A 115,343-nucleotide genomic window follows, 5' to 3' on the forward strand; every position below is an offset into this window, starting at 1 on the left:
GGACATGATCGTGTTCTCCCCCGAGATGGTCAATGATCTTTGCAGACTTCCGTCTACGTTTGGTGATCATTTCCACACCTGGAGTGATACCCCCCACCGCAGGTTCGAGGGTTTCCGATGTCGTGCGACATCACAGAGTGCCCCCGGCAGGATTCGAACCTGCGGCACCCGCTTTAGGAGAGCTCGAGTCGAACGGCGTCCGGTTTCCCTATAAAGGGCCATATGTTCTTTTTGCTGGGCCTGTATTGGCCCTTCAGCAAGGACCCCCCAATCTCCATGGCTGGGCGGGTGTTTGCACTGGTTAGAGCGGTACTCCGGACGGGAGTCTTGCAAGGCGGTCCCGCTCTTCAGATGCGGGCGCTCATCGCTGATTACGGTAGCTGGGAGCCTCGGGCTTCAGCCCGGCTGTTGCGGTGTAGAAGGGTACAGTCGGCGTTCACGGCTCCCTGGACGAGTTCGAGATCAACCCAGGTGGTTAGTTAGCAGTTCTCGCCGTTGGCCGGCGTGAGGAGTACGGCGAACCTGCGGACAAGGCAGGATGGTATCTGGCGAAGGCGGTGGACCCACTGCCTTATTCCTTGAGGTCGAGGGCGCCGTATCCAACCCTGCGGGCGTGCTCGTGCAGGGCGTCGACAGTGACCTCGGTGTCTGGTTCGAGCTGGCGACAGACGCGATCGAGGAACGACGTCAATTCTGAGGTCGTGCGGCGGGTTGCCGTGACGTAGGCCAGCGCCCGGGTGAGGACGGTTTTAGTCCGCGTAGGGGCGTCGTCGCACCATAGTTGGAGGACGTGGCTGCGTGGAGCGACGTACGAGCCGAGCATCATCAGGGAGAAGGTGCCCTTATCCCTTGCTCCGACTGTGCGCTCGGAGTAGCGAGAGGGCGGGAGGACGAGCCGGAAGCTGTAGTGGTCGACCCAGCTGAGTGCCTGCGGAGGGATCTTTCGTTCGCGCATCCACTCGGCGAAATGGTCACGGGGCTGCTCGGAATCGGTGCTCTCCATCGCATGAGTGGCTTTCGGCCATGAGTTGAGGATCTTCTCCAGATGGTGGTCCCGCAGTTCGGCGACACCGGAGTAGACAAGTGTCCTGAGCCGCTGGCCGTCGTGCGCCCTGACGGCGTAGTAAGGCAGGAATGCCCGGCCCACCTCCAGCACCTCGAGGTTGAGCAACTCATCCGGCAAGTCATACTCGCCTCGGTCGGGACGCCGGGCCAGCTCCGCGACGACGCCCGGACGGAAGCTGCATGCTTCAGGAAGGAGGTGGAAGGCCCGCTGGGCGTATGCGGCGTCCTGGTCCAAGATTCGGACGCCGTGGGCGTAGTGAGCGGTAGGCAGCGGTCCGCCTCGTACGCCGTCGAAGTACAGGCATAGCCGCTCCTGCTTCTCGGTGTAGCGGCGGTCGTCGCGGACTGAACGCAGTCCTCGTTCGGTGAGGGAGAGGGCGTCGGCGCTGCCTTGCAGGTGGCCGATTCCGCCAAGGAAGCGCAGCACTCGGTCGATCATATGCTCGGAGACGCCGAGGAACTCTGCGATGTCTTGGAGTCGGGTGAAACCGCCTTCGGCGATGGCAAGGCCGACGTACCGGTCGAGGAGGTCGAATGGGCCGCGTTCCTCAATGGCCGCGGAGAGCTCCGCGGCGTGCAGAGGGAGTGCGAGCGCGTGAATGCGTACAGGCCGGATGCCGCGTAGGTCGGCAGCGTGTTCCAGGGCTCGGGCCGGAGCGTAGAGGATCGTGTCGGTCGACGTGCTGCTCATGAGTGCTCCCCGAGGTGTCGCGTGATCTCGCGGTACCCGCGCAGGTCCCCGGCGGTTCGCACGTGGTCGTGCAGGGCTCGCGCCAGGTCGCGGAAGCCGGGGTCGCTGGCGTTGAGGAGCGTGGTCGAATCGCCGACGAGGATCAGCCGCTGCTTGGCACGGGAGAAGGCCACGTTGGAGCGGCGTACCTCGCGAAGGAAGCCGATGTTGCGGTACGGGTTACTGACCGTGAACCCGAAGAGGATGGTGTCGTGCTGGCCACCCTGGAACGAGTCGACGGTCGCCACCCGGCGGGCGACGACGCTCTCGTCACCGATGCGCCGGGCGAGCAGGGAGGTGACCAGGCCGATCTGAGCCGCGTAAGGCAGAATGACCGCCCAGTCGCCGGACTGTGCGTGGTAGTGGACCGCCAGGAGCGCCAGCAGCCTGGCTTCGCACATGTTGAGCCGGCTGTCCTTGGGCCAGGGTTCGTCCGCGCGAGGCTTCCGTTCGCGCCGCTCCCGCTCTGGCAACTCCGTGGTATCGATGAACGCAACGGGAGCGGCGAACAGGTCGTCGCGGTGGACCCGCCTCACGTCAGTTTCCAGGAGACCGCTGTAGAAGTGGCGGGAGATGAAGCGAGACAGGCTTTCGGGCATCCGGCGCTGAAAGCGCAGCAGTTCCTTGTTCTCCTGAGGCGCCGAGGGGAACAGCAACTCGAAGGCGCTGTCGGTGATGAGCCGGGCCAGCTCGGAATCGCCGGGGTGCTCCGCCGCGGCCCAGGCGACGAGCCGTTGATCCGGTAGCGGCGGAAGCTGGACGTGGTCGCCGACGAGGACCGCCCTGCGTGCCCGGACCAGTGGAACGAGCAGGTCGGCTGTGCTGATCTGGCCGGCCTCGTCGACGATGGCCACGTCGAAGTCGACGTCGTCGAGATGCTCGCTCGTCGCGGTGCCGATACAGGTCGCGCCGATCACATCGGCGTATCTGACGAGCTCGGCGTACAGCTGTTCCGTCCGCCGTTCGAGTTCTCCTCGCCATGAGGTCAGGAGGCCGAGCCGACTGCGCATCAGCGCGAGTACTGAACCCGCGGCGGAGAAGAACGCGGCCAGCCTCGCCGGGTCGGCACTGATTTCGGGCGTTTCGCCGTCGAGCAGTCCGCGCAGGGACCTGGCGACCTTCGCCGCCCGCTCGGCGCAGGCTCGTTGTCCGGCCAGGTCGCGTTCGTGAGCCCGGCGGGCGGCCACGAGGTCGGGATGCGTGCTGCGGACATGGTCCAGCTCGGCCGCCAGCCGTGCCCGATCCTGCGCCGTCACGGCCAGCGTCCGGCGGATGCCCTCGGACTCGGCAGCCGTCGTGGATCGCTCCTGTTGCAGCCGGGTGAGCCGCCGCCGGAAGAACCGGCCGACCAGCGGGAAATCGGCGGCCCGCCGAGCCCTGCTCAGCATGCGGTCGAGCCGGTCGAGAGCATGGCAGTGCCCGACGAGTAGCTCCTCGTGGCGGCGCCGCTCGTCGTCCAGGGCACTCGCTTGCCGTCGGAGATCGGCGGTCACGAACTCTTCGCGTTCGGCCAGGGCGGCGGTGCTGTGCCGGACCTGCGCACCGGCATCGTCCAGACGCCGCAGGTCCTCGGCGAGCTGCCGATGCAGGGCGTCCGCGGGGCCATCCGAAGCTGCGGCGCCATAGCGGGCGAGGACAGGTTCGGTCCGCTCGGCGATGCGCCGCTGGAGTTCGACCGCCCGCGCCTCCAGCATCAGGTGCTCGCACCCCGGCGTGACGCCGTCCTCTCGGCCGATGCGCAGGACCAGCAAGTCTTCCGGCAGGTCCTGGAGCACGTTGTCGACCGCTCGATTGGTGTAGGAGGAGATGAGAACCTTGCGCTGCTCCTCGGCACAGGCCAGAACCACCTGGCGGATGGTGTGCGTCTTGCCGGTGCCGGGCGGTCCCTGGATAAGGGCGAGGTCCGGAACGGCCAGCGCTTTATGGAAGGCGCTGAGCTGGCTGGTGTCCAGATGTTCGCGGGGACGACGCCCGAGCGCGGGGGTGAAGGTCTGGAAGCCGTGGTCGACCAAGGCGGTCAGTAACAGCGGATTGCGGGCGCGGCCTTCCCGCAGGATCTCGATGGCCGCTCGCTTCTTATCAAAGGCGATCAGGTTGGGCGACTCGGCGAAGGCGCCGCTCTCGGGAATCCGGCCGAAGTCCACGGGCCGCTCAAACCGCACCATCGCCACACCCTCGTCGATCCGCTCGATCCGGCCACGCAGATCGGGCTCGCCGTCGATGTGCACGCGAGTGCCTTCCGCCAGCCGGTTGGCGTCGATGAGCTGGAAGGCGTGCACCGACCGCGCGGAGCGGCGGGTCGCGGCCACCGAGGAGACGCGGTGATAGGGGACGAGCCGGCTGGCGTCTCCCGCCGAAGCCTCGATCCGCCGTCCCTGGTCCACCAGAGTGGCGAGCCGGTCGAGATAGGCGGTGTGAGAGGCCCGCGCCTTGGGCTCCTGATCGGGCGGCGCGATGACACCTGTGGCCCAGGCGGTCTGGATGGCTGGCCAGCCGGAGGAGTGACGCAGCTGGTAAGGGTGCTCGTAGACCCGCCATTGCCCGGCGCGCAACAGCAGGCCGCCCCGCACGATCCGGTCGTGGTCGCTGAAACGCATCGGATGGATCCAGACGACCCGGTAGCCGCGCAGGTCCTGGGTGGGGAACATCATGAGCGCGTACCGGCCGTCGACATAAATCTTGAGAGAGTCGTCGCGGCCCTCCCGGCCGCGTTCCAGACGAGCAGGGATCAGGTTCTGCGGCCCGGCTGCCCGCAGGTCGTGGCAGATGCCTTCTAGCCCTGGCAGGAGCGGATGACGCTCGCGCTGCGCGATGAGCTTGCTGGGAAAATTCTTGGACCAGATCAGACCGACCTCGGCACCGAGGTCGACGACCCTGTTCTCCACGGTCTGCTCCTTCGCCTCAGATGCGCAGTCCAGCGCCGAGCTCCACGATGTCGCCGCGTTCGGCCGGGTCGGGTGAGAGCGCGCGGTCGAGGGCGTGGGCAAAGCGCTCCGGGACGGCAGGGTTCAGGACCGCGGCCGAGACGAGCGGTACTGGCGGACGCCCGGTCACCGTCAGGTGGATCAGCTCGGCCAGCTGGCGGACGTCCTCGGCGGGCTCGATGGGATGCAGGAACGCCTGGCCGGCGTCGCGCAAGAAGAGCGCTCCATCCCGGTCGGTCATGATCGAGTCATCCGCGAGGGCACCATGGGCGAGGCCTCTGGCATGCAAGGAGGCCAGCCCCTTGCAGAGCCCGGCGGCTCCGGCAGCCAGGACACGTACGGCCTCGGCTTCGCGGCCTCGGCCGCCGTAGAAGTGGGCCATGGTGGTGAACGAGGGAAGCGCGGTGACCAGCGTCGCCCTCTCGGCAGTCATGGACGCCGCGACGGGCGTCGGCAGGCCGGGGAGTGCTTCGGTGAGCAGGCCAGCCTCGGCGGCCAAGGCGAGGCGGCGTTCCAGGGCCTCGGAACCGGGCCATTTGGTGGCGATCGTGCGGATCCAGACGTGACGGCCGTCCGGCGCGAACGCGAACGCCCGCGACACGATTGCTGTGCCGTCCGCGAACCTCTCCTCCTCGGGATCCCTCGCAACTCGGTAGGCGACGCCTCCGACCTTCACCATCTTTCCGAGGCCCGTGGGCTCCACGTTAAGCGGCTCGTCCGGCTCCGGTCGAGCCCGCTCGACCACCACCCACCCCTCATGCTCCGCCTTGATGGCGCGCAGATGCTCGTCCGGCCACAGGCCCGGCTCTTTGTCGATGGTTCGATGGCAGCTCGGGCACAGCAACATGAGGTTGCCGAGGCCATCAACTTCCGCCGGTCTGGCCGCCTCCCGGCGAGGCCCGTCCAGGGAGTGCGGCGCGATGTGGCCCATTTCGCCGATGTGGTGGGTGCCGCCCTCGATGTCCAGGGGTCTGCGGCAGATGGTGCATTGCCTGTCGGTCGCGTCGAAGAGCGCGCGCCGGATCTCATTGGGGATGTGCTTGCGCTGAGCTTGCGCCACCCCAGGATGGTAACGATTGCTGCTCCCAGACGGTGGCTCTCCCGCAGAAGTTCGTCGCCTTGCTGCATCAGTTGCTTGCGATCGGCGAGCAGTCGTGATCTAAGGCATGGCCTGGAACGGCGTAAGCAACCTGACGGACATGACGCCGGTGACCGTTGGAACCGCAGTACCTGTGCCGCGAAGTCAGTCGAGTGTCAGTTGTGTGTGTGCTGCGGGTCGGCGTTGCGCTTTTATGTAGGGCAGAAGCGCGGGTGGAAGTTCCGGGCGTGTTCCAGTGAGAAGCTCTTCCACTGTAATCAATTGAAGTTTAGGGTAGGATCGGCCGTGGCGTTCAGCACGGAAGAGCCCGGACCTGTTGACCTCGTGGAGCATTCCTCGTGTAGGCCGCTCCAAGGTAATAAGCACCCCGCCCGCGGCGCCTTGATGGCCGACGGCGCCAGCGAGATCACGGACCATATGAGGGCCGAGCTGCCGACCGCCCTTGACTGATATTAAAACGCGGTCGGTTCCCCCTTGGCCGTCGATGGGAAATCTAATTACACCGTCGAATCCTTTGTCGCCGACCTGTCTCTCGTTAGGCTGTCCGTCTATGAGCGAGACGGCCCAGCGTTCGAACTCGAACGGGGATCGGTGGAATAGTGATCGCGCTGCTTCTATATCGTGTGGTATGCCTAGGACTGTAAAGGAATCCATTACTGTATCGCCGTATACTCCACGCAAGCGCTTCTCGATCAGGTCTATTGCGAGGTACGTTATGTCGATTCCCATCCAGCGGCGGCCCAGTTTCTGGGCGGCGTCGATGGCAGTGCCGCAGCCACAGAATGGATCCAGCACTACTTCGCCAGGATTGCTGCTGGCGCAGACGATGCGTTCCAGGAGCTTAAGTGGCTTCTGCGTCGGGTAACCCAGACGTTCCTTGTCTGCAGAGGTGAGTCGAATGTCAGTCCAGACATCTTGCAGTGGAACTCCCGGTTGTTCGTCCAGATATCGCTTGAATACCGGCATTCCGGTTCGGCGGAACTCTATCCGGCCTTCGGCCAACATTTGGTCGAGCTTCTCACGGGAGTATGCCCAATGCCGCCCGCGGTATGGTCGGACGCCCAGCCATTCGAAGTCGACGTCGCCGCCAGGTTTTGCTGCGGTCAAATCACCTCGCCGGTATCGCCTTCCGGTTCCAGCTTCAATGTGCGTGTAGTTCTTTTCGATCGACTTCGGATCGAAGGGAGTGTATTGAGCGTTCCAGACGAACGTCCTGCCCGCAGTATAAAAAAGGATCACATCGTGTGATCTGCCATAGCGAAGGGAGTCGTTCTTCGCGCCAGCGCGCAGCCAGGAAATCTCGTTGCGGAAGTTCTCGCCACCGAAGATCGCATCGAGTAGAATTTTTAGATAGTGTGATGCAGTCGGATCGCAGTGGAGATAGAGCGAACCGGTTGGCTTCATCACGCGATACAGTTCGATCAGCCGAGCGGCCATCATTATCAGATAGGCCAGCACATCGTTAGTGCCCAGCACCCTGCGCATCGCTTCCAGCGCGTCGGCAAGCCGTGCAGGAGCGTCGCCGTTCAACAGTTGCTGATATTGAGCCTCGCTCTCTTGGCTCCATGTCCATGTGTCGTCAAATGCCTCTATCTGGGCTTGCGACTCTTGGCCTGTCCGATGACGGAAAAGAACGTTATAGGAGCGGTTGGAGTTGAATGGCGGATCGAGATAGACGAGGTCAACGGATCGGTCGTCGATGTGTCGGCGGAGTATGTCAATGTTGTCGCCATAGAAGAGGCGATTTCTCCATGCATCCGGCATTGGCACCCGCTTCATGCAACCGAGCCGCTTTGATAGATGGATCTCCTTTTTTATAGATCGGAACTTGGAACGAGGCAATATGAAACTGTGTTCGATATGAGATGGAGCCCCGACCGTGGGAAGCTCGCCGAGCTTCCAACGGCTGATCTCCGGCTGGACTGCAAGGGACGGGCAGTCAGCGAACCAATACCCGTCCCTGACGAAATGCACGTGCACGAATCCCATCAGACCTTGGACACCAAGCGTGGCGAGTCCGGTTCATGCTCCTTGAGGACGGCCTCAAGTTCGACGAGAAAGTTGGCTCGAAGCCGGAGACCCCTCACGAGAGGTGGTTGTTAGAGCTGCCGCAGTGCCAGCCGGCCGAATCTACTGGCAGGCCGTACGACTCAGCCTGACATTGGCTTCCAGATGGATGACGCGGTTGACGTGCCCTTCGACCGAGCCAGAAGTGAAGGGGGAGCCGGATCGGCCAGGGTGGTCTATGTGCGTAAGAAGATCTCGTCGATGTGCCACTCAAGGGTCTCGGGGTGGGGTCGGTCGCGTGGTCGGCTCGGGACGTGAATTTCCTGTCCGGCCCGGCGGTAGAACTCCTCGCCGTTGCCGAACTCCTCACGAAGTCTCGGGCTGACCAGCAGGCGATGCTTAGCTCGCGTTCCGCAGATGTGTAGCGAGAAAGGCACATAGATCTGTGGCCTGAGCTGGGGAAACGCTTGCGAGCGTGCTGATGCGGCGTGTCACTAGGCGCCGGTGTTGTGCCTGGTCAGGCGTCTGCGGCGGGTACGGCTTCGACGATTTTCTTCGGGGTTGGGATGTCGAGTTTGGCCAGGATGTCGCGCTGGGGCTTGGTCAGCTCTGCGCGCTGGCGGAAAGTGCCGGTCGGGCCGGTGAAGGTGGCGACCGTCAGGAGGTCGAACTCGGTGCGGATGCGCCTCCAGGTGGTGCCGGTGGTGGTCTCGATGATGCGGATCAGCAGCAGCGCCAGCCAGCACAAGATGACGTGCGCGCGGATGCGTTCCTCCAGCCGGTGATAGACCGGGCGCAGGTCGATGATCTGCTTCATGTCGCGCCAGCCTCGCTCGACCTCCAGCAGTTGCTTGTAGCCGACGGCGATGTCCTCGGCCGGCAGCTTGGGGTCCGAGCAGCGCAGCAGGTACTTGCCGTCCAGGTTCGCCTCGGCCTTGACCTTGGCGGCGTCGATGCGCAGCAACCCCTTGGGGGTAGTGCGCAGATACCGGTTCAGGCCGGGCTTGGTGGAGATGACGCCGCGCAGTTCGGCGCGTTTGGTGGCGCTGAGCGCGTCGGTGCCGGCGATCAGCTCCTGGAGTTGTGTGAGGAGGCGTTCCCGGATGGCCGCATCGCGTGCGGCGCCCTCAGGGTTGAAGCAGATCACGAACCGGTCGGCCTCACCGATGCGGACCTCTTTGACCTTCAGATTCTCAGCCACGTCCTGATAGCGGCCCTGCCGGGACAGCGCGGCCTTGGCCTCGGCCGAGCCCGAGCGCAGCCGTTCACCGATGATGTAGTGATGATCGCCCTGGCGCAGGTAGCGGCGGTTGTCGGCGGAGGCGAAGCCGCGATCCCCGACCCACACGATCTTGGATAGGGTCCAGTCCCGCATGTCGTCCTTGACCTGGCGGATCAGGGCGGTGTCGGTGGTGCTGCCGGGCCAGGACCAGACGCGGACCGGGATGCCGTCGCGGGTGACGGCCATGCCGATGACGATCTGCGGCAGGTCGTCGCGGTGATCCTTGGACTTGCCGTGGGTGCGGAAGCCCTTCATCACCGATCCGTCGCCATCACCCTCATCGGTGTTGTCGGCGTCGGGCAGCGGGACACCGCGCTGGTCACGGGCGATCGGTTCGTCGCCTTCGTCGATCTCGAAGTAGGTGGAGGTGGTGTCGAAGAACAGCAGGTCGACTTCCAGGTTGAGCAGGGTGGCGACCTGGTCGAACACCTTGCGCTCCACGGAGTCTTGGACCTGGTGCAGCCAGTCCATCGCCCGGTAGCAGGCGTCGTCGCTGCAGGCGGGCAGGCCGTCGATGTGGGCGGCGCGGCCGGCCCAGTGGGAGGCGGCCAGCTTGGAGGAGGCGTCCAGGGCGCGGTTGGCGACCAGCGCGAACAGCACCCGTTCGGTGAACGGGCTGCGCCGGGTGGAGGCCAGCATGCGCGTCATGATCGTGTCGATCTTCAGCTGCCGCCACAGCTGGTCGAGCAGGTAGACGCCGCCGTAGGCGGCCGAGCCGATGAAGGTCAGGTCCGCGCCCGAGGTGAGCGCGGCGGCGCGGCTCGGGTCCAGCAGCCGGCACAACGAGCCGACCAGGCGTTCGACGGCGGCGCGGTCGATCAGATCTTCGCGGCCGAAGTTGTGCAGGACCTTCATCTTGGCGGCTTTGGCGACCGGATCCCACTCGTTATGGGCGAGTTGGAGGTATCGCACCGTGGTGCCGTCTTTGTTCTTCCGGCTCGCTGTCCTGACGAACATGTCACCAGACCGTAGCAGCGCGTGTGCACGTCGTGACGGGGTTATCAGTGAAGTCGTGTCACTAGGGCTTTCCGCCGTTTCCACCAGGCCATACTCCGTTGACTTGCGGGTTCAGACCCGAACATGCCTTGGATCACGGATTAGCTGCGGAACGCGGGCTTAGGGTCGACCGCCAAGTAGCCTCGGTCGAACAGCGTGTGGACGTCCGAGCGTAGAAGTAGTCCGTTGTCCAGACGATGTTCGCCGCCCACCGCGACCGGGCGGATGTGGGCCGCCTGCAGGACCGGTCGGATTCTGTCACCGCTGATCGCGCACCGGCGTTCGTAGGCGTGCAGGACCACGGCCAAAGGCCTGCTGGCCGAGCCTGCGGGGGGCCAGCCGTGGATCCCCATAGACCGGTCTGTCACGGTGCCACGGCTCGGACAGGTCGATGTTGACGCCAATGCCGATTCTGTGCAGCAGATCATGGAAGTAGTCGGCGGCTGGGTGGCTTGCGAGGTCGTAGCTTTTGCCCTGCACGATGTTGGACGCGAAGTCCGGGGGCGGCCCGACGATTCGATCGTCTGGCAAGAAGAAGACGTCGCGGATGATGACGCAGCCGATGACCGGGTCCTCCCCGGGGTCAATCGGCTGGCTGAATCGCCCCGGGTTCGGTGGAGACTTGATCTCTTGAGAGGATCGAGTCCATGCCAGGTAAGTCTCCCTATCCCGCCGAGCTGCGCCGCCGAGCGGTGCGGATGGTCGCCGAGGTGCGGCCGGACTACCCGACCGAGTGGGCGACGATCAACGCGGTCGCGACCAAGCTCGGCATCGGCACCGCGGAGACACTGCGCACCTGGGGCCGCCAGGCCCAGATCGACGAAGGCAGCCGGCCCGGCCGCACCAGCGACGAGTCGGCCGAGCTGAAGCGACTGCGCCGGGAGAACGCCGAACTGCGGCGCGCCAACGAGATCCTGAAGGCCGCGTCGGCTTTCTTCGCGGCCGAGCTCGACCGGCCACACACGCACTCGTGACCTTCATCGACCAGCACGCCAGCGTGTTCGGTGTCGAGCCGATCTGCCGTGTCCTGACCGAACACGGCTGCCCCATCTCCACCAGCACCTACTACGCCGCCAAGAGGCGCCCACCCTCGCCGCGGGCAGTACGCGACGCCGAGCTGGACGCCCACATCCAGCGCATCCACGCCGCCAACTACGGCGTCTACGGAGCCCGCAAGGTATGGCGGCAACTGCTGCGCGAAGGACATCAGGTGGCCCGCTGCACCGTCGAACGACGCATGCGCGCACTCGGCCTGCAAGGCGCCCGGCGGGGCAAGAGGATCCGCACCACCACGCCCGATCCAGGACACGAGCGCGCCGCCGACCGGCTGCAGCGCGACTTCACCGCACAGAGGCCGAACTCCGCCTGGGTGGCCGACTTCACCTACGTTTCCGCCTGGTGCGGGGTGGTCTACGTCGCGTTCGTGGTCGACGTCTATTCCCGGGCGATCGTCGGCTGGGCCGCCTCGCTGACCAAGCACACCACCCTCGTGCTGGACGCCCTGGACATGGCGTTGTGGCGGCGCGAGCGCACCGGTCATCCGGCCGGGGCGGGGTTGATTCATCATTCGGACGCGGGCAGTCAATACACGTCTTTCCGGTTCACCACCCATCTGCTGGCGGCCGGCATCGACGCCTCCATCGGCACGGTCGGCGACGCGCTCGACAACGCCCTGATGGAATCGCAGATCGGCCTGTTCAAGACCGAGCTGATCAAGCCCCGAGGCCCATGGCGCAGCCTGGCCGAGGTGGAACTGGCCACCGCCGAGTGGGTGTCCTGGTTCAACGCCACCCGCCTGCACTCAGCTATCGGACACCGTCCGCCCGACGAGTTCGAGGCCATCTACTACGCTCACCACCACCCCAACGAAGCCCTAGCAATCAACCGCTGAGGTCTCCATCAAAGCCGGGGCGGTTCAGGCTGCGGTATCGCCCCACCTGGTGACGCAACTCACCGAGGCTTGATGAGCCGTTGCCTTGTCCGAAGAACTCCCAGGCCTCTGAGACGCGAAGGGGGGGCGAAGCCGCTGAAGAAGCCACCGCCGACTACGCGGTTGTGTGGGTGATGGGTTTTGAAGAAGAACGGTTCGCCGTGGTCAAGTGCGCGGAATTCGCGACCGCTGGAGGGGCGCCAGAAGTTGACCTCGGTGAGCATGGGACGTGCGGAAAGGAACCGGTACCAACTTCCGTCGGTGACCCCCACGTACGCCTTCACGAGGGTAATTGTGCATGTTTTTGATCAGGCCTGCCAGCGGACGGTTGATTGATCTTCGCGGGGAGGCTTCTTTCGGCAATGGTTCACAATCAAACCATTGTGCCACGTCACCCGCAAGTGGGAATGCTGGCAGATGTTCGTGCTCATGTGGCTCGCGTTGCTGTTGATCGGGACGGGCCGCGCTCTGTCCGGCGTCCGACTGCGGAGAGGACCTGTCACAGAACTCGCGATAGATGCCGCCTTTGTCTCCTTATATGCCGGGGTGCCGAGCCTGCGTGCCTTTCACGGTTGATGAGGGCGATGGCCAGATTGAGGGCGGCGACGGCCAGTGGGATGAGGTCAACCAGAAGCTCCATTGGGTTCCTCCGCGATGTGTGTTGGCTGCTCTCATGGTCAGCGCAGGACGAGGGTCCGGCATCGAATGCGGAGCATGCCGGAGGCGCTACCGTGCAGAGTGAACCGGTCGTGCAGGCTGGACGGCTGTTGGGGGCCGCACCGACGATGGGAGTGGAACCGGTCCGGTGCCGTCCGAATCAGTGGGCGAAGAACTCTGCGGATGGATGGGATTCAGGACGGGAGGAGCGTCGCTGGTGCACGTTGAGATGCCAGACCCCAGCCAGGTGCATACCGTCCCCGAGCTGATATCCGCGTTACGCGCCTTACGGGCAGGCCGCTCATACGCCGATCTCGACAAAGCAGCCAACCCTGGAAAGCGGCCGAAGGAAGGGTTACCGAGTTCGACGTTGTCGGATCTGCTCAACAAGGGCAGGGCCAGCCGGGAAACGCTGGAGGCGTTCCTGCGTGCCTGTGCGGTTCCTCGCGAGCAGTGGAATGCGTGGCAAGCAGCCCGGGAACGCGCGCTCACCGCCGATGCCCCTGGCACTGCCGGCCTGATCCGAGTGGCACAGGCCGACCCTCGTCGGCTGGGTGTGCATGCTGCGATCGACGCTCCGGGCGCGACCGGCGACCTCCCCGCCTACATTCTTCGCGACACCGATACCGCCCCGCGCGGAGTCCGGGACCTTCTGGCCAAGGCTGCCGGCCGAGGCGGCATGGTGCTGCTGGTTGGTGAGTCGTCGGTGGGTAAGTCCCGAAGCGCATTCGAAGCGATCCGCGCGGTGTTACCGCACTGGTGGCTGCTGCATCCCGCTGATGCCGGGCAGGTCCGTCAGGTCGCCGAGCAGACGATCGGTCGCTTGGTCATATGGGCGGACGAGCTCCAACGGTACGTGGGCGGCTCGGCCGGCTTGAGCGCCGCCACCGTCCGCGTCCTGCTGCAGTCAGGCGTAGTACTGGTCGCGACCATCTGGCCCGAGCGTTACACCGCCTACACGGCGATGCCGGGCCCAGGGCAGCCGGATCTGTACGCCGCTGAACGGCAGCTGCTGGAGCTGGCCGACGTGGTTCACCTGCCGGGCTCCTTCAGCGCCGCGGAGCGCGAGCGCGCCGAAGCCGTGGCGACCTCCGGGGACCAGCGGATCGCTTTGGCGCTGCGATCCGGGGACTACGGGCTCACTCAGATCATCGCCGCGGCTCCACAACTGGTGAATCGATGGCGCGGCGCGGATCCCTACGCCGCCGCGGTGCTGAACGCTGCCATCGACGCCACGCGCCTCGGCGTCGTGTCCCCGCTCAGCTCGGACCTGCTGCGTGCCGCGGCACCCGGATATTGCGACGTGCGCCAGCGCGCCGCAGCCTCACCCGATTGGTTCGAGACCGCCCTCGCGTATGCCACCGGAACGTTGAACGGCGCCGCGGCCGCCCTCGCCCCGGTCGCCGGCTCCACCACCATGGGACAGATCAGCGGTTACCAAGTCGCCGACTACCTCCAGCAGCACGCCGGACAGCAACGCCATCTGGCAGAGGTACCAAGCACCTGCTGGCAGGCGCTGGTCGACCATCTCACCGATCCCGGTGACCAGACCCGCGCCGGCCACGCCGCACAACATCGCCTCCTGCACAGGCAGGCTCGAGCTCTGTACCAGCACGCCATTCGCTCTGGTCATGAGCAGGCGACCGGGCTTCTGTCCACACTTCTGGTCGGACAAGGCCGAACGGATGACGCGTTGGCGCTGTGGCGGGCCCAGGCCGATGCAGGGGAGGACTCCGCAAGAACGACGCTGGCCGGCCTTCTCGACGAACAGAACCGAGCAAGGGAGCTCGCACGCAGGCTGGCCGATGCGGACCCCGGCGACAGAGCGTCCACTGTCCGGATGGCTGGTCTGCTGGTCGCGCAGGGGCGCCCGCAGGACGCGCCCGCACTGTGGCGGGCGCGGGCCGATGCCGACCGCTTCGCCACCGTCCGGGCACCGGAGCGGCTCGACGGCGAAGTGACCGCCGATGATCTGGCCGAAATGCTGATGACGGCGCTGGACATCAAAAGCCCCCAGACACGCCGACACAGCGAACGCATTTCCCGGCTGGCCGTCATGATCGGCGAAGGTATGGGAACGCGCCCTGACTCATTGGAGGCCGTACGTCTGGCTGGGCTGTTTCACGACATCGGCAAGCTCGCCATCCCCGGCACTGTCCTCAACAAAGACGGAGCTCTCACCCAGGAGGAGTACGCGCTGATCCAATCGCACACGAGCTGCGGCGTGAGCATCGTCGAGGGACTGATGGAACTCTTCGACGACCTCCTTGAACCATCCGCTCGAACCCTCCTCACCGACGCCGCCCTGGAGGGGATTCTTCACCACCACGAACGGTTCGACGGCCGCGGCTATCCCAGGGGTTTGGAGGGCGGGGAGATCCCGGAGAGCGCCCGCGTCATCACCGTGGCCGACGTGTTCGACGCCGTCGCCACTGGACGTGCTTACCGCCCGGCAAGGAGCATCGAAGAGGCTCTCGAAATCATGAGCCAGGAATCGGGAGCGTCCTTCGATCCTGAGATGGTGGAGGTGTTCCTGAGCATCGCTGACAGCCGATACGACCAGCTCGAATCGCTCTTCAGCGCCAGGCCTGCCCGCAACGACCGTAAGAAGCCGATGTGAGCGGTTGTCCCGTGCACGCCAGTGATCATTCCTTTAGCCGTACAAGGCGGCCTGGCGAGTGACCAATCGCGGGTCGGCGTCCGGCCTGGCGTGGGTAGGGCCACGAGGTAGGAACGGGATGCTCGGGTGCCGGCGACGAACACGTCTCGCCCGTCACCCGGCGCCGGCCGCTTGCGCTGCAGGTTGACCTCGCACCGCAAGTCGGAGTTACGCACGTATCTGCCATGACCAGCAGCCTTTTAGCCCGGTGCACGGGCGGTATAGCCGGACCGGTATGTCTTCAGGACACTCCTAAGCTTCAGCGCTCCAGGGTGCCATCCGCTATGTGCCTGTGGCCTGGGCGATGCCACTGGCGATCAAGAGCGATATCACTCGCCTTGCGTGTCATATCCATCCATGGTGAAGCAGGGGCTTCACAGAAATGACTAGGCGGAGTCGTAGGCGCCTTCGGGAACGAGAGAGGCGAATATCGAAAGAATATTCGAGTCGCGATTTTGTCGGTCGTCGTTTCTAATGTGGTGGGCAACGCAGAAGCAGGGAGGGGAAATGGCGTACGGAGTGGCGTCCCCAGAGGCAACGGGGGGCGCAGGGACGATCTTTGAGTACCGGGTTGCGGCCTTGGCATTCAGCAGGCTGCTGCGCGGAGCGCACGTTCCTGTGGGGATCGATCTGCCTGTCGAGAGCGTTGCCTTGCAGCAGCGAGTTGCAGGGAGCCTGCTCGATGACGTCGTCATGCGAGCAGGGCCAGCGCACCAAAGTACGACGATCGAATTTCAGGTCAAGAAGCAGCTGGCCGTCACGGGAAGCAGTGAGGCGCTGATCTCGTTGCTCGGCCAGGCTGCGGAGACTTGGAAAACTCGCGAGCACGCTCTTGAAACAGGGCGCCTCCTCCTCGGCGCTGCGGCGCCCGGGCCGAGGGACGACCTCGCTGACCTGCATGATCTGGCGGCTCGAGCACGCGCTCACAGCACCCACGTCTCGTTTCGGCGCCTCCTCGTGGAGAAGGTGACGAGCGAGCGACTACGTACACGGCATGCTCAGATCGTCAAGGCAATGTCCGCTGCGACGGGTATCACCGAACCCGACGGACTCGAGCACTTGACCCACCGGGTGCTGTCACGTCTACACGTGTGGCGCGTCGAACCGTTCGAGGACGGTCGGGACTGGCTCGACGGGCTCGACAATCTCGCCGAACTTGCTCGGAACACTGGCCAGTCGGCCACGGTCTTGCTGGTTATGCTTGCCGAGCTAGCCGAAGCGATCGGCCCTCATGCGGGTGACTTCGATGCCCAACAGGTTAGGGCGCGGTTCCAGCGCAAGCATGGCATTGCACTCCCTGCGCCGCCGGCACAGGCTTCGCCCTTCAAGGGTGGAATTCGGTTCGAGGGTGATGTCACGTTCCAAGGTCCGTCGTATCTCGCCTCCCAGCAGGTTTTCAACGGCATGACCATCAACACCCATTACCCCCCGGCTTCGCCGAAGGAGTGACCATGAGCATTCCCGAGACTACGTTCCAAGGTCCGGCCTGGTTCGGACAGAACATGACCTTCATCATGGGTGACGAGTCAGTCGAGCCCGTTCCTGTCAGCGGTGAGGAGCTACGACCCACCTTCGACGGCCTCTTCGTCCACCCTGAGAGCGACGACTGGAAGAGGAGCGAGGTGATCCTCTCCGACCCTGGTGTCCTCGTCATTGTTGGCGAGCCTGGCACAGGACGGGGAACCGCGGCCCTGCGTAGACTCCGCGAGCAGTGCGGTACCAATCGGGTCGTCCGGTTGCAGACCAACTGGGAGCAGCCGCGAAAGCAGCTTCTCCCCGCCGCAGCACAGGGACACGGCTATGTCCTCGACATGTCGGAGTACGACAAGTGTCCGTCCGCCGACTTCGGTGCAGAGCTGCTCTCTTGGGCTGAGGACGCAGGCGCGAGGCTCGTCGTACTCACCTGCGAGGCCAAAGTAAAGGAGCAGTGGCTGGACGGGCTCGGCGTGCGAATCGTGCGTCTGGCCACTCCATCAGGAAAAGAGCTGGCTGAGAGTATTTTGCGGCGCACCGGTGCAGGCCACCTCTCTCCTCGGCTGGCGGACAAAGCACTCGTGGAGATCTGGGAGTCGTCCCCACGCGCCAGAGAAGTGCTCCGCCTGACGGATATCCTTCACACCGCGGATCCGGACACCTCAGGCAAGGAGATCGCCGAGGAGTTCCGCGGTTGGCGGGATTGGTTCAAGACCGTCTGCCCCTCTGACCTAGGGGCCCGCACTCTTCTCTGGTCTGCGGCCATGTGTGATGGCGGCCGACGCGATTCTGTACTCGCCATGTCCGAGGCATTCCGCCAGGAGATCGGCCAGACTCGTTCGCTCGTCGACATCTTCTCCGACGTCTTCGCCTCCGAGCGTCTCGAATCAGCGAAGCTCGTCGAGGTGGACGGCGGTGTGAGGGTAGATCCCCAGTCTCACGGCCTCGCCGCTGCGGTCCGACTCCACCTGTGGAATCAGTTTCCGAATCAGCGGAAGACACTGCGAACCTGGGCGCTTGACACTATCCAGAAGCTCGATGCTGACGATGCCAAGCGGGTGGTCGGCTCGCTCATGGAGCTCGCGGCTCGCCTGAACGACCGCCTCCTCGTGCAGGAGCTCTTCGAACAGCTATCCGGCAAGCGACCGGAGCTCCTCGTCGACGAACTGATAAAGGCTTCGCTTGATCCTGTGATCGGTGCATACGTACGCGACCGCCTGTACACCTGGCTCGCTGCCAAGCCGTCGCAGGAGAAGGTCGACGTCGTTGCCGCAGTGTGTGGCGGCCAGTTCGGGATGACCGCCCCGAACTTGGCGCTCACCCGGCTAGGAAGGGCTGCGCTCAAGTCCCCAAACCCTGTCAGCCCCGCCCTCGTGAAGGCTTTCACCGCTCTTGGGACCTCCAAGCACCGGGCCCTGGTGCTAACGACGATCCGCAAGTGGCTCGGCAAGGTCGAGCTCGAGCGCGCGGGCATCGTAGCGTTCCTCTGCCTCGCTAACTCGGGCCAAGGACTCGTCGTGCTGTGTGGTGAGGGCGGCCGAGATCTCGAGTACCCGGAGCGCCTCGCGACTCTGGCAGACGCGTTCCGGAAGGCTCACAACCGCGCTGAGACGCGGACGGCCGCCATCGATGCTGCGCTGTTCTGGAGAAAGGCCGTAAAACAGGCCCTGATACCGAAGGAGCCTGTCGACGAGCTGTTCAGCACCGTTATCAAGCATGACATGAACCTCGATCTCCTCGAGGCGCTCACCAAGAACGACCCGGACGAGACCGACAGGTTCGGCGACACGATGCTGAAGCGCCTGATCTGGGGACCTAGGCACTCCGCTGAGGCGCCGCCTGCGAATGACCGGTCCAGCAAGGCGGAATCCCTGGTCAGCAGGGAAGAGGGCTTCGTTGCTGACCAGGGATGAGGCAAGGCTGAGGCGAGTACGGTCAGTGAAGGTGACGATGGCCCTGCCATCCACTGTGCCGGGCATCGCCTTTGAGGGACGGGGGCGGGTCTGGTACCGGCCTTTTCCGCGGAGAGATCACGACCCAGAGCGTCCGCCGCACCCGAATGCAGACGCAGCGCGCGCCGCTGCACTTGCTGGCACGAAGGCAGCGTCTCGGAACGTTACTGAGAAGTTGTTTCCCGAAGAAGCGTTCGAGGCTGAGCAGCAGCTGACCATGGAGCTTGCAGGATGGAAACTAACACCTGCCTATGGGGATGTGGAGTTCCGGGCTCGCATGTATGTTTCCATGTCTGAGTCGGATCTCGTCCGCTCTGAGCGGTTCTCGGAGGCGCGCAGGGCAGGCCGTCTCGAAGCGGTCCTCGCCGACGATGCCGTCATCTCCTTGAGTGACGACCACCTGTCGAATATCACGCGGGCCAGCCTTTGGTGGCTAAGGCAGCACCTCAGCCAGCCGAACCCCGATCTCTCCTGGGAGACCTTCGATCGGCGCGTCCGGCCCCTTGTCGCCGAAGTCCACAGTTCCAAGGACGACGTCGAGCGGCTAGCGCACATTCTCCTGGCGGCCACGGGAAGGATTAGCGAAGAACCCGTACTCCAACAACGGTTCCTCTGGCTCTTGAAGAAGTCCTTCGACCTGGTCGATTGGAGCGACCTTGCGGAGATGACAGAGGAACTCGAACGACGGACCGGCTGAGGCGGCCGTCGTTCCGAAACCGGGGTGCTCGTGTCTCATACCAACTCGACGCGAACAAGGCTCGATCGGCCCCGACGGGTGGCGCTGCTGGGCAGCTCGCGAGGTCGATGCGGATCCTGGTCCTGCATCGACAGCTCGCGGTGTCGCGCCGGCAGGTGGCAAGGCGTCGGCCATTGTGGACGATCAGGCGATGATCAGCGCGCTGGAACGGCTGTCTCCGGCTCATCGTCGGCGGTGTTTGTGACACTGGGCGTAAATGCGGTCTACTGACTGGACGTCGGCTGCCTTCGTGAGTATCTATCCGCTCGGCGTGGTTCGTCGGTCCAGTCGTCTTTGAAATACCGGCCGTCGAGAACGTCAAGGAACAAGCCTGCTTGTTCCTCCTCAAAGTGCAGCCTGCCCTCTCCATTGAGCAGGGAACTGATGTCAATCGAGTGGCGGTCCAGAACTGCGCCTAGGCGGTCGAGGTTCAGTCTTATCTCGGGAAGACGCTCCTGCAGGTGATAAATCCTTGCGGCGAATGACACTCGCCGCTTGGAAGCTGCGAGCAACGCTGCCCTGGCATCGCCAGTGATACCGATGCTCTCTTCATCAAGAACCTTGGCGATAGTTTCGACGTACTTCGGAACGTCCTGCAGAACGATGTGGACGTCCGTGAAGAGAGTCCTGAGGTGTAGCCCATTAAAAGCAGCTAGGTGATCCGAGGTGAGGATCATGTCCACACGATCATCTATAACCATGGCAGGATCTTCGATCTTCTTCAAGGTGTCCCCGTAGCCGAACCAGCTCAGGCCAGGTTTGAATACAACGCGTGGGTTAGTCTTTCGGATGAAGTGAACCCACGTATCGTTCGCCTGCTGCCAAGCCACAGAGTAGAAGATCGGCGTAGGGAACCGCGGGAGCTCGTAGGGGGCCAGCGTGTCTAGGACGCCAACATCTCGGAGCGTGCGGATCAGTGCAGCAGTCCGATCTTCGTTGTGGTCTTCAGCAGGCAGATTGCTCTTCCTGTGGTTCGACAGCTTCTCGGGCTGCTCAGGGATCTCGTCAAGGTCAAGAAGGAAGAACTCTTCTCGTTCCAGTTCTGCGTTTGGCTCGTAAGGACGCGAGTTGCTTGCTCGTACACGCTCCAAGGCGTTCAGGGACAACTCCCAAAGAGGGTCGTGGAGGGCCTCGTTGATTATGATCTTCCTGGCCTCCATGCCGCGCTGTCCTGTGCGTCGACCGAGTACCAGGTAGGGAGTTCCGTCGAGAGTGATTTCATCGAATGCTCTGGGACGCTCGGGGGTCATTCCTCAATGGTGCCATATGTTGCGACAGTTACGTGCACTCCTAGGGCCACTGCGACATGTACCCTTTCTCCGACTCTGACTGATTTGCGTGATACGAGCAGTGTTCCTCGTCCATTGAGGGCAACGCGCGAGACGCGCCAGCCAAGAATGTAGAGCGTCGGATTAACTACTCCAAGGTTCGACTTGAGAAAGATCACAAAGGCGGTGGCGAAGTATAGGAAGTAGGCGATCCCGTCGCCCCAGCCGTTCGGTAGCTCCCCGAGGAAGGGTAGAAGGTAGGTCGCAAGGTAGCCCGAGACTGCACTGCCTTGATCTTCTACACTTGTAATCGTCATGTACGCGCTGGAGCGCTTCTGGGCTGTGCGAACCAGACGCCACCCATCGACCACCCCCACAATGGCCAGGATGGACAACGAGATCGTCCACCACCAGTGCGGTGCGCTTCGGGCCGCGAAGATTCCGATGAGTGGGACGTAGGAGACGATGAATAGGCGCGCCTTCGTTCCCCAGAGCCCTTGCCCGTCCGGTCCTTCAATCACCATACACTCACATTAGAACATGCGTACGACAATTTTGACGGCCTTTGGGGCGATATTGAGAGCCATTCGCGCCATAAGTACCAATCTGGGTTCTTTGTGCCATGTGGTGTTTGTGAAGGCGCTAGCGCTGGCTCTCCGTGGCACCGGATGGGGCGGGCGTGCGCGGAGGCGTCGCCGTCGGCGCTCGCCAGCTGAGGTTTGGGGGCGCGTCCTCTCAACGAGGTAGTTGGCCCGAAGTGTCTGGTAGCAACAGGCATGTGTCGCCTCTCATGGTGACTTGCACGTTGCTTGCTAGGTGGCATGTCTGATCGAGCGCGAGTTCAGCGTGCCTGTGGTCGTACGCACGTGCTTGGCGCGACCATCGACTGTATTTGTCTGGTGTCCGGGCGGTCGTAGCGGGTTGCCGGCCGCCGGGAAGGCCGTTCGCCATGTTTGACCTGGGGAATCGCTTGCAAGATCATCCCGTGTATATCCCGTGATCATGGTCTTACGGCTGCGCGCGGACACCGATGGCTGCGTACCAAGGTCTAGAAAGCAAAGACCTGCGGCTGTGAAACCGCAGGTCAGTGGCCTGAAATGCCGATCTAGGTGAGTGCCCCCGGCAGGATTCGAACCTGCGGCACCCGCTTTAGGAGAGCTCCAGCAACTACGAGTCCAGTTTGTCCACAGATGTGGGGATATGTGAGGGAGTCTGACGTTCATCGGACCGTCTGGGGTGGGTCTCCTGCGGGTGGCGGCACGATGGGCGTTCCAGCAGGTCAAGGCCATATTGGTAGCGGGAAGTCATAAGGTGCTCCCGCTCTTCAGACGCGGGTGCCTTTCACGGGAGTACGTGCCGACCTGGAGAGCTTTGTTCGGGAACGCCTTTGACGGCGACAGTTTCTGCGGGTCGGCCAATGGTGGCGAGGCGCATCACGAGGCTTCAACCCGCGGCGGCCGTGGAATGCTCTGCGTGTGATCGTCTCCGGCCAGGAGGTTCGTCGTGTTCCGCAAGATCGTACGAGCCCTCCCCCAAACTGCCGCAGAAGAACGGCAGGCAGCTGAGGACGATGCGTGCGCTTACGGAACACAGCTGCTCAGAGAGGCCCGCGAGGAACTCAACCGGGCGGATACCAAAGCTCAGGTCCTTCTCGGCATCGTGGGCATCGGCCTCGGCGCCGTCACTGGCGGCCTCCTCTCGGGCAACTGGTCACCTTTCGCGTTATCGAACGCCATCGAGTGGTTGTGGTGGGTTGGGGCGGCGGCAGCCCTGGCGTCCGTGGTGGTGCTCGCCGGCGCGGTCTATCCGCGGTTGGATCGGCGAAAAATTCACGGTGCCGCCATGTACTACGCCGACATCCTTCACCTCGACTCCCCGGCGACCGTCACTCGCGCTCTCATACGGTCCTCGGAACTGGACCTGGAGCGGGTCGCTGATCAGCTGTACCGGGTCAGCCACATCGTCGGGCAGAAGTACCGCCTTATCCGCTGGGGGTTCTGGTTGCTCCTCGGTGGAATGATGGCCACGGTGAGCGCGGCGCTCATCAACGTCGTGCTCACCGGATCTTCACCGTGACCGCGCGGTCGCTGAATGGCCCTGCTCCGGCGAGCACACTACGCTCGTACTCGGCGCATAGTGACTCTTCTGCGACTTCATCCGCGGATGGCATGACACTCAGCCTAGTGCGGCGGCCACCGTTCGTACGCTGATCTTGTGTATTCGACGATGCAAGCTTGGCTGGTTTGGTCAGGTTACTCCTATTCGAGACTATCTACGGAATTCGTGTCATTGTTACGCCGACCAGGACCACGTAACGCTGCGTCCGTTATGGATGCCCTGGTGACATGTCGAGCAGAGCACTAAAGCTTTGCGTCGACGTTGTGCCATCAGTTCCACCCATGGCGGCCGACCAGCCCGGCCTGGCCGACTGAGGTCAGGGAGTTTGCGCAGGTGATGGATTTGTAGTCCGTTCCACATGCCATAGATCTCACATGTCCCGCCCAGGAGCCGACGGACCATCTCGTTGTGCCGGGAGGTCAGGACCAGTCGCCGGTCGGTATGGACGGCGGTGCGCTTCAGATGAGGGATCCCGCCGAATCGAGCGACCAGCGGGGACTTGGTCGCACTACGCTTTCATGCCACTCGGCGGCGGTCACCGGTAAGGAGGCCAGCCAGTCAGCTACGGCGTCCGGTGCGGTGAACAGCAGTCTCGGGTCGAAGGTGGCCAAGATGTCGTCACATGCCGCGAAGGTCATCGAAACGTGCAGGTTGACGGTTCAGCTCAGGCCCAGCGCTCTCCGCCGGACGCGGTCGGCCGCAGCAGCAGCGCCGTGTCACTGCTGGCACAGCACATAGGCCTGCTCAGAACCGACCTGTCACCGTTTACGGCGAGCAACGCTGCACGCCCGAACCCTCCCTCGCTGTCCTCGCTGTCCTCGCTGTCCTCGGGTCCCCTGATGACGTTCTCGACAGTCTCCTCGTCGTCATCCCAGAGCGTCGCCTGAACCTTGCTCCGGTCGGCGGCACGATTTCCCCGCAGGGGCCCGATGCCGCGAAGCACCTCACCGGCGGCGACGCCCTTGATCCAGCTATCTCCTATTGGGCCGGGGAAGTCGCTCATACCTCTTGTCCATTCGCCGCGGGTCTCCGGGCACAGCCTGAGGTCTCTGTCCGTAGACCAAGCTGGAGTTACGCACGTACTTCGCACGATCAGCCGTTGTCGTTGTCCGGTAGCCGGGCGGCCGGAGCGGATCGCCGGACGCTCGGATGGCCCAAGATTCCGGTTTGACCTGGGGAAACACGTTAAAGATCATCCCGCGCATTTCCCCTGATCATGGTCTTACGGTTGCATGCGGGCACCGTCTGCTGCCTACCAAGGTCACAAAACAAAAGACCTGCGGCTGTGAAACCGCAGGTCAGTGGCCTGAAATGCCGATCTAGGAGAGTGCCCCCGGCAGGACTCGAACCTGCGGCACCCGCTTTAGGAGAGCTCGAGTCATTACTAGTCCAATATATCTATAAATGGACGATATGCGGTTGCTGCTCGACGTCTGTTGGACTCCTCGGCGAGGACCTTCCGACGCTTACCCCCGACGGATGTTTGGCCTGGTCGAAGCCCCTGAATGTGGCAGGAGGCACGCAAGGCGTTCCCGCTCCTCAGATGCGGGTGTTCATGCGGAATTAGTGCTGCTGCAGTCGGCTCAGTTTGCGGTGGCCTTGGCGTAATGGAACCCCGTGGGCGGGCGCAGGTGGTTTAGGCGCAGGCGGTTTAGACCCCAACCGAAGCGGAAATCGATCGCCCGGTCGTGGTAGAGCGTGGTGGGGGAGTAGTGATCCTCGGACTTATCGATGGACGAAGAGCAGGTCCGCCTGGTGCTCCTGTACGCATTTGACCCCTCCCTCATATGAGCGGGCCTGTCGACTCCGAAGGCGGCTGGCTCTTTGTTCTTGCCGTAGCGGACGTGGACGTGCAAGGGCATCGATCCTCGGACATAAGGGGATGCGCTGTCGGGACATGTCTTGCGCTGACCACTGCTCTGATGTGTTCTGATCTCGAGCACAGAATCCCATGTCGCAACGTCGTCCTGGATCCTCAACAGTATCGGCGGTGAAGCGATCCGGTGGATTCCGAGGGCCTACCAGGGGAGATCCATGCGAAACCCGAGCGGAAGCTTGTTGCTCTTACCCACCCGGGCGTTACGCCGTGCCGTACTGACGGCGAGCGCTCTGCTCCTCACCCTCGCCGCCACGATTTTCGGCCTCGCCGTTCCGGCACACGCGGCTACGGAACTGCGTGTCTTGCAGTGGAACATTGCCGGAAACTCCTTCTCGCTGCTGCAAGACCCCAATGAGCCCGACAACGAGGGCACGATGCAGGTCGTCAGGCGCCTGCTCGAGGTCGCGGCCGACAAGCAGCCGCGCCTGATCAGCATGAACGAGTCCTGCTGGCTTCAGGCCAAGTACGCGCGCCAGCAGCTTGCCAATAACTTCGGCGACGCCCAGGTGCAGTTCACCGACACCACGGGGTTCGACCCGCTCTGCGGCGCGGACAGCGGAAGCATCGGCGAATCCGGGCCCGCCCTCATCGCCGTGAACGCCGACGGTGTGTGGGACCGCCGCAACATCTACTTCAGCAACGATGACGGCTCGATCTCGCAGGAGGAGACGGGCAGAGCCGCCGCCTGCATGGTCGTATCGTTCGCCTCGACGCTCGGCCAGGTGGTTCAGGCCTGCTCCGTCCACCTGGAACCACAGCCGGAAGAACTCGCGCGAGCGCAGGCCCAGGCACTGGTCCAGGAATTCGCCGACAGCCCCTATCCGGTCGTGCTGGGCGGAGACTTCAACACCACTCCGGAGTTGCTGCAAGGCGTGTACGCGCCCGAACAAGGCGGCCAGGGCGAATACCTGGATGTCGACCATCCCGCGAACCGGCCGACGGACTCCCATAACACGAAGATCGACTATATCTTCGGGGACCGAGACCATTTCTCGCCCACGCTGAGCGGCGAGGTGATCGAGCCGGGAGACTGCCCGACCTTCCCGTTCTTCCACCATCCTTGCTCGGACCACCGGATGGTGTTCGGCACGCTCACCTTCCGGGACGACGTGCCGGTGCAGCCCGCGCCCGGCGAGCCGCCCGCCAACGAGGATCCGGTGCCGGTGGACACCCCGCCGTTCGTCACCGCCGGGGCCGACATCTCGGGTGACGAGGGGGCGGCCATCGCCCTGCGGGGCGCGGCGGACGACGACCACGGCGCTCCCTCAGTGAGCTGGAGTTATCAGGCATCCTCGGGAGTGGACGCGGGGGCGACCTGCCAGATCTCCGACGTTCACCAGGCTCGGACCACTATGACCTGCACTGACGACGGCACCTACACGGTGAGACTCTCGGCCGATGACGGCGTCAACGACCCGGTCTCCGCCACCGCCACGGTCACCGTGGAGAACGCCCCGCCGGTGCTGACGCTCGACGACCCCGCGCCCTGGGCGGTGTATCGGGCGGGAACGCAGGTGGACCTGGCGGCCTCCTTCACCGACTCCGGCGCGAACGACACCCACACGTGCAAGGTGACGTGGGACGACGGTGCACAGGAAAGCTACGCGCCTATCTCCGGCTCGTGCGACCGCCCGCACACGTTCGAGCATCCCGGCATGTACACGATTGACGTGACAGTGACGGATGACGACGGCGCGAGTGACAACGCCGAGGTGATGGTGGTGGTGTACGACCCGGACGCCGGGTTCGTCACCGCGGGCTCCACCATCCAGTCCCCCGCCGGCGCGCTGAGCGAGGACCCGGCCCACACTGGGAAGGGATCCTTCCAGTTCAACCCGAAGTACAAGCCACATGACGATGGCCCGGTGCCGGGAGGCGGCAAGGTGAGCTTCGGGCTTGCCGATAGCGACCTGGACCTCGACGCCACTGGCCTGGAGTGGCTGGTGGTGACCCCGGACGGTAAGGCAGCCGTGAAGGGCACCGCCAAGGTCGGGGGTGACAGCGGGTACGGGTTCGTCCTGTACGGCTACGACGATCCGGACAAACTGCGCATGGTCGTCTGGCGGTCGTCCGACGGCCCCGTGCCGGGGAACAACCTGGTATACGACAGCAACCGGGGCACCTCCTACGACCTGGACCAGGCGGAACCGCAGGCGATCACCTCGGGCAGCGTCCAGGTCCACCACTGATCCATAGGGCGCGCACGGGCAAGCCCGTGCGCGCCCCGCAGTTGGCTGTCATCCAGGAGTCTATGGCGAGCGGCCAGGCGGCCCCCGGCGACAGGCTCCCCTCGGCGCGCAACGTTGCCGCCTCCCTCGGCATCAACCTGCACACCGTGCTGCGCGGCTGCCAACAACTGCGACGAGGGCCTGGTCGAGCTGCGCCGGGGCCGCGCGGCGGTCATCACCGGTACAGCCGACGCGTTCCGGCCGCGGCTCGTGGCAGCGGCCGAGGAGTACGTGCGGACCGCCCTGTAGGTCGGTGCCTCCGACGAGGACCTGCCAGAACCCGCAGTCGTCGACGCGACTGGCCGCCGGGCAGCCGCACTCCGCGCACGCGAGGTTCGAACCGTGCCGGCCGTCCCAGCCACGACAGCACCCGCCCAACCGCTCTGGGATGAAGACGGTTCCCCGGACGTCACCCGGCGCGATCCCGATCCTGTCCGGGGGTCCGGTGATGCAGTACATCTGCAGCCGGACGCGACGCTCTTCCGGCTCGGGCCGCAGGGTGGCCGGCCGTTTCCAGGGTCCACCACGTACGTTCCTGGCTCCAGAAGACCCATGCCCGGGCGGTCATAGCGGGTTGCCGGAGGCCGGAATAGCTCAGAATCAGGGTCTGGCCTGGGGAAACGACATCAAGATCATCCTGTGTTCGTCCCCTGATCATGATCTTACGGCTGCGTGCGGGCACCACTGGCGCCTATCAAGGTCGGCAAGCAAAGACCTGCGGCTGTGAAACCGCAGGTCAGAAACCATATATGACGATCTAGGTGAGGGCCCCCGGCAGGGTTCGAACCTGCGGCACCCGCTTCAGGAGAGCCGTTCTGGGTTGTCGAAGTGGGTGCGGGCGGACTCGATGTGGTTGAGGAAGCGCTGCGTCCAGTCGCACATGGCGTCCACCGTCGCCTGCAGGCCGCGTCCCGCCTCCGTCAGGGTGTACTCGACGCGTGGCGGCACCGTCGGGTACACGCGCCGTTCGACCAGGCCGTTGCGTTCCAGCATGCGCAGGTTCTGGGTGAGCATCTTGTGGCTGATGCCCTGGACCTGCGTGCGCAGCTCGCTGAAGCGCAGGGTGCGGTCGCCGAGTGCCTCGATGATCAGCAGGGCCCATTTGTTGGCGACGTCCGAGAAGATCTCGCGCGCCAGGGAGTCGGCCCGGCGCAGATCAGCCGCTGCCGGGCCGTCGAACTGCTTGCTCACCATTTGGTGCCCCAGTCACGGAAAAGTGCGTTCTTCCACGTCAGGGGACACTCTCCTACAGTTCCTCAGTAACCACAAGAGAGCTGAATCGAGGAGAAAGTCATGGCCGTCACATTGCTGAACCCGGACGGGCTGATCGAGTCGCCCGCCTACCGGCAGGTCGCGGTCGCGTCCGGGTCGCGGCTCGTCTTCATCGCCGGTCAGGTGGCCTGGGACGCCGAAGGGAAGACCGTGGGCGCCGGGGATCTCGCGGCGCAGGTCGAGCAGTGCTACCGCAACGTCGCCACCGCTCTGGCGGGGGCCGGGGCCACGTTCGAGGACGTGACGAAGCTGACCGTGTACGTCGCGGGCTGGAGTCCCGAGCAGATGCCGCTGTTCATGGAGGGGGTGTCGCGGGCCATGGCGGGGCTGGGGGTGACGGCGGCGCCGCCGGCCACGTTGCTGGGGGTGGCGGCCCTGCACGTACCGGAGCATCTGGTGGAGGTGGAGGCGATCGCCGTCCTCGACTGATCGAAGGCCCGCCCCCTCGTCGGACGGATCACCACCACCGCCGCCGGTGAATGCTATTCCTGACGCCCGGAAAGCTTGTCCCGCTTCCGGCTGTCCCTTTGTGGCGGCGTTGCCCGGCCCGCGGATCCCTTCAAGCCGGCTTGACCTGGGAGGGCGACAGATCCAGAGGCCGGATCGGCACTTCGCTTACGCTGATTAATTGGGATACGGAGGGAGGGGTCGCATGCTTCCTGAAGTGCACGGATGGTTGCGACGCCGCACTTCGTCCGCCGGGGACTGGCCGGTCCGGGACCTGGTGGCCGCCAAGGGGGAGACCACGGTCAGCGTGGTGCTCCCGGCCCGCGACGAGCGGGAGACCGTGGGAGAGATCGTCGGAGTGATCCGGCGGGAGCTGGCTCCGCTCGTGGACGAGCTCGTGGTCATCGACTCGCGTTCGACCGACGACACCGCCCGGGTGGCCGCCCGGGCCGGAGCCAGGGTGCACGCTCAGGACGAGATCCTGCCGCAGCTCAAGCCGATGGACGGCAAGGGGGAAGCGCTGTGGAAGTCGCTGGCGGTCACGTCGGGGGACGTGCTCGTCTTCGCCGACGCCGATATCCGGAATTTCCGTGCATCATTCATCCTCGGAGTCTTGGGGCCGCTCCTCGCGGACCCGAGCGTCATGTACACGAAAGGGTGCTATGACCGCCCGCTGCACGGCACCCCCAACGGCGGCGGCCGCGTCACGGAGCTGGTCGCCCGCCCCCTCATCAACCTGCACTGGCCGGAACTCGCCGGTTTCGTCCAGCCCCTGGCCGGGGAGTACGCGGGCCGCCGCTCCGCGCTCGAACGCGTCCCCTTCCTCACCGGGTACGCCGTGGAGCTGGGCCTGCTCATCGACCTGCTGGAGCTGGCCGGGCTCGACGGGTTCGCGCAGGTGGACCTGGGCTCGCGCGAGCACGCGCCGCAGTGCACCGAGGCGCTGGGGCGGATGTCGTCCCAGATCATGCTCGCCGCCTGGTCACGGCTGGAACGCCAGGGCCGCATCACCGCGGCCGCCGCGCCGTCCTTGCGGCTCTCCCAGTTCAGGAGGGGGCCGGAGGGGCACGAGGTGCTCGTCCGCGACATCGGCATCGGCGAACGCCCACCCATGATCACCGTGTCCGCCTGATGGCCGCGTGACCCTACTCGCCGGTAAGGTGTTACCTCCGGTAACGGCGACGCGGTTCGAGAGGTGCGGCACATGGCGGGTTTCTGCCCGGAGCTCAGCGACGACGTCAAGGAGGTCCGCGACTGGGTGCACGCCTTCGCCCGGGACGTGATCCGCCCCGCCGGCGCCGAATGGGACGAACGCGAAGAAACCCCATGGCCGGTGATCCAGGAGGCCGCCAAGGTCGGTCTGTACTCGCTCGACTTCTTCGCCACCCAGTGGTTCGAGGAGAGCGGGCTGGCGCTGCCCGTGGCGTTCGAGGAGCTGTTCTGGGGCGACGCCGGCATCGGCCTGTCGATCACCGGCACCGGCCTGGCCGCCGCCGCCCTCGCCTCCAACGGCACCCCCGAGCAGGTGGGGGAGTGGCTGCCGCAGATGTTCGGCACCGAGAACGACGTCAAGCTCGGCGCGTTCTGCGCCTCCGAGCCGGACGCCGGCTCAGACGTCGGCGCCATCCGTACGCGCGCCGTCCGCGACGGCGGCGACTGGGTGCTGAACGGCGTCAAGACCTGGGCCACCAACGGCGGCATCGCGAACGTCCACGTCGTCGTGGCCTCCGTGGACCCCTCGCTCGGCACCCGCGGCCAGGCGTCCTTCATCATCCCGCCCGGCACGCCCGGATTGTCCATGGGACAGAAGTTCCGCAAGCACGGCATCCGCGCCTCGCACACGGCCGAGGTCGTCCTGGAGGACGTACGGGTGCCCGCCTCGTGCCTGGTCGGGGGCGAGGAGAAGCTGGAGGCGCGGCTGGCGCGCGTACGGAAGGGGGAGCGGGCCGGCGAGCAGGCCGCGATGCGCACCTTCGAGACCACCCGCCCCGTGGTCGCCGCCATGGCGGTCGGCATCGCCCGCGCCGCCTTCGAGTACGCCAGGGACTACGCCCGCGAACGCACCCAGTTCGGCCGCAGGATCGGCGAGAACCAGGCCATCGCCTTCCTCCTCGCCGACATGGCCACCCGCGTCGACGTGGCGCGCCTGCTCACCTGGCGCGCCGCCTGGATGGCCCGTAACGCCCGCCCCTTCGAACAGGCCGAAGGCTCGATGTCGAAACTGGTGGCGGGAGAGACGGCGGTCTGGGTGACGGAACAGGCCATCCAGATCCTGGGCGGCGCGGGTTACACCCGGGAACACCCGGTGGAACGCTTCCACCGCGACGCCAAGATCTACACCATCTTCGAGGGCACGTCGGAGATCCAGCGCCTCATCATCGGCCGCGCGGTAACCGGCTTGCCCGTCCGCTGACAAGTTCGCACGTCAGAGTGGCTACGACCAGGACACTCTGCTCGGCGATCAGACGGACCGCGGTCTGCCACACTGCTGGAGCCGGCGATCGGCGCCGTCGGGGGTCACGGACGGCCGGTCGACTTCATCACGCGTTGACCGGCATGACGGTGAACGCCTCACCGGCGGTGCGGTTGATCGCAAGGGACCACCTGGCCCCGCGGGCTCCAGCCGGCCGGCCGTCGCGTCAGTGCTTGAGAGATAGGCATCCCAGGTGCTTCTGCAGGTGCGGCGCATGAACCTGGTGGGCTTTTCCTTCTGCTCCAGCTCGGGACCCCTTCACACGCGAAGCGGAGCCGAGAAGACAGCGGCGTGCGCGGGGCCTCGATCAGGTATCAGGGCCCGGACGGAGGGCAGCGCGCCGAACTGATCTTCGAGCCGGAAACCTACCGTTTCCTCGGCTCCGTGCCGAAGACCCCGGCCGGCACGCCCGATGCGGTGACCTGCTGAGGGCCGGACGCCGCGTCGCACACTCCCCAGGCACAACGGGAGGAGGTCAGGCAGGGCCACGGCGCCGGTGATAGGCCCAGGCCAGGGCGAGCGTGATCGGGCCCCACAACGCCATCGGGGTGAGGCACACCATGCTCAGCACCTCCCACCAGCCGTTCTCGTACGCGATGCGGTCGGAGACGCCGGCCCACGTGAGCGCCATCCAGACGGTGAGAGCGGCCAGGAGCAGCCCGCCTCCCGTGGCGGGGACGACCGCCGCCATGGGCGGCACGCGTCGCCCGCCGATGGCCGGGATCCAGCCGGGGACCACCTCTCCCCAGCGCCGCACCAGGCCGATGCAGAGCAGCGCCGCCGCCTCGGTGAGCACGCTGAGCCCGAAGACGTACGGGATGGTGATCCACAACGGCGACGGGGGCGTGTCGTTGAGCTGGCCCATGTCGAAGTGAAAGGCGAACGGCAACCTCCACAGGCATGAGGGGAGCAGCAGCCAGGGCAGCGCGTACGCGGCCCGGAGCGCCCAGCGCGGGACGGGTCGTTCGGTGTCGCTGGTGGCCGGGGCCGTATGGAGGTGCTTGATCGCCATGGCCGTACCCTCTCCGGTCCTCGAGGAGGACGGATCACCTGTAGAGGTGACGCGCCCTCCCCCGAACGAGCCAGACGAGTCCCGCGCCGCCGGCCGCAGCCAGCCATCGGGCGGCGGGCGGGCCGGCGTCCTCCGGCTCCGGGGCATGGACGGGCAAGTGTGGCGTTATTTCCTGAAGCCCCGGATGACCACGCCTGCCACGCTCACGATCAGTCCGGCGGCGAGGACGCCGAATCCCTCCATCGCCGTGGGAGGTGGCCAGCCTTTCGCCGCCGGCTCGGTGATCGACATCTCCCCGTTCCACAGGGGGAACGCCGGGGAGAAGAACATGTCGAGGCCGGCGAACGCGGGGGACATGCCGCCGCGCGACGATCCGCCCCCGGCGGCCACCATCATCATGGAGATCCCGACGCTTCCGAATATCCATACTGGTGCGCGCTTCTCGGCTGAAGCCGCGGATCGCCGGGCGTCCGCGGCCGGCCGTACCGGACGAAAGGGTCACCAGCGGCGGTAGACCTCCTCGGCCCAGCCGTACAGACCGTCGATCTCCACCGTCTCCCCGTCGTCGGCCACCACCGTCCCCTTGTAGTGGCCGAAGGCCTGGGCTTCGCGGCTGCGCATGTACAGGGCGCGGCGGACGTCGGACTCGCGGACGTGTTCCGGGGTGAACGACAGGTCCACACGGTCGCCGGTCACGTGCCAGGGCGCGTGCCAGTCCGTCGTGTCGTAGCGCCACACCAGCTCTTCGCTGATCTTGTGCAGGCGGCCGTCCAGGAACAGGCCGTTCTCGACGCTGCCGGTGCCGTCCGTCCACTTGCCGCCGATCTGCAGGGCCACGTCGCGGCCGCCGGGGCGGCTGGCGGCCGCGCCCCAGTTCCAGATGATGGGGGAGGGCCAGCGGCCGCGGCCGAGGTCGAGGGTGGCCAGGGCTGAGCCGGCCGAGAAGGTACGGGTGCGCCCCTCCACGCGTACGGTGCCCTCGGCCGGCCGCCCCACGTCCTTGACCGTGTACTGGAAGCGGCGCGACGACCACGGCACCACGAGCGAGAGGCTCTCGCGGCCCGGCACCCGGTGCACGAGCAGGTCGGCCTCCAGGGAGGCGGAGCGGAGCCGCAGGCGGGTGCCGGCGGCCGTCTCGTCCACGTTGATGCGGACGGCCCCGGCCCCGATGCGGACGCTGCCCTCCCCGCTGCGCTGCGAGAACGACACCCCGTGCGCGGGCACGAGCAGCCCCCGGGCACCTACCTGCCGGCCGGTGCGCCGGTCGAGGAAGAAGGCCGACTCGCCGGCCAGGTAGTCGAGGCTGCTGGCGCTGAACGCGAACACCATCTCGGGGCTGGTCACGCACCAGTAGTCCCAGCGCATGGTGCGGCCCCAGCCGCGGATGTTGGCCCGGTGCAGCGGTGTGCGGCTCCAGCCGACGGCGTCGGGGTTGAGCCGTCCGTCGGGCCGGCACAGGTCCACCCGGGCGGTGATCTCCCGCTCGCGTACGGCGCGCGGACTCGTCGTCTGCATGGTGCTCCCCGTCATCGCCCCAGCCCCACGCTGAGGTACTTGTAGTCCAGGTAGTCGGAGACGCCGAGGCTGCCGCCCTCCCGGCCGTACCCGCTGTTCTTGATGCCGCCGAACGGCGCCTGCGGCGGCGCGACCGGCCCGCCGTTGACCGTGACCATGCCGAACTCCAGTGCCTCCGCGACCCGCAGCGTCCTGGTCAGGTCGGCGGTCCACACGTAGGCGGTCAGCCCGTACGGGGTGGCGTTGGCGCGGGCGACGACGTCGTCCTCGCCGGTGAACTCGAGGACGGGCGCGATGGGCCCGAACGTCTCCTCGCGGCAGATCAGCATGTCGTCGCGCACCCCGGTGAGCACGGTCGGCGGGTAGAAGGTGCCGGGACGGTCGAGCCGCCGCCCGCCGGTCACCGCCTGGGCACCGGCGGCCAGCGCGTCCTCGACGTGCCGCTCGACCTTGGCCAGCGCGCGGGCGTCGATCAGCGGCCCCATGTCCAGGCCGGGCGTGATGGCCTCGGCCCGCTTCACCAGGGCGGCGGTGAAGCGGGCGGCGACGTCGCGGTGCACGTAGATGCGGTTGGGCGAGGTGCACGCCTGACCCGCGTTGAGGAACTTGCTGCGCGCGACGGCCGCGGCGGCGGCCTCGGGGTCGGCGTCGGGGAAGACCAGCACGGGGGCGTGCCCGCCCAGCTCGACGCTCAGCCGCTTGACGTCCTGCGCGCTCTGCCTGATCAGGTAGCGGCCGACCTCGGTCGAGCCGGTGAAGGAGACCTTGCGGACGCGCGGGTCGGCCATCACGGTCTCGGCGAAGTCGGCCGGGCGCGAGGTCGGCACCACGTTGAACACCCCGGCGGGCAGCCCGGCCGCGGTGAACGCCTCGCCGACGGCGATCGCCGACAGGGGGGTCAGCTCGGCCGGCTTGAGCACGACCGTGCAGCCGGCGGCGAGCGCGGGCCCCAGCTTGCGGGTGATCATCGAGACGGGGAAGTTCCACGGCGTGATGCCGGCCACCACGCCCACGGGCTCGGGCAGCAGCCAGATCCGGTTGTCGGGACCGGCGCCCGGCACGGTCTGCCCGTAGACACGGCGGGTCTCCTCTGCCGCCCACACCAGGTGATCGGCGCCGGAACGCACCTCGGCGACGGACTCGGCGAGCGGCTTGCCCTGCTCCGACGTCATCGTCGCGCCGATCGACTCCGCCCGCGCGGCCAGCTCGGCGGCGGCGCGGCGCATCAGCTCGGCCCGCTCGTCGGCGGCGAGCGCCCGCCAGCCGGGGAACGCCGCCGCGGCGGCGTCCACCGCCCGACGGGTCAGCTCCGCGCCGCCGTCGGTGACGTGCGCGATCGGCTCGCCGGTCGCGGGGTCGGCGACGGTGAACGTCCCACCGCCCGGGTCGGTGTGCCAGGTGCCGCCGATCAGTGCCTCAGCCTCGTGCATCGTTCTCCTGCATCTTGTCGACCAGCGCTTGCATGGCCGCCATCTCGTGATCGTGCTGCAGCTCGCTGGCCCGGTCGAGGTCGCCGGCCACCAGCGCGTCCCTTATGGCGACGTGCTCGCGGTGCGACTCGGGCAGCCGCCAGGGCACCAGCCGGAAGCCGCGCTGCGCGGTCTCCGTACGCGCCCACAGGCCCTGCAGCATGCGGTGGGTGAGCCTGCTGTGCTCGGTGTCGCACAGCAGCGAGTGGAAACGCCGGTTGAGCGCCGCGAACGTGGCCACGTCGCCCTCGCGCACGGCCACCTCGCTGCGGGCGAGCACGTCGTCCACGGCGGCGAGCCGCTCACCGGCCAGCGGCTCGCCGCTCAGCCTCAGCGCCAGCGCCGTCAGCGCGGCCCGCACGCTGTAGAGCTCGCGGACGTTGTCCACCGTGAACGCGGCCACCACGGCGCCCACGTGTGGCCGCTCGACCAGCCACTCCTCGGAGCAGAGCTGCTTGATGGCCTCGCGTACCGGTGTCTCGCTGATCCCGACGGCCTCGGCCACCACCCGGGTGATGATCTTCGTTCCGGGAGGCGCCTCACCCGTCATGATCAGGTGCTTGATGTGCTCCACTGCCAGGTCGGCCTTGGTGCGGAAAGGGGAACGCGGTTCGGCCATGATGTCAGCCCTTCAGACCTGCAGGACGGTCAGCGACTCGATCGCCTCGCGGTCCAGCTCGACGCCCAGCCCGGGACCGTCGGGCACCTTCACCTCGCCGGTGGGGTCCGGCAGCAACGGCTCGGTCAGCATCGAGTGGAACACCCGCGGCACGATCACGGGAGGATCGTAGGGGTATTCGAGCCAGTCGCAGTTCGGCAGCGAGGCGCACAGCTGAAGATTGCCCGCCACGCCCAGCCCGGTGGCCCACGCGTGCGGGATCACCCGGCGCTGCCGGGCCGCGGCCATCGCGCCGAAGTCGCGCAGCGCGCCGATCTCCTCGCTCTCGTTGGCGTCGGGCTGGAAGATGTCGAAGCAGCCGTCCTCCAGCATCCGTACGAGCTGGCCGATGCCCCGGTTGTGCTCGCAGCCCGCGATCGGGATGGGCGAGGCGGCGGTCAGCTCGCACAGCGCCCGGTAGTCGTGCCGCGGCAGCGGCTCCTCCAGCCACGCCACGCCGAGCTCGGCCAGCTCCTTGGCGGTGGCGAGCGCCCGGTCGTAGTCCCAGATGAGCCTGCTGCCGTCGGGGGCGTAGCGCCAGCGGGAGGCGGCCTGGTTGGCGTCCACCATGATGGCCATGTCCGGCCCGACCGCCTCGCGTACGGCGGCGACCTGGGCCACGTCCTCGGCGATCGTGGCGGAGTGCACGCGCAGCTTGATGCCGCGGAAGCCCTCCTCGGCCACCCGTACGGCGTCCTCGGCCCGCTGGGCGGGGTCGCGCACCTCGCCGAAGCTCGCGTACGCGCGGACCGAGCCCGCGTGCCCGCCCCACAGCTTGTACAGCGGCTGCCCGCACGCCTTGCCGACGGCGTCCCACACGGCGACGCCCACCACCCACGGGCGGGGGAAGACGTACTCGGCGACGTAGCGCAGCCGGTTGGCGACGTGGGTGGTGGCGAAGGCGTCGAGGCCGACGAGCTGCGGCCGGATCCAGCCCTTGAGCGCCTCCAGCAGCATCGGCCCGGTGCCGTGCCCCATGTCGCCGCCCGCCACGCCGACCACGCCCGCGTCGGTCTCGACCTCGACGATCACCGCCGACATCGCGCGGTGCGCCCCCTCAGGCGCCCAGGACGGGATGAACGGCCGCGGATAGGGCATCTCGATGACGCGCCCGCGCACGTCAGTGATCTTCATTCGCCTCACCCCTTGGTCGCGCCGTCGGCGAGACCCTTGATCAGATACTTCTGCACGGCCAGCGCGAAGATCACCACGGGCAGCACGGTGAGCACGCCGACCGCCGCCAGCGGCCCCCACAGGCCGCCCTTCTCGGTGTCCGCGGCGATGCCCGCGATCGCGACCGGGATGGTGACGGCCTTGTCGTTGGTCAGGATCAGCGCGAACAGCAGCTCTTCCCAGGCCAGGATGATGCAGAAGATCAACGTCGAGATCAGCCCAGTCAGGCTGGTCGGCACGATGATCCGGAAGAACGCCCCGAACCTGGTGCAGCCGTCGAGCATCGCCGCCTCCTCCAGCTCGGGCGGCAGGCTGCGGAAGAACGCCCGCATCAGCCACACCACGTACGGCACCAGGAAGGTGACGTAGGCCAGGATCACGGTGATGTACTGGTCGGTCAGCCCCAGCTTGCGCGCCACCAGGAACAACGGCACCACCAGCGCGATCGGCGGCACCGCCCGGGAGGCCAGGATCAGCCCGCCGACCACGCCCGCGCCGCGCATCTTCATCCGCGACAGCGCGTAGCCGGCCATGGAGCCGGCCACCATCGAGATGATCGAGGCGCCGGCCGCCACGATCACCGTGTTGATCATGCGCGGCAGGATGCGGGCCTGCTCGAAGTAGCTGGTGTAGTTGTCGAACGTCAGCTCGCTCAGCCAGCGCGGCGGGACCGTGAAGATGTCCTTGGGCAGCTTGAACGAGACGTTCACCATGTAGAGCACGGGCAGCAGGAACAGCAGCGTCACCAGGCAGGCTCCGGCGATCGCCGCGTAGCGGCCCGCCCGCGACCTCACCATCGGTTCTCCAGGCGGTTGCTCACGCGGAACAGGACGAAGGTCAGGAGCATGGTGATCACCAGCACGATCGTGGCCATCGAGGAGGCCGAGCCGAACTCGAGGCTGCGGAAGCCCTTCTCGTAGATGTAGAGGTTGAGCACGTTCGTGGCGTTGCCCGGCCCGCCCTTGGTCGCGGCCAGCGCGATGTCGAACATCTTCACCGCGCCCAGCCAGCGCACGATGAACGCCGCCGCCATCACCGGCACCAGCAGCGGCAGCGTGACGCGGCGCAGCGTCTGCCGGCGGCCCGCGCCGTCCACCCGCGCGGCCTCGTACACCTCGCCGGGCAGCGCCATGATGCCGGCCGCGGCGATCAGCACGACGAACGGCGTCCAGCGCCACGTGTCGATGACGATCACGCTCACCATGGCGAGCACCGGGTCGCCGATCCACTCGACCGGGCCGACGCCGACGAGGCCGAGCAGGTAGTTGACCACGCCCCACAGCGGGTCGAGCAGCATCCGCCACACGCCGCCCGCCACGACCGGCGCGACCACCATCGGGATCAGGAACAGCGCGCGCAGCACGCCGCGGCCCCGCCACTCCACGTTGAGCAGGAACGCGATCGCGAACCCGAGCACCATCTGCAGCGGCAGCGCGACCACCAGGTAGATCCCGGTGACCTTGAACGACTCCAGGAAACCGGGGTCGTTCAGCACGGCCGTGTAGTTGCGCAGGCCCACCCAGCCCGACGGCTGGAACGTGGCCAGGTCGAAGTCCGACATGCTCACCCAGACCGTGTAGATGATCGGGTAGAGCAGCATGCCGGCCAGCAGCACCAGGGCCGGGGTCAGGAAGAGCCAGGCGGTGCCGGGCTCTCCCAGCCTCAGACGCCTCACTGCGGGTAGCCCTTGGACTTCAGCAGCTCGGTGATCTCCTTGGCGGCCTGCTCGATCGCCTGCTGCGCGGTGGCCTGGCCGGACATGGCGCGGCTGGTCTGCAGCGCCAGCACCTGCTGCACGGCGTCCGACTCGGGCAGGCGGGGCCGCCACATCTCGTTCTCGCTGACGACCTTGTAGCCGTCCTTGAGCGCCTTGTAGACCGGCTTCGCCCAGGCGTCGGGCGGGGTGCCGTCCAGCGTCGAGGTACGCGCGGGGAAGGTGCCGAACGCCTTGGCGGTGAACTTCTCACCCTCCTTGGAGGTGACCCACTGCAGCCACGTCCAGGCGGCGGCCGGGTGCTCCGACCGCTTCGAGATGCCCGCCGACCAGATGCCGCGATGCGCGCCGGGACCCGCCGTGCCGGCCGGCATCGTGGTGATGCCGACCTCGTCAGGGGTCAGCGTCGTGGTGTCCTTGTCGACCGCGGTGCCCTTGTAGACGCTGCCCCACATGAACATGGTGGCCGTCTTGCCCTGGCGGAACGCCTCCAGCGGCTCGTTGAACTGGTACGTGCTCGCCCCGGGCGGCGCGTACTTCAGCATGTCCACCTGCGTCTGCAGCGCCTTGACGCCGTTGGCGTCGTTGAAGGCCACCTTCGTGTTCTCGTCCAGCAGCCGGCCGCCGTTGGAGTTGAGCACGGTCTGCCAGATGGTCGGCGTCAGCGGGTCCTTGGTGAAGTACGTGCCCACCGCCCACGAGTCGGTCTTGCCGTCGCCGTCGGTGTCCTGCACCAGCTTCTTGGCGTCGGCGAAGTACTGCTCCCAGGTCGTCTCCTGGGTCGGCTCCTTCACCCCCGCCTTCTTGTAGAGGCTCTTGTTGTAGAACATGAGCAGCAGGTTCGACCGGACCGGCACCGCGTACTGCTTGCCGTCCCACTGCCCGGCCGCCAGCGGCGTCGCGTCGAAGTCGGCCCAGTCGTAGCCGGGGTCGTTCCACTTGGCCAGCTCGGGGCCCTTGAGGTCGTACAGCGCGCCGGTCTTGGCGAGCTGCGGCAGCCAGTTGTCGTCGGCGAGCACCGCGTCGTACGTGGCGGTCGTCCCGGTCAGCTCCAGCATCGTCTTGGCGAGCTGGTCGTTGTACGGCACGCCGTCCACGGTGACCTTGATGTTCGGATACTTCTTGGTGAACTCGGGGACGAGCTGGTCCTGCCACTGCTTGGCGAACGCGTCGTTGGCGATGACCCGGATCGAGACCGGGCTGCCCGCGGTGCCGAGACCGCCGCCGTCGGCCGGGACCTCCTCGGCCGCCGAGCCGCAGGCGGCCAGCGCCAGTCCCATCGCGGACACCGCCGCGGCCAGCCGGAAGTTTCTGGGCATGGGGAACTGCTCCTTCAGGGGGATTGAGGGGAGTTACAGAGCGGGGTCGATCGCCAGCTTCACGACGTCGGCGCCGTCGAGGGTGTAGCCGCCGTCCAGCGCCTCCAGGGCGCGCCTGACCCCCGACAGCGGCACGCGGTGGCTGACCAGCCGCTCGTACGGCAGGCCGCCCCGCTCCAGCACGGTCAGTGCGGCGTGGTAGCGGCGCTGCATGTCGGGGCCCGCGCCATAGACGCCGGCGATCGTGATGTCCCGCTTCAGCAGGTCGGTGTACGGGTTGAAGGCGACGGCGCCGCGGTCGGTGAAGTTGCCCAGCTCGGCCAGCACGCCGCCGTCGGCCACCAGCCCGACCGCCTCCATGAACGCCTGCGGCGACCCGGCCGTGCCGATCACCGCGTCCGCGCCCCGGGGGTCTTCGAGCGCGTCGAGCACGGCGGTCCTGCGTCCGGCGGGGTCGTCGTGCCGCAGGTCCACGGTCGCGTCCGCGCCGAGCGCCGACGCCAGCTCCAGCCGGGCGTCAGGGCCGCCCACGGCGACGATCCGCGCCGCTCCGGCGGCCCTGGCCGCCACCACCGCCATCAGCCCGATCGCGCCGACGCCCTGGACGACCACCGTGGAGCCGACGCGGACGCCCGCCCGCTCCAGGCCGTGCAGCGCCACCGACAGCGGCTCCTGCAGCACGGCCGTGGCCGGGGGCAGGTCGGTGCGGTAGAAGACGGTGCCGGCGTTGGAGGCGTACAGGTGGGTGGCGAAGCCGCCGGTCAGGTAGGGCGGCCGGTCGGCGGGGGAGGCGAAGCCGTAGGAGGGGCGCCGGTCAGGGCAACTCCCCGGCCGTCTGCGGACCGTGCACTCGTAGCACCGGCCGCAGCTCAGAGCGGGGAAGACGCCGACCCGGTCGCCCACGCGCACCGGCCGGCCCGCGTGGTCGGCGGTGACGCCCTCGCCGAGCGCCGCCAGCCGGCCCACGATCTCGTGGCCGAGCAACGCAGGGAAGCGTACGCTCGCCAGCCGGCCGCGGTAGATGTGGGCGTCGGTGCCGCACATCCCGCACAGCTCGACCTCCAGCAGGAACTCGCCGGGGCCCGGCCGGGGCAGGTCGTACCCGCGGATCTCGACCTCGCCGGCGACGCTCGTGACGATCGCCGCACGCGCCGTCTCGGTCATCCCCGCCTCCGCATTCTGGATTCTATAGAATGCAGTGGACGCTAGTTTGTCCGGTTTTGGCGGGTCAAGTCCCGTTACCGGAATGTTTCCTGCCCAGGTCGCCCGGTCAGTAGAGCCAGCGGTAGCGCCGGATCACCTCGTCAGGGTCGAGATCGGCGGCCCGCGCCGCGTCCGACAGGCGCACCACCCGGAAGGCGTCCGTCAGCTCCTCGCCCAGCGCCGCGCGGATGCGCCCGTTGCCCAGCAGGGCGCCCAGCTGCTGCTCCACCGTGGAGGGCAGGCGGCGGATGCCGTGCTCGGCGCGGCGGGCCTCGCTCCACTCGCCCGGGTTCTCCTGCACGGGGGCGGGCGGCGTCAGCGCATCCTCGATGCCGCCGAGGCCGGCGGCGATCACCGCGGCCAGCGCCAGGTAGGGGTTGGCGGCGGCGTCGGACGGCTTGAGCTCGACGTTCGCGTGGCCAGGGCCCAGCAGCGGGGTCGTGGGGACCAGGCGGAGCGCCGCCTCGCGGTTCTCCACGCCCCAGAACGCGTACGCGCCGCACCAGTAGCCGGGGCGCAGCCGCTGCAGCGACGACAGGCTGGGCGCGGTGACCGCCACCACGGCGTGCAGGTCGCGCAGCAGGCCCGCGAGGTAGGCCGCCCCCTCGGCGGTCGTCCCGGCCGGGCCGTCGCCACCCGACAGCAGGTTGACCCCGGCCCGCGAGACCGAGGTGTGCAGGTGCCAGCCGTTGCCGACCTGCCCTGGCGTGACCAGGGGAGCGAAGCTCGCCCGCAGCCCGTGCGCCCTGGCCGCCGCGTGGATGGTCTGGCGGGCCAGCAGCTGACGGTCGGCCGCCGTCACCGGGTCGGCGGGCGCCAGAGAGAGCTCGAACTGGCCCGGGCCGTATTCGCCGTGGAACTGGCCGATGGGCACGCCGTTGCCCTGCAGGTCGCGCAGCAGTTGCTCGGCGAAGCCGTCGACGGCCAGCAGCTTGGCCGGGCCGTAGGAGGGGCCGTCGTAGACCGGGCGGCCCTCGCCGTCGTCGGCCCTGCTGAGGTGGAACTCGATCTCGTAACCGGCCAGGAACTCAAGGCCCAGCGCCGCCGCCCGCTCGACCTGCCGCTCCAGCGCGCCACGCTGGTCGTACGGCCACGGCGACCCGTCGGCCGCCACCTGCCGCCCCGGCACCCAGGCGAAACCCGGCTGCCCCGCCAGCCGGACCATCCGGCCGGCCACCGGCACCAGCCGGATGTCGCCGGAAGGGGTGCCCAAGGGCGCGTGGCCGAAGCAGATGCCGTCGTGGGAGTCGAACACCGCGAACAGCGGCGTCACCCCCACCCCGCGCTCGGCCACGGCGTCGAACGCGGCGGCGGGGACCGTTCGGGAGCGCGGGATGCCGTTGTTGTCGGCCCACACGATCGTGACCCCGGCGACGCCGAGTGGGCCGAGACCGCCCGCTTCGTCCTGTGCCGCACCGGCGATGGCTTGGTCCAGCATCGGACGCCCCCTCGTGACCCTGAGTTATTGCCCGATCACTCTACTGTCTGCGGGGGTCACCTGGTCACCCCCGACGGCCCCTGGTGCGACACTGGCCGTATGTCGGAGAGCGAGCATCGTCCGGTGCTGCCGCACATGCGGCTCGACGAGCTGCTGGCGGAGCTGCAGACCAGGCTGAACGCCGTGCTGGCCACCCGCGACCGGGTGCACGCGCTGCTCGACGCCGTGGTGTCCGTGGGCAGCGACCTCGACCTCGAGACCGTGCTGCGCCGCATCGTCGAGACCGCCACGAAGCTGGTCGACGCCGGTTACGGGGCGCTCGGCGTGGTGGGCGAGGACCACACGCTCATCCAGTTCATCCCGGTCGGGCTGAGCGAGGAGGAGATCGCCCGCATCGAGCACTGGCCGCACGGCCTCGGCCTGCTCGGCCTGCTCATCAAGGACGCCAGGCCGCTGCGCCTGGCCCGCATCTCCGATCACCCCGAGTCCTACGGCTTCCCGCCCGGCCACCCGCCCATGGGCAGTTTCCTCGGCGTCCCGGTGCGGGTGCGCGACGAGGTGTTCGGCAACCTCTACCTCACCGAGAAGCGCGGCGGCGGCGAGTTCGACGAGGACGACGAGGCCGTGGTGATCGCGCTGGCCAGCGCCGCCGGCGTGGCCGTCGAGAACGCCCGCCTGTACGAGGAGTCGCGCCGCCGCGAGACCTGGCTGCAGGCGTCCGCCGAGGTGACCACCAGTCTGCTGTCCGGCGCCGGCACCCGGGTGGTGCTGACCACCATGGCCGCCCGCGCCCGCGAGATGTGCGACGCCGACGTGGTGCTGGTCATGCTGCCCGACCCGGCGGGCACCACGCTGACCGTCGAGGTGGCCGAGGGCGACAGGGCCGAGGACCTGCTGGGCAACACGTACGCGATGTCCGGCACGGCGGCCGGCGAGGTGTTCACCCGGGGCGAGCCGCGCGCCGAGCGCGACCTGCGCGAGGCGTCCGACACGGCCGCCGACGCCCGGCGGGTCGGCCACGGGCCGGGGCTGTTCATCCCCCTTGGTAGCCCCCGCGTACGCGGCGTGCTGACGCTGGCCAAGCGGAGCGGGCGGCTGCCGTTCAGCGACGCCGACCAGCGCATGCTGGAGTCGTTCGCCGGGCAGGCCGCGATCGCGCTGGAGCTCGCCGAGGTGCGCCGCGACGCCGAGCGCCTCGGGCTGCTCGAAGACCGCGACCGCATCGCGAAGGACCTGCACGACGTGGTCATCCAGCGGTTGTTCGCGACCGCGATGACGCTGATGAGCACCGTCCGCCTGGTCGACAGGCCCGAGGCGGCCAAGCGGCTGCAGCACGCCATCGACGAGCTGGACGAGACCATCAGGCAGATCCGCTCGTCCATCTTCGCCCTCCAGGGGCCGCGCGAGGACGCCGCGCCGGGCCTGCGCGCCCGCATCGTCGGCCTGGTCGAGGGCGCGGGCGCCCACCTGGGCTTCACGCCCGGCCTGCGCATGGAGGGCCAGCTCGACACGCTCGTGCCGGAGCCCGTCGCCGAGCACCTGCTCGCCGTGCTGCGCGAGGCCCTGTCCAACGTCGTACGCCACTCCCACGCCAAACGGGCGGAGGTGCGGGCCGAGGTCGCGGACGGGCGGCTCACCCTCGTCGTCGCCGACGACGGCGTCGGCCTGGGCGACAGCGGGCGCCGCAGCGGCCTGCGCAACATCGAGGAACGCGCGGCCCGGCTGGGCGGGGCGGCCGAGCTGGAGACGCCGGCCGAGGGCGGCACCCGGCTGGCCTGGCACGTCCCCCTCGACGGCTGATCAGGCAGGACCGCACACCGCCTGCGCCGGCACCAGCACGAACCCGGTGACGATCTCCGGCTGGATGCGGATCACCTGGTCCATCTCGCCCGTCACCCACGGGCGTACCAGGTCCTTGAGCCTGGCCGCCTCCCCGGGGTCGGCCACCGTCGTCGCCACCCCCGTCACGATGACGCTCCAGCCGAGCCGCTCGTCACTGTCCAGCTCGTCGGCCTCGTACGCCACCACCGCCTCCGTCGCCTGGTCGCCGACGACCATGCCGGGGCTCGACCTGATGACGATGCCGCCGTCCAGCACCACGTGGTTCACCGGCCTGACCGCCGGCAGGGCGTGGCGGGTGAAGACGATGCGGCCGTACGGCACCCCCGCCAGCAGCCGCATCGCCTCCGACACGGGCAGCTCGCGCAGGCGCCGCTCGTCTTCCTGGTACGTCATCCCGCCAGCCTGCCTTTTCCGCCGCTCGCACAGGTAGGGACGAAAGTCCCTTTCCGCTGCGGGAGGAGGTCATCTCACCGCGCATCGCGGACGCGAGCACCGGCGTCCGCTCCGCTCATGAGGTCAGTGGCCGGGGCGGTGGAGGAGGAGCATGGCGGCGTCGTCCAGGAGGGGGCCGCCCGTGTGTGACACCAGGTCGGCGCGCAGGGCGTCGAGCGCCACCTGAGGGTCCTCGCGCCGCAGCAGCCCCGCCCGCTCCTCCAGCGGGTAGAACTCGCCCGCCGCGTTCCTGGCCTCGATGACGCCGTCGGTGAAGAACAGGATGCGGTCGCCCCGGTGGAACGGCACCCGGTGCGCCTTGGTCTGCGAGGCGTCGAAGACGCCGAGCCCGAGCGGCAGCCCCTGCTCGGGCGGCTCGGCGGTGGCGATGCCGCCGTCGGCGTGGATGAGCAGCGGCGGCGGATGACCGAAGTTCACCAGCGACACCTCGGTGTCGTGGATCTCGGCGATGATGGCCGTGACGAACTGCTCGCTGCCGAGATGGCGGGCCAGGCTCGCCTCCAGGCGCTCGCCGATGTCGGCGAGGTCGGTCTCGTCGTAGGCCGCCTCGCGGAAGGCGCCGAGCACCCACGCCGCCGTCTCGACCGCCGCGAGGCCCTTGCCCTGGACGTCGCCGATCAGCAGCCGGACGCCCTGCGGGGTGGTGACCACCTCGTACAGGTCGCCGCCGATGCGCGCCTCGGCCGCCGCGGACGTGTAGGACAGCCCCACCCGCAGATCCCCGGCCCGCCGCGGCACCGGCCGCAGCAGCACCCGCTGTGCCGCCTCCGCCACCTGCCGGACGCTGGCCAGCTCGCGCTCACGCTGCAACCGCAGGCCGGCGGCCAGCATGCTCGCGCCCGTCACGCCCGCGATGCCGATGACGGTGAGATTGTTCTCCCAGGTGAACAGCAGGTCGTTGTAGATCGCCATGGGCACGCAGATGCCCAGCGCGACCGCGCCCACGAAGGCGGTGCGGCGCACGCCGCCGGACACCGAGGCGAACGCCGGCCCGAGGGTGAGCAGCGGCAGGAAGACCAGGGAACGGCCGGCCAGCATGTCCATCACCGCGACGCCCGCCATGACGACGAAGGGCAGCCAGCGCAGGACCCGCAGAGAGCTCATCCCACCCCCGACATCGACCATGGATCGCTGCTGACGTACCAGCATCGCGCAGGGCGCGGGCGGTTCTCAAGCGGGGCTCACCGGAGAACCACCACAGATGGCCATTTATCCCAGCAATTCATTCTGTTACGTGTTCATCACAGCACCCTGTGTGGGAATCGCGCCCGAATATCGGGGCGCGCCATTTCGGAAAAGGACGCTAGATTCTTGGGGGGAGAAAGGAGCCGCAAGGTGGCCATGGCCGACGCCGGCATTCGGCGATTACTGGTGGATTCAGGTGAGCCGCGATCGTGGGTGTCCCCGCGGACCGACCTGATCACAGCCCTGTTCGGCGTCTGGTTCGGCGTCGGGCTGATGATCGACGCGTGGGCCCACACCAACCTGTCCGAGCTGGAGACGTTCTTCACGCCGTGGCACGCGGTGTTCTACACCGGATTCGCGGTGGTGGCGGGCTGGATCATCTGGCAGGTGTGGCGCAACGTGCGCGCCGGGCGTCAGGGGCTGGCCGCCGTGCCGGCCGGATATCTCGCCGGGCTGCTCGCGATACCCGCGTTCGCCGCGTTCGGATTCGCCGACATGATGTGGCACACCATTCTCGGCATCGAGACGAACATCGACATTCTCTTCAGCCCATCACATCTCGGGCTGATCGTCACGATGTTGCTCATCATCACCACTCCGCTGCGTTCCGCCTGGAACGCCCCCGACATCGGCGCGAGCCCCACGCTCGGCCGCCTGCTGCCCGCGCTGATCGGGCTCGCGTTCGCCGCCACGCTGGTCTCGCTCTTCCTGTCGTACGCCGACGCCATGCAATGGCGCCCCACGTCCATCGTGGAGGCGTTCTCCGCCGTCGAGAACTCCGGCGCCGGCGGCCTGGCCGCCGCCATCGTGGTCAGCAACGTCATCCTGCTCGCCCCCGTGCTGCTGCTCGCCCGGCGCTGGCGGCTGCCGTTCGGCGCCATCACGATCATGTACGCCATCGTCGTCCTCATGCCAGGCGCCCAGACCGAGTTCGAGAACGTGCCCGTCCTGCTCTCCATCGTGGCCGGCGGCCTCGTCGGCGACGTGCTGATGAGCCGGCTGCGCCCGTCGGCCGAACGGCGCGGCGCCTACTGGGCCTTCGCCGGGCTCTCGGCGTTCGCCACCTGGTCGCTCTACATCGCCTCCGCCTCGGTCGCCGCCGGGGGCCTGCCGCTCGTGGCCGAGCTGTGGACCGGCGCGCCGATCGTCGCCGGGCTCGTCGGGCTGGCGCTCGGCGCGCTGTTCCTGCCCGACGCCCGCCCAGCGCGGGCATGATCCGAGCGCTGTGCCTGGCCGCCCTCCTGGTGCTGGCGATGGCCGCGCCCGCCGCCGCACACAACGTCACGGCGGGCGCGGACCTGCGGTTCGCGCAGACCATCGCGGGGGCCGAGGTCACGGTGGTGATCAAGGGGGCGTCCCGGGTGCCGGGGCCGCTGCGGATCGGGGTCATCGCGTACGAGCCGGTCGCCGGGCCGTCCATCGCCCTTGAGGTCCGCTCGGTCGAGGACGGCCGTACGGTCACCGGTACCGCCCGTGCCGCCGCCGACCCGGCGTACACCGCGCTGCGGGTCGAGCGCACCGGGCCGCACGAGCTGAAGCTGAGCGCGGGGGACGAGGTCGCCGTGCTGCCGTTCCGCGTGCTCGTCGAGCGCGGCTCCCCGGGTGACTTCCTCATCTACGGCGGGTTGTTCGTGGCCGCGCTGCTGCTGGTGGGTGGCCTGCTCACCGGGGCGCTGACCCGGCCAGGCCCGGCGATGGGGCTGGCCGCCGTCTCCGCCGCCGGGGTGACGGTGGCGGCCATGGTGATCGTGTTCGAGCCGCAGCTGCCGCCCGCCCCGCCGGACGGTGCGGCGCCCGCCGTCACGAGCGCCGTCACGAGCGCCGTCACGACCGCCGGCGGGCGGCCGTACGTGCAGGCCAGGGTCGCCACGGAGCCGGCGCGGCCCGGGACGGGGGAGGAGTTCACGCTCCGCATCGACCTCGTGGACGGCTCCACCGGGCGGCCCGTGGACGACCTCGTCGTCCATCACGAGGCGCTCGCCCACGTGATCGTCACCTCCGAGGACGGGCGGTTCTTCCGTCACGTCCACCCCTTGCGCACCGCTCCCGGCCGTCTGGAGGTCCGTCTGCGGGCCGACCGTCCCGGCCGTTACCTCGCCCACGCCGAGCTGGAACGCGAGGACTCCGGCGGCCAGCTCGCCACCACGTCCTTCGAGATCGGCCCAGGAAAGATCGGCACAGGAGAGATCGGCACAGGGGGAGTGGTGACCACCACGAGCCCGGACGCGGTGGCGGCGCCGGTGCTGCGCCCGGCGGTCCCCGTCGCGGGGCGCCCGGCCACGATCGAGCTGACCGCCCCCGCCGGCGTACGGCCGTGGCTCGGCATGACGGGTCACCTGATCGTCCGCAACCAGGACGGCTCCTTCCTCGGCCACATCCACGAGATGGGCACCCCGGGTCCCCGGCTGCGCTTCACCTTCAGCTTCCCGGAGCCCGGCCGCTACCTCGCCTGGGCCCAGTACGCCGTCTCCGACCGCATCGTCACCGCCCCCTTCACCGTCGACGTGACGGAAGCCGAGGCGAAGGGGAGCGGCCGATGAGGCGCATGCTGATCGCCGCCGTCCTGGTGGCCGTCGCGGTGGCGCTCTTCGTGGCGGGCAGGAGCGCGTCGGCCCAGCCGGTCCGCGTGACCACCACCGGCGCCCATTACGCCGCCACCGTCGTCATCGACGACCCGTCCCCGGGCCGCGGCACGGTGGAGGTCGTGGTGGAGCGCGGAGACGCCGACGCGGTGCACGTCTCGGCGGTGATGACCGACATGGGACACGCCACGCCCGAGCTGACCGCCACCGAGAGGAACCCCGGCCACTTCACCGCCGAGGGCGACCTGTTCACGATGACCGGCGGCTGGGAGCTGACCGTCCGCCTGGACGGCCCGTCCGGCACGGAAGACCTCACGGTCAGAGCCCTGATCACCGAATAACCTGGTTCGCCCCTGGGCTTTGCCTGGATGGGGGGTTGACAGATGGGCGTCCGGTCTAAAGTATTATTCCTACTTCTATAGTAGGAATGGTAGGGAGAGGGAGATCGTGCGAGCGCTCATCCTGCTCGGGCTGGTCGGCCTCGCGGCCCAGCTCGTCGACGGCAGCCTCGGCATGGCATACGGCGTCACGTCGACCACGCTGCTGCTGGCCGTCGGCACCAACGCGGCGGCCGCGTCCGCCACCGTCCACCTCGCCGAGATCGGCACCACACTGGCCTCCGGCATCTCCCACTGGCGCTTCGGGAACGTCGACTGGAAGGTCGTCGCCAAGATCGGCATCCCCGGCGCCGTCGGCGCGTTCGCCGGCGCGACGTTCCTGTCGAGCCTGTCCACCGAGATCGCCGCCCCGGTGATGTCCATCATCCTGCTGTCGCTCGGCGTCTACATCCTCATCCGCTTCACCGCGTTCGGCCTGCCGCGCGGGAACCTGGGCAAGCCGCTGCGCAGGCGGTTCCTCGCCCCGCTCGGCCTGGTGGCCGGGTTCGTCGACGCCACCGGCGGCGGTGGCTGGGGCCCCGTGGGCACGCCCGCCATCCTGGCCAGCGGCCGCCTGGCCCCCCGCAAGGTGATCGGCTCCATCGACGCCAGCGAGTTCCTCGTCGCCATCGCCGCCAGCGTCGGCTTCTTCGTCGGCATCGGCTCCGAGAACATCGACTTCTCCTGGGTGGCCGTCCTGCTGCTCGGCGGCGTCATCGCCGCGCCGATCGCGGCCTGGCTGGTCCGCCACATCCCGCCGCGCATCCTCGGCTCGGCCGTCGGCGGCGTCATCATCCTGACCAACGTCCGCACGCTGCTGCGCAGCGACTGGATCGACGCCTCCAGCGGGGTCCAGACGGTCGCCTACATCGTCATCGCGCTGCTGTGGGCGGGCGCGATCGCGTACTCGGTGCGCGAATACCGCCGCGACAAGGCCAACGAGTCCGTCGAGGCGGTGGAGAGCGGGCTGCGGGAGCGCGGCGCGGAAGAGGAGGAGACGGCCTCGGCCTGAGGCCCGCCCACACCTCGCATGAGAATCTCCGCCCGAACGCAGTACGCCCTCGGCGCCATGCTCGCCCTGGCCACGGCCGACCGTCCGGTGCACGCCGAACGCATCGCCGCCACCCAGGAGATCCCGCGCCGGTTCTGTGACAACATCCTGCACCAGCTCCGCCGGGCCGGGCTGCTCCGTAGCCAGCGCGGCCCGGACGGGGGCTACTGGCTGGCCCGGCCGCCGGGGGAGATCGCCCTCGCCGACGTCATCCGCGTCACCGAGGGCGCCGAGCCGGACGCCAGGCCCTTCCCCCGCGCCGCGGCCCCGCTGGCCGCCATCTGGGACCGCCTGCGCAGCCACGAGAACGCGCTGCTGAGCGAGATCACCCTGGCCGACGTGGTCGCCGCGGGCGACGACCACGACGCGCCCGCCGAACCTGGCTGAGCCCCGTGGCAGGGTGGGGGTGTGCGTTTCGGAGTGCGGGAGTTCGAGCTGGCCCTGATGCATCGCATGCGCGACCTCAACCCGGGGCGGGTCGAGGAGGCGCTACGGGACATGGGCGCCTCGCGGGCCGAGGTACGCGCGGCGCACGCGCACTGGACCCGGCTGGCCCACGCGCCCAGGGCGCCCAAGGGGGCCGCGGCGCTGCGGATGGCGCTGGGGCCTGCGCCCCACCGGGGGAGCAGGCCCGCCGGCAGCCTCACCTGCGACGTCCTGCGCTGGCCGCTCCCGTCGTGGCCGGGCCTGATGTACGAGGCGCTGCTCGGGCCCGGCGGCGAGCTGTGGAACCAGTGGTTCGTCCGCCCCTCGGGCCCCGCCCCGTCCGACCTCGCGCCCTGGACGTGCGTGGTGGCCGACCTCGCCGCGATGCCCGGGGCCGTACAACTGGAGGGCCCGGCGCCGCACCACTGGACGGTCGACTTCCCGTCCGGCGGGCGAACACACCGGGCCCGTTTCGTCTACGGCCTCCTGCAGCGCCTCGACGAAGGCATCACTTCCGACCCTTGACCGACAGCAACGCCCCCTCTTTCGTCCTCAAGGACAGTGGTGGGTGCGGTCGTGGGGCTGCTTGCGGCCCTTCACTGACAGCAGGGCTTTGTATGCGGGTTTTGGCGCGTAGTTCTCGTCCATCAGCGTCGCGGCGCCCTCGCCGTCGAACCAGCCGGGCACCCACGAGTGCAGGTCGGTGAAGCCCCAGACGGTCAGTTCGCGGCAGGCGCGGACGCTGAGGCAGTCGGTGAGCGCGCGCCGGTAATAGTCGGCCTGGGTGGCGAGCTTCTCCGGGGTGACCGGCAGCACCATGCGGACGTCCAGCTCGGTGACCGCGACCTCGAGCCCGAGGTCGGCGAAGCGTTGCATGACGTTCGCCCAGTCGCCGGGGTAGTCGTACTGGATGCCGAGGTGGCCCTGGAAGCCGATACCGTGGATCGGCACCCGCTCGGCCTTGAGGTCCTTGACGATGTTCAGGGTGGTCTCGATCTTGGGGGCGTTCCACTCGAGGTTGTAGTCGTTGATGAACAGCTTGGCGTGCGGGTCGGCCTTGTGGGCCCAGCGGAAGGCGTCCGCGATGTAGCCGGGGCCGAGGTGGGTCAGCCAGATGCTCTGCCGCATCGAGCCGTCCTCCTCCACGACCTCGTTGACCACGTCCCAGGCGCGGATCTTGCCCTTGTAGCGGCGTACCTGGGTGGTGATGTGGTCGCGCAGGATCTCGCGCAGCTCGGTCGCGTCGATGGAGCCGTCCTCGACGCCGCTGGTCAGCCAGGCGGGCAGCTGGTTGTGCCAGAGCAGTGTGTGGCCGCGGATCTGCTGGTGGTTGCGGCGCGCGTTCTCGACGAGCGCGTCGGCGTCGTCCCAGGTGTAGACGCCCCGCTCCGGCTCGACGGACTCCCATTTCATCGCGTTCTCGGCGGTGACGTGGTTGAACTCGCGGTTCAGGGTCTTGCGGTACATGGGCTCGTCACGCAGCGAGGCGATGTCGACCGCTGAGCCGATCTTGATGTGCAGCTGCTGGGAGAGCTGGCGCAGGTCCTTGGCAGGACGCGGATGGTGCCCGGGGCCGGGGTGCGCGCTCGCCGGACTCGCGGGTACGGCGAGCACGAGCGCCAAGGCGAGGATCAAGGGTTTCACCGAACGAACCTCCGAATGCCGGAGCAGGGGTGCCAGGGCTGTTTCCGAAAGTTTCGGAACTATGTCGATAATTTCACCGACTGCCGGAACGTTAAGCGCTGGGGAAGACCCCGTCAACACCCGGTTTCACGCGCGAACGCGCTCCCGCCCCCGCCACGGCGCCTGATACGCCCACTGCCAGGCCAGCTCCAGCGGCCCCCGGTCGAACCTGCGCAGCCACCACGACGCCAGCACCATGAACGACAGGCAGATCACCGCCCACGCCGCGGGCACCCACCAGGGCCGCAGCCCGTCCAACCGTCCGGCCAGCCCCAGGCCCCAGTCGTAGCAGAGCACGCTCGCGGCCAGGTTCTGGAACACGTAACAGGACAGCGCCGTGCGCCCCACCCCGGTCAGGCCCCGCCGTACGACGCCCGGCGCCCCCTTCATGCCCAGCGCGACGTGCGTGACCAGCGCCAGCAGGCCCAGGGCGACCAGCGGCGCGGCGACGTACCGATCCACCATGAACCAGCTCGGGCCCGCGTAGGACGTGGCCAGGTTCAGCGGCACGCCGAGGCCGAGCCCCACGGCCATCAGCCGCAACCGCAGCGCAGCCCCGCGCTCCTCGAACGCGCCCGCGCGCATCAGCCGGGCCCCGAGCAGGAACAGCACGATCCCCAGCGGCACGATGATCACCAGCTCGGCGCGGAAGACCGCGACGTTGTCCAGCCGCATCCGCACCTGGCCGAGCCAGTCGCGTGGCGGCACCCCGCCCGACACCGGCGGAGCCAGGGCCAGCGCCGCGGTGACCACCGCGACGATGGCCAGGTGCACGGCCCCCGCCGCGACCATCCACGCGGTCACCGCCCGCTCGCTCCGCCCGATCAGGTAAGCCACCACCATCGAGGTCAGCGCGTACCCCATGAGCACGTCGAACTCGAAGACCAGCACGTAGTGCAGGACGCCCTCGCAGAACAGCAGCGCCGCCCGCCACAGGTACCGCCCGGGCCAGGGCGTCCCTCTGCGGGCGGCGCTGCGGTACTGCAGCTCAAGACCCACCCCGAACAGCAGCGTGAGCAGCCCGAGGAACTTGCCGTTCGCCAGGAAGCGCAGGAAGGTCTCCACCGCGCCGGTCTCGGGCCGCAGGAACCCCAGCGGACCCTCCGGCGCGGTGAAGAGCCAGATGTTCGTGCCGAGCGTGCCCATGATGGCCACCCCGCGCAGCACGTCGAGTGCGTCGATGCGTCGCGTCACACACTCCACTGTGCTGGCCTCGCGGGGCCAGGCCGTCGTCCCGAGGGGCGAAATACCGGGTACATCGATCGATGTACCCGGTCGTCCGCTCAGGAGGAGACGCCGGCCTCCTTGGCGGCCTGGTCGATGGTGGCCAGCTCGTCGGCGGTGAAGTCGAGCCGGTCCACCGCCGCCACGTTCGCCTCGAGCTGCTCGGGGCTGGAGGCGCCGACGAGCACCGAGGTGATCCGCGGGTCGCGCAGCGCCCAGGCCAGCGCGAGCTGCGCCACCGTCTGCCCGCGCGCGTCGGCCAGCTTCGACAGCGCCCGTACGAACGCCAGCACCTCGGGCGTCACCCGGTCCGCCGTCAGGAACCGGCCCTCGGCCGCCCGCGAGTCGGCCGGGATGCCGTCGAGGTAGCGGTCGGTGAGCAGGCCCTGGGCCAGCGGCGAGTACACCACGCAGCCCACGCCCTCCTCCTCCAGCACGCCGAGCAGCGCGTCCTCGATGCCCCTGTTGAGCAGCGAGTACGACGGCTGGTGCACCAGCAGCGGGGTGCCGAGCCCGCGCAGCAGCCCGGCCGCCTCGGCGGTGCGCTCCGGCGAGAAGTTGGACACGCCGACATAGAGCACGCGGCCGGTGCGGACCATGTGGTCCAGCGTGGCCACCTGCTCCTCCAGCGGCGTCTCCTCGTCGTCGCGGTGCAGGTAGAAGATGTCCACGTGGTCGAGGCCGAGGCGGTCCAGCGAGCGGTCCAGCGTGGCCAGCAGGTGCTTGCGGGAGTTGCCCTTCCCGTACGGGCCGTCCCACATGGGGTTGCTGCCCTTGGTGGTGACCACGACCTCGTCGCGCAGCGACCGGGGGAAGATCCGGCCGAACGCGGACTCGGCGGCGCCGATGGGCGGGCCGTAGCGGTCGGCGATGTCGAAGTGGGTGATGCCGAGGTCGAGCGCCTTGTGCAGGATGGCGCGCTGGCTGTCGAGTGGCTTGCCCTCGCCGAAGTTGTGCCACAGGCCCAGCGAGACGGCGGGGAGGAGCAGACCGCTGCGGCCGCACCTTCTGTACGGCTGGCGTTCGTAGTCCACGGGTGACCTTCCGCAATAAAGGGGGTGAAACGTTTTACGCGTCCCAGTTAAGCACCTCCGCTCGCGCCGCCGCGCGGTGGATCGTGACGCTTCCGTTACCGGCGGCGGGGTATCGCGGGGCGCGATCCGCTCTCGTACGCCACAGAGGCGAGAACGGAGGCGCCATGACCATCGACCACATCCCGGAACCGGCCAGACACGGCCAGGGTGAGCCGTTCGGGCCGGCCTGGCAGGGCATCACGCTGCCCCGCGAGCTGCTGGACCGGCACGGAGCCAAGGTCCTCGACCCGTGGGCCGTCGGCCTCGACCCGGGCGAGGCCCGCCCCGACTCCACGGTCTACCGCGCGGACGTGCTGCTCGTCCCCGGGCAGCTCCTCGCCGTCCGCGAGGCGACCGACCGGATCGACGAGGCCCTGTCCACCGTGGGGCTGAAGCTGTCGGCGGAGAGCGTCGACCGCGCCCGCGACAGGGACTTCGGCGACCGGACCGTCTGGCTGCCCGCCGTCCTGGAGATCGCCGACGGTGCCCGCGACGTCAAGGCCGACGCCTGGCCCGCGCTGCGCGCCGTGCGCAGGGCCCTGGCCGACCCGTCCTACGCCGAGCCGGCGGCCGCCGCCCTCCGTTCGCAGCTGGACCAGATCTCCCTCGACCACCTGTTCGTCGGCTCGGCCACCAGCGGGATCGGCTCGCTCGACCTCGGCGGCGAGCCCGCCACCAGCGGCCACGCCGTCACCGAGCAGCCCGGCACGGGAGGCGGCCCCGGATACGGGCGCATCCCGCTGACCGTGGTCGCCGGGCCGCCCCGCCGCCGCACCCTCGAAGAGCTGGGCGGCCCCAGGATCACCGTCGTCATCCTCGACACCGGCGTCGCCACCCACCCGTGGTTCAGGCCCGTCACCGACCCCGACGCGTTCCTCACCGTCGATCCCGACGGGCAGCAGCAGATCGAGGACACCCACCCCGCCTACGCCGGCCGCGACATCGCCAGGCTGGAGGGCTACGAGGACCTCGGCCAGGTGCCCAACCCGCTCATCGGCACCCTCAACTCGCACACCGGGCACGGCCTCATGCTCGCCGGGATCATCGCGCAGACCGCGCCCGACGCCCGCGTCCTCAGCTACAAGGTCATGCACAGCGACGGCGTCGTCCCCGGCGAGGCCCTGCACGCCGCGCTCGACCGCCTCCTCGACCTCATGGACGACGGGCAGCCCGTGGACGTGCTCTGCTGCTCCTTCGGCGGCTTCTCCGAGTCCGGCGACGCCGCCATGCAGTCGCTGTTCACCAAGGTCAACCAGTTGCGGGCGCGCGGCGTCACCGTCGTCAACGCGGCCGGCAACTACGCCACCACCCGGCCCTTCTACCTCGCCGCGCTCTCCGAGACCGACGTGCCGGGGCCGCCGCTCGCGCCGATGCTCGGCGTGGCCGCCAAGAACCCCGACGGCACCGTCGCCATCTTCAGCAACGACCACCCCGCCGTACGCTGGCGGGCCCCCGGCGCGATGGTCGTCAGCACCTTCCCGCCGGCCCACAGGGGCGCCCAGAACGCGCCGCTCAGCGTCGGCGAGCGGGCCGCGCTCGACTGCGACGCCGTGGGGCCGTTCTGCGGCTGGAGCGGCACGTCGTTCGCCGCGCCCATCGTGGCCGGCGTCATCGCCGCCGAGCTGACCAAGACCCTCGGGCAGGTCGGCGTCGACCCCGTCGAGCGGGCGCGCACGGTCATCGACACGATGATCAACGACAAGGCGGCGCGGCCGGAGATCACCCCGATCTGATGGCCGGCGACCGCGCACTCGACCGCCCGGCGGGCGCCCGCTCCCAGCGGCGCGAACGGCTGGCCGCGCTGCTGCTCGAAGCCCGTACGGGCAACAGGGGCGCGCTCGACGCCATCGTCGCCGAGCTGACCCCCGTGCTCTGGCACACCGCCAGGAACCAGGGCCTCAGCCCCCAGGCCGCCGAGGACGTGATCCAGACGACCTGGCTCACCCTGCTGCGCCACCTCGACGCCATCTCCGTGCCGGGCGCGCTCATCGAATGGCTGGTCACCACCACCCGGCGCGAGGCGTGGCGGGTCAGCGCCGCCGCCCGCAAGGACGACCTGCCCGGCGACGACGCCTTCGAGGACCTGCCCGACAGCGTGCTCACCCCCGACGAGCTGCTCGTGGACGACGAACGGCGGCGCGCCCTCTGGCACGCCGTCGAGAGCCTGCCCAAGAGGTGCGCCGAGCTGCTCAGGATCATCGCCTTCGTGCCGCGCCCCCACTACGACGCGGTGGCCGCCGCGCTCAACATGCCGATGGGCAGCATCGGGCCCACGCGCGGCCGGTGCTTCGCGAAGCTGCGCCTCCTGCTCGCGAAGGATCCGGATTGGAGTCCTTGATGAACACCGCAGAGGGGAGCGGCGCTCCCTACCTGACCCCCGAGGACGAGCTGCTCGCCGGGCAGATCGCCGACGTCTACCGCATCGTCGATCCCGTGCCCGCCACCCTGGTCGAACGCCTGCAGTTCGCGCTCGCCCTGGAGTCGCCCGACTTCGCCGTGCTGCGGCCGCACGAGGAGCCCGCACTGCCCGCCGGCGTGCGGGGCGGCGAGGACAGCCGGACGATCACGTTCGACAGCGAGATCCTCACCATCATGATCAGCGTGAGCGCGCGCGACGAGCACGCCGTCCGCGTGGACGGCTGGCTCGCGCCGCCCGGCGAGCACCTGGTGGAGCTGCGCACCGGCTGCGGCGCCCACGTGGTCAGGGCCGACGACCAGGGCAGGTTCGTGCTCGACGTGGTGCCACGCGGTCTGTCGCAACTCGTGGTACGCCAGGGGCTTGATGATCCGGCGCGGGCGACGATACTGGCGGTGACACCCTCACTCATCCTCTGACCCATCCCCCTGACCCCTCACTCTGACCCCACCGCGAGGCGGCCTTGCGCGACAGCGGTTTCGCGGCGATCCGCGAGCAGGTCGAGCACCTGCACAAGCTCAGCGTCGAGGCGACCGACAACGGGCGTCCCGCCCAGGCCGGCCGCCGCCTGCGCCGCGCGCTCGCCCTGCTCGGGCACGCGGACGGCGACCGAGCCGACCGAGCCGAGCCCGCCGAGCCCGACGGGCTGCTGGCCAGGCTGCTGACCAGCCTCGCGCACGCCGAGGCCGAGCAGGGGCACACCGGGCTCGGCATGGAGCTGCTCGACGCCGCGCGGCGCCGGGCGCCGCCGCACGAGCTGGCCATCGTGCACGCCCAGCGCGGCCTGCTGCACCTGCGCCTCGGCGCCGGCGCCGAGGCGCTCGCCGAGCTGGACGTCGCCGCACCCCTGCTCGCCGCGGCCGGCGAGCGGGTCGAGCTGTCCAGGGTGCTGCTCAACCGGTCCGTCATCCACCTCATGGCCGGCCGGGTACGCCAGGCCAGGGACGACGCCCGCAGGAGTGCCCAGCTCGCGCACGCGGCCGGCCACCGGGTGCTCGCCGCCAAGGCCCTGCACAACGACGGCTACTGCGACCTGCTGCTCGGCGACGTACCTGCCGCGCTGCGCGTCTTCGCCCGCGTCGAGGGCCTCTACCAGGACGTCAACCCCGGCTTCCTGCCCGTGCTCGCCGTCGACAGAGCCCGCGCGCTGCTCGCCGTGGGCCTCACCGACGAGGCCGGACGCACCCTCGACGGCGCCATCGACGGCTTCCGCCGGCAGCGGCTCATGCAGGACTACGCCGAGGCCCAGCTGGCCCGCGCCCAGTGCGCGCTCGACGCGGGCCGCCACGCCGAGGCCAGGGACCGGGCCCGGCGGGCGGAGACCTACTTCCGCCGCCGCGGCAGCACCGCCTGGGCACTGCGCGCGGTCCTCATGCGCCTCCGCGCCGACCTGGCCCGTGGGGCGGCCCCCGGCACAGTAGCCCCCGGCACAGTAGCCCCGGGTGCGGTGGCTTCCCGTGTGGTGGCTCCTGGTGTGGTGGCGCGGCGGGCGGGGGATCTGGCGGAGCGGTTCGCCGCGCTCGGCATGCGGGACGACGCCGAGATGGCCAGGCTGGTCGCGGTTCGCGCTCTCATCGCCGGCGGGCGTCCCCCCAGCGCCTTTCCCGAGAGCGGGCGGAACGTGTCGCTGGAGGTGCGGCTGATGCGGCACCTCGCCGGCGCCGAGCTGGCCGGCGCGTCCGGGCAGCGGGGCCTGGCGCTGCGCCGCGTACGGGACGGGCTGGCGCTCATCCACTCCCACCGGGGCCGCCTGGGCAGCCTCGACCTGCTCACCGGCGTCGCCGCCCTGGGCGCCGACCTCGCCGGCCACGGCCTGCGCGCGGCCCTCGACGGCGGACCGCCGCGGCAGGTGTTCGCCTGGTCGGAGCGGTGCAGGGCGCAGGCGTTCCGGTTCCGCCCGCCGCAGGCGCCCGAGGACGGCAGGACCGCCGAGGCGCTGGCCGAGCTGCGCCAGCTCGCCCAGCAGATGCACGCCGACGAGGCCGCGGGCCGCCGCGACCCCGCGCTGCGCCGGCGCTGCCTGGAGCTGGAGCAGGTGATCAGGGAGCGCGGCTGGCAGTTGCCCGGCGTGGGCGAACGGCTGGCACCCGCGTCGGCCTCCGCGGTGGAGTCGGCGCTGGCCGAGGACGACCTGGCGCTGGTCAGCCTGCTCAACGTGGACGGCGGGCTGCTGGCCCTGGTCCTCGTACGCGGCCGGTGCCACCTGCACCGGCTGACCGCGTACGAACCGGTGGCCGAGGCCGCGCGACGGCTGGCCGGCGACCTGAACGCCCAGGCGGGACGCAACCTGCGGCCCGCGCTGAAAGCCGTGATCGAGGCGTCCGTGCAGCGGCAGCTCGCCGTCATCGGCGACGCGCTCGCGGCGCCGCTGCGCCAGGCCCTGGACGGCGCCCGCGGGATCGTGCTGATCCCCACCATGGGGCTGTCCGCGGTGCCCTGGGGGCTGCTGCCCCACCTGCGCGGCAGGCCGCTGGCGGTGGCGCCGTCCGCGCTGGTGTGGCTGGCGGCCAGGGGCTCCGCCGCGCCCGACGACGGCTCGCCCGTACTGGTCGCCGGGCCCGACCTCGAGCACGCCGAACGCGAGGTCGAGCGGCTGGGCGACGTCCACCCCAAGGCGCGCCGCCTGACGGGGGAGCAGGCCACGGTGACGGCCACGCTGGAGGCGCTCGACGGCGCGTCCATCGCCCACTTCGCCGCCCACGGCCACCACGAGCGCGAGAACGTGTTCTTCTCCCGGCTCGTGCTCGCCGACGGGCCACTCATGGCGTACGACCTGCAGCGGCTCGGCCGGGCGCCCGGCCACGTCGTGCTGTCGGCCTGCGACGTCGGCCAGGCCGTGGTCAGGGCGGGCGACGAGTTGCTCGGGTTCACCGCCGCCCTGCTCTACCTCGGCACTTCCACCGTCATCTCCAGCCTCACCCGCGTGCCCGACCAGGTGGCGGAACGCGTCATGACGGCCTACCACCAGGCCGTCGCGGAAGGGGCGCGCCCCGCCGACGCCCTGGCCACCGCCTCACTCGGCGAACCCGCCGCCACCTTCGTCTGCTTCGGCGCCGGCTGATCATCTTCGGGAAGGCGGTAACGCCGGGGACACCCGTTGCTATGAAGGAGCGGACGGTCCTTGTCGTCTCAGGCTGCGAAAGCGGGGCGGGATGCGAGAGACGGGCTCCATCAGGTCCTCGGTGATGGCCGGGTTCGGGTTGCTGGCGCTGGTGTCGCTGGTGCTGGGGTTCATGGGGCTGCGTACGCACCTCGCCGCCGCGACCCCCGCACCCACCCTCCTCGACCTCGTCTACTACGACCTCCAGCTGTTCGTCATCGACCCCCAGCCGCTCGGCACGCCGGGCCCCCTGCCGTGGCCGCTGGAGGTCGCCAGGTTCACCGCGCCCGCGGTCACGATCTACGCGCTCGCCGAGACCGTACGCCTGCTGCTCGGTGCCGAATACCGCAGGCTGCGGGCCCGCGAGGCGTCCGGGCACGCGGTCGTCTGCGGCACCGGCCCGCTGGGACAGGCGCTGACGCAGCGGCTGCGCGAGAGCGGCCGCACGGTCGTCGTCATCGGCGGCCCGCCCGGCGACCCGCAGCGGGCGCGCGGGGTGTTCCACGTCGCGGGCGACGCCAGGAATCCGCAGGTGCTGCGCGCGGCCGGCGCCCACCGGGCCCGCGTCGTCTACGCCTGCGAGGACGACGCCACCGCCAACGTCGCCGTCGCCGCCGCCGCGCACGGCCTCGGCAGCGGCTCACCCGTGTCGGCCTACGCGTACGTCCCCGACCCCGGCCTGTGCTCCGCGCTGCGCGCCCGCCGCCTCGGCTCGAAGGGGCCGCACGAGCGGCGGCTCGACTTCTTCAACCTGGAGGAGCTGGCCGCCCGCGTGCTGCTGCTGCGCGACCCCGTCACCCACGAGAGCCCCGTCCTGCTGCTCGGACTCAGGCACTTCGGCGCGGCCCTGCTGGTCGAGCTGGCCCGGCAGTGCCGGCTGCGCGCCGGGGCCCGCGTCCCGGTCCGCGTGATCGCCACCGGCGCGACGGCCCAGGTGGAGGCGGTGTGCAGGACGTACCCGTTCGTCGCCGACTACTGCGCCGTGACCGCGCACGACGCGGGCGCCGACGGGCTGCGCCCGCTCCTTGAGGACATGAAGGAACGTCCCCAGCGCGTCTACGTCTGCTACGGCGACGAGCGCGACGCCCTGACCGCCACCCTCACCGTCGCGCCGCTGTGGACCGGCGCACCCATGATCGTCCGGGTGGGCCAGCGTAGGGTGTTCGCGGAAGCGTTCGGAACCGCGGGGCTGCTCGACGACATCGCCGGCACACTGCGGTTCTTCGCCGTCACAGAAGAGGCGGGACGACCGGAATTGATCGACGAGGACGTGATCGAGCGCCTGGCGCGGGCGATCCACGAGCGATACCTGATGGGGTGCGCCGAGCGCGGCGAGACCCCTGAGCAGAACGAGTCCATGGTGCCGTACGAGGCGCTGACCGAGGCCAAGAAGGGCCAGAACCGCGACCAGGCCGCCCACATCGGCATCAAGCTCCGCATGATCGGCGCGGTGCCGGCGCCGAGCACCGACGCGCCGGCCACGTTCGCGTTCGAGCACGACGAGATCGAGCTGCTCGCCGAGATGGAGCACCGCCGCTGGGCGTCCTACCTCCTCGACCGCGGCTGGACCCACGGCCCCACGCGCGACGACGCCAGGAAGCAGCACCCGGACCTCCTCGACTGGGAATACCTGTCGGAGGAGGCGCGCGGCAAGGACCGCGCGGCCGTCACCGGCCTGCCAGCCCTCCTGGAGGACGCCGGGTTCCGCATCGTCCGCGTCCCGCCGGAGAACCGGCGTCAGCACACGGAGCGATAGGGACGCCCCGGGACGTACTCGGACCACTCTGGGCCCGCTCTCAGGGCCGTGCTGTCGCGGAACACGTGCAGGGCACGCCGTCGGTACCAGGGCTTGCGAAGCGTTGCGGGGCAAGCCGCAGGGCCGGGGCCAGGTCGTTGTCAGTGCAGCTGGACGCCGATCAGGCAGGTGTCGTCGTCGGTGTCGGAGTTGGAGTGGGTCAGCAGGTCGTCCAGGCGGTGATCCAGCGTGGCGGCGCCGCGCCTGGCGATGGCCAGCAGCCGGTCCTGGGCGTGGCGCAGGTTGTGGTCGCGCCGCTCGATCAGGCCGTCGGTGTACATCAGCAGCGTGTCGCCGGAGCGCAGCTGCAGCCGGCCCTCCTCGTACGCCGCGTCCTCGAACGCGCCCAGCAGCGGGCCCTTCAGCACCGGCAGCTCGGAGCCGTCGCCGTCGCGCAGCAGGATCGGCGGCAGGTGTCCCGCCCGCGCCCAGTGCAGGACGCGGGACGACGGGTCGTACAGCGCGCACACCGCCGTCGCCGTCATGCGGTCGGCCAGGTGGTGGGCGACCATGTTCAGCCAGGTCATGAGCTGGGCGGGGCCCGCCCCTGTGGTGGCGAGGCCGCGCAGCGCGTTGCGCAGCACCACCATGCCGGTGGCCGCCTGCACGCCGTGGCCCGCCACGTCGCCGACCGACAGCAGCACCTGGCGTGAGGGCAGCGCGACCGCGTCGTACCAGTCGCCGCCGACCAGGTGCTCCTTCTGCGCCGGGCGGTAGCGGACCGCGATGTGCAGGCCCGAGGAGTCCATGGCGCCGTGGGACGGCGGCATGATCGCCTGCTGCAGTTGCAGGGCCAGCCTGTTGCGGGCGGCCGACTGCTGCTCCGTGTGGGCGAGCTGGTCGCGGGTGACGGACAGCGCGACCTCCGTCCAGTGCTGCGAGGAGATGTCCTGGTACGCGCCGCGTACCGCCATCAGCCGGCCGTCCGGGCCGAAGACCGGCTCGGCCACCACCCGCATGTGCCTGGCCACACCGCCGGGGCGCCGCAGCCGGAACGCGACGGCCGCCATCCTGCGGTGGTGCAGCACCGTGCGCAGGAACCGGCCCACCGCCACCGCGTCGTCGGGGTGGGCGTGGTCGCGCAGCCGTTCGAGGGGGACGGGGCGGTCGCCCTGGGTGCGGCCGTACAGGGTGTACAGCTGGGCGTTCCAGGTGATCTCGCCGGTACGCGCGTTCTCCTCGAACCCGCCGATCCTGCCCAGCCGCTGCGCGTGCTCCAGCAGTCCGGCCAGCCGCGCGTCCTCGTCGTGGTCCCGCCACACCATGAGCACGCTCTCGCCGTGCCTGGTCAGGCTGACGTCCGCGACGCCCGTGGCGCTCAGCTGGAGCGGCATGCGCTCGGCCCGGAACGGCTCACCGGTGGCATGCACCTGCTCCAGCAACCCCAGCAACCCGCGCGCCGCCTGCGGACAGGCCTCCAGCAACGACCCGCCCACATGGATCGGGTACGCCTCCAGCAGCAGCCCGTCTCCGCGCGCGACCCGCTCACTGACATGCTGGATCTCGAAGTCCGCCGGTTTCCGGCGCTCGTCCAGCCGCGCCCGCAGCACAAGGGACGGATCCGGCAACGCATCCGCCAGCCCCACCAGCTCGGCATGCTGCGCCGCTCCTGCGGCCTCATCCTCCGGCCTGGCGACGTACGGCGAGTCGAGCGTCCGTGCACAGAGCTCGGCCAGCGCCTCGATCTGCCGCTCAACCCGCACCGACCGCGCCGGCACCGCGTAAGGCCAGCACACCTCCAACACCCCCACCACCCGCCCTTTGACCACCATAGGGACGGTCACCCGCGCCCCACCCTCGTGCTCATCCAGGGGCGGGCCACCGGCCGGACGGTCATCGGACGCGGGGGAGCTTCCGGGCGGGGGGTGTGAGGGTGGGGGGTGGCCGATGGCGGGGAGGGTGGTTGACGGGTGCCAGAGGAGGCGGCGTTCGCGCAGGGTGCGGCTCGCCGGGGTGGGGACGCCCGGCGGGATGTGACGCCAGCGCCTGGCCTCCTCGTCGCCGAAGCCGGCCTGCCCGGCCAGGGCGAGGGCGCCGCCCGGCTCGGCCTCCCAGACGGCCACGGCCGTCGCGCCCAGCGGGGCCAGCGCGTGCTCCAGCAGCGAGGCGGCCACGACCTGGGTGTCGCGGGCGCCCAGAGCCGAGCTCTCGGCGGCGCGCAGGCGGGCCGACACGCCGGGTCGTGCTCGCCCGCCGCTGCGATGCGGTCGCCCGCCGCCTCGTTCACCACGTCGGCGGCGACCTCCAGCGGCGTCACGCCCGCCTTGACGGCGAGCAGGGCGAGCTGCTCGGCCGCCTGCGCCGGCGTGCACCGCAACCGCTCGACCAGCACCCCCTTGGCCAGCTCGATCACCGCACCACCGGCAGCGGCCCGCCGCACCCGCTCAGCCTCCTCCCGCAACCGCTCAACCGTCGCCACCAGGTGCTCCAGCCCACCGGCATCCGCGTCGGCGCCGGCGGGGGAGGGAGGTGTCTCGTCGTTCTCGGGTGGGGGTGTCATGGCGGGAGGGGGCGGGTCGCGGGCCAGGGGAACGGTGCGGGTGGCGTCATCGAATACCTCCGAGGAAACTCCCGCCTTCAGACGGGAGAGGAATCGGACCCCTGCGGAGCAGGACAGGGGCAGCCGGTTCGCCGCCAGGCGAACCGGCGTCAAAACGCCGCACGACATCGCACGGTTCGGTAGTGTGTTCGACGGTGGCGATGACCAAGCCACCGGGCGAACGATCGGAAACATCCTCGCCGCCGGGCCGGCGGAGAGGAGAAACGCCTGTGGAGCTGGTGTAAGACCTCAACGAGAGTTCCTTTCTCGGGCGGGCGACCCGGCGGTGAAGCAGGAAGCCTCACGGGCGACCGTGGGAATCCCCCTCGTTCACGAGGGGGAGGAGGTCAAGACAGGTCCAGCCAGTGGCGGATGCGGGCGATCAGGTGGTCGGCGTCCACGGGCTTCGTGACGTGGTCCGAGGCGCCGGCGGTGAGGCTCTTCTCCTGGTCGCCGGGCATCGCCTTGGCGGTGACGGCGATGATGGGCAGGTGCGCGTACCGCGGCATCGAGCGGATGGTCTCCGTCGCCGTGTAGCCGTCCATCTCGGGCATCATCACGTCCATCAGGATCAGGTCCGTCTCCGGGTGGGCGGTCAGCGTGTCGATGCCGGTGCGGCCGTTCTCGGCGTGCAGGACGGTGATGCCGTGCAGCTCCAGCATGCTGGTCAGCGCGTAGAGGTTGCGGGCGTCGTCGTCCACCACGAGCACGGTGCGCCCGGCGAGCGCGTTGTCGGTCCCCCTGCCCTCGGGCGCGTTCACCGCGCCTGACCTGACCAGCGGGAGCACGTCGCCGGGCTGGCCGGCGGTGAGGTGCAGGGCGATGCGCTCGCGCAGCTCGTCGAGGCTGGACAGCAGCTCCAGCGGCTGGTGCGCCAGGCGCACCTCCTGCTGCGGGGGCGAGCGCCAGTTGTTGTAGGCCAGCACCGGCACCCCGCGCAGCCGCGGGTCACCGTCCATGGCGGCCAGCACCTGATAAGACGACATGTCAGGCATGTCGAGGTCGAGGACGATGCAGTGGCACGGCTCCCCGCCCAGCAGCCGCGCCGCCTCCTCGGGCCCGGCCGCCGTGACCACCTCCATCGTCCCGCCCAGGTCGCGGGCGGTGGCGAGGTCGCCCATGACGCTCTCCGCGACCAGCGACAACAACCCGCTCCGCCGCTCCTCGATGACGAGCAGCCGCCGCGCGCTCACCGGCGCCCGCTCGGCCGGCTGCGCGGGCGCGCCCTCGGCCGGCGCGATCGCCTCACCGGGCTCGTACCCGGGCCGCGCCACCGGCAGATACAGCGAGAACACGCTGCCCTGCCCCGGCGTGCTCCGCACGGTGATGGCCCCGCCCAGCAGGTACGCGATCTCCCGGCAGATCGACAGCCCCAGCCCGGTGCCGCCGTACTTGCGGCTGGTGGTGCCGTCGGCCTGCTGGAACGCCCCGAAGATCACTTCGAGCTGCTGCCCGGGGATGCCCACGCCGGTGTCGACGACCCGCAGCGCGATGGCGGGGCCGTGGGGACGTACGGACGCGGGCAGCTCACCCGGCGCGGCCGGCTCGATGCGCAGCTCCACGCTGCCCGTCTCGGTGAACTTGACCGCGTTCGACAGCAGGTTCCGCAGCACCTGCCGCAGCCGCGAGTCGTCGGTGAGCAGCTCGGCCGGCACGCCGGGCGCCAGGGTGACCCGGAAGTCGAGGCTCTTCTGGCCGGTCATGGGCCGGAACGTGGCCTCGACGTAGTCGAGCAGCCGCCGCAGCTGCACCCATTCGGGGTTGATGTTCATCTTCCCGGCCTCGACCTTCGACAGGTCGAGGATGTCGTTGATGAGCTGCAGCAGATCGGACCCGGCCGAGTGGATGATGCCCGCGTACTCGACCTGCTTGGGGGTGAGGTTGCGGGTGTGGTTCTGGGCGAGCAGCTGCGCCAGGATCAGCAGCGAGTTGAGCGGCGTGCGCAGCTCGTGGCTCATGTTGGCGAGGAACTCGCTCTTGTACGTGGACGCCAGCGACAGCTGGTGCGCCCGGTCCTCCAGCTCCTGCCTGGCCTGCTCGATCTCGAGGTTCTTGGTCTCGATGTCCTGGTTCTGGCGGGCCAGCAGCGTCGCCTTCTCCTCCAGCTCGGCGTTGGAGCGCTGGAGCTCCTCCTGCTGCTGCAGCAGCTCCTCCGAGCGGGCCTGCAGCTCGACAGCCAGCCGCTGCGACTCCTTCAGCAGCTCATCGGTACGCGCGTTCGCCACGATCGTGTTGAGGTTGACCCCGATCGTCTCCATGAGCTGGTCGAGGAAGGCCCGGTGCACCGGCGTGAACGCCTGCACCGAGGCCAGCTCGATCACGCCCAGCACCTGCTCCTCGACCACGATGGGCAGCACGATCACCGACGAGGGGTCGGTGCGGCCGAGCCCTGAGGCGATCGTGATGTAGCCGGGCGGCAGGTCGGTCATGGCGATCGTCCTGCGGCTGCGCGCGGCCTGCCCGACCAGCGCCTCGCCCAGCCTGAACCGGGTGGGCCGCTCGGGGTCGACCGGGTAGCCGTAGCCGCTGATCAGCTTCAGCTCGCTGTCCTCGGCCGAGAAGAACGCGCCGTACTGGGCGGAGACCAGCGGCGCCAGCTCGTTCATGACCAGCTCGGCCACGGTGGTCAGGTCGCGATGACCCTGCATCAGGCCGGACATGCGGGCCAGGTTCGACGTCAGCCAGTCCTGCTGCTCGTTGGCGGTCGTGGTCTCGCGCAGCGACTTCACCATCGAGTTGATGTTGTCCTTGAGGTCGGCCAGCTCGCCCTCGGCGTCCACGGTGATCGAGCGGGTCAGGTCGCCCGAGGTGACGGCGCTGGTCACCTCGGCGATGGCGCGCACCTGCCTGGTGAGGTTGCCGGCCAGCTCGTTGACCGACTCGGTGAGGTCCTTCCAGGTGCCCGACACCGCGGGCACGTCCGCCTGGCCGCCGAGCCGCCCGTCCGTGCCGAGCTCGCGGGCCACCCTGGTCACCTCGGAGGTGAACAGCGACAGCTGGTCCACCATGCCGTTGAACACCGACGCGATCTCCCCGAGCAGCCCGTCGGCGTCGTCGGGCAGCCGGGTGCGGAAGTCGCCGTCCCTGACGGCGGTCAGGCCGGCCAGCAGCCTGCGCAGCTCGGGCTCCTCACCCGCCTCTCCCTGGCCCCTGGCGCGCTGGCCGCGCGCGGCGGACGGACGGGACGTGCCGACGGTGGGGTCGTTCATGACCGCTCCTCCGTACTCGGCCAAGCAATCGAGGTAGCGCAGAGATTATCCGGAGCCGGCCGCCGCGGGGGCCGGCCGTGAGTTGTCATTGCGCTATCACAGCATGTATCCGGCGGGAAATCCGTCAGAGGGAATGGCCCGCCGAGGTGAGCGCGGCGACGGCCGTCTCCACCGTGTCGTGCACGGGGACGTACGCCGCCACACCGGTGATCTCGAAAAGGCGGGCGGGCAGCGGCTGCACGCCCGCCAGGTGCACGGTGCCGCCGTTCCTGAGACAGTCGGTGGCGCAGCGCAGCAGCACGTGCAGCCCCGAGCTGTCCATGAACGGGACGCCCGACAGGTCGAACACCATGCCCCGGGCGAGATCGACGGGCAGGTCACGGACGTAGGCTTCGAGCTGGGCTCGATTGGTGGCGTCCATCTCGCCGTTGACGGCGATCACGATCACCCCGCGCGGGCGCTGGTGCGCCAGCTTCAATGGCGGCATCTACGGCTTCTCCGCTTTCGCCGGCGGAATACGACCATCCAACGAAGAATAATCCGCAAAAGTGTCCTGGGATATCCCTGGTTTTCCGCCAAAAGCAGGGTCCTCCGCCGGGCCGCGAAAGGGGCTCGGGTGAGAGGCTCAGGCGGTCGTGGGAAGGGTCGTGAGCAGGGTCGTGGTGACGGTGACCGTCGCGTACGGCATCACGAACCGGCCGCCCAGCGCGTCCACCGCCGCACCCATGCCCGCCAGCAACTCCTCGCGCTGCTCGGCGGGCAACCTGCTGTGGCCGCCGAAGGTGGGCAGCGCGTCCAGCCACTCCTCCCGCGTGTACGTCCGCTCCCAGTCGTCCCGCCACCGCTCGGGCTCGTGGAACGCGCCGCACGCCTCGATGCCCTCGCTCGCCTTCCCGGCCATCACCGCGTACGCCTCCAGCGCCGGCCCCGCCGCGCCCACGGCCGCCATCTGCGGCAGCACCCGCCGGTAGACCTCGGCGAAGGCGTCGGCCACGGCGGGCGGCGGCTGCATGACGTTCCAGAACAGCGCCAGCCGGCCGCCGGGCCGCAGCACCTCGGCCGCCCTGGCGGCGCCCGCCACCGGGTCCACCCAGTGCCAGGTCTGCCCGGCGACCACCGCGTCGAAGCGGCGCCCGCGCGCGTCCCAGGTCTCGAACGGCGCCACCTCGGCCTCCAGGCCGCGCTCCCGCGCGAGTCTGACCATGCGCTCGTCCACGTCCACGCCGAGCACGCGGCAGCCGGCCGCCTGGAGCTGCCGGGCGGCGATGCCGGTGCCGCAGCCGACGTCGAGGACGTCGGGGCCGGGCGCGGAGCCGGCGATGCGGGTGATCAGCGGCTCGGGGTAGCTCGGACGGGCGCGGTCGTAGCGGTCGGCCTCGGTGCCGAAGGACTCGGCGACCTCACGGATCTGATGGGTCTCCTGCCCGGAGGGGAGGCCGGGCTCTGGGATAGTGGGCATGTGCCCACAGTAGGTGGGCGCCCGCCCACTCGGCAACGCGCTCAGGCCCGTTTCGCCACCGGCGGACGCAGCAGCGACAGCATGGTGGTCACCAGCACCTTCTCCACCTCGTCCGGCGCCAGCCGGCCCGCATCGAGCTCCTGCGCGGCGCTGTGCAGGATCGCGAAGAACGCCGTCACCAGCCACTGCGACGGCAGGTCCGTACGGAAGTCGCCGGCCTCCCGCCCTCGCGCGATCAGCCGCTCGACCCGGCGCAGCGGGCGCTCGTGCCGCTCCCTGATGCGCTCGGTGGGCAGCGCGCGGTCGGCGGCGAGGAACAGCCGGCGATGGCGGTCGAGCACCTCCCACGACGAGCGCAGCAGGCCCTCCATGGCCTCGGGCGGCGGCGCGGTGTCGATGCGGTCGTCCTCCAGCACGCCGTCCGCCATGCGCACCGCATGGTCGAGCACCGCGTCCACCAGCGCCTCACGGGAGGGGAAGTGGCCGTAGAGCGTCACCCTGCCCACCCCGGCCTCCCGCGCGATGTCGGCCACGCTGGCACCCGGGTCGGCACTGAGCAACCGCGTGCCGGCCTCCAGGATCGCGGCGATGCTGCGCTCGGCGTTCGCACGCCGGGCCGGAACGGGCTGTCGAGCCACGGCCTTCACCATGACCCCACCCTACGTCGCCCGGTCCGTTATCCCTGGTAAGCCCGGTTTCACAGCTGAAGTGCGTGGTCGAGCAGGGATTGCAGGGTGACGGCGCCGATCAGCCGTTTGCCGGCCACCACCGCCACGAGCGGGCTGTGCGTCCGCGCCATCAGCGACGCCAGCTCCAGCACGGTCGCCTGCGGACCGGCCACCGGCAGCTCGCGCGGCTCCTCCGGCAGGCACTGGCGCACCGTCCTGCCGTCGAGGCGATGCAGGAACCGGTCGGCGTGCGCCTCGTCCACCACCCTGGCCAGCGCCGGGTCGTCCTGGCAGTAGGCCGGCACCGCCAGCCGCAGCACCTGCGTGCCCGGCAGGATGCTGTGCGGGAGACCGTCGTCGCCGATGAGGATGAGCCCCGGCAGGTCCCGGTCGGCGAGCAGCCTGGCCGCCTCGAGAGCCGGGGTGTCGAGGGTGACCGTCGGGAACTCGACGGCGAGATCGCGTGCGCGCATGCGATGACCTCCCTTACCCGGGTGAATGCCCTCAGCGTGGGGCGGTCCAGCGTCCGGTCACGAGCTTGTCACCCCACCGGTCAGGGCAGCTCGGCGAATCGCTCCACCTGCTCGGTGCGCCCGGAGACGAGCACGATGTCGCCGTACGTCAGCTCCGTCTCGGCCGTCGCGTACGTGAACTCCTCGCCAGGCGGCTTGACCGCCACGATCGTCACGCCGTACTTGCGGCGCAGGTTGGACTGGCCGAGCGGGATGCCGACGTATTCCTTCGGCGGGCTGGTCTTGGCCAGCGCGAAGTTCTCGTCGACCTGCATGTAGTCGAGCATGCGGCCGCTCACCAGGTGCGCCACCCGCTCGCCCATGTCGTGCTCGGGGAAGACCACGTGATGGGCGCCGATGCGGCTCAGGATGCGGCCGTGCTGGGTGCTGATGGCCTTGGCCCAGATGTCGTTGATCTCCAGCTCGACCAGCAGCGACGTGGTGAGGATGCTGGCCTCGATATCGCTGCCGACCGCCACCACCGCCTGGTAGAAGTCGGGCACGCCGAGCTGGCGCAGCGCCTCCATGTCGGTGGCGTCGGCGGTCGCGATCTGGGTGATGCGGCCCGCCAGGCTCTGCGTGATCTTGGGCCGGTTGTCGATGGCCAGGACCTCGGTGCCGCGCCGGGTGAGTTCCAGCGCCAGCGACGTGCCGAACCTGCCCAGGCCGATGACGACGACCGGGTCGCCCTTGTACTCAGCCAACGATGACACGCTCCTCTGGTAGCTCGTAGTGCCGGGCGCGCCTGTTGAGGGCCAGCGCGGAGCCCAGGGTGAGCGGGCCGATGCGGCCCACGAACATGAGCATGACGAGCAGCAGGTGCCCGGCCGTGCCGACGTCGGCGGTGATGCCGGTGGACAGGCCCGCCGTGCTGAACGCCGAGACCACCTCCAGCATGACCTGGTCGAGGCTGTGCGGGGTGAGCGCGAGCAGCACGTACGTCGCCACACCCACCAGCCCTACCCCCAGCGCCGTCACCGTGACGGCCTGCCGCTGGTTGGTGTCGGGCAGCCGCCGGTGACCGACGTTGACCCGGCTCTCGCCGCGCAGCTCGGCCCACACCACGAACGCCAGCAGGCCCGCCGTGGTCACCTTGATGCCGCCCGCGGTGCCGCCGCTGCCCCCGCCGATGAACATGAGCAGGTCGGTGAGCAGCCAGCTCGACGGGTACATGGCCGAGACATCGAGGGTGTTGAATCCGGCCGAGCGCGGCATGACGGCGGTGAAGAACGCGGCCAGCAGCTTGTCGGGCTCGTCGAGCGCGCCCAGCGTGCCGGGGTTGCGCCACTCGGTCATCAGGAACACGAGGGTGCCGAGCACCAGCAGCGTCACGGTGACGCCGAGCGTGATCCTGGTCAGCACGCTCCACTTGTGCGGGTGACGCCAGGTGCGGGCCAGCTCGAACACGACGGGGAAGCCGAGCCCGCCGACGATGCAGGCGAACGCCACGGTCAGGCAGATCCACGGGTCGGTGACGAACCGCATGAGGCTGTCGGGCCACAGCGCGAACCCCGCGTTGTTGAACGAGGCCACTGCATGGAAACCGCCGAGGTAGAGCGCCCGGCCGAACGGCTCACCGTACGCGATCATGAACCGGCCGGTCAGCACGACGGCGGCGACGCTCTCGCACAGCAGCGTGAACAGCACCACCTTGCGGATCACATGGCGGATGTCGCTGGCGCTGAGCGCCTTGGTCTCGGCCTGCGCCACGATCTTGGCCCGCAACCCTAAGCGGCCCGAGACGAGCAGCGTGAACACGGTGGCCATCGTCATGATGCCGAGCCCGCCCACCTGGACCAGCCCCGCGATCACCAGCTCCCCGAACACCGACCAGTGCGAGGCGGTGTCGACCACCGCGAGACCCGTCACGCACACCGCCGAGGTGGCCGTGAACAGCGCGTCGACCAGCCCGGCCGGCTCGCCTGACGTGGTGGCGGCGGGCAGCGCGAGCAGGGCCGTGCCGGCCGTGATGGCCAGGCCGAAGCCGAGCACCACGACCTGCGCGGGCTGCTGGAAACGGGACGTCAGCCAGGCGAGAACGCGGTTCATGCACGTGCCCCGATGTGACGAGCACGGCTACGGCCACGCATTCGTGAACGCCTCCCCCGACCGTCCGGCCGGCAGTCCATGCCGACCAGACCTCCGGCGTACCGACGCACTACCGTAACACCGCCGCCGGGCGGCGGCGCACCGGCCGCCCGGTGGCCTCGCTCACCCGTCGAGTGCCAGCGTGAGCCGCCTGGCCAGGCCCGTGTCGCGGCGCCTGCCGAGGCGGTGGACGGCCAGCTCCAGCGCCTCGCGCTGACCCACCAGCACCACCCACGCCTTGGCCCGCGTCACCAGCGTGTAGAGCAGCTTGCGGCGCAGCATGACGCCGCCCGACTCGGCCACGATCGGCGCCACCACGAACGGGTATTCGCTGCCCTGCGAGCGGTGCACGCTGATGGCGTAGGCGTGGGTGAGGTCGTCGAGCTCGTCGAAGCCGTACGTCACCTGCTCGCCGTCGTCGGTGCGGATCTCGACCGCGCGCTCCTCGCGCACCACGGCCGTCACCGTGCCGGTCTCGCCGTTGAAGACACCCTTGTCGTAGTTGTTGCGGATCGGCATGACCCGGTCGCCCACCCGGAACACCGTGGACCCCGACCAGTGCTCGGGCTTGTCATCGGTGGCCGGGTTGAGCTGGTCCTGGATGAGCCTGCCGAGCGCGGTGGCGCCCGTCTCGCCCTTGCGCATCGGGCACAGCACCTGCACCTGACCGGGATCGACGCCCTGCTTGCGGGGGATCGCCACCATCGCCAGGTGGGCCACCCGCCGCGCGGCCTGCGCGGGGTCGTCGAGCTCCTCGAACCAGAACCCGCCGCCGCCCGGCGTCGCGGGCAGCCGCCCCGCGCGGATGCGGTGGGCGGCCTGGACGATGCCGCTGCCGCCGGCCTGACGGAAGACGTGGGTCAGCTCGACGCGCGGGATCGCGGTGACCCGCAGCAGGTCGGCGAGGACGTCGCCGGCGCCGATGCTGGGCAGCTGGTCGCTGTCGCCGATGAGCAGCAGGTGGCTGCCCGGCCGCACGGCGGCGGTGAGCCGGGTGGCGAGATGCAGGTCGAGCATGGACGCCTCGTCGACCACGATCAGGTCGGCCTGCGAGGGCCGCTCGTCGAACAGCGTCTCGGGGTCGGGGTCGGGCTGCTGGGCGAGCATGCGGTGGATGGTCATCGCGGGCATCCCGGTCAGCTCCGACAGCCGCTTGGCGGCCTTGCCGGTGGGCGCCGTGAGCGTGACCGTGCCGCCCGCGGCCCGCACGACGGTGGCGATCGCCTTGACCGTGTGGCTCTTGCCGCACCCCGGCCCGCCGGTGATGATCGAGACGGTGCTGGTCAGCGCCATGGTGACGGCCGCGCGCTGGTCGTCGTGGAGCCCCGCGTCCTCCTCGAAGGAGCGCAGCGGCAGCGTGGAGCGGGCCCGCAGGAGCGCGGTGAGCTGCGCGGTCAGCGCCACCTCGCGGCTGTGCACGTGTTTGAGGTAGGCGACCGGCTCGTCGGGCCTTTCCGGATGGGTCTCGACGACCAGCCGCCGCTCGCCCGCCAGCGCGTCGACCATCGGCCGCACCAGTTCCTGGTCCTGCTCGATCAGCTGCGCCGCCTCCCTGACCAGGACCTGCACCGGGACGAAGCAGTGGCCGTCGCGGCTGCCCGCCGCCTCCAGCCGGTCGAGCAGCGCCGCCTTGACCCGCTGCGGGCTGCGCTCAGGCACCCCCGCGCGCAGCGCGATGCGGTCGGCGATGCGGAACGCGATGCCCCTGACCCGGCCGATGAGCTGGTAGGGGTCGGTGGCGAGGACCTCTTCCGCGTCTTTGCCGAACACCTGGTGGATCTTGGCGGCGAGCAGCGGGCTGACTCCGAGGCCCTGCAGGGTGACCATGAGCGCGGCGATCGCCTTCTGCTCCTGCCACGCCTGGACGATCTGCCCCTGCCGCTGCGGCCCGATGTTGACGACCTCGGTGAGCCGCTCGGGCTCGCCGTCGATGACCTTGAGCGTGGCCTCGCCGAAGTGGTCGACGATCGCGTACGCCAGCTTCGGCCCGATGCCCCTGATCAGCCCCGACCCCAGATAGGCGCGGATGGCGCGGACCGACGACGGCGTGACCCGCTCGCAGCCGCTGACCGCGAAGCGCCGGCCGTGGCGGGCGTGCCTGCCCCACTCGCCGAACAGCCGCAGCGTCTCGCCCGGCTGCACGCCGGCCAGCGCCCGGCCGGTGGCCACGAAGTCGGGCTCGCCGTCGGCGCTCATGCGCGCGACGGTGTATTCGTCGTCACGGACGTAGACGAGCTGCTCGACGCTGGCCTCCACACAGGAGATCCAACCACCAGGCACCGACAACCCGGCTAACCGGCCGCCGTGTCCGTCGGGGGGTCGTCGAGCGTACTCAGGCACTCCCGGGCGAGCTGCAGCTCCTCGCGTACCTGGACCACGAGGATCGGGACCTTGGCCCCGTACGCGCTGACAGGCCCGTCGTCGCTCCGCTCGCGCAGCGGCGGCGGCTCGACGCCCAGGACGCCCAGGCGGCGGCAGACCGCCTCGCGCACCTCCGGCTGGTTCCAGCCGATCTCCCCGGTGAACACCAGCGCGTCCATCCGCGGCAGCGCGGTCGCCGCCGCGGCGATCTCACCGGCCACCCGGTGGGCGAACACGCGCAGCGCCAGTCCGGCCGCCGCGTCGCCGTCACGCTCGGCCGCCACCAGCTCCCGCGTGTCGCCGGACCGGCCGCCCGACAGGCCCAGCAGGCCCGAGCGGCGCTGCAGGCCGTCACCCAGCTCCGCGACCGACAGGTGGCCCTGCGACAGCAGCCACACCAGCATCCCCGGGTCCACGCTGCCCGACCGCTTGCTCATGGGCAGGCCGTCCAGCGGCGTGAACCCCATGGACGTGTGCCGGCTGCGCCCGCCGGAGACCGCGCACACCGACGCGCCGCCGCCCAGGTGGGCGAGCACCAGCTCCAGCTCGGCCACCGGGCGTCCCAGCAGGTCGGCCACCCGGTCGGCGGCCCAGGCGTAGGACAGGCCGTGGAAGCCGTAGCGGCGCAGGCCGTGCTTCTCGCGCCACTCGGGCGGCAGGGCGTAGACGGCGGCCTCGTCCGGCAGGCCGGCGTGGAAGGCCGTGTCGGGGCAGAGCACGTGCGGCACGGCCGGGAGCTGCTCGCGGGCCGCGTCCAGGAGGTCGAGCGCGGGCGGCAGGTGCAGCGGGGCGAGGGCGGTCAGGCCGCGCAGCGCGGCCACGGTCTCGTCGTCGGCGACGGCGGGCGCGCGGACGAGGTCGCCGCCGTGCACCAGCCGGTGCGCCACGGCCCTGATGTCCCGGTCGAAGTGGCCACCCAGAAAACTTTCCAGCGCCGACGCCCCCGACCAGCCGCCCTCGCCCTCCCCGCCGGACGGGCTGGGGCGATTCAGGGAGGAGGGGGAGCCCGCGCCAGGGCCGGCGCCGGGCCGAAAGCCCGAGCCCGCGCCGGAGCCCGAGCCGGAGCCGGAGCCGGAGCCGGAGCCCGCGCCGGAGCCCGAGCCGGAGTTCGAGCCTTGCGGGGCTGTGGCGAGGTCGGTGTGGTTGCTGTCGATGACGCAGCCGCCCTGGACGAGGTCCAGGCGGAGGCTTGATGAGCCGGCGTTCACCGTGAGGATCGCCGCCTCCTCTTCCATGGCCCGCCTCATGCCGCCACGGCTACCCACCACCACCCCGGCAAAACCGGACGTCCAAGGACGAAAGGGTGACGCCGCTTTACCACCGGCAGGGGTTGTCGCTCACAACGCTCGGGTAGTCGTGCGAAATGGACATCACCCTGCAGGTGAACGGAGTGCCGCGCACGGTGCACGTGGACCCGCGCCTGTCGCTGCTCGACCTGCTCCGCGAACGCCTCGGCCTCATCGGCGCCAAGAAGGGCTGCGACCACGGCCAGTGCGGCGCGTGCACGGTGCTGATCGACGGCCGGCGCGCCAACGCCTGCCTGGCGCTCGCCGTCGCGGTGGAGGGCAGGGAGATCACCACCGTCGAGGGCCTGGCGAACGGCGACGAGCTGCACCCGCTGCAGGCGGCCTTCATCGAGCACGACGCCTTCCAGTGCGGCTACTGCACCCCGGGCCAGCTCTGCTCGGCGGCCGGGATGCTGGGCGAGCCGGGCCCGAGCGCCGTGACCGAGGACCTCGCCACCGACCCCGGCCTGACCCCTGAGGAGATCAGGGAACGGATGAGCGGCAACCTGTGCCGGTGCGGCGCGTACGTCAACATCGTCAGCGCCATCCGCGAGGTGACGTCGTGAAACCCTTCGAGTACGCCCGCGCCGCCACCCCGGCGGAGGCCGTGCGCGGCTTCGCCCCCGGCACCATGTACCTCGGCGGCGGCACCAATCTGGTCGACCTCATGCGCCTGGGCGTGGCCGAGCCGGACCGCCTGGTGGACGTCAGCCGGCTGCCGCTGGACGAGATAGAGCAGATACGCGACCGCGTCCGCATCGGCGCCACCGTCCGCAACACCGACCTCGCCGTGCACCCGCTGATCCGCACCCGCTATCCCATGCTGGCCAGGGCGCTGCTGGCGGGCGCGTCGGGGCAGGTGCGCAACATCGCCACCGTGGCGGGCAACCTGCTGCAGCGCACCCGCTGCCCGTACTTCCAGGACGTCACCAGGCCCTGCAACAAGCGCAGGCCGGGCTCGGGTTGCCCGGCCATCGCGGGTGACCACTCGGGTCTCGCCGTGCTGGGCGCGTCCGACGCGTGCGTGGCCACCCACCCCTCGGACATGGCGGTCGCGCTGGCCGCGCTGGAGGCCGAGGTGCACGTCACGGGGCCGGGAGGCGACCGCATCGTGCCCATGCCCGGCCTGCACCGGCTGCCGGGCGACGAGCCGGAGCGGGACACCGTGCTGGAGCCCGGCGACCTGATCACGGCCGTCGAGCTGCCGCCGCCGCCCACGGGCGTCCAGATGTATCGCAAGGTGCGCGAGCGGTCGTCGTTCGCGTTCGCGCTGGTGTCCATCGCCGCCGCGCTCGACGTGCGCGACGGCAGGGTGGCCGGGTGCCGCATCGCGCTCGGCTCGGTGGCTCACGTGCCATGGCGGGCGGAGCGGGCCGAGGCCGCGCTGATCGGCGGGCCCGCGACGGGGGAGGCGTTCCTCCAGGCCGCCGAGGCGGAGCTGGAGCAGGCCAGGCCGCTGCCGCGCAACGCGTACAAGGTGCCGCTGGCCCGCAACCTGATCGTCGCCACGCTGGAGGAGCTCGCGCCGTGAACCGCATCGAGGGCCGCGTCAAGGTCACGGGACTGGCCACGTACGCGGCGGAGTACCCGGCCGAGGGCGTCGCCTACGCCTACCCCGTGCAGTCCCGCATCGCCAAGGGCCGCGTCAAGCACGTGGACGCCGCGCCCGCGCTGGAGCTGCCCGGCGTGCTCGCCGTGCTGTCCTGTGAGGACCCGCCGAGCCTCGCCGGGGACGCCGACCCCGAGCTGGCCCTGTTCAGGAGCAGGGACATCGCCTACCGCGGCCAGATCATCGCCGCCGTCGTCGCCGACACCTACGACAACGCCCGTGCCGCCGCCGACGCCGTCCGGGTGGACTACGACCCCGACGACCACGACGTCATCCTGCGCATGGACCACCCAGGGCTCTACAAGCCCGACGTGGTCAACCCGGACTACCCGACCGACACCGAGCTGGGCGACGTCGAGGCCGGGCTGGCCGAGGCCGCGACCACCGTGGACGTCGTCTACGAGACGCCCGTCATGCACAACAACCCGATGGAGCCGCACGCGGCGCTGGCCTACTGGGACGAGGACGGCCGGCTCATGCTGTACGACACCGCGCAGGGCAGCTCCACCAGCCGCGACATGATCGCGCACACGCTGGGCCTGCCGAAGGACCAGGTCAGGGTGGTGGCCAGGCACGTCGGCGGCGGGTTCGGCTCGAAGGGCACGACCAGGCCGCAGGCGGTGCTGGCCGCGCTGGCCGCCAAGGCGGTGGGCCGCCCGGTCAAGATCGCGCTGACCAGGCAGCAGATGTTCGACGTCACCGGCTACCGCACGCCCACCATCCAGCGGCTGCGCCTCGGCGCGGACGGGGAGGGCCGGCTGACGGCGCTGGAGCACGTGGCGTACGAGCAGACCTCGACGATCGGCGAGTTCGCCGAGCAGACCGCCACCGTGGCCAGGGTCATGTACGCCACCCCCGCCCTGCGCACCAGGCACCGCCTGGTCCGGCTCGACGTCGGCACGCCCTCGTGGATGCGCGCGCCGGGCGAGTGCCCCGGCATGTACGCGCTGGAGTCCGCCATGGACGAGCTGGCCTACGCCGCCGGCATCGACCCCGTCGAGCTGCGGCTGCGCAACGAGCCCGAGACCGAGCCGTACAGCGGGCTGCCGTTCAGCTCCCGCGACCTCATGGGCTGCCTGCGCGAGGGCGCCCGCCGCTTCGGCTGGGAGCAGCGCGATCCGGCGCCCGGCGTCAGGCGCGAGGGGGAGTGGCTGATCGGCACCGGCGTGGCGTCCTCCACCTACCCGGCCAGGCGGCGGCCGTCGAAGGCGCTGGCCAAGGTGCTGGACGGCGGCGACGTGCTCGTCCAGGTGGGCGCCGCCGACATCGGCACAGGCGCGCGTACCGCGCTGACCAGGATCGCCGCCGCGACGCTGAACGTCGCGCCCGAGCGGGTGCACGTGGAGCTGGGCGACAGCGACCTGCCGGACGGGCCGGTCGCGGGCGGCTCCATGGGCACCGCGTCCTGGGGCTCCGCCGTCGTCCGCGCCTGCGAGGAGCTGGTGAAGGACGGCAAGGAGGGCCGCGCCGACACCACGGACGAGGTCGCGAAGGAGGCCGAGCTCGCCAGGCACGCCTTCGGCGCCCAGTTCGCCGAGGTGCGGGTGAGCACGGTGACCGGCGAGGTGCGGGTCTCCCGGCTGCTCGGCGTCTTCGCCGCCGGGCACATCCTGGACGCCAAGCTCGCCAGGTCGCAGTTCATCGGCGGCATGACGATGGGGCTCGGGATGGCGCTGATGGAGGAGACGCTGACCGACGAGGAGTTCGGCGGGTTCCTGCACCGCGACCTCGCGCAGTACCACGTGCCGGTCTGCGCCGACATCCGCGACGTCGAGGCCGTCTGGCTGGACGAGCAGGACGACGCGCTCAACCCGATGGGCAGCAAGGGCATCGGCGAGATCGGCATCGTGGGCACCGCGGCCGCCGTCGGCAACGCCGTCTTCCACGCGACCGGCCACCGCGTGCGCGAGCTGCCGATCACTCCGGCGAAGGTGCTGGGGCACACGTTTTAACGGCGCTTCGCGGAGCAGAGTAAGGCTCTCGTCCAGTGGCGGGAGGCCCCCTTGAAGAACGAGTCGCACCAGGAACGTGCGGACCGCAATTTCGTCGAACTGCTCCAGGGCGCGCGCGTGGCGGTGACCGGCGTGCAGGTGCTGTTCGCGTTCCTGCTCACCGTGCCCTTCTCCACGGGTTTCTCCCGGCTGGACCAGGCCGACCGCTGGCTCTACTTCGCGGCGCTGCTCAGCGCCGCCTTCGCGTCGATCTGCTACATCGCGCCGCCCGCGCAGCACCGCGTGCTGTTCCGCCAGGGCCGCAAGGAGACGCTGGTACGCCGCTCCAACGTCTACGGCATCCTGGGCGCGCTCGCGCTGGCGGTGTCGATGACCACGTCCACGATGTTCGTCATCGACTACCTGTTCGACGCGACGCTGGCGTGGCTCGCGGCCGGCCTGCTGGCGCTGCTCGCGCTGTGGACCTGGTTCGGGCAGCCGGCACTCGACCGCTCGGACACGGGTTCGGACGGGGACGAGGGCTCTTCGCACGCTCAGTCGTCCGAGGGCAGCCCGGTGTCGTCGTCGGAGGAGTGACGGGCGTTGGCCGCCCGCGCCACCATGTAGGCGGCGACCGACACCGTGATCACCTGGGAGAGCGCCACCAGCAGCAGCGGCCCCGCGTACGTCAGCGACGGCCGGTGCAGCCACATCGCCAGCAGCACCAGCAGCACGCCGAGCACCTGCGGCTTGGTGCCGGCATGCATGCGCTGCAGCGTGGTGCGGAAGCGCACCAGCCCGATCCCGGCCGACAGCGCCAGCACCGCGCCCAGCAGCAGGCAGGCGGACGCGATCATGTCGAGCACGCTCATCGGCTCCTCCTCTCCTCCTTGCCGGAGAAGAACCGGGCCAGCGACACCGACCCGACGAACCCCAGCAGCGACAGCACCAGCAGGATCGGCAGGTCGGAGTAGTCGTCCCTGACGACCGCGTAGGCTCCGGCCCCGCACATCGACAGCGAGGTGAACACGTCGAGCGCCACCGCGCGGTCCAGCATCGACGGGCCCCTGCCCACCCGGTAGAGCGTCGCCGCCGCCCCGCAGCCGAGCAGGGCCAGCGTCACCAGGTACACCGCGTTCACGTCAGCTCCTCCTGGTCCATGGGCGTGCCGAAGGCCGCCACGATGCGCGACTCCAGTTCCGCCACGTCCCGGCGTACGGGCTCGGTGACGTCGCCGGGCCGGCCCAGCACGTGCAGCAGCAGCTCGCCGGGGTAGCGCTCGACGACCAGGCTGCCCGGCACGGTGGAGATCGCCACCATGACCAGCACGGTGATCGGCTCGGACGTCGTGCGCAGCGGCACCCGGATGAACTGTGTCGGCGGGTCGCCGGGCCGCAGCACGTAATAGACCACCCGCACGGTCGAGATCACCAGGTCGAACGAGAAGTACAGCAGGAAGCTGGCCAGCGGCACGGGATGCGGCCTGATGGCCCGGTTGATGGGCGGCATCGGCAGCAGCCACGTCACCACCAGCCCGGTCGCCAGCCCGCCCAGCACGGTGCCCACGCTGAGGTCGCCCCACAACGCCACCCACACCAGCGTCAGCCAGGCCACCACCGGCAGCGGCACCCGCCGGCCCAGCAGCCGGGGCGCCAGCGACTCCCGCCTCATCGCCACCTCCCATGGGCGCGTCTCACCGGGGACGCTCCAGCACCGCCGACACGTACGGCTCGCGCGCCAGCAGCTCGCCCGCCGCCCGCTCGGCCAGCGCCGTCAGCGGCCCCGCCAGCACCGTGAACGACAGCCCCAGCACGATCAGCGCCGCCACCGACAGTGGCAGCGGCGCGGGCAGGCTGGTGGTGGTCACGGTCGGGTCCTCGCCGGTGGCCTCCTCGCTCTCCAGCACCCGGCCCACCTGCTCGGAGCGCGGCGTCCGCCAGAACGCCTTGGCCCACGTCTTGGCCACCGCGTACAGGGTGAGCAGGCTCGTCGCCAGCCCGGCCACGACCAGCGTCACCGGCAGCCAGCCGCCGGCCGCGAGCCCGGCCTGCACCAGCATCAGCTTGCCCAGGAACCCCGACATGGGCGGAATGCCCGACAGGTTCATGGCGGGCACGAAGAACAGCACCGCGATCAGCGGCGTGGCCCGCATGAGCCCGCCCAGCCGGGTCACCGACGTCGTGCCGGTGCGCCGCTCCACCATGCCCGCCACCAGGAACAGGCTGGTCTGCACGGTGATGTGGTGCACCACGTAGAACACCGCGCCGGCCAGGCCCGCCACCGTCGACAGCGCCACCCCGAACACCATGTAGCCGATGTGGCTGACCAGCGTGAAGGACAGCATCCGCTTCATGTCGGTCTGCGCCACCGCGCCCAGCACCCCGGCCAGCATCGTGGCCAGCGCCACCCACATCAGCAGCGTCGAGACCGGCCCGACGGGGAACAGCAGCGCCTCCAGCCGGATGATCGAGTACACGCCGACCTTGGTCAGCAGGCCCGCGAAGACCGCCGTGGCCGGGGCGGGCGCCGTCGGGTAGGAGTCGGGCAGCCACGCCGACATCGGGAAGATCGCCGCCTTGATCGCGAAGGCCAGCAGCAGGGTCAGCTCCACCAGCAGCTGCACCTGCTCGGGCAGCGTGGCGAAGCGCTCGGCGAGCTGGGCCAGCGACAGGGTGCCGGTGGCGCCGTACGTGACGGCCAGCGCGATCAGGAACAGCATCGACGAGGCCAGCGCCATCAGCGTGTACGTCGCCCCCGCCCTGATCCTGAACTCGGTGCCGCCGAAGGTCAGCAGCACGTACGAGCCGCTCAGCAGCAGCTCGAACGCCACGAACAGGTTGAACAGGTCGCCGCTCAGGAACGCGTCGGCCACCCCCGCCACCATCACCAGGAACGCCGGATGGAAGATCGCCATCGGCGCGTCGTGCTCCTGGTCGTCGTAGGCATTGGCGACCGAGTACACCATCACGCACAGCGTCACCGCCGACGACACCACCAGCACCAGCGTGGACAGCCGGTCGGCGACCAGGGTGATGCCGATCGGCGCCGGCCAGCCGCCCAGCTCTGTCACCAGCGGCCCCTGCGTGTCGGCCGCGACCATCAGCACCACCGACACGGCCAGCGACACGCCCAGCGTGACGACGCTGATCAGCGACTGCAGCCCGCGCAGCCGCCCGCCGATCGCCAGCTTCACCCCGGCGGCGAGCAGCGGCAGCAGCACGGGCACGCAGACCAGGCTCTCCAGCCCGCTCGCGCCGATCACCGCTCACCGTCCATGGCTCAGTCGTCGCCCTCGAGCTCGGGGTCCTCCGCCAGGGCCTGCCTGGCGCGTTCCCTCCTGATGGCCGCCCGCATCTGCTTGCGCGCCTCCCGCTGGCGGGCCTTGAGCTTCTTGCGCAGCTCCCGTTCCCTCGCCTCCTGCATCCGCCTGCGGCGCTCGTGCTCCTCGCGCAGCTGCTCGATGCGCTCGGCGTTGCTGATCGCGCCGGTGTCCTCGCGCAGGCCGACGTCCTCGAAGCGGCGCTGCAGCTCCTCCTCCGACAGGCCCTGCGCGCGCAGCAGCCGCATCCACTGCTCCAGCTCGGTGTGCACCCGGGAGATGCGCCGCTCCAGGTCGGCCTCCTCCAGCCGCTCCCGCTCGGCCCGCTCGGCCTCCATGTTCGCGAGCTCCGCCCGCTGCTCGACGATCAGCCTCCGGTACGCGTCCCGCCTGGTCCGCACGGCGTCGCCCAGCTCGCCACGCCGCGCGCGCAGCCGCACCCGCCGGTCCTCGGTGTCGTCCTGCACCTCGTCGGTACCGGTGAGCTGCCACGAGCGGTGCACCAGGGCCAGCAGGAACCCGGTCACGCCCAGGGTGATGACGATCGCGGTGAGCACCATGGCCTGCGGCAGCGGGTCCGCCATGCCGGCCGTGCCGGTGAACGGCGGGCCGCCCGCGTCCCCGCCCGAGGTCACGATCAGCAGGTTCACGCCGTTGCCGAGCACGATGACGCCCGCCAGCACCCGCACCAGGCTCCGCTCCAGCAGCAGCGTCACGCCGGTGGTGATCAGCAGGCAGCAGGCTGCGAACGGCACCAGCGAGACGCTGTTCACGCGTTCTCCCCGGCGTCGATCTGGCGGTCCAGCTCGGCGCCGAGCGCGCGCAGCACGTCCTGCACCATGCCGACGACGGAGACGTACACGCCGAGGTCGAACAGCAGGCCCGTGGACAGGTGCAGGTGACCCACCAGCGGCACGCTCACGTCCGTGGCCAGCATCGCCAGCGCGGCCTGGCCGAACAGCAGCCCGATCAGCGCGGTCCCGGCCGACAGCGTGAGCCCGAGCCCCATCAGCACGCCCGCGTGCACCGGCACGGCGGCGGCCAGTTCGTTCCTGCCGCCCGCCAGATAGCGCACGGTGATCGCGAGCCCCGCCACGATGCCGCCCGCGAACCCGCCGCCGACCCCGCTGTGCCCGACGAACAGCAGGAAGACCGAGAGCACCAGCACCGTGTGGAAGGTCAGCCTGGCCGCCACCTCGAACGCCAGCGCCCGCTGACCGCGCGGCAGCGTCGAGGCCAGCCAGTGCGTCGGCTCCCCGGGCCGGTGCCCGTGCTCCACCCGCTCGATCGCGTACGACCTGCGCCGCAGGAACACCAGGCTGGTCACGCCCAGCGTCAGCACGATGAGCACCGCGCTCTCGCCCAGCGTGTCCCAGGCGCGCACGTCGAGGATGATGGCGCTGACCACGTTGCGCGCCCCCGCCTCCACCGCCGCCTCCGGCATCGACGCGCCCACCGGCTCGGTGCCGCGCGCCGCCATCGCCAGCATGCCCGCGCCCGTCGCCACCACGCCCACCGCGAGTCCCATCCCCAGCCGGAACGGCATCGGCAGCCGCCCCCCTGCCGGCTCCACCGGCAGCCGCCGCAGCACCAGCGCGAACACCACCAGGCTCAGCGTCTCGGCGAGGAACTGGGTCAGCGCCAGGTCGGGGGAGCCGTGCACCAGGAACAGCAGCGCCGTCCCGTAACCCGTCAGGCCGATCACCAGGGCCAGCAGGATGTACGCGCGGGAGAACAGGGCCAGCACGCCCGCCGCCGCCAGCAGCACCACGATCACCGGCTGCTCGGGCCGCTGCCAGCCGACGACCGGGACGTCCAGGTGCGGCGGGCCGCCGTACACGATCGAGAACAGGCCCACGCCGACCGTCGCCAGCAGCGTCAGCAGCAGGTAGTCGGGGACCGAGCCGCGCTGGATGAAGCCGGTGAACTGGATCGCGAACCGGTCGAGGCGGCGGATCGCCGTCCAGAAGACCTGGCTGGAGTCCATCACGTGCAGCGCCGTGCCCGCCCTGGCCATCGGGCCGCGCGCCAGGAACAGCACCAGCCCGGCCGCCAGCGCCGACGCCGACAGCAGCAGCGGCAGCGAAGGGCCGCTCCAAGGGGCCAGGTGGGCGTGCCTGCCCGGGTCGGCGTACGTGCCGGTGTAGCCGGACATCGCGCCCTCGTACCAGGGGGCGAGCGGCCCGAACACCAGCCCCAGCACGGCCAGCAGCCCCGCGGGGGCGGCCATCGCCGCCGGCGTCGCGTGCGCGGGGGTCGGCTCGACGCCCGGCTTGCCGGCGAACGCCCCCCACAGGAAGCGCAGCGTGTACGCCGCCGTCAGCGCCGAGCCCGCCACCACCCCCGCCAGCACGGGCGGCGTGTCCAGCAGCGACTCCAGCGCCGCCTCCTTGCCCGCGAATCCCGCCAGCGGCGGCAGCCCCGCCATCGACGCGCCCGCCAGCACCGCCGCCCCGCACGTCCACGGCATCGCCCGGCCGAGCCCGCTCAGCGCGCGCAGGTCCCGCGTGCCCGTCGCGTGGTCCACGATGCCCACCACGAGGAACAGGGCGGCCTTGAACAGCGCGTGCGCCAGCACCATCCCGGCGCCCGCCACCGCCGTGCCCTCCGTGCCCGCGCCGAACAGCAGCACCATCAGGCCGAGCTGGCTGACCGTCCCGTACGCCAGCAGCCGCTTCAGGTCCGTCTCCCGCAGCGCCCGCCAGCCGCCCAGCAGCATCGTCACCACGCCCAGCGGCACCGCCACCGACCGCCACAACGCCACGTCGCCGAACGCCGGGCCCAGCCGGGCCAGCAGGTACACCCCCGCCTTCACCATCGCCGCGGCGTGCAGGTACGCCGAGACCGGAGTCGGCGCCGCCATCGCGGCCGGCAGCCACGTGCTGAACGGGAAGATCGCCGACTTCGACAGCGCCCCCACCAGCACCAGCACCAGCGCCACCGGCGCGACGTCAGGAGGGCGGGCGACGATCTCCGAGATCTGGTACGTGCCCGCCGCCTGCCCCACCAGCACGAACCCGGCCAGCATCGCCAGGCCGCCGAACGTCGTCACCGACAGCGCCTTCATCGCCGCCTGCCTGCTCGGGCGGCTGGCCGGGTCGTGGCCGATGAGCAGGTAGGAGAAGACCGTCGTCAGCTCCCAGAACACGTACAGCAGGAGCAGGTCGTCGGTCGCGACCAGGCCCAGCATCGAGCCGGCGAAGGCCACCATCACCCCGCCGTAGCGGCCGAGCCCCTCGTCGGCCGCCGAGAAGTAGCGGGCGCTGTACCCCAGCACCAGCACGCCGACCCCGGTGACCAGCGCCATCATCAGCACCGCCAGCGGGTCGGCGCGGAACGACAGCTCCAGCCCCAGGACCTGCACCCACGGCCTGCTCTCCCGCGCGGGCAGCCCGCGCAGCGCCAGCCATCCCGTGTACGCCAGCCCGGCCGCCGGCGGCACCGCCAGCACGGCGAAGTAGGAGGCCCGGCCCAGGCGGGTCACCAGCCAGGGAGCGCAGGCCGCCGCGACCGCGTGCAGGATCAGCAGCGACTCCATGGGCTCCTCGGGCGGGAATTTCCGGCTACGTCCGCCAATCTCTCCCACGGTGGCCGCGCCAGCGCGCAGGCACGGCCAGGGTTGACCCGAACGTCACCACTCCCACACCGAGGTGTGGTGTCACCTCATGCACCGGCCGCGGCACCCGCCTCGCGCGCCGTCCGTCCGCCTCAGGTGCTGGCCTTGGCCTGGGCCTTCGCGTGGGTCGTCGCGTCGGGGCGGCAGGTGCTCGGGCGCGGAGCCTTCGCCGTCAGCAGGTAGTCGTCCACCTTGCGGTCGAGGCAGGAGGAGCCCCTGCGGTAGCCGGTGTGGCCGTCGGCGTCGTTGGTCAGCAGCACGCCCTGCTCCAGCTGTTTGGCCAGCGCCTGCGCCTCCTTGTACGGCGTCGCCGGGTCACGCGTCGTGCCCACCACGACGATCGGCGGCGCCCCCTTGGCCTGCACCTTCGCCGGCGACCGCGAGCCCTTGACCGGCCAGAACGGGCACGGGCTCTCCGGATGGTCGACGCAGTTGATGGCCATCAGGGCCTCGAAGCTGTTGTCGTAGCGGCCGTTGGGCCGCCGCCCGTTGCTCTCGTCGGCGAGCTGCAGCAACTTCGTGCCGTCACCCTTGTACGCCTGTGCCAGCGCCTGCCGCAGCCGCGGCCAGGTCGCCGTCTGGTACATCGAGTACTCCACCGCGCTGCGCACGACGGCCTCGCTGACCTGGCGGGCGTCGTACTCGTTGCGCAGCGGCGACTGGTCGGCGCGGTCGTAGAGCCGGTCGAGCTTCTTCACCGCCGCCTTCACCGAGTGCCCCTTGAACGGGCAGTCCTTGGCCTTGAAGCAGTCGCGCAGGAACGACTCCGTGGCCACCTCGAACCCGCGGTCCTGGTCCTCGATGAAGTCCTCGGTGTCCTGCGACGGGTCCTCGGCGCCGTCGAGCACCATCGCCCGCACCCGCGTCGGGTACATGTCGGCGTACAGCGAGCCGAGGTAGGTGCCGTACGAGAAACCGAGGTACGTCAGACGCTCGTCACCGAGAGCGGCGCGCATGACGTCCATGTCGCGGGCGACCTCGACCGTGCCCACATGGGCGAGCAGTTTCTTTCCCGACCGCTTGGCGCACGATTTTGCAAATGCTTTGTCCCACTTTTCCTGACGCTTTACCTCGGAGGCGGTGTCAGGAGTGGGATCGAGGGTGAAGTAAGAATCGAGGTCGAGGGATTTCATGCAGTGGATGGGTGCCGAACCGCCGACGCCGCGGGGGTCGAAGCTGACGACGTCGAAATGCTCCCTGATCGCGGGGGAGACGATGTCCTTGCTCTGCAGCAGCGTGTCGACGCCGGACGCGCCGGGGCCGCCGAAGTTGAGCACGATCGACCCGATCTTGCGTCCCGTCGCAGGCAGGCGGGCCATGCTGAGGCCGATCCTGTCGCCTTCCGGGTGCTTGTAGTCGAGCGGGACCGACAACTTCCCGCATTCATAGCCGTCGCCGCAGCGAGACCAGGCAAGGCGCTGTCCGTAGAATTCGCCAAGCCGTTCAGGCGCGGCGGCTCGGGCGTGGCCGGCGACACCGGTGAGGGTCAGCAGGCCGGCCAGGGCGGGCGTAATGAAACGGAATAGTCGTCGCATGTCTCAGGGGATGTAGGCAACGGATTTCCCGTTATTTATAGACGTTGCCCCAGATCGAGAGCAAGTGGGCAAAACACTCGAATTCCCGATCCGGAAAAAGATCTACTAACCGCCCGGGACCTCAAAAGCCCATTCCCCACGCCGGAATCCGCCCGCACACGGGCTTTCCCGCCCGCGCGATCGCGCCGCCGCGTGGACGCCGCGGGGACGTCCGTTCGGACGGCACGGAGATGGCTCGGTGACGGCTCAGCCGCCCCCGGAGACGCGGCGCTGCACCTCGTCGGCGAGGCTGTCGAGCGACCGGTCGAGCAGCCCGCGCACCTCGTCCGCCCGCGACCCGGACTCAGGCTCGTCGAGCAGGCTGATGTGCACCGTCACCTCACTGGTGCCGGCCGCGGAGTCGGACACCTGCAGCCAGCCCGAATAGCCGGGGTGGTCGCGCCCGCCCCACTCCACCCTCAGCTGCTCCTGGGAGACGCGGAACAACCCCTCGTGCTTGCCGGAACCGGGCACCAGGGAGCCGTCGGCCTCGAGCGTGCCGGGCCCCGCGTCGTGGACCGACAGCCCCTGCGGCAGCCACCGGTCCATGAGCCGCACATCGGACGCCACCCCGAACACCACCATGCTCTCCGCCGGCATCCCCCGCGTCGCCTCGAACTCCGCCATACCGTTACCCCCGGACCCCTGGCTTCCAATGCCAGCGCCGTACCCCCGTGATGTACGGGCAAACAGCGACCCCCGCGACGGTGTGTCCCGCTACGGTTGCGTCGGGTAATCGAGCGGCGAGGGGAGCGGGTGATGGCGGGCGCGCCACAGGTGCCGCCGGAGTTGTTCCGGTTCACCACGACGGAGCGGGCTGACCTGCACACGGCGGTCCTCTTCGCGTTCGGCGAGGCCGACGAGCGGCTGGAGACGGCGCTCACCGCCGACGAGGTGCGGGAGCGGCTGCGCTCGACCGGCTGCTACGCGCCGGTCGGCGAGCAGGACCTCGCCGGCACGCTCAAGCAGCTCGCCGGGTGGGGGCTGCTGGACGTGGTCTTCGACCACGCGGGCGGCTTCGCCACGGCGGAGGAGTACGAGCGCAGGAACCTCCAATACTCGCTCACCGGCCGCGGCGCGGCGGCCCTCGCCGGGATCCGGCACGCCATGGCCGCGCTCGACTCGGCGGGCGCACTGCAGACGGCGGTGCTGGACGCCATCGCCGCCCGCCTGGCCGAGCTGGACGAACTGCTGCGCGACCCCGACCCCGGCCGCAACCGCCGCGTCTTCGCCTGTTTGATGGAGCTGGAAGCTCACTTCGACGCCCTCCGCACCAACACCCGCCGCTTCAACGCCGGCCTGCAGCGCCTGCTACGCGCCGAGGGCACAGACCTGGCCACGTTCCACGAGGTGAAGACCGCCACGGTCGCCTACCTCCAGCAGTTCGTCACAGACCTGGAACAACGCACCGACACCATCACCACCCTCCTCCACCCCCTCACCGGAGGGGCCGACCACTCCGACCAGGGCGGCCGGCCCGGGGAGGTGGGTCCTGTTGGGGGCCGTGGGCGGGGTGATCTGGCTGCGTATGGCGGGCAGGGTGGGCGAGGTGGCTTGGCTGGGCACACCGGGCGGAGTGCCGCGGTGCTGCACGCGCGGGCCCTCGATGGGGCGGATCTGCCGAGGGTGCCGGGGGCGGATCACGCGACGCCGTGGCTGGCGGCGCGGGCGGCGCAGTGGGAGGGGCTGCTGGCGTGGTTCGCGCCTGAGGACGGGAGCGTGCCGCGGGTGCGGCGGCTGCACGACGTGGCGCGGCGGGCCATCGTCGTGCTGCTGCAGGTGCTCGACCGCATCACCGACGCCCGCCGCCGCTCGTCCAGCGCCGCCGCCGATTTCCGTACGCTGGCCCGCTGGTTCGCCGCCGCGCCCGGCGAGGACGACGCGCACCGGCTGTGGGACGCCGCGTTCGGGCTCGGCTCGGCCCGCCACGCCCACCTCGGCCACGCCGACGCCGAGCTGATCCCGGCCGGGGTGCCGTGGGCGGAGGCCGAGCCGGTCGAGGTGTCGGCGCTGCTGCGCTCGCGCGGACGTACCGAACGGATGGGCCGCACCGGCAGGGTCCGCGACGTCGCCGAGCTGCGCGCCGGACGGCGGGCCATGGCCGAGCGCGAGCGCGCCGAGCTGGAGGCCGCCTGGGCGGCGCTGGCCACGACGGGCCCGATCCGGCTGTCGCAGCTCGGCGAGCTCGACCACGACACCTTCGGCCGCCTGCTCGACCTGGTCGGCAGGGCGCTGGCCGAGCGCCCCGACCCGACCGGGTTCCGCCGGGCCGTCACCTCCGACGGCCGCGTGGAGATCGTCCTGCGAGCCCCCGACGACGCACCCACCGAACGGGAGGTGGCGGTGCTACGGACGTCCGAGGGCTGGTTCCGCAGTCCCGACTACCTCATCGACGTCCGCGCACCCGGCACCCTGCGCGAACGGGTGGTGGGCGCGTGAGCACCCTTGCCAACCAGCTCGTACGCGCCGAGAAGGAGGAGCTTGCCCGGGCCATCAGGACCCTGCTCGGACGTCCCCTGGTCTCCGCGCACGACGACCCGGCCGCCTTCGACCTGGTCAGGAAGCGGCGCGGGCCGTTGATCCAGTGGTTCGACTACTTCTGCGGCTGGCGGCTGGTCGTGGAGCCGCGTCAGGGGTACGCCCGGCTGGTCAAGGTCAGGTCGGAGCCCGGCGCCACCCGTCCGGCCAGGCGCCGCCGCACCACCAGGGCCCCGTTCGACCGCCGCCGCTACACGCTGCTCTGCCTGTGCGCGGCCGAGCTGCTCACCTCGCCCGTCACCACGATCGGCATGCTGGCCGGGCGGGTGGCGCAGGCGGCGGCGGTGGAGCCGGGCGTGCCCGCGTTCGAGCCGGTGCGGGGTGAGGAGCGCGCGGCGTTCGTGGACGCGGTCAAGCTGCTGGAGCACTACGGCGCGCTCGCCGCGATGGACGGCGTCACCGACGCCTACCTCGACGACGAGGACGCCAAGGTGCTCTACCGGGTGGACACGACCCGCGTCATCCGCCTCCTCGCCGCCCCGGTCCCCCCGTCCCGGGTGGCGGACACCTGGCGGGGCGGGACGGAAGAAGAGGCGCCCGAGGTGGGCTCGGGGCTGCGCGGGGTGGCTGGGGGCGGCTGGGAGCGGGGTGGCGCGGTGGTGGGGGAGCGGGGTGGGCCGCCGGATGCGCTGGTCGTCGAGGCGCGGTACGGCGCCGGCGAGCCCAGCGAGACCCAGCGCGCGCTGCACGCCCGCCACACCCTCATCCGCCGCCTGCTCGACGACCCCGTCGTCTACCGCGACGAGCTGACCCCCGCCCAGGCCGCCTACGCCGCCTCGCTGACCGGCCGCAGGCTGCTGCGCCGCGCGGCGGAGGAGGCCGGGTTCGTGCTGGAGGAGCGGGCCGAGGGGTTCCTGCTGGTCGATCCCGACGGGATCGCCACCGACAGCAGGTTCCCCGACGACGGCGGGCACGCCAAGGTGGCCGCCCTGCTCATGCTCGACCTGCTCGTCACCTCGGGCCCCGTCAGCGCGGCCCGGCTCGACGAGGAGGCCGCCGAGCTGCTGCGCCGCTTCCCGCAGTGGGCCAAGGCGTACCAGTCGGACGGCGGCGGGCCGCGGCTGGCCGCCGACGCGCTTGAGGTGCTCATCCGGTTCGGGCTCGCCCGCCGTACGGGTGACCGGGTCGCGGCCCTGCCCGCCGCGGCCCGCTACCGGGTCGATCGCGCGGCCGTACAGGAGGAATGTTGACCGTTACCGAGCTCGCCCCGCAGCGCGCCGCGCAGGGGATGGACGCCCGCTGGGTTCCGGTACGCGCCGGGATACTCAACGTCTGGCGCTACTACGACGAGGTGTTCGAGTTCCATCGGGGGCGGCTGCTGCTGCGCGGGCCCAACGGCAGCGGCAAGTCGAAGGTGCTGGAGCTGCTGCTGCCGTACCTGCTGGACGCCAGCCTGAAGCCGAGCAGGCTGTCCACGTTCGGCGGCGGCGAGCGCACCATGCACTGGAACCTCATGGGCGACGGCGCCGGCGGGGCCACCCGGGTGGGGTACGTGTGGCTGGAGTTCCGGCACGCCGACGGCCGCTGGTTCACCTGCGGGGCGCGGCTGCAGGCCACCGTCCACACCAAGAACGTCACCGCCGCCTACTTCACCACCGACGCCCGCGTGGACGCCCCCGACGGCATCAGGCTCGTCGGCGAGGGCGGCCAGCCGCTGACCAAGGCGCAGCTCATCGACGAGCTGGGCCCGTCGGGCACCGTGCACGAGAGCGCCGAGTCGTACCGCGACGTCGTGCGCAGGACCCTTTATCGCGAGCTGAACGAGCAGCGCTACGACTCGCTGCTCACCGCACTGCGCCAGCTCCGCACCCCCAAGCTGTCCGAACGCCTCGACCCGGGGCTGCTGTCCGACCTGCTGTCCAGCGCCCTGCCGCCGCTCGGCGAGGGCGAGATCCACGAGATCGCCGAGGGGTTCGAGCGGCTCGACCGGCAGCGCGAGGAGCTGCGGCGGCTCGACCGCGACGTGGAGGAGGCCGACCGGCTGGCCGAGCGGCAGCGCGGCTACGCCCAGCGTGTGCTGCGGGCCGCCGCCGCTGCCGTCACGTCGGCGTGGGAGCGGGTGGAGTCACTGGCCGCCGAGGTCATGGACCGGCGCGAGGCGCTCAAGGAGGCCGAACGCGAGCTCGCGGCCACGACCGTGCGGCTGGGGGAGGAGGAGGCCCAGGAGCTGGCCCTGGCCGCCCGGATCGACGGCCTCAAGGAGAGCGAGGCGTACCGGGAGGCCGGCGACCTCCACCGCCTCCGCAGCGAGGCCCAGGCAGCCCACGAGACGGCGGCCCGCCTCCGCGACCAGGCCGGCCAGGCGGCCGGGGAAGTCTCGGCCAGACAGGCCCACGCCGACCGCGCCGCCGCCGCGGCCCGCACAGCCGCCGCTTTGGCCGACCGCGCCCGCACGGAGGCCCACCACGCCGCCACCCGCGCCGGCCTCCTGTCCGTCCACGAGGAAGCAGCCGGCCGCGTCGGCGTCGGGTCCGTTCACGAGGAAGCAGCCGGCCGCGTCGGTGTCGGGTCCGTTCACGAGGAGGCGGCCGGCACCGGCGGGGGTCGCACGGGACTGCCGTCCGGCCACGCCGGCGGTCGCGCCGGGTTCCCCTCCGCCGCGGAAGCGGCGGACGGCGCCGCCGGTCGTGCGGGACTCCCTTCCGGCAATGCCGACCATCCCTCCGGCCTCGCCACCGACGGTGGCGGACGACTGTCCGCTTCTGAAGGGGCGGGACGCGTCGTCCCCGTCTCCGTCCATGAGCTGGGGGAGGCGGAGGCGCTTGTGCGGCGGGGGAGGGAGCTGCTGCGGGCGGCCGTCAGTAGCAGGGCCGGGCAGATCAGGGAGGTCAGGGCGGGGGCGATCGCCCACGAGGAGGCTGTGGGGCGGCGGAGCACGGCCGAGCGGGATCGTGACGAGGCGCGTGACGATCTGGCCGCTGCTCAGGAGAGTCGTGAACGGGCTGAGCGGGTGCGGGACGAGCGGGCTCGTGACCTGGCCGCCGCGCTGGGCGACTGGGCCGGCGGGTGTGCGCAGCTTCAGCTTGATCCTGCCACGCTGGCCGGCCTGGCCGAGGACTTCGAGCGGGCCGACGACCTCGTCAGCACGGCGCGGACGATGGCCGCCGTCGAGCTGGCGGCTCGGGAGCAGCAGCTGACCGGCCTGCGTGACCGGCTGGCCGGCGAGCGGGCCGAGCTGGCTCAGGAGCGGGAGCGGCTCAGCGATCAGACGGCGATCGAGCCGCCCGCCTCGCCCACCCGCACCGCCGCCGGGCGGCTGGCCCGGCCTGGGCTGCCGTTGTGGCGAGCGGTGGCGTTCAGGTCAGGGCTCGACCCGGTCGCGCAGGCGGGGGTGGAGGCGGCGCTGGAGGCGTCCGGGCTGCTCGGCCTGTGGCTGCGTCCGGACGGCGGGTTCGACGCGGGCGAGCACGACGCGTTCGCGGTCGCCGCCCTGGCCCGCCCGGCCCCCGGCTACAGCCTGGCCCACGTGCTGCTCACCGAGGCGGACTCGCCGGTCCCGGCGGACGCCGTGCTGGGCGGCATCGCGTTCGCGCCCACCGCGATCGGCGTCGACCACCCGGTCGTGATCGGCGCCGACGGCACCTGGCGGCTCGGCCCCGCGGCGGGCCGCTGGGTCAAGCCGGAGCCCGCCTACATCGGCGCGACCGCCAGGGAGCGGGCCAGGCGGCGCCGCGTCGCCGAGCTGGACGACCGGCTGGGCGAGCTGGCCGGGCGGATCGCCGAGTGCGACCACCTGCTCGCCGTGGTGGACGCCGACCGCGACACGCTGGCCGCCGAGCTGCGGCGCAGGCCCGACAGGCGGCCGTACGCGGAGTCCGTCCAGGCGCTCGACGACGCGGAACGCAAGGTGGCGCTGCTGGAGGACCGGCTGCGCGCGTACGAGGAGCGGCTGCACGAGCGCGAGCAGGACGTGGCGCGGTCGCTGCGCCGCCTGACCGAGCTGGCCGACCGGCACGCGCTGCCCGCGGCGCCGTCCGCGCTGGACAACCTGGAGCAGGCGCTGCGCACCGCCGAGACGACCGGCGCCGTCTGGCACGACCGCCGCGCCGACGCCCGCGCCGCCGCCGAGCACGCCAGGCTGGCCGCCGAGACCGCCGCCCAGTACGAGCGGCTCGCCCTCGACGCCGTCGAACGCGCCGAGCGGGCCGCGTCCGCCGCGGTCGTGCTGGCCGAGCGGCTGGCCGCGATCGAGGGTACGGCCGGCGCCGAGCAGCACGAGGTGCTCGCCATGCTCCAGGAGTCCCAGGCCGCCTACCAGGACTGCCGCCGCGCCATCAAGCAGATCAACGACGGCCTGGCCAGGCTCAACGCCCGTCTGGGCCGCCTCAGGGGCGAGCTGTCCACCGCCGAGGACCGGCACGCCGAGGCCGCGCAGGCGCGCGACGAGGCCTCGGACCGCTTCCGCCGCCTGGCCTCCGGCCATCTGCCGGCCGACGCGGGCGTGACACTGGAGCCGACCTCGGAGGCCGGGCCGGTGCTGGATGCGGCGACGGTGGTGGCGGAGCGGCTGGGGGCTGTGCCGTATGAGGGCAAGCAGGTCAGGGAGGCTGAGGCGCGGTTGCGGGATGCCGTGCATCGTGCCAGGGAGGCGCTGGGCGGGCGGGCGGAGCTGGAGCTGACGCCCGACGACGACGTGCAGGTGCTGACCGCGACCGTCAACGGGGTGCGGGCCGGGGCGGCGGCGCTGGGCAGAGTCCTGCACCAGGAGCGGGACGCGCGGCGGCGGGACATCACCGAGGCCGAGCGGGACCTGTTCGACCGCACGCTGGCCGGCGACACGCGCCGGCATCTCGCCGACCGCATCAGGCAGGCGACGGCGCTGGTGGAGGCGATGAACCAGCGGCTCGAACGGGTCCGCACCGCCTCCAAGGTGGCGGTGCGGCTGGTGTGGCAGGTCGATCCCACGCAGTCGCCCGGCACCCGTGCCGCCCGCGACCTGCTGCTGCGTGACCCGGCCGGGCTGAGCGAGGCCGACAAGGAGGCCCTGTACGTCTTCTTCAGGGACCGCGTCGAGGAGGCCAGGGCCGACGACTCGTCGGCGAGCTGGGAGGACCAGCTCATGAAGGTCCTCGACTACACCGCCTGGCACCGCTTCGTGGTCAAGCTGGACAGGGGCGACGGCCAGGGCTGGCAGGACCTGACGCGCAAGCTGCACGGCGCCCTGTCGGGCGGGGAGAAGGCGATCGCGCTGCACCTGCCGCTGTTCGCCGCCGTGGCCGCGCACTACCTGACCGATCCGGGCTGCCCGCGCTTCATCCTGCTGGACGAGGTGTTCGTGGGGGTGGACAGGGCGAACCGCGGCCAGGTGTTCGACCTGCTGGTGAACCTGGGCCTGGATCTGGTGCTGACGTCCGACCACGAGTGGTGTGAGTACCGCGAGCTGGACGGCATCGCCATCCACCAGCTCATCACGGGGGACGGCGACGACGCGGTGACGACGGCCAGGTTCGTGTGGAACGGCTACCGGACGATCCCAGCCGAGTGACCCAGCCGAGTGACCGAGCCGAGTGACCGAGCCGAGTGAGCGAGCCGAGTAAGCGCGTACGTCCCGGATGAGCGCTGGATGTCCGGAAGCGCGGCCTCCGCGCGACCGGTTGGTGTCTAAATCGTTTTAGAAATTTTATGCCCGGATCCAAGTCGCGTACCGGCAGTATTGACACGTAACTCCCCGCCGTTTTACGTTCTGGACACATTAAAACGTTTCGCCTGAACGGCGCCGGAGGGCGTATGAGTGAATCTCCTCCCATCCTGTCGCTCCGCGATGTCAGCAAGTCCTTCGGCGCGGTCCGTGCCCTGTCAGGCGTGCGGCTCGACCTGTACGCCGGCGAGGCGCACGGCCTGGTGGGGGAGAACGGGGCGGGAAAGTCGACGCTGGTGAAGGTCCTCGCGGGCGCCCACCCGGCCGACGCCGGCACGCTGACCGTGGACGGGAAGGAGCTGGCGCTCTCGGGCCCCGCCGACGCCCAGGCCGCCGGAATAGCCGTGATTTATCAGGAACCGACCCTCTTTCCGGATTTGTCGGTTTCCGAGAACATCTTCATGAGCCGCCAGCCATTACGCGGCCTGCGCCGCATCGACGCCAAGGCCATGCGCGCGGCCACGTCCGAGCTGTTCGCCAGGCTCGGCGTCGGGCTCGACCCCGACCGGCCCGCCCGCGGCCTGTCCATCGCCGACCAGCAGCTCGTCGAGATCGCCAAGGCGCTCGCGTTCGACGCCCGCGTCCTCGTCATGGACGAGCCCACCGCGGCGCTCTCCGGCGTCGAGGTCGAGCGGCTGTTCTCGGTCGTCGGGTCGCTGCGCGAGGCGGGCGCGGCGGTGCTGTTCATCTCCCACCGCTTCGACGAGATCTTCACCCTCTGCAAGCGGATCACGGTGCTGCGCGACGGCCGCTGGGTCTCCACCGACCCGGCCACCGGCCTCACCGTCGAGGAGCTGGTCCGCAGGATGGTCGGCCGCGAGGTGTCCGCGCTCTATCCGAAGACGGCGGCGGACGTGGGCCACCCCCGCCTCGAGGTACGCGGCCTGACCAGGCACGGCGTCTTCGAGGACGTCTCGTTCACCGTGCGCGGCGGCGAGATCGTGGCGCTGGCCGGGCTCGTCGGGGCCGGGCGCAGCGAGGTCGCGCGAGCCGTGTTCGGCGTGGACAGGCCCGACGCCGGCGAGGTGACCGTCGAGGGCAGGACGCTGCCGCCCGGCGACACCGCCGCCGCCATCGCCGCGGGGCTGGCCCTCGTCCCCGAGGACCGCCGCCAGCAGGGCCTGGTCATGGAGCTGTCGGTGGCACGCAACGCCACCCTCACCAGGCGCTGGTCGCTGAGCAGGCTCGGGCTGCTGTTCGGCGGCGCCGAGCGGGCCGCGGCCCGCACCTGGAGCGAGCGCCTCCAGGTCAAGACCGCCCGCCTCACCGACCCCGTCTCCACCCTGTCGGGCGGCAACCAGCAGAAGGTGGTGCTGGCCAAGTGGCTGTCCACCGAGCCGCGCGTGCTCATCGTGGACGAGCCCACCCGCGGCATCGACGTCGGCACCAAGGCCGAGGTGCACCGGCTGCTGTCGGAGCTGGCCGGGCAGGGCGTCGCGGTGCTGATGATCTCCAGTGAGCTGCCCGAGGTGCTGGGCATGGCCGACCGCGTGCTCGTCATGCACGAGGGCAGGCTGGTGGCCGACATCCCCCGTACGCGGGCCGACGAGGAGTCGGTGATGCTGGCCGCGACAGGACAGGCGACAGGACGGGCGGCAGGACGGGCGACAGGACAGGGCGGCACCGCATGACCGCCGTCACCGGGGGAACCCGGCTCGTGCACCGGGTGTTCGTGATCAGAGAGCTGGGCATCGCCGCCGCGCTGGTGCTGCTCGTGGCCGTAACCGTGCTGGTCAACCCGCGCTTCCTGACCGCGCAGGGCATCAAGGACCTGCTGCTCGGCTCGACCATCCTCGCCGTGCTCGCCGTCGGACAGAGCATCGTCGTCATCACCCGCAACGTGGACCTGTCGGTCGGGTCGGTGCTGGGGCTGTCGGCGTTCGCGACGGGCAGCCTGTTCGTGGCGAACCCCGGCCTGCCGATCCCGGTGGCGCTGGCGGCCGGTGTGCTGCTCGGCGCCGTCTGCGGGGCCGTGAACGGCGCGCTCATCGCCGCCGCCCGCGTCCCCGCGCTCGTGGTGACGCTCGGCACCCTGTACGTCTTCCGCGGCGTCGACTACACCTGGGCCACCGGCCGCCAGATCAACGCCGCCGACATGCCGCCCGGCTTCCTCCGGATGGGCAGCGCGACCCTGCTGGGGGTGCCGGTGCTGGCGCTGTTCGCGGTGGTGGTGCTGGTGGCCGCCGGCTACTACCTGCGGACGTACCGCAGCGGCAGGGAGCTGTACGCCATCGGCTCCAGCCCGCCCGCCGCCCGCCTCGCGGGCATCCCGGTGGGCCGGCGGGTGTTCACCGCGTTCGTCGTCTCCGGCGCGCTCGCGGGCCTGGCCGGCGTCCTGTACGCGGCCCGCTTCGGCACCCTCGACGCCAACGCGGGCAACGGCTTCGAGCTGAACGTGGTGGCCGCCGTCGTGGTCGGCGGCGTGGCCATCTTCGGGGGCAGCGGCTCGGTCTACGGCGCCGCGCTCGGCGCGGTGCTGCTCACCACGATCAGCAGCGCGCTGCCGGTGCTGGGGGTGAGCCCGTTCTGGCAGCGGGCCGCCGTCGGCGCGCTCATCCTGGCCGCGATCGGCCTGGACCGCGCGCTGGCCGTCCGCATGGCCAGGACGTTGCGAGGAAGGAGCGGCCGTGGCTGAGGCGGTACGAGACGGCGCGGGCAGCAAGGCGGGGAGCGGCGCGATGAGGCGGGTGCGGGCGGTGGCCGGGTCCTGGGACGCCGTGCTCGTCGTGGCCCTGATCCTGGTCGTCGCGATCGGCGCGCTCAGCATCGAAGGCGTGGCCAGCCCGCGCTTCTGGCGGTTCGTCACGCTGGAGGTCATCCCGATCGCGCTCATCGCGCTTCCCATGACCCTGGTGATCATCACCGGCGAGATCGACCTGTCGGTGGCCAGCATCCTCGGCCTGACCTGCACCGTCATGGGCCAGCTCTGGCTGTGGGGCGTCACCTCGCTGCCCGTGGTGATCGTGCTCTGCCTGCTGCTCGGGGCGCTGCTCGGCGCGGTCAACGGGCTGTTCGTGACCGGTTTCGGGCTGCCGTCGCTGGCGGTGACGATCGGCACGCTCGCGTTGTACCGGGGCCTGGGGTACGTCGTGCTCGGCGACCAGGCGGTGGCCGACTACCCGCCCGAGTGGACGACGGGCGCGATCGCCGCCATCCCCGGGCTGACCATCCCGTGGATGATCATCATGGTCGCCGCCCTGGCGATCGTCTTCGCGCTCGTGCTGCACGCCACCCCGATCGGCCGCGGCCTGTACGCCATCGGCAACAACGCCGAGGCCGCCCGCTTCACCGGCATCGGCGTGGCCCGCACGAAGTTCTGGCTGTTCGTCGCCACCGGCGCCATGTCGTCGCTGGCCGGCGTCTTCTGGACGCTGCGCTTCGCCAGCGCCCGCGCCGACAACGGCATGGGCCTCGAACTCGCCGTGGTGGCCGCGGTGCTGCTCGGCGGCGTGTCCATCTTCGGCGGGCGCGGCGGGCTGCTCGGCGTCATCGCCGCCGTCATCCTGCTCGGCACGCTGCGCAACGCGCTGCAGCTCGCGTACGTGCCGGCCAACACCCTGACCATCATCACCGGATCCCTGCTCATCGTCTCCGTAGTGGGACCCAACGTCGCTGGCATGGTGCGCGAGCGGTTGCGCCGGCGACGATCCGTCACCCCCTGACCGCGATCGCGGGCCGCGAAAGGAACTCCATCATGGCAGCGAGAACTCGAGGAGGCAGGGCCGTCGCCCTGGCGGTGCTCACCGCGTTCAGCCTCGCCGTCACCGGCTGTGCGAGCCAAGAAGAGCCGGCGGGCCGGCCGGCTCCCGGCGCGTCCTCCGCCGGCGCGGGGACGATCAAGGAGGGACTGAAGGTCGCCTTCCTCCCGAAGCAGGTGAACAACCCGTACTTCGACGCCTCCGACAACAAGGGCGGCAAGGTCGCGGTCGAGGAGTTCAAGGGCGTCTACAGCCAGACGGGCCCCTCGGAGGCCAGCCCGTCGGCGCAGGTCAGCTACATCAACACGCTGTCGCAGCAGGGAACCGACGTGATCGTGGTGTCCGCCAACGACAAGGACGCCATCTGCGGCGCCCTCCAGGAGGCCCGCACCGCCGGGGCGAAGGTGGTGACGTACGACTCCGACACCAACCCGTCCTGCCGGGACGCCTTCATCAACCAGGCGAGCGCGGAGGGCATCGCCGCCTCGCAGATCAAGCTCATCGGCGAGGCGGTCGGCGAGGAGGGCGGCGAGATCGCGATCCTGTCGGCGACCGCGAACGCCACCAACCAGAACGCCTGGATCGAGATGATGAAGACCGAGCTGGCCAAGCCCGAGTACGCCAAGCTCAAGCTGGTCGACACCGTCTACGGCGACGACGACGACCAGAAGTCGTTCCAGGAGACGCAGGGCCTGCTGGCCAAGCACCCGAACCTGAAGGGCATCATCTCGCCGACCACGGTCGGCGTCGCGGCGGCGGCCCGCTACCTGTCCGGCTCGGAGTACAAGGGCAAGGTGCAGCTGACCGGGCTGGGCACGCCCAACCAGATGCGCGCGTACGTCAAGGACGGCACCGTCACCTCGTTCGCCCTGTGGAACCCGTCCGACCTCGGCTACCTGGCCGCCTACACCGGCGGCGCGCTGGCCTCCGGGCTGATCACCGGCAAGGAGGGCGAGACGTTCAAGGCGGGCAAGCTCGGTGACTACACCGTCGGCAAGGACGGCACGGTGCTGCTGGGCGACCCGTTCGTCTTCACCAAGGACAACATCGACGACTTCGACTTCTGAGCCGGGTCAGAGCTGGTCGGACCAGGGTGGGTCGGCGCCGGGAACCGTGCAGGTCAGCGCCGCCACCCGGGTCCCGAACGCGGCCGCCGCGACGGCGGTGCCGAGGTCGAGCGCGTCCAGCCGCCCGCCGAGCAGCCCCTGCGCCTCCAGGTGGTGCAGCAGCCCGGCGGTGAACGCGTCGCCGGCCCCGACCGTGTCGGCCACCTCGACGCGGGTCGCGGGAACGGTGGCGCGCTCGCCGTCCAGCGACACCAGCGCGCCCTCGGCGCCGAGCGTGACCACGATCAGCCGGGCGCCCGCCTCGTGCCACCGGTCGCAGGCCGCCTCCGCCGGGGTGCCCGGCAGCAGCACCGCGAGGTCGTCGTCGCTGAGCCGCAGCACGTCGGCGTACGCGCACCACCGCTCCACCCGGTAGTCCTCAGGCGCGGCCAGGCTGCGGCGCACGTTGGGGTCGATGGAGACCGTGACCTGCTCATGGGCGGCCCGCGCGAACTCCTCGACGGCCGCCGCGCCGGGCTGCTTGACCAGCGCGAGGGAGCCGGTGTGCAGGCAGGACGCTGCTCCGAGCCGCTCCAGGCCCAGCTCGTGGGGCGTCCACTGCCAGTCGGCGGTGCCCTGGGCGTAGAAGGTGTACGCGGCCCGCCCGCCCGCGTCCAGCGCGGCCACCGCCAGCGTGCTCGGCTCACCGGCCGCGATCGCCGCCGACAGGTCCACGCCCGAGGCGGCCAGCCGGGTACGGAACACCTGCCCGAAGACGTCGCCCGACAGCCGCCCGAGGAACCTGGCCCGCGTGCCGAGCCGCGCGAGCGCCACCGCCGTGTTCGCCGGCCCGCCTCCAGGGAACACCCGCAACCCCATGCCCGTCCCGCCCGCGGACGGTGCGGAGTCGGTGAAGGCGTCGGCGACGCACTCGCCGAGCACAGCGATCATCAGGCCCGCCTCTCTCCCCCGGGGGACGCTGCCGTTTCCGCACGGCCGGGAGAGTGGACGCGCCCCGGGACGGAGTTCATCATCGCAGCCCGGCCGTCATGATGAGCGCCGGGTGGCCACGCCGCCGCGATCGCGTCCCCTGAGCACGCGAACGGGGGGCCGCCCCTTCCGGGACGGCCCCCCTCATGCGGTCGATCGTCAGCGCTTGACCGCGAAGTGGCCGGTCAGGGGACCGAGCGTGACGGTGTAGGTGCCCGCCTCGGAGCGGCGCAGGTCGAAGGTGACCCGGGCGTCCTCGCCGGGCTTCAGCGAAACCTCCCGCCGCTGCTCCTCGGCCCCGTTCACCCGGACCACCGCCTGGTACGAGCCGGCCTGCTCGCCCACGTTCTTCACCAGCGCCCGCACCTTCACGCGCCCTGACCTGGACGACTCGGGCGTCACCGACAGGTCGCTCAGCGCGAACAGCGCCTCGGGCCCGGCCACCAGGTCGTGCACGAAGACGTCCGAGCGCTTGTTGGTGTCGCCTTCGACCAGGTTGGCCGAGGTGCTCTCGAAGGCCACGTACCGGCCGTCCGCGCTGATCGACGGCAGCGCGGCCCGGCCGTCGCCACCCGTCCCGCCGGGCGCGCCGGACAGCAGCGTGGTGGTGCCGGCCGTCACGTCCCGCAGGAAGACGTCGCTGAGGTTGTTGTCGTCGCCCTCGGCGAGCCGGCCCGAGTCGCTGTAGAAGGCGACCTTGGTGCCGTCGGCCGACAGCGAGGGGGCGAAGGTCAGGCCGCCGGCGCCGGCGCCGTCCAGGGTGACCGACACCAGCCGGGCCTTGCCGGTGGCCAGGTCGTGCACGTAGATCTCGCCGAGGCCGACGCCGTTGGAGTACGCCACGGCGGTGCCGTTCTGGCTGATCACCGGCCCGGCGGTCTCGGTGGCCGGGTCGGGCCCGGTCACGCGGGTGAGCGTCTTGGCCTGCCGGTCCAGCACGAAGGTGTCGATCACGCCGTTGTCGTCGCCGGGCACCAGGTCGGCCGCGTCGCTCTGGAAGGCCACGTACCGGCCGTCGGCGCTGATCGTGGCCTCGCGGGCGTTGCCGTTGACCTCGGTCCCGTCCTGCGTCACCGAGATCCGCTCGGTGGTGCCGCTCTGCCGGTCGCGCAGGAACACGTCGTTGCGCCCGTTGGTGTCGCCGGGGACGAGGTTCGAGGCCATGCTGTCGAAGATCGCGTACCGGCCGTCCGCGCTGAACCTCGGCGCGCCCGACAGGTCGTTGCCCGGCTCGCCCTTCGAGGACACCGAGATCATCTCGGTCGTCCCGGTCTGCCGGTCGTGCAGGAACGCGTCGGTCTGGCCGTTGGCGTCGCCGGGGACGAGGTTGCTGGAGAAGCTGCTGAACCCGACGTACCGGCCGTCGTGGCTGACCGTCGGCGACAGCGAGAACGAGTCGCCGAGCCCGCCGCCGGTCGGCACCGAGACCCGCTCGGTCACCCGGGTACGCCGGTCGGTGGCGAAGATGTCCAGCTCGCCGTTCGTGTCGGCGTCGTCGGTGAGGTTGGAGGCGAAGGTGGCGTACACCACCACGTTCCCGTCACCGCTCAGCTCCGGCCACCACGCCTCGTGGTTGCCCTGGCGGCCGTCCGTGCCGAGCGACAGCCGCTCGGTGGGGGAGCGGCGGGGCAGCGTGAGGTCCGACTCCGCCCGATGCTTTCCGACGGTGACCTCCAGGTCGGGCGACCTGGACACGCCGGGGGCGTGCGCGGCGATCCGGTACGCGCCGACCGGCACGTCCTTGATCGTGTAGCGGCCCTTCGCGTCGGTCACGGCGGTCAGCTCGTCGGGCACGCCGAGCACCTCGACCGTGGCGCCGGGCACGGTCGTGCCGGTCGGTTCGTACGACACCCGGCCCGAGATCGTGCTCCACTTCGTCCGCTCCAGCTGCACCCGCTCGTCGGAGAGCCGGTCGGCGCGGACCGTGACGGTCTTCTTCGCGTCCTCGTAGCCGAACCTGGACAGCGTCAGCTCGTGCCGCCCGGCGGGCAGCCGCAGCTCGAAGCGGCCGTCCGCGTCCGTCTCCGTGCTGCGCCCGCCGACGCTCATCCGCACGCCGGCCAGCGGCTTGCGGGAGCGCCGGTCGGTGACGGTGCCGCGCACGCCGCTGGTGAGGGCCGCCTCGGCGACCGCCGCGTAGGCGTCGATGCGGCCCTGGCCGTAGCGGGGGTTCGGCAGCGGGCCGTAGCGGTCGTCGGAGACCGACGTGCCGGCCAGGATCTCCTCGGCCGCGTCCACGGTCAGGTCGGGACGGGCCTCCAGCATGAGGGCGACCGTGCCCGACACGTGCGGGGTGGCCATCGAGGTGCCGTTCAGCGCGGCGTACCCGCCGCCCGGCATCGCCGACACCACGTCCACGCCGGGCGCGGAGATGTCCGGCACCACGTACGAGTCGGGCCACTCGGGCGGGGCGTGGAACCAGTCGGTCGACCTGACCACGCCGCCGCAGGAGAAGTCGGGCACGTCGTCGTTGACGTCGGTCGCGCCCACGGCCACCGACTCGTACACGTTGCCCGGGCTGCCGGACTGGCCCTCCGCGCAGTCGTTGCCGATCGCGAAGGACGGGAACGCGCCCGCGCGGTAGATGTTCCTGGCCGGCTCGACCAGCTCGTCGGCGTAGCCCTCGGCGCCCAGCGACATGCTGACCACGTCGGCAGGCTCGCCCGCCGGGGTGCCGTCCGCCGCGTACGGCGCCAGCGCCCACTGCATGCCCGCGACCACCTGCGCGAGCGTGCCCTGGCCGCCCGGGATGACCAGCCCGGCCATCAGCTCGGCCCCTGGCGCGACGCCGATCTTCGTGCCGGACGCGTCGCCGCCCGCGATCGTGCCCGCCACGTGGGTGCCGTGGAAGGAGCTGTCGTGCGGCTCGCTCGGCACGGGCTTGCCGTCCGGGCCGAACTCGATCCAGCCGCCCGCGTGGTCCTCGCCCGTCCCGGCCAGCTTGCCCTGCAGGTCGGGGTGGGTGATGTCGACGCCGGTGTCGAGCACGGCCACCCGGACGCCCTTGCCGGTCAGCCCGCGCTCCTGCTGGACGCGGTCGGCGCCGATCTTGGTGAGGCCCCACGTGGCGGGCTCGGCCGCTCTCTGGGGGCTGGTCTTGGACGCGGGCGCGCGGTCGGGCTCGGGGGCGGTGAGGGTGAAGTTCGGGATGATCCGGTCGACCAGCTCCAGCTCGGCCAGGGCGGCCAGGGTGGCGGGCGTGACGCGTACCAGGATCATGTTCTTCAGCCAGAACGTGTTGACCACCTGGTCGCCGCGCGAGCGCACGAACGCGGCCACCGGGTCCTGCACCGGCTCCGCGCTCGCCTTCAGTGCGGCGCGGGCCTGCACGGGGGTGTCGGTCGCGGGCGGCTGCCGCAGGGTGCGCAGCACGACGAGCGCCTCGATGCGCTCACCGGCGGTCCGCATCCGCTCGGTCAGCTTGGGGTCGATCTTCTGGTCCGGCTGCTGGTCCGGGGTGCCGGACGGGGCGGTCTGCGCCTCGGCCGGGCTCGCGGGGACGAGCGTCCCGTACGTCGCGGTCGTCAGCAGAACCGCTGGTAAGACGGCGGCGAGCAGACGACGACCGGGCGAGCGGCGAGGGGACAGCGGCATGATGCTCCTTCTTTCCTGTGGCCACTGGGGCCGATGGTGCTCAAGAACGCTGACATCTTCCGCCTTTTCCTGACAAGCTTGGTTAGTGACGAGTTTCCGCCATGTGTCGTCATTCAGACAGGAGGAGCGGGGTTGCTGGAGGCGATCGGGCTCAGCCCTCAGGACGAAGAGGTGTACGACGCGCTCGTCCGCCGCACGCAGGCCACGGTCGCCGAGATCGTCGCCGACTGCCACCTGCCGGCCACCGCCGCCCGCCGCATCCTGCAGTCGCTGCTCGACCTCGGCCTCGCCACCCGCTCCACCGGCCGGCCCACCCGCTACGTCGCCGTCTCGCCGGACAGCAGCCTCGAGGCCATCCTGCGCGAGCGGGAACGGGAGCTGGACGGCGTACGCGCCCACATCCGCGCCCTCATGGACGTCTACCGCGCCGGCACCCGCTTCGCCCACCCCGGCGAGCTGATCGAGGTCGTCTCAGGGCGGGACGAGGTCAACCACCGGTGGGTGCAGATGCAGCAGGACACGCGGGCCCAGATGCGCGGCTTCGACCGCCCGCCGTACGCGGCCCCCGCCCAGCACCGCGAGCCCAACCCCGTCGAGCTGGACCTGCTGCGGCGCGGCGTGCGCTACCGCGTCATCTACGAGAGCAGCGTGCTGGAGATGCCCGGCTGGCTGGAGGACGTCACGGTCGGCGTGCAGCACGGCGAGCAGGCCAGGATCCATCCCGGCCTGCCGATGAAGCTCGGCATCTCCGACGACCGGCTCGCCATCATCCCGCTCATGCGGGCCGGGGACGACGTGCTCTCCGCGTCCTACCTGATCCACCCGTCGCCACTGCTCGACGCGCTGATCGCGCTGTTCGAGGCGCTGTGGGAGCGCAGCGTCCCCGTGCGGCTCAACGGCGAGCTCGCCTTCGAGCAGGAGCTGTCGCCGGACGAGGAACGGCTGCTCACCCTGCTCGCCGCCGGCGCCACGGACCGCTCGGCGGCGCGGGCCCTGGGCTGGAGCGAACGCACGGTCCAGCGCCACCTCACCAGGCTGATGCGCCGCCTCGGCGCCCAGACCCGCTTCCAGGTGGCCATGGAGGCCACCCGCCGCGGCTGGATCTGACCCACCCGGGGCCTCGCGCCTCCGCGCCCGGGCCCCCGCGCCGCGTGGTCCGGCCTGGGCCCCTGAGCCTCAGGTCATGGCCGCGCCGGGTGGGTTACGAGCACTGGTAAGCCGTGGGGAGGCCGGTGTCGCCGGCCGGGCGGGTGGCCTGGAAGCCGAACGTGGTGCGCTGGCCCGCCGCCAGGGTGCCGTTGTGGGTGGTGTTCCTCGCCGTGGCGGTCTGGCCGGAGACGGTCAGGGCCGCGTTCCATGAGCCGGTCACCGTGTGGCCGGGCGGCAGGGAGAAGGTCACGGTCCAGGCGGTCAGGGGTGCCGTGCCGTCGTTGGTGACGGTCACCGGCTGGATGACGTAGCCGGTGCTCCACTGGGTCTGCGTGGTGGCCGTGGCCGTGCAGGCGCCGGAGGGGCCGCCGCCCTCGTCCGTCGCCTGCGGGACGCGGATGATGCGGTCGTCCTGGGCCACCGGGGTGCCGCGGCCGTCGCGGTTGCTGGTCGACACCCAGAGGTGACCGTCCGGGCCCGCCGCCACCGCGCGCAGCCGGCCGTAGGAGCGGAGCTGCGCCACCGGGGTGCCCGGCGTGCCGTCGGTCAGCGGGATCGCCCAGAGCCGCTGGCCGCGCAGCGCCGCCGCGTACAGGGCGCCGTCGGCGTACGCCAGGCCGCTGGGCGACGACTCGGCGGTGGACCACGTGACGATCGGGTCGCGGTAGGAGCCGTTGCCGCAGGTGCCCTCGCACACCGGCCAGCCGTAGTTGCCGCCCGCGACGATCCGGTTGATCTCGTCCCAGGTGTTCTGGCCGAACTCGGAGGCGTACATCCGGCCCGCCTCGTCCCACGCCAGGCCCTGCACGTTGCGGTGGCCGTAGCTCCACACCCGCGAGCCGGGGAACGGGTTGCCCGACGGCGCCCCGCCCTCCGGCGTCATGCGCAGGATCTTGCCGGCCGGGCTGTTCAGGTTTTGGGCGTTGGAGGTGGTGCCGGCGTCGCCGGTGGCGACGTACAGCATGCCGTCGGGGCCGAACGCGATGCGGCCGCCGTCGTGGATCGTCGCGCTCGGCACCCCCGAGAAGAGCACCTCCTGCGTCTGCGGGGCCGTCAGCCGCAGCCTGACCAGGCGGTTGTCGCCGGCGGTGCTGGTGAAGTAGGCATAGACCCAGCCGTCCTGCGCGTACGACGGCGAGACCGCGATGCCCAGCAGGCCGCTCTCACCCGACGCGCGCACCCCGCTGATCGTCGCCACCGGCGACGGCGCCTGCCCAGGGCGTACCTGCATGATGCGGCCCGTGTTGCGCTCGGACACCAGCGCGCCGCCGTCGGGCAGGAACCCGATCGCCCACGGCACCTGCAGCCCCGTGACCGACACCTCCGCCCGCGAGAAGTCGAACCCCGCCTGCGCACCTGAGGCGGCCGGCGCGCCGAGGCCGAGGGCGAGCAGGGCGAGAACCAGGACCGGGATGAGGCGGGCACGCATGACGGGCTCCTTGACCGGATGTCCGGGTGGGTCTGTCAGCACTCGTCAGCACTGTAGGCGGCCCAGAGCCCGATCACCATCACCACACCCGCCCCCGCCCGGCGAACTGCGACGACCCCCGAAGAGCGGTGAAACTTTCACCACCCGCCAGGAACCGTCAGGGGCGGAGGCCGGCGAACAGGTCGTCTTCGTGGGCCGGAGCGTCGACCTTGGACAGGACGCGTTCGAACGCCTCGTGGGAGAACGCCTGCTGCTGGGCCTCCTCCGGCATGCGCAGGAAGAAGATGTTCTCCCCCTGGCTCTCGTGCGCCCGCAGCGCCTTCAGCTTGCGCTCGGCGTAGGCGGTGACGTCGACGACGGTGGTCACCTTCTCGTCGGGGGTGCCGAAGTCGTCGGACGGCAGCTCGTCGCCGAAGTCGACGCCGTTGGCGCGCATCAGCTCGAACATGCGCTTGATCGCCGCCCGGGGGATGGCCGTGTGGTAGAGCTTGTCGGGAATGCCGGTGCGCTCGACGGCGGCCACCGTGATGTCGTGGGCCCGCACGTGGTCGGGATGGCCGTAGCCACCGCCGCCCGTCTCGTCGTAGGTCACCACGACCTGCGGCCGGTAGCGCTCCATCAGCTCGGCCAGCCGCCCGGCGGACTCCTCCAGCGGCACGTTGGCGAACGCCTCGGGATGGGCGTTGGCCTCCCACCCCTCCATGCCGGAGTCGCGGTAACCCAGCAGCTCAAGGTGCTCGACGCCGAGGTGGGCGACCGACTCGCGCAGCTCGCCGAGCCGCTGCACGGCCACCGCCGCGTCGTCGTGGCCGGGGTCGCCCGGCTTGACGCCGCCCGCGCCGTCGCCCTGCTCGCCGTTGGTGCAGGTGACGAGGACCGTGCGGATGCCCTCTTCCGAGTAGCGGGCGAGGATGCCGCCGGTGCTGAGACACTCGTCGTCGGGGTGGGCGTGCACGACCATCAGGGTGAGTTGGCGTTCCATGCCTTGCAACCTACTCGACGGGCCCGACAGTTCCGGCGGCTCCGCCGGTGCGGGCCAGGTCGCCCGCGCGCACCCGCGCCACGGCCGCCGCCGCGCCGTCGCCGACCGCGTCGGCCAGCGCCGCCTGCTTGAGCCAGTTGTACGGGCTGCACGGCCGCAGGCTGATCCGCTCGCTCACCAGCACCCTGGCCAGGTCGCGCCGCCGCGCGCGCAGGGCCGACTCCAGCAGCGTGCGCTGCACGGCGTCGCGCTGCGCGTGGCTGCCGCCGAACTCGGCGATCCGGTGCCTGATCGGCCACAGCAGGTCCACGACCGCGTCATGATCACCGCGCCCGAACGCCACGATCGCCCGGCACACCGGCAGCCCCACCCGCAGCGTCATGGCGTGGTTGGTGACCCCCGGCCGGGACCTGGTCACGTACGCCTCGCGCTCGGCCACCAGCTTGTCCGCCTCGCCGATCCGCCCCGCGCCGACGTACGACATCACCGCGTGCATGTCGTTGAACGCGTAGAACGGCTCGGCCACCCGCGCCGGCCACCGGTCGGCCAGCGCCTGCCAGCGTTCGTGCTGGTCGGAGCCCTCCAGGTGGAGCCGCCACAGCAGCGCGGCGGCGTCAAGCAGCTCCAGGCACGACTGCCCGTCGGCGAGCACCGCGTCGTAGATCGACAGCACGCGCGGCAGGTCGCCGCTCTCCAGCGCGTACAGGCAGTAGTGCCACCAGGTGTGCACGTTGAAGAACGTCCCCCTGGACCAGTCGGGCAGCCGCGCGTCGAGGTAGCGCAGGCCCGTGCCGAACCTGCCCTGCTCCTCGTACGTGTGCACCACCGCGTGGATGCCCCACACGTCGCGCGGGTTCAGCTCGACCGCCCGCAGCCCTGCCTCCTCCGACCTGTCGTGGTGCCCGCACTCCTCCAGCCCGAAGGCGTACATGCCGAGCAGGTGACCGAAGTGCGGGTCGTCCTGCGGCCAGGCGTTGAGCGCGCCGCCGACGCGGTCGCGCAGCATGCGGGCGTCGCCGGTGAAGAAGTCGATCTGGTGGCCGACCGCGAGGGCCAGCGCGTCACGCGGATGCTCGGCCGTCAGCTCGGCGAGCAGCGAGCCGCAGGCCAGGAAGTCGCCGTCGAGCAGCGCCAGCACCGCCGCCACGTGCGCGCGCTCCCTGGGCAGCAGGTCGGCGCCCTCGGTCCGGCGCAGGAACGCCCCGAACCTGGCCCGCGCCGTCCGCGCGTCCTCCACCTCGGTGGTCAGCAGCCCGAGGTAGGCCACCAGGACGTTCCCCATCGGGAACCCGGGTGACTCGGCCAGGGCGGCGCCGGCCTCGGCGTCGACCTCGGCCCTGAAGTGCAACAGCTCGTCGATCGCGCGGTCGTAGTGGCGTACCGCCCCCGCGCCGGCGCCCGTCATGGCCAGGCCGTGCCGATCGTGGCTCACCGCCTCACTGTAACCAGCGAACTCCGTACGGGCACGGACCTGCGGCGGGGTATCACGGATGGAGTGCAGGCTGCTCGCCGCCGCCGGGCCGACCGGCCGGTGGATCACAGGTCGGTGGCGATGATGTGCTCGATGTTGCGTTCGGCCAGGGCCGTGATCGTGACGAACGGGTTGACCGTCGCGTTGCCGGGGATCAGCGCGCCGTCGATGACGTACAGGCCGGGGTAGGCGGTCAGCCGGCCGTAGTTGTCGGTGGCGCGGCCGAGCACGGCGCCGCCCAGCGGGTGGTACGTGAGGTGGTCGCCCCAGATCTTGTAGACGCCGAACAGGTCCGTCCGGTAGATCGTGCCCTCCTTGGCGTTGATCTTGTCGAAGATCGTCTTCGCCATGTCGATGGACGGCTGCTTCCAGGCGGCCTGCCAGCTCAGCTCGACCTTCCCGGCCGCCGCGTTCCAGGTGAACTGCGCCCGGTGCGGGTTGTTCGTGATCGACAGGTAGAAGGAGGCCCACGTCTCGATGCCCGTCGGCAGCGGCGCGACCTCGGCGAACGCGCCCCCGGCCGACCAGTTGTCGATGCCGCAGCACGGGATCGCCGACTGCAGGCTGCCGGTCGGGTCCCACAAGTGGTTGGCCCGGCCGCACATCACGTTGCCGTTGTCGCCCCAGCCCTTGCCGACCTCGCCGTTCAGAGCCGGCAGCGCGCCGGTCGCCTTCAGCCTGACCAGCAGCTTGCTCGTGCCGACGCTGCCGGCCGCGAAGAACACCCGGGTGGCGGTCACGGTCTTGGCCGCCACCACGTTCCCGCTCGTGTCGAGCTGGTCGATGAGCACCGTGTAGCCGCCGCCGGGCGCGGGGGCGACCGAGGTGACCTGGTGCAGCGGCGACACCGTGACCCGTCCCGTGGCCTTGGCCCGCGCCAGGTACGTGCGCTGCAGCGACTTCTTGCCGTGGTTGTTGCCGTAGAGGATCTCGCCGGCCAGCGCCGACTTCGGCACCGTGCCCGCCTCCTCCTGCTTCATGTAGTCCCAGTCGTAGACGTCCGGCACGAACACGAACGGGAAGCCGGAGCGCTGGGCGTGCTTGCGGCCCACCCGGCCGTACTGGTAGGCGGGCGTCGTGTCGAACCAGGCCGGGTCGATCGTGCCCACGCCGAGCGTGGTGTTGGCGCGCGGGTAGTAGACCGAGTACATCTCGTCGGCGTTCACCGTGGGCAGCACCGAGGCGAAGTTCTCGCGCTTGGGGGTGACCGCCATGCCGCCGTTCACCAGCGAGCCGCCGCCGACGCCGCGGCCCTGGTAGACGGTGATGCCGGCGAACTCCTCGGCGTCCAGCACGCCGGTGTGCTTCGGGATGCCGCGGTCGAGCGGGAAGCCGAGGAAGTAGTTGAGCGGGGCCTTGGTGCGCGTACGCAGCCAGTACGAGCGGTAGTCCGGCTCCCGCGTGTTGCAGAAGATCTTGCCGTCGGCACCCGGGGTGTCCCAGGCCATGCCCATCTCCACCAGGTGGACGTCCACGCCCGCCTGGGCCAGGCGCAGCGCGGCCACCGAGCCGCCATAGCCGGTGCCGATGACCAGGACCTGGACCCGCGCGCCGGAGGGGATCGCGCGGGCCGGCGAGGCGTGGACGCCGAGTGCGGCGGCTCCGACCAGGGAGCCGGTGCCGGCGATGAAGCCGCGACGGGTGATGCTCATGGTGCCTGCCTCGCTTCCGGCCGGTGGGCGGGAGACGCGCCGCCGGGCAGCCGGCAGACGGTGTCCAGGCCCAGAACGTGGTTGAGCCGGCCGAACGCCAGCCAGGAGCCGAGGCACATGCTCAGCTCGACGATCTCCGCCTGGCCGTAGCTCGCCGTCATCCTGGCCCAGAACTCCTCGTCCAGGCCGTGGGGGTCGAGGGTGTAGCGCTCGGCGTACTCGGCGGCCAGGCGGGTGCGCTCGTCGAAGGCCGTGGTGGTGCGCCAGTTCGTCACCGCGTCGGCGAAGCCGTCCTCGACCTTCTCGCCGTCCCGCTCGGTCCGCCAGTCCAGGCAGAACGCGCAGCCGTTGATCTGGGCGACCCGCAGCCTGGCCGCCTCGAACTCGCGCAGGCCGAGCGTCGTGTGGGCGTAGACGGCCAGCGAGAAGCGGGCGGCGGCGGGGCCGATGCCGGGGATCATCTCGCCCCAGACGTACTCGATGGCGTCCTTGCCCTCCGGGATGTCGATCCTCATCGCGTACCTCCGAGCTTGCCGGGGATCGGGCGTAGCGGGACGTCGAGCGCGTCGTACAGGCCGGGGGCGGCGGCCACGAGCCAGTCGATGGCGCCCACCAGGCGGCCCACGGCTGTCGCGTTGCCGCCCGCCGACTGGTTGCCGTCCTCGTCGGTGGCCTCCAGGGTGACCTCGATGCGCGGGCGGCCCTCGACGATCACGCGGTGCGCGCCCACGCCGCCCGGCGGGACCGGCCAGTCGGGGGCGCAGGCCGGGTGGATGCGGGTGACGTGCTCGATCACGATGCGGGGCGCGCCGCCGATCACGCCCCGCACCTCGAACCTGGCCGCGCCCTGCGTGCCCTTCTCGAACGTGCCCATCGTGGCCGTCGTGATCGTCTCGCCGAGCGGGCGGCGTTCGACGTGCTCACGGATCTCGTCGAGCTCGGCGCCCAGCGCGCGGGCCATCAGCCTGATCTGGCCGCCCCACACCATCGATGGGACGTCCCGCGCCAGCATCGGGGGCTCGTAGTCCATCGGCTGGCCCATGCCGACCAGGTAGCGGACCGAGTCCGGCTGGCCGTAGGTGGAGTAGTCGAAGATCTCCTGGCAGCGTACGGAGTCCACGGTCGCGGCCAGGCCGCTGACCAGCAGCGGCAGCACGTCGTTGGCCCAGCCGGGGTCCACGCCCGAGGCGAACAGCGACCCGCCGCCCTCGGCCACCGCCTTCAGCAGCGGCTCGCGGACCTCGGGAGGGGCGTTGCGGTGGTCGTAGAGGGCGTACAGGGACGGGGTCACGACCACGGCGCCCGCCCTGACCGCCTTGACCACGTCCTCCAGGGCCTCATTCGGGCGCAGGTCGCCGGAGGCGGCGTACACGACGGCCCGGGGGGCCGCGCCGAGCACCGCGTCGACGTCGGTGGTGGCCGCGACGCCGAGGCGGCGGCCGAGCCCGGCCAGCTCGCCCGCGTCCAGCCCGGCCTTGCCCGGATCGTGAACGAGGACGGCGGCCAGCGTGAGCGCGGGATGAGCGGCGACGGCGCGAATGGCGGCGCGCCCGATGTTGCCGGTACCCCAGACGATCGTGGACACCATGGGCGGAGCGTAGCAAGCGCTTGGTTGCGTGTATAGCTCCTGCCGACACATCCCCTGACCGAAACTCACTCCCAACCGGCCCCGCTTGTGAGGGGGAGCCGGGGTGCGCGGTCGTCCGGTGGGGTGGCTGTCCGGGTTGTCCCAAGGGGGAGGGTTGGGGTTCTTGTCCTTGGTTGAGCGGGGTTTGCGGGGTGGGGGCGGTGGAGCTGGTGGGTAGTCACTTTCTTACTTTTCGTGGCGGATGCACGGCGGGTCCGGCAAGCTGCTGTCACCGAATGCGGCGGAGCGAGCCGGACGGGTGAGGCTGATGAAGATGGGTGGGCGGCCGGCCGGCAATCTGCCGCCGGAGATGACCAGCCTGGTGGGCCGGCGTGGCGAGCTGGCCAGGATCCGCCGGCTGTGCCGTGAGTTCCGCATGGTGACGCTGACCGGCGCCGCGGGCGTCGGCAAGACCAGGCTGGCGCTCAGGGCCGCCGCCCGCATGCGGCCGGCGTACGCGGACGGCGCCTGGTACATCCCGCTGTCGGCGCTCGACCAGGGCGCGCTGCTGCCGTACACGATCGCCGAGGCGCTGCCCCTCGCGGACCGGACGACGCGGCCGATGATGGAGGTGCTCGGCGAGTATCTCGCCGACCGCCACCTGCTCCTGGTCCTCGACACCTGTGAGCACCTCATCGACGACTGCGCGCGGACCGCACGTGCGCTGCTGGTCGCCGCGCCCCGGCTGACGATCCTCGCCACCAGCCGCCGCCCGCTGGACGTCCCAGATGAGCAGGCGCTCATCATCGAGCCGCTGCCCGTGCCCGACGCGGGCGGCGAGGGCCCGCAGGAGGCGGTGAAGCTGCTCGCCGAGCGGGCCGCCGCCGTCGTGCCCGGCTTCGAGGTGACGGACGGCAACCGCCACCAGCTCGTACGCATCTGCCGCCACCTGGAGGGCCTGCCCCTGGCGATCGAGCTGGCCGCGGCCCGGCTGCCCAAGCTGGGCGTCGCCGAGCTGTGCGAGCGGCTCGACGACCGCTTCGCGCTGCTGGGCGACGCCGACGACGATCTGCGGGGAGCCGACCCGCCCTGGCACCGGGCGCTGCGCACCGCGATCGGGTGGAGCCACCAGCTGTGCGATCCGGGGGAGCGGCTGCTGTGGGCGCGGGCCTCGGTGTTCGCGGGCAGCTTCGACGACCGGGCCGTGATCGAGGTGTGCGCGGACCGGCTGCTGCCCGCCGACGCGATCCCCGGCCTGCTCGCGGGCCTGGTGGACAAGTCGATCCTCATCTGGGCCCCCACGGGCGGCGGCGAGCGCTACCGGATGCTGGACACGATCCGCGAGTACGGCGCCGGCTGGCTGCGCGCCCTCGGCGAGCAGGACGAGCTGCGCCGCCGCCACCGCGACCACTACCTGGCGATGGCCCGCCAGGGCGACGCCGCCTGGTTCGGCCCCGACCAGGTCTCCTGGAACGACCGCACCACCGCCGAGCACGAGAACCTGCGCATCGCCCT

The 115,343-nt window shown here is 70.6% G+C and carries 90 protein-coding genes and 1 pseudogene (1 of these 91 running past the window's edge); 36 read left to right on the forward strand and 55 right to left on the reverse strand.

Annotated elements, in window-relative coordinates:
• Positions 1-571: 571 nt before the first annotated feature.
• From AB0K28_RS30495 to AB0K28_RS30525, 7 genes are all read right to left on the reverse strand, one after another.
• Positions 572-1,756: a hypothetical protein gene (locus tag AB0K28_RS30495; protein WP_364376853.1), complete on the reverse strand. Its 1,185-nt coding sequence runs from the start codon at positions 1,754-1,756 to the stop codon at positions 572-574.
• A complete protein-coding gene (locus tag AB0K28_RS30500) occupies positions 1,753-4,680 on the reverse strand; it encodes an AAA domain-containing protein (protein ID WP_364376856.1) in 2,928 nt (975 codons plus the stop codon). Before AB0K28_RS30500 ends, AB0K28_RS30495 begins: the two co-directional genes overlap by 4 nt.
• A gap of 16 nt (positions 4,681-4,696) precedes the next feature.
• Entirely contained in the window at positions 4,697-5,779 is a 1,083-nt protein-coding gene (locus AB0K28_RS30505) for an HNH endonuclease (protein WP_364376859.1), read from the reverse strand.
• A 183-nt stretch (positions 5,780-5,962) separates the two neighbouring features.
• Entirely contained in the window at positions 5,963-7,807 is a 1,845-nt protein-coding gene (locus AB0K28_RS30510) for a DNA methyltransferase (RefSeq protein WP_364376862.1), read from the reverse strand.
• 535 nt (positions 7,808-8,342) lie between these two features.
• On the reverse strand, positions 8,343-10,064 hold the full coding sequence (locus AB0K28_RS30515) for an IS1634 family transposase (protein ID WP_364376864.1): 1,722 nt from the start codon (positions 10,062-10,064) through the stop codon (positions 8,343-8,345).
• 140 nt (positions 10,065-10,204) lie between these two features.
• The gene (locus tag AB0K28_RS30520; protein WP_364376867.1) at positions 10,205-10,456 is read right to left on the reverse strand and encodes an HNH endonuclease signature motif containing protein; all 252 of its coding nucleotides are present in this window, start codon (positions 10,454-10,456) and stop codon (positions 10,205-10,207) included.
• Positions 10,362-10,634, reverse strand: a complete 273-nt coding sequence (locus AB0K28_RS30525; RefSeq protein ID WP_364377194.1) for a hypothetical protein — start codon at positions 10,632-10,634, stop codon at positions 10,362-10,364. The genes AB0K28_RS30520 and AB0K28_RS30525 overlap by 95 nt, the downstream gene beginning before the upstream one ends.
• 116 nt (positions 10,635-10,750) lie before the next feature.
• Between AB0K28_RS30525 and AB0K28_RS30530 the strand changes: the two genes are divergently transcribed.
• The 5 genes from AB0K28_RS30530 (at position 10,751) to AB0K28_RS30550 (ending at position 19,471) form a co-directional block, all read left to right on the forward strand.
• A protein-coding gene (locus AB0K28_RS30530) for an IS3 family transposase (RefSeq protein WP_364376870.1) occupies positions 10,751-11,994 on the forward strand; the annotation gives its coding sequence in 2 pieces (ribosomal slippage) (positions 10,751-11,033 and positions 11,033-11,994; 1,245 coding nt in all).
• A 913-nt stretch (positions 11,995-12,907) separates the two neighbouring features.
• Positions 12,908-15,310, forward strand: coding sequence for an HD-GYP domain-containing protein (locus AB0K28_RS30535; RefSeq protein ID WP_364376873.1), 2,403 nt, complete (start codon positions 12,908-12,910; stop codon positions 15,308-15,310).
• A gap of 546 nt (positions 15,311-15,856) precedes the next feature.
• Positions 15,857-16,798, forward strand: a complete 942-nt coding sequence (locus AB0K28_RS30540; protein ID WP_364376876.1) for a hypothetical protein — start codon at positions 15,857-15,859, stop codon at positions 16,796-16,798.
• A 2-nt stretch (positions 16,799-16,800) separates the two neighbouring features.
• Positions 16,801-18,735 carry a hypothetical protein gene (locus tag AB0K28_RS30545; protein WP_364376879.1) on the forward strand — a complete coding sequence of 645 codons (1,935 nt, stop codon included), beginning with the start codon at positions 16,801-16,803 and terminating at the stop codon, positions 18,733-18,735.
• Between the two features lie 31 nt (positions 18,736-18,766).
• Positions 18,767-19,471, forward strand: a complete 705-nt coding sequence (locus tag AB0K28_RS30550; protein WP_364376882.1) for a hypothetical protein — start codon at positions 18,767-18,769, stop codon at positions 19,469-19,471.
• Between the two features lie 263 nt (positions 19,472-19,734).
• On the opposite strand, the gene AB0K28_RS30555 is transcribed toward AB0K28_RS30550, so the two are convergent.
• Both AB0K28_RS30555 and AB0K28_RS30560 read right to left on the reverse strand, forming a co-directional pair.
• Complete coding sequence (locus AB0K28_RS30555; RefSeq protein ID WP_364376885.1) at positions 19,735-20,760, reverse strand: hypothetical protein; 1,026 nt, start codon at positions 20,758-20,760, stop codon at positions 19,735-19,737.
• Positions 20,757-21,302: a hypothetical protein gene (locus AB0K28_RS30560; protein ID WP_364376888.1), complete on the reverse strand. Its 546-nt coding sequence runs from the start codon at positions 21,300-21,302 to the stop codon at positions 20,757-20,759. Before AB0K28_RS30560 ends, AB0K28_RS30555 begins: the two co-directional genes overlap by 4 nt.
• A 979-nt stretch (positions 21,303-22,281) precedes the next feature.
• On the opposite strand from AB0K28_RS30560, the gene AB0K28_RS30565 reads away from it, so the two are divergent.
• Positions 22,282-22,854: a Pycsar system effector family protein gene (locus tag AB0K28_RS30565; protein WP_364376891.1), complete on the forward strand. Its 573-nt coding sequence runs from the start codon at positions 22,282-22,284 to the stop codon at positions 22,852-22,854.
• A gap of 216 nt (positions 22,855-23,070) precedes the next feature.
• Here the strand turns inward: AB0K28_RS30565 and AB0K28_RS30570 are convergent, their stop codons facing one another.
• Both AB0K28_RS30570 and AB0K28_RS30575 read right to left on the reverse strand, forming a co-directional pair.
• Entirely contained in the window at positions 23,071-23,298 is a 228-nt protein-coding gene (locus tag AB0K28_RS30570; RefSeq protein WP_364376894.1) for a hypothetical protein, read from the reverse strand.
• Between the two features lie 262 nt (positions 23,299-23,560).
• Positions 23,561-23,899, reverse strand: a complete 339-nt coding sequence (locus AB0K28_RS30575; protein ID WP_364376897.1) for a hypothetical protein — start codon at positions 23,897-23,899, stop codon at positions 23,561-23,563.
• Between the two features lie 1,031 nt (positions 23,900-24,930).
• Between AB0K28_RS30575 and AB0K28_RS30580 the strand changes: the two genes are divergently transcribed.
• Entirely contained in the window at positions 24,931-26,964 is a 2,034-nt protein-coding gene (locus AB0K28_RS30580; RefSeq protein ID WP_364376900.1) for a PKD domain-containing protein, read from the forward strand.
• A gap of 840 nt (positions 26,965-27,804) precedes the next feature.
• On the opposite strand, the gene AB0K28_RS30585 is transcribed toward AB0K28_RS30580, so the two are convergent.
• Complete coding sequence (locus AB0K28_RS30585; protein ID WP_345402562.1) at positions 27,805-28,197, reverse strand: helix-turn-helix domain-containing protein; 393 nt, start codon at positions 28,195-28,197, stop codon at positions 27,805-27,807.
• Between the two features lie 99 nt (positions 28,198-28,296).
• Here AB0K28_RS30585 and AB0K28_RS30590 point away from each other — a divergent pair, with 99 nt between their 5' ends.
• From AB0K28_RS30590 to AB0K28_RS30605, 4 genes are all read left to right on the forward strand, one after another.
• Positions 28,297-28,704, forward strand: coding sequence for a RidA family protein (locus tag AB0K28_RS30590; RefSeq protein ID WP_364376903.1), 408 nt, complete (start codon positions 28,297-28,299; stop codon positions 28,702-28,704).
• A gap of 223 nt (positions 28,705-28,927) precedes the next feature.
• On the forward strand, positions 28,928-29,854 hold the full coding sequence (locus tag AB0K28_RS30595; protein ID WP_364376906.1) for a glucosyl-3-phosphoglycerate synthase: 927 nt from the start codon (positions 28,928-28,930) through the stop codon (positions 29,852-29,854).
• Between the two features lie 72 nt (positions 29,855-29,926).
• Positions 29,927-31,135, forward strand: coding sequence for an acyl-CoA dehydrogenase family protein (locus tag AB0K28_RS30600; protein ID WP_364376909.1), 1,209 nt, complete (start codon positions 29,927-29,929; stop codon positions 31,133-31,135).
• A gap of 351 nt (positions 31,136-31,486) precedes the next feature.
• Entirely contained in the window at positions 31,487-31,624 is a 138-nt protein-coding gene (locus AB0K28_RS30605; RefSeq protein WP_345402568.1) for a hypothetical protein, read from the forward strand.
• A 46-nt stretch (positions 31,625-31,670) separates the two neighbouring features.
• Here the strand turns inward: AB0K28_RS30605 and AB0K28_RS30610 are convergent, their stop codons facing one another.
• The 11 genes from AB0K28_RS30610 to AB0K28_RS30660 form a co-directional block, all read right to left on the reverse strand.
• Positions 31,671-32,207, reverse strand: coding sequence for a hypothetical protein (locus AB0K28_RS30610; protein ID WP_364376912.1), 537 nt, complete (start codon positions 32,205-32,207; stop codon positions 31,671-31,673).
• 165 nt (positions 32,208-32,372) lie between these two features.
• Positions 32,373-32,606, reverse strand: a complete 234-nt coding sequence (locus AB0K28_RS30615) for a hypothetical protein (RefSeq protein ID WP_364376915.1) — start codon at positions 32,604-32,606, stop codon at positions 32,373-32,375.
• Between the two features lie 99 nt (positions 32,607-32,705).
• Complete coding sequence (locus AB0K28_RS30620; protein WP_364376918.1) at positions 32,706-33,722, reverse strand: DUF2804 domain-containing protein; 1,017 nt, start codon at positions 33,720-33,722, stop codon at positions 32,706-32,708.
• A gap of 11 nt (positions 33,723-33,733) precedes the next feature.
• Positions 33,734-35,152 carry an NAD-dependent succinate-semialdehyde dehydrogenase gene (locus tag AB0K28_RS30625; RefSeq protein WP_364376921.1) on the reverse strand — a complete coding sequence of 473 codons (1,419 nt, stop codon included), beginning with the start codon at positions 35,150-35,152 and terminating at the stop codon, positions 33,734-33,736.
• Positions 35,139-35,810, reverse strand: coding sequence for a GntR family transcriptional regulator (locus AB0K28_RS30630; RefSeq protein WP_345402586.1), 672 nt, complete (start codon positions 35,808-35,810; stop codon positions 35,139-35,141). The genes AB0K28_RS30625 and AB0K28_RS30630 overlap by 14 nt, the downstream gene beginning before the upstream one ends.
• A 12-nt stretch (positions 35,811-35,822) precedes the next feature.
• Complete coding sequence (locus AB0K28_RS30635) at positions 35,823-36,983, reverse strand: mandelate racemase/muconate lactonizing enzyme family protein (RefSeq protein WP_364376924.1); 1,161 nt, start codon at positions 36,981-36,983, stop codon at positions 35,823-35,825.
• Between the two features lie 5 nt (positions 36,984-36,988).
• Entirely contained in the window at positions 36,989-37,819 is an 831-nt protein-coding gene (locus AB0K28_RS30640) for a carbohydrate ABC transporter permease (RefSeq protein WP_345402592.1), read from the reverse strand.
• Positions 37,813-38,697, reverse strand: coding sequence for a sugar ABC transporter permease (locus AB0K28_RS30645; RefSeq protein WP_345402595.1), 885 nt, complete (start codon positions 38,695-38,697; stop codon positions 37,813-37,815). Before AB0K28_RS30645 ends, AB0K28_RS30640 begins: the two co-directional genes overlap by 7 nt.
• Entirely contained in the window at positions 38,694-40,055 is a 1,362-nt protein-coding gene (locus AB0K28_RS30650; RefSeq protein ID WP_364376927.1) for a sugar ABC transporter substrate-binding protein, read from the reverse strand. The genes AB0K28_RS30645 and AB0K28_RS30650 overlap by 4 nt, the downstream gene beginning before the upstream one ends.
• 33 nt (positions 40,056-40,088) lie before the next feature.
• Positions 40,089-41,219, reverse strand: coding sequence for an alcohol dehydrogenase catalytic domain-containing protein (locus AB0K28_RS30655; protein ID WP_364376930.1), 1,131 nt, complete (start codon positions 41,217-41,219; stop codon positions 40,089-40,091).
• 106 nt (positions 41,220-41,325) lie between these two features.
• Positions 41,326-42,696 carry a glutamine synthetase family protein gene (locus AB0K28_RS30660; RefSeq protein ID WP_364376933.1) on the reverse strand — a complete coding sequence of 457 codons (1,371 nt, stop codon included), beginning with the start codon at positions 42,694-42,696 and terminating at the stop codon, positions 41,326-41,328.
• Positions 42,697-42,795: 99 nt separating this feature from the next.
• On the opposite strand from AB0K28_RS30660, the gene AB0K28_RS30665 reads away from it, so the two are divergent.
• Complete coding sequence (locus tag AB0K28_RS30665) at positions 42,796-44,496, forward strand: GAF domain-containing protein (RefSeq protein ID WP_364376936.1); 1,701 nt, start codon at positions 42,796-42,798, stop codon at positions 44,494-44,496.
• Here AB0K28_RS30665 and AB0K28_RS30670 read toward each other — a convergent pair whose 3' ends face one another.
• Both AB0K28_RS30670 and AB0K28_RS30675 read right to left on the reverse strand, forming a co-directional pair.
• Positions 44,497-44,931, reverse strand: a complete 435-nt coding sequence (locus AB0K28_RS30670; protein WP_364376939.1) for a pyridoxamine 5'-phosphate oxidase family protein — start codon at positions 44,929-44,931, stop codon at positions 44,497-44,499.
• Positions 44,932-45,054: 123 nt separating this feature from the next.
• A complete protein-coding gene (locus AB0K28_RS30675) occupies positions 45,055-46,095 on the reverse strand; it encodes a PP2C family protein-serine/threonine phosphatase (RefSeq protein WP_345402613.1) in 1,041 nt (346 codons plus the stop codon).
• Positions 46,096-46,389: 294 nt separating this feature from the next.
• Between AB0K28_RS30675 and AB0K28_RS30680 the strand changes: the two genes are divergently transcribed.
• From AB0K28_RS30680 to AB0K28_RS30705, 6 genes are all read left to right on the forward strand, one after another.
• A complete protein-coding gene (locus AB0K28_RS30680; protein ID WP_364376943.1) occupies positions 46,390-47,391 on the forward strand; it encodes a hypothetical protein in 1,002 nt (333 codons plus the stop codon).
• Positions 47,388-48,716, forward strand: coding sequence for a hypothetical protein (locus AB0K28_RS30685; RefSeq protein WP_364376946.1), 1,329 nt, complete (start codon positions 47,388-47,390; stop codon positions 48,714-48,716). Before AB0K28_RS30680 ends, AB0K28_RS30685 begins: the two co-directional genes overlap by 4 nt.
• Positions 48,713-49,099 (forward strand): hypothetical protein, encoded by a 387-nt coding sequence (locus tag AB0K28_RS30690; RefSeq protein ID WP_364376949.1) that lies wholly within the window; start codon positions 48,713-48,715, stop codon positions 49,097-49,099. The genes AB0K28_RS30685 and AB0K28_RS30690 overlap by 4 nt, the downstream gene beginning before the upstream one ends.
• A 106-nt stretch (positions 49,100-49,205) precedes the next feature.
• On the forward strand, positions 49,206-50,147 hold the full coding sequence (locus AB0K28_RS30695; protein WP_364376951.1) for a sulfite exporter TauE/SafE family protein: 942 nt from the start codon (positions 49,206-49,208) through the stop codon (positions 50,145-50,147).
• An 18-nt stretch (positions 50,148-50,165) separates the two neighbouring features.
• Complete coding sequence (locus tag AB0K28_RS30700; protein ID WP_364376953.1) at positions 50,166-50,573, forward strand: Rrf2 family transcriptional regulator; 408 nt, start codon at positions 50,166-50,168, stop codon at positions 50,571-50,573.
• Positions 50,574-50,594: 21 nt separating this feature from the next.
• The gene (locus tag AB0K28_RS30705; protein WP_345410026.1) at positions 50,595-51,137 is read left to right on the forward strand and encodes a hypothetical protein; all 543 of its coding nucleotides are present in this window, start codon (positions 50,595-50,597) and stop codon (positions 51,135-51,137) included.
• 27 nt (positions 51,138-51,164) lie between these two features.
• On the opposite strand, the gene AB0K28_RS30710 is transcribed toward AB0K28_RS30705, so the two are convergent.
• From AB0K28_RS30710 to AB0K28_RS30720, 3 genes are all read right to left on the reverse strand, one after another.
• Entirely contained in the window at positions 51,165-52,256 is a 1,092-nt protein-coding gene (locus tag AB0K28_RS30710; RefSeq protein ID WP_364376955.1) for an endo-1,4-beta-xylanase, read from the reverse strand.
• Between the two features lie 126 nt (positions 52,257-52,382).
• Positions 52,383-53,489 (reverse strand): DUF418 domain-containing protein, encoded by a 1,107-nt coding sequence (locus AB0K28_RS30715; protein ID WP_364376957.1) that lies wholly within the window; start codon positions 53,487-53,489, stop codon positions 52,383-52,385.
• An 89-nt stretch (positions 53,490-53,578) separates the two neighbouring features.
• Complete coding sequence (locus AB0K28_RS30720; protein WP_364376959.1) at positions 53,579-54,553, reverse strand: aldo/keto reductase; 975 nt, start codon at positions 54,551-54,553, stop codon at positions 53,579-53,581.
• A gap of 164 nt (positions 54,554-54,717) precedes the next feature.
• On the opposite strand from AB0K28_RS30720, the gene AB0K28_RS30725 reads away from it, so the two are divergent.
• The 5 genes from AB0K28_RS30725 to AB0K28_RS30745 all read left to right on the forward strand — a co-directional run bounded on the left by AB0K28_RS30725 (position 54,718) and on the right by AB0K28_RS30745 (position 61,864).
• Complete coding sequence (locus AB0K28_RS30725) at positions 54,718-56,325, forward strand: S8/S53 family peptidase (RefSeq protein WP_364376961.1); 1,608 nt, start codon at positions 54,718-54,720, stop codon at positions 56,323-56,325.
• Positions 56,325-56,930, forward strand: a complete 606-nt coding sequence (locus tag AB0K28_RS30730) for a sigma-70 family RNA polymerase sigma factor (protein WP_364376963.1) — start codon at positions 56,325-56,327, stop codon at positions 56,928-56,930. Before AB0K28_RS30725 ends, AB0K28_RS30730 begins: the two co-directional genes overlap by 1 nt.
• The gene (locus AB0K28_RS30735; protein ID WP_364376965.1) at positions 56,930-57,427 is read left to right on the forward strand and encodes a hypothetical protein; all 498 of its coding nucleotides are present in this window, start codon (positions 56,930-56,932) and stop codon (positions 57,425-57,427) included. Before AB0K28_RS30730 ends, AB0K28_RS30735 begins: the two co-directional genes overlap by 1 nt.
• A 44-nt stretch (positions 57,428-57,471) precedes the next feature.
• Complete coding sequence (locus tag AB0K28_RS30740; protein WP_364376967.1) at positions 57,472-60,069, forward strand: CHAT domain-containing protein; 2,598 nt, start codon at positions 57,472-57,474, stop codon at positions 60,067-60,069.
• 91 nt (positions 60,070-60,160) lie between these two features.
• The gene (locus AB0K28_RS30745; RefSeq protein WP_364376969.1) at positions 60,161-61,864 is read left to right on the forward strand and encodes a RyR domain-containing protein; all 1,704 of its coding nucleotides are present in this window, start codon (positions 60,161-60,163) and stop codon (positions 61,862-61,864) included.
• A 140-nt stretch (positions 61,865-62,004) separates the two neighbouring features.
• Here AB0K28_RS30745 and AB0K28_RS30750 read toward each other — a convergent pair whose 3' ends face one another.
• The 11 genes and pseudogenes from AB0K28_RS30750 to AB0K28_RS30800 all read right to left on the reverse strand — a co-directional run bounded on the left by AB0K28_RS30750 (position 62,005) and on the right by AB0K28_RS30800 (position 75,986).
• A complete protein-coding gene (locus AB0K28_RS30750; protein ID WP_364376971.1) occupies positions 62,005-64,077 on the reverse strand; it encodes a SpoIIE family protein phosphatase in 2,073 nt (690 codons plus the stop codon).
• Between the two features lie 110 nt (positions 64,078-64,187).
• Positions 64,188-64,637: pseudogene (locus tag AB0K28_RS30755) on the reverse strand (ANTAR domain-containing protein); the annotation flags it as partial.
• Positions 64,638-64,789: 152 nt separating this feature from the next.
• Positions 64,790-67,651, reverse strand: coding sequence for a response regulator (locus tag AB0K28_RS30760; RefSeq protein WP_364376973.1), 2,862 nt, complete (start codon positions 67,649-67,651; stop codon positions 64,790-64,792).
• Between the two features lie 124 nt (positions 67,652-67,775).
• Entirely contained in the window at positions 67,776-68,138 is a 363-nt protein-coding gene (locus AB0K28_RS30765; RefSeq protein ID WP_364376975.1) for an STAS domain-containing protein, read from the reverse strand.
• A 138-nt stretch (positions 68,139-68,276) separates the two neighbouring features.
• A complete protein-coding gene (locus AB0K28_RS30770; RefSeq protein WP_364376977.1) occupies positions 68,277-69,110 on the reverse strand; it encodes a class I SAM-dependent methyltransferase in 834 nt (277 codons plus the stop codon).
• Positions 69,111-69,151: 41 nt separating this feature from the next.
• Entirely contained in the window at positions 69,152-69,760 is a 609-nt protein-coding gene (locus AB0K28_RS30775; protein WP_364376979.1) for a TetR/AcrR family transcriptional regulator, read from the reverse strand.
• 47 nt (positions 69,761-69,807) lie between these two features.
• Entirely contained in the window at positions 69,808-70,251 is a 444-nt protein-coding gene (locus AB0K28_RS30780) for a CBS domain-containing protein (protein WP_345402678.1), read from the reverse strand.
• 80 nt (positions 70,252-70,331) lie between these two features.
• A complete protein-coding gene (locus AB0K28_RS30785) occupies positions 70,332-70,994 on the reverse strand; it encodes a TrkA family potassium uptake protein (RefSeq protein ID WP_345402681.1) in 663 nt (220 codons plus the stop codon).
• Positions 70,987-72,339, reverse strand: coding sequence for a potassium transporter TrkG (locus AB0K28_RS30790; protein WP_364376981.1), 1,353 nt, complete (start codon positions 72,337-72,339; stop codon positions 70,987-70,989). The genes AB0K28_RS30785 and AB0K28_RS30790 overlap by 8 nt, the downstream gene beginning before the upstream one ends.
• A 162-nt stretch (positions 72,340-72,501) precedes the next feature.
• Positions 72,502-74,634 (reverse strand): ATP-dependent RecD-like DNA helicase, encoded by a 2,133-nt coding sequence (locus tag AB0K28_RS30795; RefSeq protein ID WP_364376983.1) that lies wholly within the window; start codon positions 74,632-74,634, stop codon positions 72,502-72,504.
• Between the two features lie 35 nt (positions 74,635-74,669).
• Positions 74,670-75,986 (reverse strand): acetate/propionate family kinase, encoded by a 1,317-nt coding sequence (locus AB0K28_RS30800; protein ID WP_364376985.1) that lies wholly within the window; start codon positions 75,984-75,986, stop codon positions 74,670-74,672.
• Positions 75,987-76,102: 116 nt separating this feature from the next.
• On the opposite strand from AB0K28_RS30800, the gene AB0K28_RS30805 reads away from it, so the two are divergent.
• The 4 genes from AB0K28_RS30805 to AB0K28_RS30820 are packed head-to-tail and all read left to right on the forward strand — an operon-like array spanning position 76,103 to position 80,162.
• A complete protein-coding gene (locus tag AB0K28_RS30805; protein WP_345402697.1) occupies positions 76,103-76,591 on the forward strand; it encodes a 2Fe-2S iron-sulfur cluster-binding protein in 489 nt (162 codons plus the stop codon).
• Positions 76,588-77,556 carry a xanthine dehydrogenase family protein subunit M gene (locus AB0K28_RS30810; protein ID WP_364376987.1) on the forward strand — a complete coding sequence of 323 codons (969 nt, stop codon included), beginning with the start codon at positions 76,588-76,590 and terminating at the stop codon, positions 77,554-77,556. Before AB0K28_RS30805 ends, AB0K28_RS30810 begins: the two co-directional genes overlap by 4 nt.
• The gene (locus AB0K28_RS30815; protein ID WP_364376989.1) at positions 77,553-79,586 is read left to right on the forward strand and encodes a xanthine dehydrogenase family protein molybdopterin-binding subunit; all 2,034 of its coding nucleotides are present in this window, start codon (positions 77,553-77,555) and stop codon (positions 79,584-79,586) included. The genes AB0K28_RS30810 and AB0K28_RS30815 overlap by 4 nt, the downstream gene beginning before the upstream one ends.
• Positions 79,587-79,637: 51 nt before the next feature.
• The gene (locus AB0K28_RS30820) at positions 79,638-80,162 is read left to right on the forward strand and encodes a DUF6328 family protein (protein ID WP_345402709.1); all 525 of its coding nucleotides are present in this window, start codon (positions 79,638-79,640) and stop codon (positions 80,160-80,162) included.
• On the opposite strand, the gene AB0K28_RS30825 is transcribed toward AB0K28_RS30820, so the two are convergent.
• The 8 genes from AB0K28_RS30825 to AB0K28_RS30860 all read right to left on the reverse strand — a co-directional run bounded on the left by AB0K28_RS30825 (position 80,120) and on the right by AB0K28_RS30860 (position 88,701).
• Positions 80,120-80,437, reverse strand: coding sequence for a monovalent cation/H(+) antiporter subunit G (locus AB0K28_RS30825; RefSeq protein WP_345402712.1), 318 nt, complete (start codon positions 80,435-80,437; stop codon positions 80,120-80,122). The two genes, AB0K28_RS30820 and AB0K28_RS30825, sit on opposite strands and share 43 nt — an antisense overlap.
• Positions 80,434-80,706, reverse strand: a complete 273-nt coding sequence (locus tag AB0K28_RS30830) for a monovalent cation/H+ antiporter complex subunit F (RefSeq protein WP_345402715.1) — start codon at positions 80,704-80,706, stop codon at positions 80,434-80,436. The genes AB0K28_RS30825 and AB0K28_RS30830 overlap by 4 nt, the downstream gene beginning before the upstream one ends.
• Positions 80,703-81,236, reverse strand: a complete 534-nt coding sequence (locus AB0K28_RS30835) for a Na+/H+ antiporter subunit E (RefSeq protein ID WP_345402718.1) — start codon at positions 81,234-81,236, stop codon at positions 80,703-80,705. Before AB0K28_RS30835 ends, AB0K28_RS30830 begins: the two co-directional genes overlap by 4 nt.
• A 22-nt stretch (positions 81,237-81,258) precedes the next feature.
• A complete protein-coding gene (locus tag AB0K28_RS30840; RefSeq protein ID WP_364376992.1) occupies positions 81,259-82,827 on the reverse strand; it encodes a Na+/H+ antiporter subunit D in 1,569 nt (522 codons plus the stop codon).
• A 17-nt stretch (positions 82,828-82,844) separates the two neighbouring features.
• Positions 82,845-83,657: a Na(+)/H(+) antiporter subunit C gene (locus AB0K28_RS30845; protein ID WP_345402721.1), complete on the reverse strand. Its 813-nt coding sequence runs from the start codon at positions 83,655-83,657 to the stop codon at positions 82,845-82,847.
• Complete coding sequence (locus AB0K28_RS30850) at positions 83,654-86,422, reverse strand: Na+/H+ antiporter subunit A (protein WP_364376994.1); 2,769 nt, start codon at positions 86,420-86,422, stop codon at positions 83,654-83,656. Before AB0K28_RS30850 ends, AB0K28_RS30845 begins: the two co-directional genes overlap by 4 nt.
• A gap of 170 nt (positions 86,423-86,592) precedes the next feature.
• The gene (locus AB0K28_RS30855) at positions 86,593-87,873 is read right to left on the reverse strand and encodes an alpha/beta hydrolase (protein ID WP_364376996.1); all 1,281 of its coding nucleotides are present in this window, start codon (positions 87,871-87,873) and stop codon (positions 86,593-86,595) included.
• A 408-nt stretch (positions 87,874-88,281) separates the two neighbouring features.
• Positions 88,282-88,701, reverse strand: a complete 420-nt coding sequence (locus tag AB0K28_RS30860; protein WP_364376998.1) for an SRPBCC family protein — start codon at positions 88,699-88,701, stop codon at positions 88,282-88,284.
• Between the two features lie 132 nt (positions 88,702-88,833).
• Here AB0K28_RS30860 and AB0K28_RS30865 point away from each other — a divergent pair, with 132 nt between their 5' ends.
• The 7 genes from AB0K28_RS30865 (at position 88,834) to rhaS (ending at position 101,015) form a co-directional block, all read left to right on the forward strand.
• Complete coding sequence (locus AB0K28_RS30865) at positions 88,834-90,513, forward strand: TIGR02677 family protein (protein WP_364377000.1); 1,680 nt, start codon at positions 88,834-88,836, stop codon at positions 90,511-90,513.
• Positions 90,510-91,802, forward strand: coding sequence for a TIGR02678 family protein (locus AB0K28_RS30870; RefSeq protein WP_364377002.1), 1,293 nt, complete (start codon positions 90,510-90,512; stop codon positions 91,800-91,802). The genes AB0K28_RS30865 and AB0K28_RS30870 overlap by 4 nt, the downstream gene beginning before the upstream one ends.
• The gene (locus AB0K28_RS30875; RefSeq protein ID WP_364377004.1) at positions 91,796-96,097 is read left to right on the forward strand and encodes a TIGR02680 family protein; all 4,302 of its coding nucleotides are present in this window, start codon (positions 91,796-91,798) and stop codon (positions 96,095-96,097) included. The genes AB0K28_RS30870 and AB0K28_RS30875 overlap by 7 nt, the downstream gene beginning before the upstream one ends.
• 242 nt (positions 96,098-96,339) lie before the next feature.
• Positions 96,340-97,881 carry a sugar ABC transporter ATP-binding protein gene (locus AB0K28_RS30880; protein ID WP_364377006.1) on the forward strand — a complete coding sequence of 514 codons (1,542 nt, stop codon included), beginning with the start codon at positions 96,340-96,342 and terminating at the stop codon, positions 97,879-97,881.
• Complete coding sequence (locus AB0K28_RS30885; protein WP_364377008.1) at positions 97,878-98,885, forward strand: ABC transporter permease; 1,008 nt, start codon at positions 97,878-97,880, stop codon at positions 98,883-98,885. Before AB0K28_RS30880 ends, AB0K28_RS30885 begins: the two co-directional genes overlap by 4 nt.
• Positions 98,878-99,912, forward strand: a complete 1,035-nt coding sequence (locus AB0K28_RS30890; protein ID WP_364377010.1) for an ABC transporter permease — start codon at positions 98,878-98,880, stop codon at positions 99,910-99,912. Before AB0K28_RS30885 ends, AB0K28_RS30890 begins: the two co-directional genes overlap by 8 nt.
• Before the next feature lie 32 nt (positions 99,913-99,944).
• Positions 99,945-101,015 (forward strand): rhamnose ABC transporter substrate-binding protein, encoded by a 1,071-nt coding sequence (gene rhaS / locus AB0K28_RS30895; protein ID WP_364377012.1) that lies wholly within the window; start codon positions 99,945-99,947, stop codon positions 101,013-101,015.
• A gap of 6 nt (positions 101,016-101,021) precedes the next feature.
• On the opposite strand, the gene AB0K28_RS30900 is transcribed toward rhaS, so the two are convergent.
• Together AB0K28_RS30900 and AB0K28_RS30905 are read right to left on the reverse strand one after the other, a co-directional pair.
• Positions 101,022-101,945, reverse strand: a complete 924-nt coding sequence (locus tag AB0K28_RS30900; protein WP_345402767.1) for a carbohydrate kinase — start codon at positions 101,943-101,945, stop codon at positions 101,022-101,024.
• A 198-nt stretch (positions 101,946-102,143) separates the two neighbouring features.
• The gene (locus AB0K28_RS30905) at positions 102,144-105,578 is read right to left on the reverse strand and encodes a S8 family serine peptidase (RefSeq protein WP_364377014.1); all 3,435 of its coding nucleotides are present in this window, start codon (positions 105,576-105,578) and stop codon (positions 102,144-102,146) included.
• A 132-nt stretch (positions 105,579-105,710) separates the two neighbouring features.
• Here AB0K28_RS30905 and AB0K28_RS30910 point away from each other — a divergent pair, with 132 nt between their 5' ends.
• Positions 105,711-106,685, forward strand: coding sequence for a helix-turn-helix domain-containing protein (locus AB0K28_RS30910; protein WP_364377016.1), 975 nt, complete (start codon positions 105,711-105,713; stop codon positions 106,683-106,685).
• A gap of 94 nt (positions 106,686-106,779) precedes the next feature.
• Here AB0K28_RS30910 and AB0K28_RS30915 read toward each other — a convergent pair whose 3' ends face one another.
• The 6 genes from AB0K28_RS30915 to AB0K28_RS30940 form a co-directional block, all read right to left on the reverse strand.
• Positions 106,780-108,156, reverse strand: a complete 1,377-nt coding sequence (locus AB0K28_RS30915) for a PQQ-dependent sugar dehydrogenase (RefSeq protein ID WP_364377018.1) — start codon at positions 108,154-108,156, stop codon at positions 106,780-106,782.
• 157 nt (positions 108,157-108,313) lie between these two features.
• Positions 108,314-109,138: a PIG-L family deacetylase gene (locus AB0K28_RS30920; protein ID WP_364377020.1), complete on the reverse strand. Its 825-nt coding sequence runs from the start codon at positions 109,136-109,138 to the stop codon at positions 108,314-108,316.
• A gap of 10 nt (positions 109,139-109,148) precedes the next feature.
• On the reverse strand, positions 109,149-110,570 hold the full coding sequence (locus AB0K28_RS30925; protein ID WP_364377022.1) for a tetratricopeptide repeat protein: 1,422 nt from the start codon (positions 110,568-110,570) through the stop codon (positions 109,149-109,151).
• 104 nt (positions 110,571-110,674) lie between these two features.
• Entirely contained in the window at positions 110,675-112,261 is a 1,587-nt protein-coding gene (locus AB0K28_RS30930; protein ID WP_364377024.1) for a GMC oxidoreductase, read from the reverse strand.
• Positions 112,258-112,776 carry a carboxymuconolactone decarboxylase family protein gene (locus AB0K28_RS30935; RefSeq protein ID WP_364377026.1) on the reverse strand — a complete coding sequence of 173 codons (519 nt, stop codon included), beginning with the start codon at positions 112,774-112,776 and terminating at the stop codon, positions 112,258-112,260. The genes AB0K28_RS30930 and AB0K28_RS30935 overlap by 4 nt, the downstream gene beginning before the upstream one ends.
• Positions 112,773-113,849, reverse strand: coding sequence for a dihydrodipicolinate reductase (locus AB0K28_RS30940; protein WP_364377028.1), 1,077 nt, complete (start codon positions 113,847-113,849; stop codon positions 112,773-112,775). Before AB0K28_RS30940 ends, AB0K28_RS30935 begins: the two co-directional genes overlap by 4 nt.
• A gap of 307 nt (positions 113,850-114,156) precedes the next feature.
• Between AB0K28_RS30940 and AB0K28_RS30945 the strand changes: the two genes are divergently transcribed.
• Positions 114,157-115,343, forward strand: the 5' portion of a protein-coding gene (locus AB0K28_RS30945; RefSeq protein ID WP_364377030.1) for an ATPase. The gene runs 910 nt beyond the window's last position; only the first 1,187 of its 2,097 coding nucleotides appear in the window; its start codon is at positions 114,157-114,159; its stop codon lies off the right edge, out of view.

Source organism: Nonomuraea sp. NPDC049504, from assembly GCF_040676845.1.
GTDB lineage: Bacteria > Actinomycetota > Actinomycetes > Streptosporangiales > Streptosporangiaceae > Nonomuraea > Nonomuraea salmonea.

What these genes read in the sequence shown, in the direction of transcription:
- AB0K28_RS30495 (WP_364376853.1), bottom strand. Translation starts at nt 1,756, where the DNA reads ATGAGCAGCACGTCGACCGACACGATCCTCTACGCTCCGGCCCGAGCC.
- AB0K28_RS30510 (WP_364376862.1), bottom strand. Translation starts at nt 7,807, where the DNA reads ATGGGATTCGTGCACGTGCATTTCGTCAGGGACGGGTATTGGTTCGCT.
- AB0K28_RS30515 (WP_364376864.1), bottom strand. Translation starts at nt 10,064, where the DNA reads ATGTTCGTCAGGACAGCGAGCCGGAAGAACAAAGACGGCACCACGGTG.
- AB0K28_RS30520 (WP_364376867.1), bottom strand. Translation starts at nt 10,456, where the DNA reads ATGGGGATCCACGGCTGGCCCCCCGCAGGCTCGGCCAGCAGGCCTTTG.
- AB0K28_RS30540 (WP_364376876.1), top strand. Translation starts at nt 15,857, where the DNA reads ATGGCGTACGGAGTGGCGTCCCCAGAGGCAACGGGGGGCGCAGGGACG.
- AB0K28_RS30545 (WP_364376879.1), top strand. Translation starts at nt 16,801, where the DNA reads ATGAGCATTCCCGAGACTACGTTCCAAGGTCCGGCCTGGTTCGGACAG.
- AB0K28_RS30555 (WP_364376885.1), bottom strand. Translation starts at nt 20,760, where the DNA reads ATGACCCCCGAGCGTCCCAGAGCATTCGATGAAATCACTCTCGACGGA.
- AB0K28_RS30560 (WP_364376888.1), bottom strand. Translation starts at nt 21,302, where the DNA reads ATGGTGATTGAAGGACCGGACGGGCAAGGGCTCTGGGGAACGAAGGCG.
- AB0K28_RS30570 (WP_364376894.1), bottom strand. Translation starts at nt 23,298, where the DNA reads ATGGTCCGTCGGCTCCTGGGCGGGACATGTGAGATCTATGGCATGTGG.
- AB0K28_RS30575 (WP_364376897.1), bottom strand. Translation starts at nt 23,899, where the DNA reads ATGAGCGACTTCCCCGGCCCAATAGGAGATAGCTGGATCAAGGGCGTC.
- AB0K28_RS30580 (WP_364376900.1), top strand. Translation starts at nt 24,931, where the DNA reads ATGCGAAACCCGAGCGGAAGCTTGTTGCTCTTACCCACCCGGGCGTTA.
- AB0K28_RS30585 (WP_345402562.1), bottom strand. Translation starts at nt 28,197, where the DNA reads ATGGTGAGCAAGCAGTTCGACGGCCCGGCAGCGGCTGATCTGCGCCGG.
- AB0K28_RS30590 (WP_364376903.1), top strand. Translation starts at nt 28,297, where the DNA reads ATGGCCGTCACATTGCTGAACCCGGACGGGCTGATCGAGTCGCCCGCC.
- AB0K28_RS30595 (WP_364376906.1), top strand. Translation starts at nt 28,928, where the DNA reads ATGCTTCCTGAAGTGCACGGATGGTTGCGACGCCGCACTTCGTCCGCC.
- AB0K28_RS30600 (WP_364376909.1), top strand. Translation starts at nt 29,927, where the DNA reads ATGGCGGGTTTCTGCCCGGAGCTCAGCGACGACGTCAAGGAGGTCCGC.
- AB0K28_RS30610 (WP_364376912.1), bottom strand. Translation starts at nt 32,207, where the DNA reads ATGGCGATCAAGCACCTCCATACGGCCCCGGCCACCAGCGACACCGAA.
- AB0K28_RS30615 (WP_364376915.1), bottom strand. Translation starts at nt 32,606, where the DNA reads ATGATGATGGTGGCCGCCGGGGGCGGATCGTCGCGCGGCGGCATGTCC.
- AB0K28_RS30620 (WP_364376918.1), bottom strand. Translation starts at nt 33,722, where the DNA reads ATGCAGACGACGAGTCCGCGCGCCGTACGCGAGCGGGAGATCACCGCC.
- AB0K28_RS30625 (WP_364376921.1), bottom strand. Translation starts at nt 35,152, where the DNA reads ATGCACGAGGCTGAGGCACTGATCGGCGGCACCTGGCACACCGACCCG.
- AB0K28_RS30630 (WP_345402586.1), bottom strand. Translation starts at nt 35,810, where the DNA reads ATGGCCGAACCGCGTTCCCCTTTCCGCACCAAGGCCGACCTGGCAGTG.
- AB0K28_RS30635 (WP_364376924.1), bottom strand. Translation starts at nt 36,983, where the DNA reads ATGAAGATCACTGACGTGCGCGGGCGCGTCATCGAGATGCCCTATCCG.
- AB0K28_RS30640 (WP_345402592.1), bottom strand. Translation starts at nt 37,819, where the DNA reads ATGGTGAGGTCGCGGGCGGGCCGCTACGCGGCGATCGCCGGAGCCTGC.
- AB0K28_RS30650 (WP_364376927.1), bottom strand. Translation starts at nt 40,055, where the DNA reads ATGCCCAGAAACTTCCGGCTGGCCGCGGCGGTGTCCGCGATGGGACTG.
- AB0K28_RS30655 (WP_364376930.1), bottom strand. Translation starts at nt 41,219, where the DNA reads ATGACCGAGACGGCGCGTGCGGCGATCGTCACGAGCGTCGCCGGCGAG.
- AB0K28_RS30660 (WP_364376933.1), bottom strand. Translation starts at nt 42,696, where the DNA reads ATGCTGGACCAAGCCATCGCCGGTGCGGCACAGGACGAAGCGGGCGGT.
- AB0K28_RS30665 (WP_364376936.1), top strand. Translation starts at nt 42,796, where the DNA reads ATGTCGGAGAGCGAGCATCGTCCGGTGCTGCCGCACATGCGGCTCGAC.
- AB0K28_RS30670 (WP_364376939.1), bottom strand. Translation starts at nt 44,931, where the DNA reads ATGACGTACCAGGAAGACGAGCGGCGCCTGCGCGAGCTGCCCGTGTCG.
- AB0K28_RS30675 (WP_345402613.1), bottom strand. Translation starts at nt 46,095, where the DNA reads ATGAGCTCTCTGCGGGTCCTGCGCTGGCTGCCCTTCGTCGTCATGGCG.
- AB0K28_RS30685 (WP_364376946.1), top strand. Translation starts at nt 47,388, where the DNA reads ATGATCCGAGCGCTGTGCCTGGCCGCCCTCCTGGTGCTGGCGATGGCC.
- AB0K28_RS30690 (WP_364376949.1), top strand. Translation starts at nt 48,713, where the DNA reads ATGAGGCGCATGCTGATCGCCGCCGTCCTGGTGGCCGTCGCGGTGGCG.
- AB0K28_RS30700 (WP_364376953.1), top strand. Translation starts at nt 50,166, where the DNA reads ATGAGAATCTCCGCCCGAACGCAGTACGCCCTCGGCGCCATGCTCGCC.
- AB0K28_RS30725 (WP_364376961.1), top strand. Translation starts at nt 54,718, where the DNA reads ATGACCATCGACCACATCCCGGAACCGGCCAGACACGGCCAGGGTGAG.
- AB0K28_RS30730 (WP_364376963.1), top strand. Translation starts at nt 56,325, where the DNA reads ATGGCCGGCGACCGCGCACTCGACCGCCCGGCGGGCGCCCGCTCCCAG.
- AB0K28_RS30735 (WP_364376965.1), top strand. Translation starts at nt 56,930, where the DNA reads ATGAACACCGCAGAGGGGAGCGGCGCTCCCTACCTGACCCCCGAGGAC.
- AB0K28_RS30745 (WP_364376969.1), top strand. Translation starts at nt 60,161, where the DNA reads ATGCGAGAGACGGGCTCCATCAGGTCCTCGGTGATGGCCGGGTTCGGG.
- AB0K28_RS30760 (WP_364376973.1), bottom strand. Translation starts at nt 67,651, where the DNA reads ATGAACGACCCCACCGTCGGCACGTCCCGTCCGTCCGCCGCGCGCGGC.
- AB0K28_RS30765 (WP_364376975.1), bottom strand. Translation starts at nt 68,138, where the DNA reads ATGCCGCCATTGAAGCTGGCGCACCAGCGCCCGCGCGGGGTGATCGTG.
- AB0K28_RS30770 (WP_364376977.1), bottom strand. Translation starts at nt 69,110, where the DNA reads ATGCCCACTATCCCAGAGCCCGGCCTCCCCTCCGGGCAGGAGACCCAT.
- AB0K28_RS30775 (WP_364376979.1), bottom strand. Translation starts at nt 69,760, where the DNA reads ATGGTGAAGGCCGTGGCTCGACAGCCCGTTCCGGCCCGGCGTGCGAAC.
- AB0K28_RS30780 (WP_345402678.1), bottom strand. Translation starts at nt 70,251, where the DNA reads ATGCGCGCACGCGATCTCGCCGTCGAGTTCCCGACGGTCACCCTCGAC.
- AB0K28_RS30790 (WP_364376981.1), bottom strand. Translation starts at nt 72,339, where the DNA reads ATGAACCGCGTTCTCGCCTGGCTGACGTCCCGTTTCCAGCAGCCCGCG.
- AB0K28_RS30800 (WP_364376985.1), bottom strand. Translation starts at nt 75,986, where the DNA reads ATGAGGCGGGCCATGGAAGAGGAGGCGGCGATCCTCACGGTGAACGCC.
- AB0K28_RS30805 (WP_345402697.1), top strand. Translation starts at nt 76,103, where the DNA reads ATGGACATCACCCTGCAGGTGAACGGAGTGCCGCGCACGGTGCACGTG.
- AB0K28_RS30825 (WP_345402712.1), bottom strand. Translation starts at nt 80,437, where the DNA reads ATGAGCGTGCTCGACATGATCGCGTCCGCCTGCCTGCTGCTGGGCGCG.
- AB0K28_RS30835 (WP_345402718.1), bottom strand. Translation starts at nt 81,236, where the DNA reads ATGAGGCGGGAGTCGCTGGCGCCCCGGCTGCTGGGCCGGCGGGTGCCG.
- AB0K28_RS30850 (WP_364376994.1), bottom strand. Translation starts at nt 86,422, where the DNA reads ATGGAGTCGCTGCTGATCCTGCACGCGGTCGCGGCGGCCTGCGCTCCC.
- AB0K28_RS30860 (WP_364376998.1), bottom strand. Translation starts at nt 88,701, where the DNA reads ATGGCGGAGTTCGAGGCGACGCGGGGGATGCCGGCGGAGAGCATGGTG.
- AB0K28_RS30865 (WP_364377000.1), top strand. Translation starts at nt 88,834, where the DNA reads ATGGCGGGCGCGCCACAGGTGCCGCCGGAGTTGTTCCGGTTCACCACG.
- AB0K28_RS30875 (WP_364377004.1), top strand. Translation starts at nt 91,796, where the DNA reads ATGTTGACCGTTACCGAGCTCGCCCCGCAGCGCGCCGCGCAGGGGATG.
- AB0K28_RS30880 (WP_364377006.1), top strand. Translation starts at nt 96,340, where the DNA reads ATGAGTGAATCTCCTCCCATCCTGTCGCTCCGCGATGTCAGCAAGTCC.
- AB0K28_RS30885 (WP_364377008.1), top strand. Translation starts at nt 97,878, where the DNA reads ATGACCGCCGTCACCGGGGGAACCCGGCTCGTGCACCGGGTGTTCGTG.
- rhaS (WP_364377012.1), top strand. Translation starts at nt 99,945, where the DNA reads ATGGCAGCGAGAACTCGAGGAGGCAGGGCCGTCGCCCTGGCGGTGCTC.
- AB0K28_RS30900 (WP_345402767.1), bottom strand. Translation starts at nt 101,945, where the DNA reads ATGATCGCTGTGCTCGGCGAGTGCGTCGCCGACGCCTTCACCGACTCC.
- AB0K28_RS30905 (WP_364377014.1), bottom strand. Translation starts at nt 105,578, where the DNA reads ATGCCGCTGTCCCCTCGCCGCTCGCCCGGTCGTCGTCTGCTCGCCGCC.
- AB0K28_RS30915 (WP_364377018.1), bottom strand. Translation starts at nt 108,156, where the DNA reads ATGCGTGCCCGCCTCATCCCGGTCCTGGTTCTCGCCCTGCTCGCCCTC.
- AB0K28_RS30920 (WP_364377020.1), bottom strand. Translation starts at nt 109,138, where the DNA reads ATGGAACGCCAACTCACCCTGATGGTCGTGCACGCCCACCCCGACGAC.
- AB0K28_RS30930 (WP_364377024.1), bottom strand. Translation starts at nt 112,261, where the DNA reads ATGAGCATCACCCGTCGCGGCTTCATCGCCGGCACCGGCTCCCTGGTC.
- AB0K28_RS30935 (WP_364377026.1), bottom strand. Translation starts at nt 112,776, where the DNA reads ATGAGGATCGACATCCCGGAGGGCAAGGACGCCATCGAGTACGTCTGG.
- AB0K28_RS30940 (WP_364377028.1), bottom strand. Translation starts at nt 113,849, where the DNA reads ATGGTGTCCACGATCGTCTGGGGTACCGGCAACATCGGGCGCGCCGCC.